Origin of the sequence: Martelella sp. HB161492, from assembly GCF_013184775.1 — a bacterium.
Taxonomy (GTDB): domain Bacteria; phylum Pseudomonadota; class Alphaproteobacteria; order Rhizobiales; family Rhizobiaceae; genus Martelella.
Window position 1 is genome coordinate 1 of sequence record NZ_JAATVV010000017.1, and the last position, 105,728, is coordinate 105,728.

The window sequence follows — 105,728 nt, forward strand, 5'->3', positions numbered from 1 at the left end:
TGCAGCCGTCAGCGACGTCTTGCCATGGTCAACGTGACCGATCGTACCGATGTTGACGTGCGGCTTCGTGCGCTCAAATTTACTCTTTGCCATTTGAATGCTTCCTGTAACTGGTAACACGGATGACCCGGCGAACCGGTTTAGTGCCGCCGTTTAAGGCTTTCGCGCCCAAGAAGCAAGACCAAATCCAAGACTTTTGCCCATGCGTTCGGTCAAACACACGACGTCGCGCCCCTGAGCGGGCATCTGCAGCGGCCGACCTCTTGAATTAACGCGCGCAACTTTGCCTCAACTCTGCTACTCGCCATCCGACATTCGCAGCGCAGCCGCAGATATTTTCGCACGAGAAAACCTCACCCGCCCTATTTTCGGCCCAAGCGCCGATCAGGAAGAGTGAAACGAAGAGGGAGAACACGGAATGGAAAGTCAGCAATTCGGCACCTTGAAAATGCCGTCATTCATCCTTGCGGCCGCTTCCGCCGTGGCAACCCTCGTGCTGTTTGTTGCCGGCATCTACGCCGATAACTGGTTCCTCGCCTATAATCGCGACGTGCTGCATAATGACACGTTCACATCGCAGAGCGCCGTCACCCATGCGCTGACGGCGCACAGCCCGGTGATTGCGGCCTGCCTGGCCGGACTTTTCGTCCTCATGACGATCATCAACACGGCCTGGCAACAGACCAAGCTGATGCTGCTGTCGACCTTCGTCTACGCGGCGACATTTGCCGCCATCCTGTTCCAGAACCGCTTCTTCTTTGCGCGCGACGTATTCCGCACCATGACGCCCGACCACCAGCTGGTACTCAACCCGATCGCCATCATGCTCTATCCGATGCTGATTTCCGTGGGCGTGGCAATCGCTCTCACCGGCGCAATCTTCCTGCTGCGCATGGTCAAGCAGTCCCTCTCGCCCGACAGAAAACACTGAGCCCAATCTGGACGGGACGGAACGGCCTTCACGGACCGTCCATCAGCGCGAAGCAGAGGGCGCATTGCCGAAACTTGCGGACATGCAGCTTCATCACGGCATCGGGCGAAAAAGTGGTTGCCGGTTTTTCGATAACCCGACGCGGAATTGGAAAAAACGGGATTATCGGACGCTCTAACTTATTGAATCTGCGCATCGTTCTTTCTGAAAATCGATTCCGGTTTTCGAGCCGATGCGCTAGATCAAGCGCCCGATGACCCTGGGTCGTTGGCGCACCGCCTTCAGCTCCGCATGGGCAAACGGGATTCAAAGCCCGAAGACGAATGCGGGATCTTCACCGGTTGTCGGCGCCGTTGCGCTGACAACCCGGTCCCGGCCGATACGCTTGGCCTCATAAAGGGCCTGGTCGGCGAGCCGGTAGAGCGAATCAAACCCGGCCTTGGTTTCAAGATCGCCGACACCGATCGAGCAGGAAAGCCTGAGATCCGCGTCAATGCCAGCAACCGTACTTGCGGAAAATTGCCGGCGGATCCGTTCAGCCATTGCAACAGCCGCACGCGCATCAAGTCCGGGCGCGATGATTGCGAATTCGTCACCGCCAAAGCGACCGACGATATCCATCGACCGCGACTGGCTGGACAGGATCCGGCCGAACTGCCTCAGCACGGCATCGCCAGCCGGATGCCCGCGCGTATCGTTGATCACCTTGAAATCATCGAGATCGAGCAGGATCAGCGCGGTCATTGGCGAATCCGGGGCTGCGAAAAAACGGTGCATGGCCCGCTCGAATCCGGCGCGGTTCAAAACGCCGGTCAGGTGGTCGCGATCGCGCTGACTGTTCAGGCTGTCGAGTGATTCGACAAAATGCGATGCCAGCACTTCAAGGGCCAGCACCATGGCGAACAGCAGGATATAGACCTGCATGAACTGCCAGAAGATGGATTTCGGATCGGCAATATCCGGAGTCACCAACACGCCGAATGTCCGGACCGAATGCATGACGCCAAGCGCCACCAGCGTCCAGAAGATCAGCTTGTCATGAATGCTGTCATCACGCCTGATCCAGAAACGGAACACGGTCAGCGTCATGAAGGCAAAAAGGCCGACATTGATGGCCATGGTTCGCGACGTGATGGTGCCGAACAGGTAGAAGCCATAATAGAGCGTACACAATGCGATGAAGGATGACAGATTCAGCAATATGCCGAATGTTTTGCCGCGCCGTTGCAGCAGCGCTTCGCCGAGCAGGATCTGCGTTGCGATAAACATGAAATTGGCGGCCGGCAGAACCACATCCTTGGACACGTAGTCTCGCAGCAGCATCGTGCAGAAGGCGCAGGCAAGCATGATATAGGCGGCTGACAGAATGAGAAGGTAGGTTCGCCGCGCGCCGGTAAACCAAGCAACAACAAAACTGCCGGCGAGGATAATCAACCCGCCCGGCACCATCAGAGATTGCATGTCTACCACTTGCCGCGCGCCTCCGACACCGGCGCTCCCCTATTTTGCCCCGCCCACCATCGGACACCCGATCATACGCTGCTGAGGTGAAACATCAGTTTACGTTAAGCCCATATAGATCGTAGCAAATCTGGCCGTGAGGGGGAAATGAAAAGATCGTCACTTTGACCGTCTTCCGAGCATGGCTGAAACGGATAGCGGCAATCGCACCTGCATATTCAGCATGGCAGGCTGACTAACGCATCAATCTTTACAGGACAGCTGTTTCACTCAATAGCGGCTTCATGTCAATCCGCTCTGCACTGCTTTTCTGGACCTCGTCACCCGCATCCGTTTCCACGTCAATCCGCGACGCTTCAGGCCGGCCGACAATTCGCGTTGATCCCAGACCAATGATGCATCGCCATCAGTTCCGAAAGACATAGTGTCTGGACAGCGCAAAGTTGAACACCATGCCGCTAATCGTCCCGAGAGCGATCGCGATGACAGGATAGGCCTGCACCAGTTCGGGAAGCATGAACGACATCCCGACCGAGACGGCATAATTGACGCCGCCACCGATCAAATTGGCCGAAAGATATTTCAGCCATTGCCGAACCAGTGTCCCATGACGACTTTTGAACGTCCATATCCGGTTCATGATCCATGCGCTGCTTGCCGCAACGACATAGCTCCCTGCTCGGGCTGCGAAGAACGGAACCCCCAGCCGCAACAGGACAGACAGGCTGAGCCAATCGATCACAAATGCGATCGCACCGACGACGGCGAACCGGATAAACACGAAATCAGGCACCCCGAATGAGAGAATGAATAGAGGCGATCGCAAGATAGCGCATCCGCTTGGCCTCGCGCCGACTGAGCGTCACCGTATCCAGGATCAAACCACAGAAAAGTGAAAGCGCCCCGAGAATTCCGCCTCCGGTCGCCAACATGACGGTCGGGAACCGCGGAACCAGGCCTGTCTGGAAATAGGTCAGAAACACCGGCACCATAACCACCAGAGAAAACAGGAAAAGAAATAGGGCGATCAGGGAGAAGAACTGGAACGGACGCTCGTCCCGCACCAGCAGCATGATCGTCCTGAGAATCCTGAAGCCGTCGTGGAAGGTGCGAAGCTTGCTTGCGGACCCCTCCGGGCGTTCCTTGTACGGCGTGCCAACCTCCGCTGTCGGCATCCGCAGTTCCAAAGCATGCACCGTCAGCTCCGTCTCGATTTCAAATCCCATCGCAAGCGCAGGAAAGCTTTTCACAAATCGCCGCGAGAAGACGCGGTAACCAGAGAGCATGTCGCTGAACTCGTTGCCGAAGATCATGGACACCAGACCAGTAAGCAATCTGTTTCCGAACCGATGTCCGGGTCTGTATGCTTCAACTTTCCCGCCGTCGCGACGTCCGTTGACCATGTCCAGGCCCTCGGAACACAGCACCTCGACAAGCTTCGGCGCCGATGCCGCATCATAGGTATCGTCACCATCAACAAGGACATAAACATCCGCTTCAATATCAGCGAACATACGCCTCATCACGTTGCCCTTACCCTGCCGCTTCTCCAGCCGCACGACAGCACCAGCTTGCGCTGCACATTCGCATGTCGCGTCGGTCGAATTGTTGTCATAGACATAGACCGTGGCACCGGGAAGCGCGGCCCTGAAATCGGAAACAACCTTCGCGATTGTAACTTCTTCGTTATAGCACGGCACCAGGACCGCTACAGATAGGTTCTCTATTTCCATGGATCTCTCGAATCTCGCAAAATTCTATTTGCCGCGAATATGATCAGTTCGCAGAATGAACCGCCGACTTGATCAACTTACAAGATTTCAGTCTCTCGACGTTGTTTTCAATATAGAAACAGCCATCGTCCGCCAGTTTCAGACCAAAGGTGGCGAGAGCGGCGCTGGAGGATTTTTCGTCGAAAGATTCAGGCGACAAGGTCATAATCGGACCATCGTGCGCGGCAACGATATCTCGGATGCGCTTGCCCAAACCGTCGTCTGCAGAGATTGGCAGATTGCCTTCAAACCGGACAAAGCGGTCCGTTGCTGGCAAATAGGGAATGACATAGGCCATCGGTTCGCCTGAGAGCATCACAAAAAGCTGATCTCCTGCCTGCAACTCCGGTGGAAATGCCAGCTCGAACCAGCTGTCCGAGAATTTTGCCTTACCCCAATTGGCAGGAACCGTCGTGACGAGCAGCAACGCGACACTCGCGAAAGACATGATCAGCAATCTGCGCACATCCTGAGTGATCACCGCCAGCAGGCCGATCGTGCAGAGGGGAATGAGCTGCTCCAGTGCCACGGCATATCGGCCAATGCCAAACATCAGCCCCCACAAGAGCAAACTTGTAATAACAAAAATCAAGAGCAGGAGCAGCTTCTTCGAGTCAACAAGACTGGCCTGAGAGACCGACCTGCGACCACGGAGCAAAAGAGAGTCCAGAAAAACAAGAACAAAAATAGAAAGGAAAATAGCGAAAACTAAATATCGCAAATCAACCATACCGACTTCCGTCGTCGGATGCGCCCCCGCTGCAATCTCAATAAACTTCGAAAAAAAGTCATCCACGCCGTGAAAGAGGAAACGAGTATCCTTCAAGGCGACTGCCGGATAGAGATCCGATTTGAAGATGTCATTGTACAGCGGCATCACCGGGTTATCGAACAGCCTGTACATGTACACCATCCATATCGCACCGAACGGAATGAAGGTGACCAGGAAGCCGCCTGCCGCTGCGAGGGCCTGCCTATGGAACCGCCTCGGATTCAGCACAAGTACAGCAAGAGCCAAGCCCGGGATATAGATCAACGCCGTCAGCTTCAAAGCGACTGCCAGCCCCAGACACAACCCCGACCAAAAGAATTGCCGGACAGCGGAATCATCCCGAATAGCGAAGTAAACGGCGGCCAGAAGAAAGGCAGCGACCCAATTGTCATTCATCGTGACTCCGATAAGTGACAAAAATACAGGCCCGGCACCTGCGGCAAGAGCGCAAAGAATAGAGAGAAATTGAACTGCCCAGCGCCGACCGCTTAATGACTGCCGGAATAATTCGGAGGCAATGAGATAGACGAGCAGAATGTTGACCGCAGAACAGGCCGCCATGATAACCGAGCCGATCACCGGCCTGGTGAACATCACGGCGAAATACGGCAGCAATACACCGAAAGGATTGGTCCAGGTCTGACGCTGACCGGGCGCCACATCATAAACCAAGCGGTCATGCAAGAATGCGTAGACCGAATATACGTGATAATTGCGCAGGTCCCAGTTGATATCCAAACCGACATGCAACGCATAGTAAACACAAAAAAGCACCGCACTTCCCAAAACGACAAGCGGCATGATGAGAGACTCGAAAGAGCCCCGAAATTTACTCAGCATTGAACGGCCCCAATCACTCTGATTAGCGAAAAGACTCTTACCTGGCCGTCCTGACGGCTCTTTGAGGTAACGCCCTTAGCAACAATCGCCAACCTTTTCTAGGGTGAGGTCACGGTGATCGGAACCGGAAAATGCCGGCTTCATTGAGGCCGTTGGCAGACAAGGGACCGGCGAAGATCGGTCCTGGCGCGTCCAAAGGGATGCACGGCGCTCTAGACGAAGATTTTCGCCAAGATCCACAAGGCAGCCGGCGTGCGGGGGAAGATTTGGGTGATGGATTAGCGTGCCGGAGCCGTCTCTGAAACGCTTTCGGCAACAGGATCGATTGACCAGCCACAGCGTCCTGCGACACATTCAAGTGCCAGACCGAGCGCCCCCTGGTCGCATGGCGATGGTGTGGACGAATCGCGCAAGGTGGCAAAAGCCCGCGCGGGCAATCCATCCGCAACAGAAGACCTGTGAAACAAGGTGAAACGCGTGAACCGGAAAGACCGCGACGTCATGGAAAAAAGACTGGAGCGGGTAGCGGGAATCGAACCCGCGTATTCAGCTTGGAAGGCTGCTGCTCTACCATTGAGCTATACCCGCGGATCAGTCAGTTGCTGGTGGTGGTGGAGGAGGTTGGATTCGAACCAACGTAGACTAAGTCAACGGATTTACAGTCCGTCCGTTTTAACCACTCACGCACTCCTCCAGTACCAGCCTGGATGGCGCTTGCCATCTCTCGACGCTTGCTTGGCCTTGACCTTCAGGCGCTTGCCTTGGGGCGACTGCTTCGGTTGCGTCGATCTGCGCCGCGTATATGACCGGCTGATCACGCTCTGTCAACACGCCTTCGCAGAAAAAAATGACGAATTCATAACATTGAAACTGTCCCCCTCATTTGTCGCCCCATGCCGCACGGGGGACTAGGCGGACGCCAAGCCGCGACGTATAAGGCGTTATGAGCAAAAGAGACGACGATACTGGCAGCGCCAAGGATGCGCATTACGCAAAACTGCGCCGAAACCACCGCGACGCCAAACGTGCGCGTGGCGAATTGCCGCCGCAGCAGCCCGCCCACCGCAAGGCAGCCGCCGCGACGCGCGGCATCACGCCGCCAGCGGACGAGGTCTATCTTTACGGCCTTCATACGGTGCGTGCGGCAATCGACAATCCTGAGCGCACCCTGCTTGGGTTGAAGGTGACACAGAATGCACTGGCGCGGCTGACGGCAGACAAACCCTTGCCGGAAACGCTTACCGTCGACATGGTGCGGCCGCAGGAGATTGATGCGATACTCGGCTCGGACGCCATTCATCAGGGGGTCATGCTCGTCACGCGCCCCCTGCCCGTGCGCCGCTTCGAGGCGCTGAAGGACAGCCCCTTGCTGCTCGTGCTCGATCAGGTCACCGATCCGCACAATGTCGGAGCCATCCTGCGCTCAGCGGTCGCCTTCTCCGCCGGCGCCGTGATCACGACCATGCGCCACAGCCCGACCGAATCGGGTGTCATGGCAAAATCGGCCTCGGGCGCACTGGAAATGATCCCCTATATCCAGATCACCAATCTGGCCAACGCGCTGGAAGAATTGCACGGACTTGGCTTTTTCAGTGTCGGCCTTGATTCGGAAGGTCCCGCGCCGCTTGAAGACACCATGCGTGGCGGCAAGATCGCGCTCGTGCTGGGGGCGGAAGGCAAAGGCCTCCGGCAGAAAACCCGGGAGACGGCAAGCGCGCTTGCAAGGCTCGACATGCCCGGCGAAATCAAATCACTCAATGTCTCCAACGCGGCCGCCATTTCGCTTTACGCAGCCAGACAGTTTCTCATGCGCAAATGATTCCGGCCGCAAGGCCGGAACCAAAATGCCACCGAAGCGTTTTTCAAAGCGGTTCTCCACCCTCGCCAGAAAGAGCCTCGATCATGAAACTTGTCTTTTCCGATCTCGACGGAACCCTGCTCGACCACGAGACCTATGATTTTGCGCCGGCCCTGCCTGCCCTTCAGCGGCTGAAGGCGCTGGATATTCCGCTGATTCTCGCCTCAAGCAAAACCGAGGCCGAAATGCGCCCTATTGCCGCAGAGCTGGGCTGCGACGGGCCGATGATTGTTGAAAACGGTGCAGGCATTGCCGGCTCGGATCCCGGACATGATGTCAGCACGTACAGGCGCCTGCGCCAGTGCCTTGACCAGATGCCGAAGGATCTGCGCGCCCGTTTTCAGGGCTTCGGTGACTGGAGCGTCGAACAGGTTGCCGAACGCACCGGCATGACGCAGGAAAAAGCAGCGCTTGCCCGCAGCCGCGCCTTTTCCGAACCGGGTCTGTGGTCCGGATCCGATACCGAGAAGGCCGCTTTCGAGGCCATTCTGGGCGAAAACGACTTCCAGGCCGTCAAGGGTGGACGCTTCTATACGCTGATGCCGAAAACGTCGAAAGCCGAGCGTATGGCCGAGATTAAGGCAGCGTATCAGCGCATGAGCGCCGGCCCTGTGATCACCATCGCGCTCGGCGATGCACCGAACGACCTGGCGATGATCGAAGCGGCGGATCACGGCGTCATCATCGCCAATCCGGCCCATGCTCCATTGCCTGAAACCGAACGCGAACGGGACGGCTTCATCCAGCGCTCGGAAAAAACCGGCCCCGCTGGCTGGAATGACATGATCTTGCAATTGCTTGGATAGTATAGTTTTTTTGGTGCAGGGCATGAGCCCCTTCTGTGCAGCGCCCCGGCGCAACCTGGCACCAAATATAACAACATGGAGCGCTTCATATGGCTGATTTTCACCAAAATGGTGTCGTTGCGACACTACACAACCTGAGAGAGCGTTCACTGCACCGCGTCGAACGCGAACTGACCAGCTTCAGCGCGACACGGCCAATCACGCTGATCCTTCCATCGCTCTTCTCCGAGCTGGAAGCCGATGCGCTGGACAATATCGTCAATCACCTGACGGAAGTCCCCTATATCTCCAACATCATCATCGGCCTCGATCGCGCCAATGAGGAGCAGTACCGCTATGCGCTGAACTATTTCAGCCGCCTGCCTCAGAATCACGCCGTCTTGTGGAATGACGGGCCGCGAATGCAGGCCATCCACAATCGCCTCGACGACGCCAATCTCGCACCGGAAGAGCCCGGCAAGGGCCGCAATGTCTGGTACTGCATCGGCTATGTGCTCGGTGCACGCAATTCATCGGTCGTGGCACTGCATGACTGTGACATCGTCACCTATTCGCGTGAAATGCTGGCAAGGCTCGTCTACCCCGTTACCAATCCCGCCTTCCCCTACGTCTTCGCCAAGGGCTACTACCCGCGCGTAGCCGGCGGTTCGCTGAACGGACGGGTAACCCGGCTGCTGGTCACGCCGCTGCTGCTGGCGCTGGAAAAAACGATCGGGCATCAGCCCTATATCGACTACCTCAAGGCCTTCCGTTATCCGCTCGCTGGCGAATTTGCCATGCGCACCCACATTCTCCCCGACATCCGCATTCCCTTTGACTGGGGCCTCGAAATCGGCGTTCTCTCGGAGCTTTGGCGCAACTATTCCAACAGCGCCATCTGCCAGGTCGACATTTCCGATGGCTATGACCATAAACACCAGCCCCTTTCGGCAGAAGATGCCGCCAAGGGCCTGTCGCGGATGTCAACGGATATCTGCAAGGCTGTATTCCGCAAGCTCGCCACCGATGGCGTCACCTTCTCGCAGGAGACCCTGAGAACGGTCAAGGCATCCTATTTCCGCACCGCCCTCGATCTGGTCGAGATCTACCACAATGATGCACGGATGAATGGCCTTTCCACCGACAGGCACAAGGAAGAGCAGGCGGTCGAGCTGTTCGCACGGAACCTGATCGAGGCCGGGAATAGCTTCCTTGATGAGCCGGACGCCACGACCTTGATGCCGCGCTGGAACCGCGTCCTGAGCGCATTGCCGGACATTCTGGACGAAATGCAGGCTGCTGTTGCCGCCGATATGGCCGAAAATCGGTGACCTGACCGGGGCTCCGGCCCTCAAGCGTAAGCCACAGACAACTGATATTGTCCGCCGTCAAATGGCTTGACGGCGGACAATATATTTTATTGACTGACGTAAATTTTGACGATTTCAGCAATTACGCCCTTGTATCTGGCGCCTTTCACATGGCTTCAAAAATATATAACGCCACCGCACTGGAATTCTTCTCTTCAAGCCAATCCCCAAAAATTCACCATAGACTTACATCACAAGCTATGAATATTTCATTATAATCTAGACAATGTAAGTAAATATTCTTAATTTATATATGAATAAATTTCATACTACTTATTTTTCTGTAGATTCTCATTCAGAAACCTGATAGATCCAGTAAAACTACAAAACTGGGGAGAGTGTCTTGAAGCAGAATCTGGGTTAATAAGAAGTATCGATATTTTCTTTTTTCAAAATTGCGGGTCAGGCAGGCCACGAACAATGAATAAGGCTCTGCAACCTGCAACAATCTGATTAAACTTATGATACGGACCGTGAGAAACGGTAACCGCGCTCAGGACGAGTTGCGAACGATTTGTCGCGCCATCAGGTCCATATCGAGCATAGGTAGGCAAATACATGTATTCCAAAATCCAAGATCCAATGCCGGAGAACATTTCATCGCTCACCGCCAACATCGTGACAGCCTATATCAGTAGAAATGACGTGGCGGCCGATGAGCTGCCGGCCCTCATTGCCAGCGTTCAACGTGCACTCGGGCAACCAGAGCAAGGTTCCAGGGACTCCAGCGCCGATGCATGGCCGCAATCCAATAGCGGCCAGACGCCTGCAGTGCCTGTCGCACAGTCGCTTGAAACCGACTACATCATATGTCTGGAAGATGGCCGCAGATTTCGCTCTCTGAAGCGGCATCTGAAATCACAGTATAACATGACCCCCGATGAATATCGGATCAAATGGGGACTGCCGCCCGAATATCCGATGGTGGCACCGTCTTACGCTGCCCGGCGCTCGCACATCGCCAAGGATATCGGCCTTGGCGTCACGGTGTCCAAGCGCACGCCGCGGCAGGAAGACAAATCCTGAGTAGAGAGCAAGAGGCGGGGATTTTCCCCGCCTTATCTGCATGACGGGATGGCGCCCACCCCCACCTTCCGGGCGCCCCTCACCCTTGAGCGCCAGCGGACAGCAAACGCGCGCGCCGCGCCGCCTGCAGCATGATCAGCGCATGAATGATGACGGCAATGGCGAGCGCGAACACATGATGATAGATGGTGACACCGGGCGTCTGCCGCGCCAGCAGAAGCGTCGCCAGGCTCAGCGGCAAGAACAGCACAATCGCCGTCACCAGCCCCGGATTGTAGCAGCGCAGACGGATCGTCGTCACCAGATGCAGGATGGCGTTGACGAGCATGAGATAGGGTGCAGCAAGCCCCAGGCCAGGCGAAATCAGCAGCGCGGCATAGAAGGAAATGAGGTTGACGCCCCAGACCACCGGAAGATTGACGATAATGACATCGACCGGCCGCAGCGCCTCGACACCCCGAAACAGCGTGACATTGGTAAAATGGCGAAACCTGTCACCGGCATGTTCCTCGACCTGATGGAACATATAGATCGGCAGATGCAGATAGATCAGGACGAAGAAACCGGCAAAAGAAACGGCCATGGCTGGGCCAAGCAGCAGAAAACCGACCGCCATGAACAGGGCCGCCGATACCCAGCGTTTTGCCAGCCAGTTTACCACGCACGCCTCCCCGCACGACATGTTGCCAAGCTCCGTTGGCAGGTTGAACGAAGCCCTGAGCAAATGCAAGCCAGGTTCACGCCCCCGGCTCCCGCCTCTGCGGCAGATCGCCACAATCGCGAAAGATCTCCGCGGCAATCGCGCTGGCAAATCCGGCTCCGACGCACTTTCCATTGAGCAGGCGATACCAGAAGACGCCATGGATCATTTCTGACAGGAAAGCAGGATCCCGTGCAGCAGACAGCTCGCCCCTTTGCTGCGCTTGTTGCAAGAGCGCCGTAACGATCGCTTCGCGCGGCTTGACGAAACGCTCGCGGAAAGCCTCACGAAAGCCCGGCGTTTCCTGGGCCGCGGCAATCAATGCCCGCAATGTATCGCCATCAGCACGCACATGCGCAAAGACCCTCATCAGAAAAGCCTCGAGCTGGTCGCGGATCGGCACATCCGCCGCAAGATCAGGCGATGACACCTGACGATTGGCTTCATCGAACACCGCATCAAGCACAAGATCGGCCTTGGTCTGCCAGCGATTATAGAGGGTCTGGCGCGCGACCCCCGCCTGCGCCGCAATCATTGCGATTGAAACATGACCGTAACCATGCCTGCGCACCAGATCGAGCGCAGCCGTCTTCAGCGCGCGTGCCGCTTCCAGGTCGCGTGGCCGGCCGCTGCGCTTGCCAGCATCATCCATCGATCATCCCCCGACAGTCCGTTCACAGTCCGAATTATATGACGGATTGATTTTTAGACTACAGTCTACTAATTAAACAGAGCTCAGTCCAAAAATCAATCAAGGCGACAATTTCACACCTCACCGCCCAGCAGGATCCCCTTATGTCAGCGCATCAGGAAACAGCCCAGGTTACGCTGGGCCGTGCCAGAGCCATTACCGGCGTTCTGGCGCTTTTGTCGATCTTCCCGCCACTTGCGACGGATATGTATCTGTCCGCGCTCGGCGACCTTGCCAGCGCCCTGAATGCGAGCCCAGAAGAGACAGGTCTTTCGCTTTCGCTGTTCTTCTTTGGCCTGTGCATCGGCCAGCTGATCATGGGGCCACTGATTGACGCGTTCGGGCGCAGAACACCGCTGCTGCTGGGGACGCTGCTGTTCACGCTCACCTCCGCGGCTCTGCTGATGGTCGACAACATCGCGATTTTTAACGGTCTGCGGCTGTTTCAGGCTCTTGGCGCCTGCGCCGGCATGGTGGTTTCGCGCGCCGTGATCAACGATCTTTACGATGACAGACGTGCCGCCAAGGCGCTGGGTGTCCTCGTCATGCTGATGACCATTGGCCCGATCATCTCGCCGACGCTCGGGAGCCTGCTTCTGGAGGCCTTTGGCTGGCGCTCGATTTTCGTCACCATGCTGCTGGTGGGAATTGCGGCTCTCTTGCTGTCCTATCTGATCATCCCGGAAACATTGCCGCGCAGCAAACGCGCTGATGCGCCGTTCCGGACGGCCGGACGCAATGCGCGTCATCTGGTTACCCTGCCAGGCTTCATGGCGCCTGCGGTCGTCGCCGGCCTCGTTCAGGGCGGCATGTTTGCCTTCATTACCGGCTCATCCGGCGTCTTTCAGGGCGTCTTTGGATTGAGCAGCCTCGCCTACGGCCTCGTCTTTGCGGCCATTGCCATGGCTCTGGTCCTGTTCACCCAGTTCAACAACAGACTTCTCGACCATTTTGCGCCGCAGCAGATCATGGCGGTCGGACTTCCGTTCTACGTCGTGGTGACCGCCTTAACGGCTGCGGCTTCGGCAAGCGCGTCGATCTGGCTTTTCACAGCCCCCTTGTGGATTGCCATCGGCATGGTCGGCCTGCTTTCGGCCAATGCCATGGCCGTGACCATGGCGGCAGCGAAACAGGGCGCCGGCATCGCTTCAGCCCTTCTCGGCGGCATCCAGTTTGCGCTCGCCTTCGCTGTGTCATCCTGCGTGGCAATGGGCGGCAGCGACACGCCGCTGCCGATGAGCCTTGGCCTGCTACTGCCGGCCGTTCTTGCCTGGCTGCTCTGGTTCGCCAGTCGCCGCAACTCTGCCGTTGCGAGCAAAGCCGCGAGGAAGCAAGACGAGCAAGATCATCCGGCCTAGAGCGCCTTGTGTCCATTTGGACGCACCAGGACGCTCTATCCTGTTGAAGCTGCGATCGTGCTTTGCCAGAACCGGATCCGATCGGGCGCCCGGCAGCGCCGCGTCAGTGGGCAGCAGCAGATGCTTTCTCGCGGATATCATCGCTGCGTTTCTTGCGTGCCAGCGCCGCCTCGCCACCGGTTGTGGCGTGATAGAGCGACAGCTGCTCAAACTCATCCTCCTCCGGCGGTGCAATGGCGATGTCATTGTAATTATAGCGTTCCGGATCGGCGATGACCTGATCGTAGGACTTTTTGACGCCGGCATAGAAGCGCCAGTATTTCCAAAGCTTGATGACCGTTCCGCCCCAATATTTCGGATAGAACACGAAAGGCGATTCCAGCTTCATGCCGTGGCGGCGATCGCGCCGTGATTTCAGCCGCAACGCCCCGCCTTCAAGCGGATGAACGCCCTCATGATCGATCATCAGCTTGAACCAGAGCATGGTCTTGAAGACCTTCTTGGGGCGGCCATTGGGAATCTGCGCGGCGCGCTTCATCACGGTTCGCATATGATCGGCGCTGTAGAACGTGTCCCAGGCCAGCTTGTAGGCCTCTTCCCATTCCGTGTCGGACATTTTCGAATGATGCGTCACACGGTGATTGAGGTCATATTTGTTGATATCGCCATCCATCCATTCACCACGCGCCACCATATTCTTGTGATCTTCCGAGCCGGGAAGCGGCGTCAGGATGAAGAATTCGAGCAGGTCGACGGGCAGCTCGCGTTTGATGATCTCGATGTCGCGAACAATGGTTTCCTTGGTGTCGGCCGGGAAACCGAGAATGTAGCCGGCATAGGTGACAGCGCCATGGGCGCGCCATTTCTGCAGCATGGCGCGATATTCGGTAATCTTGTTCTGCCGTTTCTTGGCTGCGATCAGATTGTCCGGATTGACGTTTTCCAGCCCGATAAACACGGTTCTGGCGCCAGCCCGCGTCGTCTTCTCGATGAAATTCGGGATCTTGTGGCAGAGCGTGTCGACCTGAATGGTGAAACCGACCCTGATCCCCTCCTCTTCGCGCAGCTTGATGACGCGATCCATCAGGATTTCCCAATCGCTGTTGCGGGCGAAATTGTCATCGGTGATGAAGAAGCGCTTGATCCCCTGCGCGACATTGACGCGGATGATGTTCTCCAGATCATCCGGCGTGCGGAAACGGCTCTTGCGCCCCTGAACATTGATGATGGTGCAGAAAGAACACTGATAGGGGCAGCCGCGACCTAGATCGATGCTCGAATAGGTGCCCGACGTGCGCTCCACATGCTTGCGTGGCAGGATGGGCGCCGGCTCGCCATTGAGCGCCGGCAGCTGGTTCATGAAGTTGTAAAGCGGCTCCATGCGGTCATGATAGGCATCGCGCAGAACGTCATCGAGCCGGCCCTCCTCCGTCTCACCGGCAAAGAGCGAGATGCCGAGCGCCTGCGCTTCTTTCAGTTCCGGCGTCAGTTCGGGCAGCATGGCAATGCATCCGGAAACATGAAAACCGCCAATGGCAACCGTAAGCTCCGCCTCCCGGAACTGACGCGCAAGATCGAGCGCACGCGGATATTGGTTCGACTGAACACCGACAATGCCGATCAGCGCCTTGCCACCACGCCGCCTCAGATCACGGATAATCCGCTCCGGATAAACCCGGCGATTGGTCTCATCATAGGTCTCGATCTGAATATCAACCGTTTCACCAAGAACGCGCCTGCTCCGAGCATCTTCTGCAAGGCCGTTCATGCAGGCGAGCGTGTTGGATGGCAGGGCCGAGCGAAACCACTGAATGGGATAGCCTTCATCGTCATAATGCGTCGGCTTCACCAGCACCAGCGTGAACGGCTCATCAACAGCATCCGCGGCAACAGGCTTTTCGGTCAAACTCACATTCATGCTACCTCACAGGAAAGTCTCATCGTGAAAAGAGAAAAGCGTGCTCTCCGGCCAGAGCCTCACTTAGCAGTATAATTGGCAATGATCATGACTTGTAAAACAAATAAGAACAAGTTGATCTGCCGTAACATTTCAGTTCCTGACGATTTTCCGCAAAAAGGCAGGTCGATTGCGCCGAAATTGCGCCGACGACGTGGGTATTTCGCGGCATCGTTTACCTGAAGAGCCAGCCCCGCTCCGGCTTGGCGTAACCCGCGTCCGTCAGGTCACCGGCAATATTCACCCGTCAACATTCAGATCAGGACATGGGGCAACATCTGCATGCCCCACGAACCGGCAACCCGATTCGCCGAAGCGGACGGCGAAGGCAAGCGACCCTTGCCGCTACAGCGGACCCACATTGTTCAGGCCCTGGAGCGCGAGAGCGGCAATTTCGCATTCGATCTGATGGCGATACATGAATGACGGCGAATACCAGCTCCGCCGGCGCCTATGACGATGCGCCCGGCATGGCACTGAAACCGGCATTTGCGAACTCTTTCCGAAAAGTCGGCGAGAACGGACTTCAGCCGGCAGATTTATTCTTGCCGTTCAAGGTGTTGATGCAGATTTTCGGCTGAGAAAGAGAAATGGCGCACCCGAAGAGATTCGAACTCCTGACCCCCAGATTCGTAGTCTGGTGCTCTATCCAGCTGAGCTACGGGTGCTTGCCTTTTTGCGACCGCCGCGTCGTCTGCGGGGTGCGAGACGGCTTCTACGGGTTTCGCATTTGGAATGCAAGAGACTTTGCGAAGTTTTTTGTCATTTTCCCGAAACAAATGTGAGAACCGAAGCCAAAGAGGCATCTAACCCATTGATTTTAAAACTCTTATGAAAGACACCACAGCATGTGAATGTCGACCGGGACCGATATTGCGCCGCGGGCAGAGGCTCAGTGAAAGCTGCCGGCGGAGCTGCTGCGATAGCGCTCCAGCGAAACCGGACGGTCGGGAATCTCGATCCTGAAAAGCGTCCCCTGCCCCGCCTTTTCGACGAGGGCGATCGTGCCGCCATGGGCGAGCACGATTTCGCGGGCAATCGCCAGCCCAAGTCCGGTCCCGCCCGAACGGGCTGAGCCACGGAAAGCGGCGAAGAGGTTCTCGCGCGCCTTTGCCGGCATGCCTGGTCCGGTATCATCCACCGTCAATGCGACAACGGTTCCGTTCCGCTGCGCTGCCACGACCAGACAGCACAGCGCCTCCGGCACGTCTGCGGCCTGCTGACGCAGCGCCTCGGTGGCATTGCGGCAAAGATTGAAGATGACGCGAAACAGCTGGTCAGGATCAGCATCGACCTCCAGATCATCCGGCACCTGATTGATCCAGTCGATTCCGGCATCGCTGCCGATCCCGAGATAGCCATACACGTCCTCCACCAGCAGGCGCAGACGCAGCGCCCCGCGCTTCGGCTCGGCTTCCGAGGCCTGGCCATAGGACAGCACCGCCCGCGAATAGCCGGCGGCCCGGTCGATCGCACGCAGCAGCTTCGGCGCAATCCGCTTGACGACCGGGTCATCCGCATCTGCCAGACGGTCGGACATCAGCTGCGCCGAGGAGAGGATGTTGCGCATGTCATGATTGATCTTCGAAACGGCAAGCCCCAGCTCGGCAAGACGCTTCTGCTGCTTCAGCGTCTTCTGCAGATCCGACTGCATCTCGGCCAGATGCCGGCCGGCAACGCCCAGCTCATCCTCGGTCGCCTGCGGCCGAAACACCGATTCAGCGGCTTCCGGCTGTTCGGAGAAGGTCTGCATATTGGCGACAAGCTGCCGCAGCGGGCGCACCAGCAGCACATTGAGCCGGAAATAGATCAGCATCGCCGTGACCGAGGCAAGCAGCACGGAAAGCAGGAAGACATTGCGCGCATAATGCAGGAGCGCGGTTCTCAGTCCCTCATCCGAGGTCACGAGCTCGATGATCGCATCGCTGTCGCCGACAGGGCCGAAGAATCGAATGGTTCGGTCACCGCCAAAGAGCAGTTCGTCAAAGGCATCCAGCACCGCCTCCAGCGGTCCGACATCGCCGAGATCATACTGGCGGTCGACGCTGGGCGGCATGTCAGCCATGGCAAGGAGCTGCGACATACCGTCCTTGCGCAGCACGATCGCCTTGGTCCCCGTCGCCATCAGCGTCTCGTCCTGCAATGCGCGTGGCAGGGTCAGCGGCTGAAGACCGTCAATCACCGTCACGGCGCCGGCGGCCGAGGCAAGACGGTCCTCAAGATAACGCAGCCGCATGCCGGCGACCGATGGCACAAAGACAATAACGGCTGCCAGCATGATGATAGCCACCGTCAGGACAAGAATCTTGCCCGAAAGCCCGGCAAGCAGTCCCGGCATGGCCGGGCGCCCCGCCTGCTGTCTGCTCTCCGCTCCCCGATCATCCCGTCGCCAATGCATCGCGCGCGCATTCCTGTTCAAAACCACCGCTATTCTAGCGCAAGCGCTCAAAATTGCGAAACAGGGCCGACTTTTACCACAGAAATGACGAAAAAGAGGCGAGTCACGGCCATGGGCGGAAGATCGAAGATTGACACTTTGCCACCGCTTCCCTTATAAGCCGCGCAGTTTCAGCGCCCGCTATCAAGCGTTTTCGCATGCGGATGCTGCAAGCCAATCACCAAGTCGCTGACTGCTCCCTTGAAGGAGCACATCAAGAAGGGCCGCACACCGCGGTATTAAACAAATGTCGACGAAGCGTACATACCAACCTTCCAAGCTGGTCCGCAAGCGCCGCCACGGCTTCCGTGCGCGCATGGCAACCAAGGGCGGCCGTGCCGTTCTCGCAGCGCGCCGCACCCGCGGTCGCAAGCGTCTTTCGGCCTGAGGCCTTCTAGGCCGTTATGGCCGGGTCAGACCCGAAAAAGCTGAAGAAACATGCTGTCGGACGGCTGAAAAGCCGTCCGCAGTTTTTGGCTGTTCAAAAGGGCGAGCGCCGCAAAGGGCGTTACTTTCTTGTGGAAGTCCTTGATCGCCATGAACCGGACGAAGAAGCCCGGGTCGGCTTCACCGTCACGAAACGCCAGGGGAATGCCGTCGAGCGCAACCGCATGCGTCGACGCCTGAAAGAAGCCGTGCGTCTGGACGCCGGATTTGCAATGCGCCCCGGTTGCGATTATGTCGTAGTGGCCCGACGGGACAGCCTCAATGCGCCTTTTGAAAAGCTTTCGGCAGCATTGCGGGAACGTGTCCGTCAGGCGCCGAAAACCGGACAAAGTTCCACGGTGTCTGCACCAGGAAGAGAAGATGGAAAATAACCGCAATTACATCATTGCGATCGCGCTTTCGGTGGTGATCGTGCTGGGCTGGCAGGTCTTCTTCATGGGCCCGCGCGTCGAAGCCCAGAGGCAAGCACAGGAGCAGGCCGCCGCCGAACAGGCCGCCCAGCAGCCGGCGAAAACCGACACGACTTCGGGCGACAGCAATTCCGCCTCTTCCGGTGCCACCGACGGCAGCGGTACGGGGATCACCAGCACGGCCACCCAGACTGCCAATGCGCCGCGTATCCCGCTGGAAACGCCTTCGCTTGAAGGCTCGATCAATCTGGCCGGCGCGCGCGTCGACGATGTCAAGCTCAAGGATTACCACGTCACCGTGGACAAGACGAGCCCGATCGTCACGCTGTTCAGCCCTGCCAACACGCAGGATGGCTATTTCGCCGAACTCGGCTTCGTCCAGGGCGACAACTCCGGCAAGGTTCCCGGTCCCGATACCGTCTGGACGCTGGAAAAGGGCGACAAGCTGACCCCGGATACGCCGGTCACCATCAGCTACACCAATGACGCCGGCCTCACCTTCCACCGCGAAATCGCCATTGACGACAAATATATGCTGACCTTCAAGGATAGCATCACCAATGACAGCAGCAAGGATGTCACCATCTCGCCCTATGGCCGCATCACCCGGTTCAACAAGCCGGATGAGCCGAGCGCATGGGTGCTGCATGAAGGCTTTCTCGGCGTCTTCGGCCAGGATGCGGGCGTCACCGAGGACACCTACAAATCCGTCGACAAGGAAAACGAAAGCTATTCCGACGCCACCGGCGGCTGGTTTGGCGTGACCGACAAATATTGGGGCACTGCGATCATTCCGCAGCCCGATGTCGCCTTCGACACGCGTTTCTCGCATTTCAATGATGGCCGCGCCCGCTATCAGGCCGATTACAGCGGCGTGAAGCCGATCACGATCGCGGCTGGCAAGACCGGTGAACTGACCACGCGCGTCTTTGCCGGCGCCAAGGAAGTGCCGGTTCTGGACCGCTACCAGAAGAGCTACAACATTCCTCATTTCGACCGCATGATCGACTGGGGCTGGTTCTTCTTCATCACCAAGCCGCTGTTCCAGCTGATGGACTTCATCTATCGCCATGTCGGCAATTTCGGCGTCGCGATCCTGATCACCACGGTTATCATCAAGCTGATCTTCTTCCCGCTGGCCTCGAAGCAGTATGCCTCCATGGCCAATATGAAGCGCGTTCAGCCGAAAATGACCGAGCTGAAGGAACAGTATGGCGATGACCGCATGGGCCTGCAGAAGGCCATGATGGAGCTGTACAAGAAGGAAAAGATCAATCCGGTCGCTGGCTGCTGGCCGGTGCTGTTGCAGATCCCGATCTTCTTCTCGCTCTACAAGGTTCTCTACGTCACCATCGAAATGCGCCATGCACCGTTCTTCGGCTGGATCCAGGACCTTTCCGCGCCTGATCCGACCACGGTGTTCAACCTGTTCGGCCTGCTGCCCTACAATGTCCCCGCAGCGCTGCATATCGGCGCCTGGCCGCTGATCATGGGCTTCACCATGTTCGTCCAGATGCGCATGAACCCGACGCCGCCGGACAAGACCCAGGCGATGATCTTCAACTGGATGCCGGTCGTGTTCACCTACATGCTGGCCAGCTTCCCGGCAGGTCTGGTGATCTACTATTCGTGGAACAACTCGCTCTCGATCCTGCAGCAGAGCATCATCATGAAGCGCCACGGCGCCAAGATCGAACTGTTCGACAATCTGAAGGGCATCATCAAACGGAAGAAACCAGCTTCCGAATGAGCCTCTGATCCAAGTAAAGCCCCGGCCCCTTGATCAGGACCGGGGCTTTCTTCAATCTGGCGCCCGGAGCATGTCTGTCAAAACGTCATGCTCCGGCGTATTCTTTTCAGTCATTGCCAATGCAAGGGTGATTGCCACTTGCCGGACTTGCCCGAGGATGAAGCCCGATGACATCACAGACCTCAAACGCGACGGACGCCAAAGGCATGTTCGAACGCCCGTGGATCTTCATTCGCGGCGTGCCCTCGATGAAGTTCCTGCCGCCGGAAGGCCCGCCGGAGATCGCCTTTGCCGGACGTTCCAATGTCGGCAAGTCATCGCTGATCAACGCATTGGTGCGCCAGAAAGGTCTGGCCCGTACCTCCAACACGCCCGGACGGACGCAGGAACTGAACTATTTCGTCCCCGATGGCTATTCCGGTGCCGGCGACGATCTGCCACCCATGGCGCTGGTCGACATGCCGGGCTATGGCTATGCCCAGGCGCCGAAGGAACAGGTCGATGCCTGGACGCGGCTGGTCTTCGATTATCTGCGTGGCCGCGCTACGCTGAAGCGGGTCTATGTGCTGATCGACAGCCGCCATGGCATCAAGTCCAATGACGAGGACGTCCTGTCTCTGCTCGACAAGGCCGCCGTCTCCTATCAGATCGTTCTGACCAAGACTGACAAGATCAAGCCGCCGGCCGTCACCAAGCTTCTGGCGGCAACAGCGGAAAAGATCCGCAAGCGTCCGGCCGCCTATCCGGAAATATTGGCAACCTCGTCGGAAAAGAATGACGGTCTCGACACGCTGCGTGAAGCCATCGCGCTCACCGTCAGCCTCTGAGCCGCCGCACAGACACAAAAAAAGGGCCGCTCCGGGGAGCGGCCCTTGTCGTTCCAGACGGACAAGCGCGGCTTAGCTCGCCGGCAAGAGAACCTTGTCGATGACGTGAATGACGCCGTTGGACTGCTCGACATCGGCAATCGTCACATGAGCCACGCCGCCGGTTTCATCCGTCAGCGTGATCGTTCCGTCCATCTCGCTGGCTTTCAGAACGCAACCGCCAACGGTCGGCACATCATGTTCACCGCCGTCATCGGCGATCATTTTCTCGATCGCGGATGACATCGCATCGGCCGCGACCACATGGCAGGTGAGGATCTTTACCAGCTGATCCTTGTTTTCCGGCTTCAGCAGCGTTTCTACGGTCCCGTCCGGCAGTGCGGCAAAAGCCTCATCGGTCGGCGCAAACACCGTGAAAGGGCCTGGCCCTTCCAGCGTATCAACCAGACCGGCAGCCTTGACGGCAGCGACAAGCGTGGTGTGGTCGTTCGAATTGACGGCATTTTCGATGATGTTCTTGTCAGGATACATCGCCGCACCGCCGACCATCGGATTGTCGGCAAATGCTGCTGTCGCACTCATGGCGATGATTGCGGATGCGGCCAGGCTCTTCAGGGTCATCGATCTCATTTCTGCGTCCTCCTTCGACGTCTCTCACTTCCTTCGTCACCCCTGAAAGGCCGTCCGACCAGATCAGGGACTTGCAAGTAACTACGGCGCCCGGGTCCATGAGGATTGACCAAGAGGCGGACTTTCTTTCCAAGTCGCTGAATTAGCTTAATGATATATTTTATCCTCAGGTCTCGCTGCCCGCATAATCGTCCGATTGAGCAGCCCACGGCCACCTGCTGCCGCCTTCGCTATTCACAGAGCGGCTGCTATGGGCTAAGAAACCGCGACCTCCTTAGACAGACAGGGACCACTGATGGAATTGTCGGAAAGCGAAGTTCAGGCGCGGCTTCTGGTGCAGGCCCTGCCCTATATGCAGAAATACGAAAACAAGACGATCGTCGTGAAATATGGCGGCCATGCGATGGGCGATGTCGAACTCGGCCAGGCCTTTGCCAGTGACATTGCGCTGCTGAAGCAGTCGGGCGTCAACCCGATCGTCGTCCATGGCGGCGGCCCGCAGATCGGCAATATGCTGAAGCGCCTTGGCATCGAATCGAAGTTTGAAGGCGGCTTGCGCGTGACCGATCAGGCGACTGTCGAGATCGTCGAAATGGTGCTTGCCGGATCCATCAACAAGGAAATCGTCGCGCTGATCAACCAGACCGGCGAGTGGGCGATCGGCCTTTGCGGCAAGGACGGCAATATGGTTTTTGCCGAAAAAGCCAGCAAGACGATGATCGACCCGGATTCCAATATCGAGCGCGTTCTCGATCTCGGTTTCGTCGGTGAGGTTGTCAGCGTCGATACCACTCTCCTCGACCTTCTGGCCAAATCCGAAATGATCCCCGTCATCGCCCCCGTCGCGCCGGGCAAGGATGGGCATACCTACAACATCAATGCCGACACCTTCGCCGGCGCCGTTGCCGGTGCGCTTCGGGCCACGCGCCTGCTGTTCCTGACCGATGTTCCCGGCGTGCTCGACAAGAATGGCGAGCTGATCAAGGAACTGACCGTCGAGCAGGCGCGCAAGCTGATTGCGGACGGCACGATTTCCGGCGGCATGATCCCGAAGGTCGAGACCTGCATAAGCGCCATCGATGCCGGTGTCGAAGGCGTTGTCATCCTGAACGGCAAGGTCAAGCACTCGGTCCTTCTGGAAATTCTGACCAAGGGTGGCGCAGGCACTTTAATGACCCGCTGACACCATCGGCTCCGGACCTTTTGAGGCCGCGTCTCAGTGAAGCTGAGGCGCGGCCTTTCGCATATCGGCACCACTTTTCCTCGTGCCGTTGCCCGGCGCGCCCTTGAGCAGCAGCGCCAGGAGAACAACGGCGCCATAGGCACACAGGCTGTAGATGATCGCCTGGGCGAATGCATCGCTATAGGCCAGATGCGGACCGCTGCCGTCGGCCGTCATCGTCGCGATCCGAAGGAAAAAAATGCCGCTCGAAATGGTGATTCCGAAAGCGCCGCCAAGCTGCTGTACCGCCTGCAGCGCGCCGGAGGCCGCGCCTGCATCCTGATGCGGAACGCCGGCCAGAATGGTCTGGAAGATCGAGGCGATCGCCACACCGAGACCGAAACCCGAGACGAAAAGCGGTGCGGCAAGCTGAAGCGCGGGAACGACGTCGCCGATCTTCATCACTTCATTACGCACCCAGAAAAGTCCGACGGCGAGCACAATGGTCCCGCCGATCACCCTCAGCTTCGAGGGAATGCGCCCAAGCCTTCCTCCCAGGAAGGAGGCAATGAAGACGCCGATCGAAAACGGCACCGTTGTCAGGCCCGAATGCAGGGGCGTGAATTCGAACCCGACCTGAAGGAAGAGCGCCATGCAGAAAAAGAAGCCTGGAATGGTCGAGAAGAAAAACACCGACATCGCGGCGCCGGCGACGAATTCGCGGCTTTTCATCAGCGAAAAGGACAGAAGCTGCGGTCCGTCGCGGCGGGCCTGACGGCGTTGCCAGAGGATGAAGATCACCAGAAGCGGCAGAGCGGCAAACATCATGGCGAAGCACCAGAGCGGCCAGCCGAAGCTGCGGCCCTCCACCAGCGGAAAGATCAGGCAGAACATGGCCAGCGCCACCAGGACAATGCCCAGATAGTCGTTGCGCATGCCGGCACGGCGCGGCGCATGCGGGATAAGCCGGCGCCCGGCGATCACGGCAAAGACGCCGATCGGCAGGTTGATCAGAAAGATGGCCCGCCAGCCAAGCCCGAAGACATTGTAATCGATCAGCAATCCGCCGATAACCGGACCCAGCACGGTGGCAAGTCCTGCCGTCATGCCAAACATGCCGAAGGCGCGCGGGCGCTCATGCGCGGAAAACATCACCGTCGCCAGCGCCAGAACCTGCGGTGTCATGATCGCCGCGGATAGCCCCTGGAAGAAGCGGGCCGCAACCAGAAGGTAAGTGGTGTGCGAAAGCCCGCAAAGACCGGATGCGATGGTGAAAAGCGTAACTCCCACCAGAAAGATCCGGCGGCGGCCGATAATGTCACCGAGCCGGCCGAAGGGCAGAAGACCAAGCGCGAAGACAAGGACATATCCCGCGACAATCCACTCGATCGCACTGTCAGATGCCTTCAGTCCCTGCTGGATCGACGGTAGGGCAACATTGACGATTGTTACGTCCAGCAGATTCATGAAGCTTGCACATAACAGTACAGCCAGAGCCGCCCAGCGCCCCTTCAGCGCTTCCGGCTGCGCCTCATGCTGTGCCATATCATTCGAGGCAGAGTTCATCGACGTTCTCTCCAGACGACGGTGCCAGAACCGAACGAATAAGCGCGGTGAAGATGGCCGTCATGTTTATTGCACCGCCCGTTGCGGCGATGTCGGAATCAAAGGAAATCAGCACGGAGACAATGATTGTTGCGAAGGCCGGAGCATCGAGATCCGCCCGGAACGTCCCCTGTTCCCGCCCGGCTTCAAGGATCGCCTCGAAACGGGCGCGCCAGCGGCTCCGCATCGGCCGCAGAAAGGCCGCGACCTTTTCATCGCGCGCGGCATGGCGGGTCAGTTCGAGAAGCGCTGCGATCTGTTCGCGATTACCCTGCCTGAGCTGCTGATAGGCCACGAACTCGGCGCGCAACCGCTCCAGAGGCGTCAGATCCGCCTTCAGCGTTTGCAGATGCGCTTCGGTGAATTCATCGCGCAGCTGCTCGGTCACAAGCTGCACCAGACCATCCTTGGAACTGACATGATAATGCAGCGTCGCAATATTGATGCCGACCCGCTCGGCAACCGCGCGGGTTCTCAGCCCCTCAAGGCCGCGTTCGGCAATCAGCGACCGGGCCGCGAGCGCAATCTCACGCCGCCGCTCTTCACCCGCTTCATGTCTGACCGTTTGCTTTTCCATCAATCAATCACTTGATTGGTAATCGCTTACTTGTCAAGACGCAAAGCCGGCCCGCCGGCACCGCAGATTTCAGAGCAGCATCAGCCCCGCCTCACCATCTTCATTGCCCGGCTGCTGACCGGGGCGGACGGCTGGCAGGAACCAGGCGGCGAGAAACACCGCCGCAGTCACGGCGACCATATAGGTCAGGCAGGCGGTAAAGCCGGCAACATAGGCATCTTCAGTTGCGGCACCTGCGGCCTGTCGGGTGGCAATCGTGGCAAAGAAGAGCTGGCTGGCAATGGCAATGCCGAGCGCGCTTCCCGCCTGCTGGATCGCCTGCAGTGCCCCCGAAGCCGATCCCGCGTCAGGGCCAGGGACATCTGCCAGCATCGACTGGAACAGCGGCGAGACGGTGAAGCCGAGCGAAAAGCCACCGATCAGCAGACCGGGCGCAAAGGTAAAGACACCGGGTGTGCCGGAATGGCGCCAGACGATGAACAGTATCAGCGCCAGCCCCGACGTCATCAGTGCCGCACCGATGAGAATGCGCCCTTTCATGAAATTGTCGGACAGCCTGCGATTGCTGAAGGCAGCCATGAAGGCGCCGAGCGGAAAGGGAATGGTGGCAAGACCGGCCTCCAGCGGCGTGAAGCCGAATCCCTGCTGCAGAAAGATCGCAAAAGTCATGAACAGACCGGCCGGCGTGGAATAAAACAGGAAGGAAATGACCCCGCCCAGCAGATAGGCATGGTTGTGCATCAGCGACACGGGCAGCAGCTGCTCCCGTCCGGCCTTCGCCCGATGCGTCTCCCAGACGTAAAATCCAGCAAACAGCGGCAGCGAGGCCAGAAGCATCACGAAGGTCCAGAAAGGCCAGTCATACCGGCGCCCCTCGACCAGGGGAAAGATCAGGAACAGAAAGGCAAGCGCGACAATCAGCACGCCCGGCTTGTCGAGCCTGAGCGTGCGTTGCCCGGGAAAGCGCGGGATCAGCACGCTGCCGGCAATCACGGCAACAATGCCGACCGGCACATTGATGTAGAAGATCGAGCGCCAGCCCATATCAAAGACATTGACCGCAATCAGCCAGCCGCCGATCAGCGGCCCGCTGACAATGGCAATTCCGCTGGTGATGCCGAACATGGAAAGCGCGGCCGAACGCTCTTTCGACACAAACATATCCTGCACCAGCGAGAGAACCTGGGGCGCCATGATGGCGGCACCGAGCCCCTGCATCAGCCGCGCGACGATGAGAAACTCAATATTGGGCGCGACGCCGGACAGGGCCGATGACAGCGTGAAAAAGCCTACGCCGCCGAGAAACATCTCTTTCTTGCCATAGATGTCGCCCAGCCGCCCGCAGGGCATCAGCGCCAGCGCGAAAACCAGGACATAACCGGCAACGATCCATTCGATCGAACTAGAATGTGCGTTGAGATCCTTCTGGATCACCGGCAGCGCCACATTAACGATTGTCGCATCAAGCAGGTTCATGAAGGCGGCGGCAATCAGCACGCCCATCGCCACCCAGCGTCCGGGATAGCCCTTCGTCGCTTGCGGTTGAGCTGTCGGCATTTGGCGCCCCCCTGGCACTTCGTGTCGCAGGTGACAGACCAAGATCTTGCCTGTCACCCGTCAATTTCCCCTTTCTATCCTTTGGCGAGACTTCGATGTGAAGTCAACCTTGACGGCATCAGGTCAACAGCAGGGCCAGAACGCCGGAGACGATCAGAAGACAGCCGAAAAGCTCGGCCCTCGTGATTTTCTCCTTGAAGATGAAGACCGAGGTCGCAAAGGTGAAGAGCATTTCGACCTGCGCCACCGCCTTGACGATTGCCGCTTGCTGCATCGTCATCGCAGAAAACCAGCCGAATGAGGCCGTCGCCCCGACGAAACCGACGGCCAGCGCCGGTTTCCATGCCTTGAGAACCCGAACAAGCTCACCGCGATCGAAGATCAGCATCCAGGCCAGCATGGCCGCCGTCTGAACCACGATGACAATGGCGAGCGTGAAAGAGGCCTGCATGATGCTGTCAGGCGCAGGCAGGCTTGGCGCAAGCGACAGCGAGGCGGCACGATAGGCCACCGCTGAAAGGCCGAACAGCGTGCCCGAGAAGATGCCGATCGCCGCGGTTCTCGAGAAAACCGCACCGGCAATCGCTTTCACGCTGAGTGCGCTGCGCGAAAGCGAGATCAGCACCACACCGGCAATCGAGATCAGGATGGCGATGACCGCACCGGTGGAAATCCGGTCGCCAAGAAACACAAAGCCGATAACCGCCGCCTGCGCCGGTTCGGTCCGCGAATAAGCCGTGCCGACGGCAAAGTTGCGAAAGGAGAACATATAGACGAGCAGAAAGGTCGCAGCGATCTGCGCAAAGGCACCGACAAGCGCCCAGACGGCAAAGGTTGCGTTCAGCGATGGCACCGGACGGGCGAGCGGTCCGGCCAGCACGAAGAGGTAGATAAGCGCGAAAGGCAGGCCGAAGCCGAAGCGGGTGAAGGTTGCTCCCAAAGTGGCCATCCGGCCCTTCAGGTATTTCTGCAGGGTCGAGCGCATATTCTGCAGAAATGCGCTTCCCAGCGTGATAATGACCCATAATTCCATGGGAAAGTCCTTGCTATTCAGCCATCCGCACCGCCTTCAATGCGGCCGGATCATCATCGGTCGAACGAAAAGAGCCGCCAGACAGGCGGCAATCAGCGATCAGACAAGACGACCGTGGCTGGAGCCGGTGAAAAAGGCGGCAAAGCGCTGCGGCATGCGTCTGCGGTCGTGCAGGACGACGCAGGTAATTCCGCATTCTGCTGTGCGCGTGAGCTTGGACATGACATCTTTCCTATCAGCTTTTGCCGATCCGCAAAAGGTGCAAGATGCGACGCCGTGCCGCAAGGCTGCGGGCGGTTGAAAATTGGCATTTTCCAATTCGTCGGCCTCTGCCATAACTGGGAACCATGACAGATCTTGCAAAAATGCCGGCCAAAGCCGATTTCGCCCATATTGAAGACTGGGTCTTCGATCTCGATAACACGCTCTATCCGCACGAGATCAATCTTTTCGCCCAGATCGACCGCAACATGACCGCCTATGTGGCGGCGCTGCTGCAGCTTGACCCTGTGGCCGCGCGCCGGCTGCAGAAGGACTATTACCGCGATCACGGAACAACGCTCCAGGGCCTGATGATCCATCACGGCATCGACCCGAATGATTTCCTCGAAAAGGCACATGCCATCGACTATTCGGTCGTACCCGCCAATCCGGCGCTGGGCGAAGCGATAAGGGCCCTGCCCGGCCGCAAGCATATTTTCACCAATGGCTCCGTCGCCCATGCCGAAAAGACCGCGGCCGCACTCGGCATTCTCGATGATTTCGACCGTGTTTTCGATATCGCCGCCAGCAATTTCGTTCCGAAACCAGCTGAAGCCGCCTATGCCGCCTTTCTCAGCAATAGCGGCATCGATACTCGCCACGCCGCCATGTTCGAGGATCTGCCGCGCAATCTCGCCCAGCCCAAGGCACTTGGCATGACCACGGTTCTTGTCGTTCCGCAGAACCTCGATTACGGCTCATCCCAGGCCTTTGAGCGTGCGACCGGCGATACCAACCATATCGACTATCTGACCGACAACCTCGCAGGCTTCGTCGGCGCCGTGGCGCAGCTTGTCAGTCATGGTTAAGAATCCGTGAATGAGTGAAGCGTAAGTCTACCTTTCCAAACCTTAATTGGCGGGACCTCGCCCGCAGCTCTAACGTGATGATGCCGAGAGGAAACCGAAGAGGAAACCGTCGATGAATGCGCAACGTTTTGCCTTCACTGCCTTTCTTGCTACCGCCGCCCTTGGGGCGCTGACCCTGCCGGGCTTTGCCGACCAGGGAACAGAGCGCGCCATCAGCCCGCAAAGGCAGGATGAGGCCTTTATCTTTCTCCTGAAAAATGCCGATACCGACAAGAATGGCCAGATCACCAAGGATGAAATGGATGCCTGGCGCGCCGCGACCTTCGCCAAGATCGATGCCAATGGCGATGGCGTGATCACGCCTGGTGAGTTTTCCGACTATCGCAAGGCACAGAGACAGGCCTTCCGTGATGCCCATCCGAAACCGGGACCCAACATCTCAGATGGCACAGACAAGGCGACCGCCGACGCAGCGCCCCCCGCTGAGGGCACGCCGCCGCCACCTGCAGCAGACCAGCAGGCTGACGCGACCATGCCACCGCCGCCGCCGTCCGGGATGATGGCCAGGCGCGGCGCCGGCCCGGATGGCATGCCACCGCCCGGCGCCCATATGCCGCACCGCATGATGATGGCCGATGGCGATGAACGCGGATATCCGCAGCGCGGCTGGCATCATGGCGGCATGGGCGGCTTCGGCCCGGGGACCATGCATCCGATGGCGCCAGATGATCATGACGGGATGAAGCAGCACCATCACGCCATGATGGGGCATATCTTCTTTGCCCGTGCCGATGTTGACCGCTCCGGCCAGGTCAGCAAGGAGGAGTTCATGGCACTTGGCGATGCCATGTTCGCCCGTCTCGACAGCAATGGCGATCTTGTCATCACCGTTGATGATCTTCCCGACAGGCCCTGGCACTGAAACGACGGTGCCAAGAGCACCCAGAACAGGAAAACCGCGCCTTTCTTGTGAAAGCGCGGTTTTTCCGTGACGCCGGTCAAAAGGATGAGCTTTTTGCCGTCACCGTTTGCGGGCGAAGATTGACGCATCGCCGAGCCTCGCTTAGACCGATTTCAACGGCCGAAGCAGTGAGACCGCGCGTTCGGAACGAATTGCGGTCCAGCCTGCCTGCATGACAACAAAGGAATTGAGATGACCGACCTGACCGCACTTGAACACACGATCGAGGCCGCTTTCGAAAACCGCGCCGAAGTGACCATCAGCACCAAGGGCGAAATTCGTGAAGCAGTCGAGGAATCGCTGAACCTGCTCGATGGCGGCAAAGCCCGCGTGGCAGAAAAGCTTGAAGGCGGCGAATGGAAGGTCAATCAGTGGCTCAAGAAGGCGGTGCTGCTGTCCTTCCGGCTGAACGACATGGACGTCGTCAAGGGCGGACCGGACAATGCCACCTGGTGGGACAAGGTTCCCTCCAAGTTCGACAACTGGGGCGAAAACCAGTTTCGCGCCGCCGGCTTCCGTGCCGTGCCGAACGCCGTCGTCCGCCGCTCGGCCTATATCGCTCCCGGCGTCGTGCTGATGCCCTCATTTGTCAATCTCGGCGCCTATGTCGATGAAGGAACAATGGTTGATACCTGGGCAACCGTCGGCTCCTGCGCCCAGATCGGCAAGCATGTTCACCTGTCCGGCGGTGTCGGCATTGGCGGCGTGCTGGAACCCATGCAGGCCGGCCCGACCATCATCGAGGACAATTGCTTTATCGGCGCCCGTTCCGAAGTGGTTGAAGGCTGCATCGTGCGCGAAGGCTCGGTTCTCGGCATGGGTGTTTTCATCGGCAAGTCGACCAAGATCGTCGACCGCGCCACCGGCGAGATCACCTATGGTGAAGTTCCGCCCTATTCGGTCGTGGTTGCCGGCACGCTGCCTGCCGCCAAGCCGATGGGCAATGGCCAGCCTGGCCCTGGTCTCTACTGCGCCGTGATCGTCAAGCGCGTCGACGAGCGCACCCGCTCCAAGACCGGCATCAACGAATTGCTGCGCGACTAAACCACGGCCTTTCCGGCTTTTGCCCTTTCAGTCTCAGCCAATTCAGGCAGACTGAAAGGGCTAAACAGAACCGCTTCCGCAAGTCAGCTACCAGATTGAACGCATGACCGTGACAGATCCCGTCAAAAATCTCGCCGCTCTGATCCGCTGCCCGTCGGTAACACCGGCCGAAGGCGGCGCACTGACCGCCCTCGAGACAATGCTGAGCCCGCTCGGCTTTGACGTGACGCGCATGGTCGAGACCACACCCGGCACGCCGGATGTGGAAAATCTCTATGCCCGTCTCGGTTCTGAAGGTCCGCATCTGATGTTTGCCGGACATACCGATGTCGTTCCGCCAGGCGCGGAGGCCTCTTGGACCCACCCGCCCTTTGCTGCCGAGATTGCCGATGGCAGGCTTTATGGCCGCGGCGCCGTTGACATGAAGGGCGGCATCGCCTGCTTCGTTGCAGCCCTTGCCCGCGTCATCGACCGTCATGGCCCCCTGCCCGGCTCGGTCTCACTGCTGATCACCGGCGACGAGGAAGGTCCCTCGATCAACGGTACCGACAAGCTTCTGCAGTGGGCGGCCGCGCGCGGCGAAACATGGGATGGCGCCCTTGTCGGCGAGCCGACCAATCCGGACACGCTCGGAGACATGATCAAGATCGGCCGTCGTGGCTCGCTCTCCGGCCGGGTCACCGTCATCGGACAACAGGGCCATGTCGCCTATCCGCATCTCGCCGACAATCCCTTGCGTGGCATGGCGGCTGTGATGACCGCGCTGATGGGCACCCCCTTTGATGCGGGCAGCGAAGACTTCCCGCCCTCCAATCTCGAGATCACCTCGGTCGATACCGGCAACCCCGCGACCAATGTGATCCCGCAGGCGGCAAGCGCGGTCTTCAACATCCGCTTCAACGATCGCTGGAACGAGGAAAGCCTGAAGGCCGAGATCATCGCCCGCCTCGACAGCGCCCTTGCCGATGCGCCGCTCAGGCCTGAGGGCATCAGCGCCGATTACACGATTGAATGGCTCGGCCGGACCAGCCAGGTCTTCCTGACGCGCGACAACCGGCTTGCCGGCAGTCTGGCCGCGGCGATTGAGACCGTGACCGGCAATATCCCGAAGCTCTCCACAACAGGCGGCACATCCGATGCCCGCTTCATCAAGGACTATTGCCCCGTCGTGGAATTCGGCCTTGTCGGCCAGACCATGCACAAGATCGACGAGCATGTCGCATTGTCCGACCTCGAAAGTCTGACGCAAATCTACGAGACCTTCATCGACAGGTGGTTTGAGCTTGCCGACAATCGCTGAAATCCGGTTTTATCTCAAAGGCCTGTGGCTGCTCTTCAAGGGCAGCGCCACCGCCTATCACTATCTTGATTTTACCGAACGGGGTTTCCGGCGTTCCTTCTGGGCTTTTGTCATCTGCCTGCCCTTCATGGTTCTCTCGAGCCTTCTGAGCCTGACCGACAGTGCCGGAAACGGCGTGGCCTTTACCGGTCTTCTCGTGTTTCGCACGATCCTGATCCAGGCTGTCAGCTGGATTGTTCCTCTGGTGGCAATCGCGCTTGTCTGTCATTTCTCCGGCCAGGCGAAGGCCTTCTTCCGCATCGTTATCGCCTCCAACTGGTTAAGCGTGCCGGTCAATGTTGTCGCCGCCGTTCTCATCATCGCCATCGCGCTGCTCGGCCCGGCGTTTCTCGTGCCCCTAATCATCCTGCTCCAGGTGGTTATCTTCGGCGCTTTTCTTTTTGAAATCAGGCTCTTCTACGTTCTTCTTGACGACCGGCCGCTGCCCACCGCCGCAACGATCCTGGCCTCGGTCGTCACCACACTGGTGATCAGTGATCTCGGAACGCGCTACATGCTTGGCGGCTGAGCCGGGGGGGAGCCCATGCTTGACAAGTGCAATCATGGCGATAAATCTCGGGCATATATTCTGAGGGGAATTTAGCATGTCGAAGCCTGTTCAGCCGCTTCTTGTCTGCCTGCTGCTCGCTGCCTGCCAGGCCGGGCCGATCAATGTTCTCTACAAAGAAGGCAGCACCCGCGAGCAGCGGCAGGAGGCCTATGATCAGTGCATGATCGAGGCACTGAAGGAAGTACCGCAGAACATGGTCACCGAGATTTCGGGCGGCTATTCCGTACCGGGCTATGTCAGTTGCCAGGACAAGAATGACAGGACCTACTGCACCGAAGTGGGCGGCTACGTCACCCCCGTGACCAGCGAGAGCCACGACACAAATGCGGCGCTGCGCTCACGCGTGATCAATCGGTGCCTGGACAAGAAGGGCTATACGTCGATCGTCCGGCCAATCTGCCCGTCGCAGCAGGAGCGCGCCATGGCTGCGAGCCAGATCGCCCAGCCGCCGCAATCGGCGATCAGCTGTGTTGCCGGTCAGTCGGTCTCGACGCTGTGACCGGGTCTGCCGGATAATCGACCTTCATGAAATAGAGCCCTTCCGGCGGGGCGACAGGGCCGCAGGCCCTGCGGTCCCGCGCCTCCAGTGCCGCGCGCACATCGGCAGCGCTCATCTTGCCATCGCCAGCCAGTTTCAGCGTACCGGCAAAGGAGCGGATCTGATTATGCAGAAAGCTCTGGGCCGAGGCGCGGATCTCGATCACCTCGCCATTGCGCGTGACATCCAGGCGGTCAAGCGTGCGCATGGGTGACTTGGCCTGGCAGTGAACGGAGCGGAAGGTGGTGAAATCGTGGTGGCCGACCAGTTGCTGGGCGGCCTCATGCATCGCCTCGTGATCCAGCGGTTTCGGCACCCACCAGGCCCGCTTTGCCTCCAGAGCGGGATGGGCCCGGCGATTGAGAATGCGGTAGAGATAATGTCGCTTGATGGCGGAAAAACGCGCATTGAAATCCGGATCGGCGACAAGGACCTCCGTCACTGACACCGTCTCTGCGGCAAGGCGCAGATGCGCATTGAGCGCATTGAGCAGCTGGAACGGGCTCCAGTCGCGCTGAAGATCGAGATGAATGACCTGACCGAGCGCGTGCACGCCCGAATCGGTCCGTCCGGCCCCGCGAATGCTGACGGTCTCGCCGGTCAGCGAGAGAACCGCCCCCTCAAGCGCGCCCTGCACCGAGCGGCCATTGTCCTGGCGCTGCCAGCCAATATAGGGAGTGCCATCATATTCGACGGTCATGCGATAGCGTGGCATCAGCCGAGCACCGTGCCCTTGGGCAAGGGATGGCCGCGCAGAAACGCTTCGGCATCAAGCGCCTTGCCGCCTGCCTTCTGCAGCCGCGCCAGCGCTACGGCGCCCGTACCGCAGGCGACAATGCCGGCCTCGGCATCGATCACTGTGCCGGCAGGACCGGATCCGGTGGCAAGCCGGGTTTCGAGCAGTTTCACGCGCTCGGGTTTGCCATCCGCAAAAGCGGTCTCGAACCAGGCACCGGGAAAGGGCGAGAGGCCGCGCACATGATTATGCACCGCTTCGGCAGGGCGTGAGAAATCGACCCGGGTCTCCCCCTTGTCGATCTTGCGGGCATAGGTCGCTCCCTCCGCCGCCTGCTCGCAAAGCTGAAGCGTGCCGGCCTCAAGCGCTGCCATGGCCTTGACCATCAGCCTGGCGCCAACCTGCATCATCCGGTCATGCAGCGCGCCCGCCGTCATGTCGGGCGTGATCGCCACCTTCTCGGTCAGCGCCACCGGCCCGGTATCGAGCCCCTTGTCCATCTTCATCACCATCATGCCGGTCTCGCTGTCTCCCGCCATGATGGCGCGCTGCAGCGGGGCCGCCCCGCGCCAGCGCGGCAGAAGCGAGGCATGGCCATTGAAACATCCATGCCGTGTGCCGGACAGGATTGCCTCGGGCAGCAGAAGACCATAGGCCACCACCACGGCCACATCGGCTTTGAGCGCAGCGAAGGCGGCGCGATCCTCTTCCGCCTTGAAATTCAATGGTGTGCGGACCGGCAGGCCAAGCAGTTCGGCAGCCTGATGAACCGGCGTCTTGACCTCGGCGAGACCGCGGCGGCCCGCAGCGCGCGGCGGCTGGGCATAAACGCAGGCAATCTCGTGACCGGCATCGACCAGCGCACGCAATGTCGGTACGGAAAAGTCGGGCGACCCCATGAAGATTACTTTCATCGCCTTCAGCTCCTTCTCGCTGAGACCGTCATCAACCGACCGGAAGCCGGATCCGCCAGCTGGCTCAAAGCTTTTGCTGGCGCGCCACCTTGGTAAACTTGCGGATCACCCGGTCACGTTTCAGCCGCGACAGATAGTCGATGAACAGCACGCCGTCGAGATGATCCATCTCATGTTGCAGGCAGGTCGCAAGCAGGCCATCCGCCTCCACCTGCTGCTCCTTGCCGTCAAGATCCGTGTAGCGGACCGTGACCATGGCTGGCCGCTCGACCTCGGCGAAGAAATCCGGAATCGAAAGGCAGCCTTCCTCGTAGACGGAGCGGTCGTCCGACATCGAAAGGATCGACGGGTTGATGAAGACCATCGGCTCCTTCTTGTTCTCGTCCTTGCTGACATCGAGAACCAGCATACGCCGCGGCACACCGACCTGAATGGCGGCCAGGCCAATGCCCGGCGCTTCATACATCGTCTCCAGCATGTCGCCGGCAAGCTTTTTCAGTTCATCATCGACCCGCTCCACAGGTGCTGAGACCTTGCGCAGTATCGGGTCAGGAAGAATAATCATGGGCTTTGTCGTCATGGCTCACCCCATAGCGCAAGTTTCGCTCTTGTGAAACGAAAAGATGATGAAGGGTCACAACAGGGCCGGCGAAATTGACCTTCCGTCAATTTGTTCATGATTTGATCTTCATCTTCCAGTAAAATCTGCTAGGCTGACATGATGGAACAAAGCACAAACACTTTCCTGACCGCTCTCACCGGCGCATTTGGTGGCGCCTTGCCGTTTGCTGTCGCGGTGATCGGCGTGCTGACGCTTGCTCTCAGCGTTTTCCTGTTTCTGGCCGGCAGGCGAAACCGATCCGGCCAGGACCATGCACTTGCCGAGCAGCTGAACGGGCTGATGCGCAGCCAGATCGAGATGCAGGGGCGCATGGCAACCATGGCAGAACTGTTCGGCACCCGCCAGGCTGAGCTGAATCAGGCGCTCGGCAGCCGCCTTGACGGACTGTCGCAGCGGCTCGGCAGCTCGCTGAATGAGCAGACGCGCGCCACGCATGCCAATCTCGCCCGGCTGCAGGAACGTCTGGCCGTGATCGATGCGGCGCAGAACAACATTCAGTCGCTTGCCAAAGATGTCGTCGGACTGCAGGCCATTCTCTCCAACAAGCAGACCCGCGGTGCCTTTGGCCAGTCGCGGATGGAAACCATCATCGCCGATGCCCTGCCGGCCGGCAGCTACCGGTTTCAGGCTGGTCTTTCCAATGGCACACGCCCCGACTGCCTGATTTCCATGCCCAATGCCATGCCACCGCTGGTGATTGACGCCAAGTTTCCGCTTGAGGCCTGGAACGCCATGAATGATGCCGAAGACGATATGGCCGTCCGGCAGGAGGCGCAGCGTTTTCGCCGGGATTTCGAGACCCATATCCGCGACATTGCGCAAAAATACCTGATCGCGGGCGAGACCCAGGATACAGCCTTTCTTTTCATCCCTTCCGAATCGATTTTTTCCGATGTCCACGAGCGATTCGAAGGTCTGGTGCAAAAGGCACATCAGGCGCGCGTCGTCATCGTCTCGCCAACCCTTCTGCTGCTGTCGATCCAGGTGATCCAGGCGATGCTCAAGGACCAGCGGATGCGGGAACAGGCACATCTGATCCAGAGCGAGGTCGCCCATCTCCTCGGCGATCTTGGCCGCCTCAATGACCGCGTTGCCAAGCTGCAGAGCCATTTCGGGCAGGCACGGCAGGACGTCGAGCAGATCCAGATTTCATCGGCGAAGATCCTGCGCCGCGGCGAACGTATCGGCGGCCTCGAATTCGAAAAGAACGTGGATGGCGGCGACGAAGCGGCATCACCTTCAAACCCCTTGTCGGAGCAGGGAAAACTGAAGCTGCGCATCGTTGAGGAGGATTGAGCTGCAGCACCATCATCGCAATCTGGACAGATGCCTGCCAATCGGCCATTGATGGCGGCATCCATGCAGCGGCCCGCTCTCATTGCCAGGCGCCGCGCCTAACGACCTTCGATGAAAGGACGCGCGATGATCACTGTCTTCGGTTCCATCAATATGGACCTGATCGCCACCACAGACAGGTTGCCCGAGCCAGGCGAAACCGTGACCGGCAAGAGCTTCTACACCGCTCAGGGGGGCAAGGGCGCCAACCAGGCACTTGCTGCCGCCCGGGCCGGTGCGACGGTCAGGATGGCAGGGGCCGTCGGAACGGACGAATTCGCAGACGCTGCGACCGCCCTTCTGGCTGATGCAGGCGTCGATCTTTCGGCAACCAAACATGTCGCCGGCCCCACGGGCACGGCAATGATCCTGGTTGGCGGCGATGGAGAGAATGTCATCGTCATCAATGCCGCCGCGAATGGCACGCTGACGCAAGACGATGCACTGGCAGCGGTCAACGCCATGGCGCCCGGCGATACGCTGCTTCTTCAGCTCGAGATCCCGGCCGCGTCAATTCGCACAGCCCTGGCAGCCGCACGCGACAAGGGCATCAGGACCGTCCTCAACACCGCCCCGCTGACGGCCGAGGCTGCCGAGCTTGGCCGCCTGGCCGATATCGTCATTGCCAATGAAACGGAATTCGAGCTTCTGACCGGAGCCGATGCGCTTGGCAGCGAAGGTCGGATCAACGTGCTGAAATCCTATCACGATGAAACCGGCCAGACCGTGGTGATCACGCTTGGGGCCGAAGGCGTCATCGCCATGGAAAATGGCGTTTTTCATCGTATTGACAGCATGAAGATCGAGGCCGTGGACACGGTTGGCGCCGGCGATACCTTCTGCGGCTATCTTGCCGCCGGCCTCGATGCCGGTCTCGACTTTGCCGCCGCGGCGCACCGTGCCGCCATTGCCGGAGCACTGGCCTGCCTGAAGCCCGGCGCCCAGCCCTCAATACCGGTCGCGAGCGACATCGACGCACGGCTCTGAAGCCGCAAGCGCGGTTCGGGGTGCTGGATCAGATCGCCCCCCCCATGCCCCATCTGTCCTGACCACATGAACCTCTTGAGCCTCACCTCGCGCCGGTCGGATTATGCCCTGGCGCCAAAAAGAAACCGGCGCTTTTCGCCGGTTTCGTTGTCTCGGTCCACAGCGCCTCGCGCGACTGCGGCAAATAAGCCGATGCGTAGATTCAACAAGATAGAGAGTCCCGGTGCGTCCAGAAGGACACACGGCGCTCTATAGCCGCGCCAGACGCTCGGTCAGCAGCGCGAAGAAGCCATCGGCATCGGCCTTGCCGATAACCGTGGCGTTCGGCTTGCGATCGGTGACCTTCCACCAGTCGACGACCGTTGCTCCAAGCGTCAGTTCAGACTGGGTCTCGATCGCGACATTGCAAAAACGACCGGAGAAAAGTTCCGGCTTGAGCAGATAGGCAATCACCGACGGGTCATGCAGCGGTCCGCCGTCGGAACCATATTTCTCGACATCGAAGCGCTCGTAGAACAGCAGCATCTCCGCCATTGCCGTCGCAGCCGGCCGGCCGATAGCGGCAATCTTGTCAACACGGGACTTGAGGCAGAGCAACTGATGGGTCACATCAAGCGGCATCATCACCAGCGGTACCCCCGCCGAAAAGACAATATCGGCAGCCTCGGGGTCGACATAGATGTTGAACTCGGCGGCGGGCGTGATATTGCCGCCTTCAAAATAGCCGCCGCCCATCAACACGATTTCCTGAACCCGTTCGACAATGTCGGGTGCCTTTTTGAAGGCGGTGGCGATGTTTGTCAGCGGCCCCAGCGGGCAAAGCGTTACCGTACCGGCGGGTTCGTTCCGCAGCGTCTCGATGATGAAATCCACCGCATGCTGTGGCTGAAGCGGCATGGTCGGCTCGGCCAGATCCGGTCCATCGAGCCCGGTCTTGCCATGGACATGTTCCGCCGTGACCAGCGGGCGGGCAATCGGCCGGTCGCAGCCGGCGAAGACGGGCACATCGCTACGCCCGGCAAGCTCGGCGATGATACGGGCGTTGCGCTCGGTCAGACTGAGCGGAACGTTACCGGCGACGGCGGTAATGCCGAGCACGCAAATGTCCTCGGGACTGGCGAGTGCCAGCAGAATTGCGGCTGCATCGTCCTGTCCGGGATCGGTATCGATGATGATATTACGGGCCTTGCTCATGGGTTCCTTCTTTTTCTTGAGGAGCTGCGGCTGATTGCCATTGATGAAAAAACAAGGCTTGGAGCCTGCCACAATTCTTGTCAAGCTGCCATGCGGCTGGGTGGGACGGTCAGGGCTTGCGATCCGGATCCGAAAAAACCATATGGTCGACAGTCAAAGGAAGTGAAGATGGCACGCATAGATCTCAGACTCGACCCGCTTGATATGACCAGCGAGATGCTTGCTGCGCTGTCGCGCGGCAGCGGCGGCTACCCCCCCTTCGACATCGAATATCTGCATGGCGCAGGCGCCTATCTGCGCATCACGGTCGCCGTGGCGGGTTTCGAGGCGGAAGAGCTGGATGTCACGACGGAAGGGCATCAGCTGGTGATCCGCGGCAGCCAGGACGACAAGCCTGATGGCGACTTTCTCTATCGCGGCATCGCCGGGCGGCAGTTCCGGCGGATTTTTCTTCTGACAGAGGCCATGGAAGTCACCCGCGCAAGCCTGCAAAACGGTCTTCTCGCCATAGAAATCGCGCGCCGCCCCGCAGACGTACGGAAAATTAACATTTCCGTTTCAGATTAAGGTTAATCGCGGCTAAAGCCTGAAACAGCCGCGCAGACAATGCCTGATGCGCCGGAGAATGACATGAGCCTCAAGATTGCCGACTGGTCCCGAGATCCAGAGATTTTTGCAGCACTCGGCAATGGTGAATTATGCTACTTCCGCCAGCTCGGCCGCAGCGAGGCGCTGGCAAGCTTTCCTGAAGCCGTGAATATCCGTGCCGATGCCACGCTCTGGGCGCTGTTTGCCGCCGATGGAACGCCGCTGCTTCTCACCGAGAACCGCGCCAGCATCTTCTTCAAGGCCATGGAAGACGATATCCGCACCGTCACGCTGCACTGAACGGAAGCAACCGTTTTTCTCACACCTTCAAAAAGGTCAGATAGGCGCTTTTGCGGCCTTCACGGCGTGCCTTTGCCTCGTAACGCGTCGACGGCCAGTTGTCATAGGGTGACGTCCAGTCCTGCGCCTCACGCGCCTGCCAGGCAAAACCGCCATGCTTTCGGCAATGGAGCAGCGTCCAGTTGACATAGGTATCGATATCGGAAGCGAAACAGAAGCGCCCGCCGGGCTTCAACACCCGATGGAACCGGTCGAGATTGGCTGCGGAGACAAAACGGCGCTTCCAGTGTTTCTTCTTCGGCCAGGGATCGGGATAGAGAAGATCAATGTGATCAACACTGCCGTCCGGCATCCAGTCCAGCACTTCGACCGCATCATCGTCATGCAGGCGGATATTGGTCAGCCCCTGCTGCTCGATCGTGCCGAGCAGCTTGGCCATCGAATTGACGAAGGGCTCAACGCCGATGAAACCGGTATGCGCAAACTCGGCGGCGCGGTGGGCAAGATGCTCTCCGCCGCCGAAACCGATCTCAAGCCGGATCTGAGTGGTGCCTTCGGGGAAAAGAGCCCTCAGGTCATCAGGCGCATCGGACGCGAGATCCAGCGCGAAATGCGGCAGCATCTCCTCCAGATTATGCGCCTGACGGGCGCGCAGGGGCTTGCCCTTGCGCCGCCCGAAAAAGGCCTTGCCCTGGCGGTCACCAAACTCGGCTTCGTCCGTCATCATCCGTGTCCGTCAGCTCTTCAGTGCAAGCTTCAGCGGTTTGACCAGATCAAGCTTCTCCCAGGAGAAGGAGCCGTCGCGGCCGGCCTTGCGGCCGAAATGGCCATAGGCGGATGTTTTAGCATAGATCGGCTTGTTCAGCGACAGGTGACGGCGGATACCCGATGGCGACAGATCCATGACCTGACGGATCGCCTTCTCGACCGCATCCTCATCCACCTTGCCTGTGTCGTGAAGGTCGACATAGACCGACAGCGGCTGCGCCACGCCAATGGCATAGGAAAGCTGAATGGTGCATTTGTCTGCAAGCCCTGCAGCAACGACATTCTTGGCAAGATAACGCGCCGCATAGGCCGCCGAACGGTCGACCTTGGTCGTATCCTTGCCCGAGAAGGCACCGCCGCCATGAGGAGCAGCGCCGCCATAGGTATCGACAATGATCTTGCGGCCCGTCAGGCCGGCATCACCATCAGGACCGCCAATGACGAATTTGCCGGTCGGGTTGACATACCAGACACAGTCTTCGGCAATTGGCAGGTCCGCCAGCGCTTCGCGGATATAGGGTTCGACAACGCTGCGGACCTTGGCTGAATCCCAGCTCTCATCGAGATGCTGCGTCGACAGAACGATGGAAACGGCCTCGCTCGGCTTGCCATCGACGTAACGGACCGTGACCTGGCTCTTGGCGTCGGGTCCAAGCTTGGCAACTTCGCCCTCGCCGGCCTTGCGGGCATCGGCAAGGGTCTGCAGGATACGGTGCGAATAATAGATCGGCGCCGGCATCAGCTCCGGCGTTTCGCGGCAGGCAAAGCCGAACATGATGCCCTGGTCGCCGGCACCTTCATCGCCCTGGCGGTCAGAAGCATTGTCGACGCCTTGTGCGATATGGGCGGACTGGGCATGCAGCAGCACGTCAATGCGCACATTCTTCCAGTGGAAGCCATCCTGTTCATAGCCGATATTGCGGATCGCCCGTCGTGCCGCCGACTTGAATCGCGACGGATTGACGACCTCGTTGCCATTCTTGTCTTTCTTCATCAGACTTTCGGGCAGACGAACCTCGCCGGCAATCACAACGCGGTTGGTGGTGGCCAGCGTCTCGCAGGCAATGCGCACTTTCCAGGGATCGACGCCTGTCTTGGTGGCTTCGCGATATACGAGATCGACTATCTCGTCTGAAATGCGGTCACAGACCTTGTCCGGATGCCCTTCGGAGACGGATTCACTGGTAAAGAGATAATTGCTGCGCATCGGGATTCCCCACATAGAAATTAGCTTGATTTTGTTAGACACTTCACCAGCAAATGACAAGGACACAACAATATAAATATGTCTTTATGCGGATAAGCAGCCTTGCTGTGAACGCATGGCTCACCGCGGAAATGCGGCGTCCCGAAACGCAAAAAGGCAGCCCGGAGGCTGCCTTTTCGCAATGATATCCGATTAACTCACTCTGCCTCTGCGGCCAGAGATTTGACGAGGTCGACCAGTCTGCGGCGCACTTTCGGATCATTGATCTTGACGAAAGCGCGGTTGAGCTGCAGCCCTTCGGAGGACGACAGGAAGTCGACCACATAGCTGGAGCTCGACGCTTCTGCCATACCGGTGGCAGCGCCTGAGCGCTCACCCGGTGCGTCTTCGAAGAAGAAGGATACCGGGACGTTCAAGATCGTCGAGATGTTCTGAAGACGGCTGGCACCAACACGGTTGGTTCCCTTCTCGTACTTCTGAATTTGCTGAAAGGTAATCCCCAGGCTTTCACCAAGTTTTTCTTGGCTCATGCCCAGCATGGTACGGCGCAACCTGATCCGACTCCCGACATGAATGTCGATCGGGTTCGGCTTCTTTTTGTTTTCTGTCATTTTTGTTCCTATTCTCATTAACCCATCGCCACACCAGGCCTGCCGCTTCACAGAGTGATTTTACAACCATCGGATTTTAGCATTGCAGGCCCGACGAGAATGCCAAGGCAGCCCACTATGCAATTTTAGGGTATAGTGGTCAATTGTGGAGGATTTCCAAAACCATTACGTGAATGTAATGTTTTTCCTCGTGCCGCTTTAGTCCGACCTTTTACGCGCTAGAGAACAGAAAACTCGCAATGAATCAACCTAGGGTATGAAAACCGCAACGTCAAGGTAGCCTTTTTCCCCGAAGGACAACCGGCCAACGGTTCTACCATAGGCATCAACCACCGCTGAAACACCGTTTTCACCGACGCGAATCAGCGGCTTTCCTGCAGCCACAGCCTGTAAACGGGCCTCGGCAAAGTGCTGAAATGGGCCAGGTGTCCCTGAAAACCAGCTGTCAAAACTGACATTGAGAAGCGCGTCTGACAGGCCGGACTGCGCACCAACTATGCCGGGAAAAATGGCTTCATAGCAGACAAGCGGGAAAAGCGTCGTCCCATCTGGAAGCAACAGAAGGTTGCGTTCAACCCCTGGCACGTAATTACCCGCAATCGTTGAAAAAAAAGTGAGCCCGAGTGCCTTCAGCGTCTTCGCAAAGGGTAGATACTCACCGAACGGGACCAGATGAACCTTGTCAGATGCCGAAACGATCTGACCATCATCATTCAGAACGACGATGGAATTGTGAAATTGCGGCGCACCATCCCCATCACGACCGGCAAAGCGCGTCGCCCCGGTGATCAGGGTTTGCCCTGATTTCAGCATCTCGCCGATCGCCGTGCGTGCATCCGCCCGATCGTCGATCAGAAAGGGCAGCGCGGTCTCAGGCCAGACGATGATGTCAGGCGCCCGTGACGCACCTCTTGGCGGTGCGGAGGACAAAGCGATCAGCGCGGAAAAGGCCGCCTGCTGCCCCTCGAGACTGCCCCAGCTCGCAAGATCGCTGGCCGGCTGAACCAGCCGCACGATGGTTTCCTTTCCCGGCGGCGATGCCGGCGCATTCCAGAGACGGATGCCGCCATAGGCGATATCGGCCACGAAAAGAGCAAGCGCCACAGAGAAGACCAGATAGCGCCGCTCAAGCCACATCAATGGCGCGGCAAAGACAACCACACAGAGGGCGCTCAGTCCGAAAAGTCCGACGATATGCACGGATTGCATGAGAAGCGGCACAGGAACAGCCGTGTAGGCAAGCGCATTCCAGGGAAAGCCTGTGAAAACATGGCCCCTGAGCCATTCTCCAAGCCCGATCGCCAGCGCCAGCGCCAGAAAACGCAGACTGCGCCAGCGGAACAACGGCGCCGCCAGCGCCAGCGCAAGTCCGTAATAGAGCGCAAGATAGGTAGGAAAACCGAGAACGGCAAAGGGAATGGCCCAGGCGAAGTGCACGGCATCCTGCAGCAGTGCGGCAGCCAGCCACCAGAGGCCAAGAACAAAGTAGCCGAAACCGAAACACCAGCCAGCGGCAAAGCCGCGCTTGACGGCGCTGAAGCCGGTGCGCGCGCCGATGAAGCCGTCAGCCAGAAGAAATAGCGCCGGGACAGTGACAAACATCACCGGAGAAAGGCCAAAAGGCGCAAGCGCAAATGTCGACAGCCCCCCGCAGGCCATCAGCGCCAGCGCCTGAGCACGTCCGCTCAGCCGCCCGACTCTTTCCCGAAGCTTCAGCAACAGGCTCGGATCATTCGTGATGGCGTTGTCAGGCATCGGCGCGCACTCATTCATCAGATTTGCCGGGACACCGCGAAGCGACCGACTTTCCCGCTTCAGGACACGAAAGCCAGCGCCCGGCACAACTGCCGGCGCTGGCTTCCTCTATGCTGGAAGACGCGGCAGATGCCTACCGCGGCGAACCGTCGCTTTCGGCGCTGGCACGCTCCGGCGGATTTCCGGCCGTATCCTTGATCACAAGGTTCGTCTCCGGCGGCGATGAAGGTCTCGCCGCCTCGACAGGCTCGGCCTCATGGCGCAGCGCGGCCGCACGACGCCGAACGGGCGCGCGCCGCCTCAGGATGCGTACCCGGCGGATGCGCCGCGGATCGGCATCGAGAATATGCACCTCGAAACCCGGAAGCGACTGGATCACCTCGCCGCGGGCCGGAATGCGGCCGATGGCGGAGAAGATCAGCCCGCCCAGCGTGTCCACATCCTCGGCATGATCGGAAATGTCGAAATCCGGACCAATCGCCTCGGCGATATCCTCAAGCTCGACGCGGGCATCGGCAACGAAGACATCATCGGACACGCGTGTGAACATCGCCTCTTCGGAATCATGCTCGTCATCGATATCGCCGATAACCATCTCGACGATATCCTCATGTGAGACGAGCCCGTCCGTCCCGCCATATTCGTCAATCACCAGCGCCATCTGCGTCCGGCTCGCCTGCATGCGCTGCAGAAGATCGGACGCCAGCATGGACGGGGGAACGAACAGAACCGGGCGAATGATGCCGGCGTCGGCAACGCTCTTGTCGAGATTGACACGCCCGAGGTCGAGCCCGCTGCGATGGGCGCGGCTGGTCTTTTCCGCCGCCGGCGCCTTTGCCGTGGTTTCAGCCCGGCCACCAGCCTGTGCGGCGGTGCGTGTCAGATTACGGCGGCGACCGCGCGCCTGTTTGGACAGGTAGGCAAGAAGGTCGCGAATATGCACCATGCCGCGCGGATCATCCAGCGTCTCGGAGAAGACCGGCATACGCGAATGACCGCAATTCTCGAAGATCAGCAAGAGTTCGCCGAGCGAAATGCTCTGGTCCACGGCGTCGATATCGGCGCGCGGCACCATGACGTCCTCAACACGAACTTCGCGGAAGCGTAAAATGTTATTGAGCATCGCCCGTTCTTCGGGCGAAAAATCACTGTCCCCTGCACCGTCTGCCGACAATGCATCTTCGAGGTCCTCACGCAGCCTTGAGGCCGTGTGCCCATTGCGCTTCAAGCGCATGAAAAAACCCCTGATGGGAGAACCGTTCTTTTCAGTGTGGCCGTTTTGCGGCCCCGTACTGTTGGGTTCGTCGAGTGCAGAGCCGTCTTCGGCGTCCTGCCCGCTTTCTCGCAGCGGTACGATCTGTTGCTGGTTCATCTTTCCTTAGGTGTCAAACCGGGTCACTACCCTGATAAGGATCAGATAGGTTAAGTGTGGCCAAAATGCGAGTCTCAAGTCCTTCCATGAGCTCCGCATCGGTGTTTTCAATGTGATCGTAGCCCAAAAGATGCAGGAATCCATGCACCAGCAGATGCGTCAGGTGCTCCTCGAAGGGCTTGTCGAGCGCCTCCGCCTCGCGCCTGACCGTCTCATAGGCCACGACGATATCGCCGAGCATCGGCCCCGGCATGTCGCCGGGCGCGATCGGAAAGGCGGGAAAGGACAGGACATTCGTCGCCTTGTCCATATTGCGCCATTCCGCATTGATGACCCTTATCGCCGCGTCATCGGTGAAGACCAGTGACAACTCCGCTTCCGGCTCGAAGAAGGGCTGCCCCTCCTCCTTCGCCAGATAGTCGGACGCAGCAGAAATCGCCCGATAGATGAGGGCTTCGAGGTCGGCAACAGCATCCCACGCGTCGGCCTCGACGGTGATCTGGTAGTCAAATTCTGCCATCATCAGGCGTCACTGGCCTCGCTGGCTTCACCGGCGCTGCGGCTCTCGCCATCATAGGCGGCGACGATACGCGCCACCAGCGGATGACGCACCACATCCGTATCGGTAAAGCGGATGATTGAAATGCTTTCCACGCCCTTGAGGATGCCGAGCGCCTCGACCAGACCGGACTTCACGCCGCGCGGCAGGTCGATCTGGCTCGGATCGCCGGTAATGATCATCCGCGAATTCTCGCCGAGACGGGTCAGGAACATCTTCATCTGCATCGATGTCGTGTTCTGCGCCTCATCCAGAATAACGGCGGCATTGGCAAGCGTGCGCCCGCGCATGAAGGCGAGAGGCGCAATCTCGATCACACCGGCGGTTATCGCCCGTTCGACCTTGTCGCCCGGCATCATGTCGTAAAGCGCATCATAAAGCGGACGGAGATAGGGATCGACCTTCTCCTTCATGTCGCCGGGCAGAAAGCCGAGGCGTTCGCCCGCCTCAACGGCCGGACGCGACAGGATGATCTTGTTGACCACACCGCGCTCCAGAAGCTGCGCTGCATAGGCAACCGCCAGATAGGTCTTGCCGGTACCGGCAGGACCGGTGCCGAAAACAAGCTCATTGCGCTCCAGTGCACGGATATAGGCGTCCTGGGCCGGCGTCCGGGCCGCGATCGACTTCTTGCGGGTCGAAATCTGCGACATGGACAGCTTAGCCTTGCGCTCCAGCGTCGGCAGGCTCAGCTGGTCGTCGGTGGCAACAGCCATCCGGATGGCACCTTCAACATCGGATTTTTCCACATGACCGCCATTCAGAAGCTGGCTGTACAGGAAATCAAGCGCCCTGCGGGCCTGATAGGTGGCCACCGTCTCGCCGCTCAGCGCAACGGAATTGCCGCGCGGCACGGCTTTGACCTTCAGCCTGTCTTCCAGCAGTTTCAGATGCTCGTCGAACTGACCGAACAACTCGCTGGCATAGCGGTTGTTCTCAAAAGTAAGGACGAAATGACTCGCCTCATCCTTGGTGTTGGGACGCGCGCCCTGCGCGGTTTCGGCAACCAGTTCTGTTACGTTCAAGCGGTCAAGCTCCTGAGAAAAAGACGACGACACCTCTGATCGGCACCGGAGTGTTGATCCGCCCTGACAAACGAGCGAACGAGCCCCGCGCTGTTGAGACGGCAAGTCCGCAGGCGGCGCGCATTGAAACGCCCGTCCGGCCGACATGCAAACCGACCCGTTGAAACAACCATATTTGCGTGAAACATACGAAGCCGGTCGGCCCTTGAACGTCTTTGCCGCTGAACTGACTGAGTCTCTTTGAGGTCGCCAAGCTTCATGAACAAAGGCTAAACGCGATCCGCCATTTTGTGAAGCGATTTGTCTTTCGCAACGCACTTTTCATCGCGGTGTCACAAAATCACAGCCGCTCGGCGGCAAGGCTGTTCGGGCCGGCAGCAGTGATGCGCACGCGCACCATATCGCCGATTGCGGCATCTCCGCCCAAAACCACGACGGACTGAAGCCATGGCGAGCGGCCGATCAGCTGGCCGTCCTCGCGGCCCGGCTTCTCCAGCAGGATATCCATTTCACGGCCGACACAGGAGGCGGCAAATTCACGCTGATGGCGGGTGAGAAGCGCCTGAAGCCTTGCCAGCCGCTCGGTCTTGACGTCTTCGGGCACCTGGTCTTCCAGCTCGGCGCCCGGCGTTCCCGGCCGCGTCGAATATTTGAATGAGAAGGCCTGCGCGTAACGGACCTTTTCCACCAGATCGAGCGTCGCCTGGAAATCCTCTTCGGTTTCACCGGGAAAGCCGACGATGAAATCGCCGGACATGGCGATATCAGGCCGGACCGCGCGAATGCGGCCGATCAGCGCCAGATATTCTTCCGCCGTGTGCTTACGGTTCATCGCCTTCAGGATCCGGTCGGAACCGGACTGAACGGGAAGATGCAGATAGGGCATCAGCGCAGGCAGATCGCGGTGGGCCGCCATCAGCCTGTCATCCATATCGCGCGGATGGCTGGTGGTGTAGCGCAGCCTTTTGATGCCATCGATCGCAGCCAGATGGAACAGAAGGTCGCCGAGCCCCCATTCGGTGCCGTCGGGTCCGTTGCCATGCCAGGCGTTGACGTTCTGGCCCAAAAGCGTGATCTCGCTGACACCGTTCTCGACCAGCCGATGCGCCTCGTCGACAATCTGGTTCAGCGAGCGCGACACTTCCGCACCCCGCGTATAGGGCACGACACAGAAGGTGCAGAACTTGTCGCAGCCTTCCTGCACAGTGAGAAAGGCCGAGACATTTTTCGGGCGGTTGCCGCGCTCCTTCTTCGGCAGATAGTCAAACTTGTCCTCCACCGCGTAATCCGTATCGACCACACGCTCGCCGGCCTTGGCGCGCCGCAGGGCCTCGGGAAGACGGTGATAAGTCTGCGGGCCGATCACCACACTGACATCCGGCACGCGGCGCAGGATCTCCTCGCCTTCCGCCTGGGCAACGCAGCCGGCAACGCCGATCAGCATTTCGCGGCCTTCTCTGGCACGTTCACGCTTCATGTCACGCAGACGGCCCAGAGCGGAATAGACCTTCTCGGCGGCCTTTTCGCGAATATGGCAGGTGTTGAGCAGCACCAGATCGGCATCATCCATCGTCTCGGTCGGTTGATAGCCATCGCTTGCCAGCGCCTCGCCCATCCGCTCGGAATCATAGACATTCATCTGGCAGCCATAGGTCTTGATGAAAACCTTGCGCTGATTGCCCGTCGCCGATGCCGTCATATCTGTCGTTCCAGTGGTCTCTTGCGTCATGGCGGGCCTTTTAACCTGCTTTGAAGCGCATGAAAAACGGAAAATGCACGCATTTAGGTGCTTTTGTCGGGGATCTTGTCCGTCTCAACGCCCGCGCAGACGCTCCGAAAGCAGATCGCGCATGCGCGCCTCGATTTCGGCGGCCGCCTGCTTTCGCTTCGTCTCAGCGGTAAATTCGACGCTTTCGCCGAAACAGACATCGATATCGAAACTGCCGGCGCGAATGACACCGGCAAGCGAGGGCAGCATCTCGACATCACCCGGCCAGGCAATCACGGGGCGAAGCGCCCTGCCCATCGGCAGACCGCCAATGCCGGTATAGGCAACAGCCACCGGCTGAACATAGACACGGCCCGTGGGTGAGAAAGGCACCGCCGAGGAGGCTGCGCCGAACAGCGAATATTTCAGCGGCAACAGCCGGTTGCCATCCGACGTCGTTCCTTCGGGAAAGAGCACGATGATCTCTTCGCCGACAAGCCGTTCAGCAATGCTGTTGACCTGATCGCCCGTCCCGCGCCGGTCAGCCCGTTCAATGAAGACCGAATTCTGCAACCGCGCGAACAGGCCGAAGACCGGCCAGTCGCGCACTTCCGACTTGGCAATGAAGGCAAGATCGGCGACCCGGCCCAGAACGACGATATCCAGCCAGGAGGTGTGGTTGGACGATAGCAGCAGCGGGCGGCGCTTATCCGGCGCACCATGCACATGAATGCGGATACCAAGCACGAAACAGGCGACCATGTGCCAGTAGCGCGGCAGCTTGCGCGCCAGAGGCCAGCCACGCCAGAGACAGAGGATCTGCACGGGAGCCAAAAGGATGGTGGCGAGAAACAGCGCAAGCGTGACATAGCTGTAACGAAGATATCTCATCGGCCTTACATTTCCGAAGCCCTGCACCGGCGGTGGAACCGCCCGGCGCATCGCGCTTTCGCGAAATCCGGTGTCCACGTTCTCGCCCGATGCTCTAGCCCAGTTCCCGCCGCATAACAAGCGCGCTCGACCGGCTGCCATCGGCATGTGCGTAATAGGCCTTGCGCCGCCCGACTTCGACAAAACCGAGCTTGCGGTAAAGCCCGATTGCCGGTTCGTTGATCGCATCCACTTCCAGCAGCATGAATTCGGAGCCCCTGATCCCGGCTTCCTGCAGGGCCGCCACCATCAGCCGCCAGCCAATTCCGACGCGCGAAAAGCCTTCGGCGACGCAGATTGTCAGGATTTCGGCCTCATCCGCCACGGCACGCGCCAGCACGAAGCCTGCCAGCGGCGAGCCGATCCAGGCATTGGTCTGGTGCATGACAAAGCCGAAGACGGGGCCCTGGCTCAACAGGTTATGGATCTCGTCGGCGCTCCAGGGATGGAAGAAACGGCTGTGATGCAGATCCGCAGCCGCCTCAAGTTCATCGACCGTCAGCGCCGAAACCTCGAATTCAGGATTGCGCCTGAAGAAGCCAGCCATGCCGGTCATGCCCGCGCCACCTTGAAGCCACCCTGCGGCTTGGCATCAGGGCCGCGCAGATAAAGCGGCGACACCGCCTTGCCAGCAGCCATATCCGCCGCCAGCGCGGCAATGGTTTCAACCCGCACGCCGGCGAGCGGCATGCTGTCCGACAGCCCCGCAGCCGTGGCGCCGGAACCGGCAATGATGGCCTCATGCGCACCGGCAAGGCCCTCAAGCGCTTCATAGGCATAGGCGGCAGGCTCAACAAGCAGACGGCCATTGCCGTCATAGAGTGCGCAATAGGCCTCGCCGCGCCTGGCATCCATGGTGATCAGAACATTGTGGCCCGCCACCTCGCCTCTTGACTGGCGCGCCAGAACGTCAAGCGTCGTCACGCCAACGCATGCGACCCCGAGCGCCAGCGCCAGCGCCCGCGCGGTTGCCACACCGACACGAATGCCGGTAAACGAACCGGGACCGATATCAACAGCGATCCGGTCAAGCGCAGACAAAGGCAGGCCGCTGTCGCGCACCACCTCATCGATCATCGTCATCAGCCTCTCGGCATGGCCCTTGCCGATGGTTTCGCTCACCGCAGACAGAACGCGCCCGCCATCGCTGTCAAAAACGCAGGCTGCACAATCGGCGCCTGCCGTTTCGATTGCCAGAATGATCATCTGCGATGCCCTGCCTTGAGGTCAAACGGCCTCGACATGCTCGACCTCGGGAACGAAATGGTGCAGCAGGTTCTGCACACCATGCTTCAGCGTTGCCGTGGAGGACGGGCAGCCGGAGCATGCGCCCTTCATGTTGAGAAACACCGTGCCCTCGCGATAGCCGCGGAAGGTGATATCGCCGCCATCCTGTGCAACGGCCGGGCGGACGCGGGTCTCAAGCAATTCCTTGATGGTGGCGACAATGGTCTCATCACCGGCATCGAAAAACTCCTCGCCGGTATCGAGATCCTCATGCGAGGCTTCGCCTGCCATGGTTGGCGCACCGGACATGAAATGCTCCATGATCGCACCGAGAATGGCGGGCTTCAGATGCTGCCATTCATAATCGCCACGGGTCACGGAGACGAAATCATAGCCGAACATCACCCCTTCGACACCGGGAACGGCAAAGAGCCGGGTCGCCAGCGGCGAGATAATCGCATCGTCTGCCGAGCGGAATTCGGCATTGCCGCGTTCCAGCACGATCTTGCCCGGAAGAAATTTCAGGGTCGCGGGGTTGGGCGTGGTTTCGGTCTGGATGAACATTTTCGTCTCCATCATCGCCCTGACCGGGCCTGAGGCCACGGGAAAAGGGCTGTTTCGCTGAGGCACGGTTCAAGGTCGTGCCGCGGTGAATCATTCTAATAGCGAGAAGCTAGGCGCCAGCGCTCTGGCTTTCAAGAGAACGCTTAGCAAAGCGCATCAATATCGGCTTCGCTCAACCCGTCCGGCAGCACCGTTACGGGAATGGAAAACGCCTTGCCGCGCCCGGCAAGAAGCGAAACCAGCGGCCCCGGCCCCTCCTTGGCCGAACCAGCGGCCAGAACCAGAATTGCAATATCGCGGTCATCCTCGACCACAGCATTGATTTCTTCGGCGACACTGCCCTCGCGCACCACGATCTCGGCATCGATACCAATGCTTGCACGCACCTCTTCCGCCGCCTTGGAGACGGCAACTTCGGCCTCCTCGCGGGCCTCGGCGCGCATATATTCCTGCACACCGATCCACTGCTGCACATCATGCTGCGGGATGACGAACAGCAGAACCAGGCCGCCATTGGAATTCTTCGCCCGCCGTGCGGCATAGCGAACGGCAAGGCTGCATTCGGGCGTGCCATCCACGATCGCAACGAATTTTCGCCGGTGACCGGCCTCGCCGGAAAGACGCTTGGAAACCATATCAGAAAATCTCCATCTGCCGGGAACGGAATGGACCTCGTCCGGCCAATCGCACGCAACATAGCACGGCATGGCCGGTCAGGACCATTCTGGGCACGCAGCAATAAGGAAAGGTGGCTGACACCGCCCTTTCCGCCCTAGCGCATCGGCTCGAAAACCGGAATCGATTTTCGAGCCGATGCGTAGATTCAACAAGATAGAGCGCCCCGGTGCGTCCAAGAGGACGCACGGCGCTCTAGAGAAGGCCGACGATCTCGTGAACGTCCTTCATGGTGCGCTCGGCAATGGCGCGGGCACGGCCTGCACCGTCCTTCAGGACGGCGTCAATATGGGCCGGATCGTCAAGCAGACGACGCATCTCCGCATTGATCGGCGACAGAACCTCCACGGCAAGCTCTGCGAGCGCCGGTTTGAACACCGAGAACTGCTGACCGCCGAATTCCGCCAGCACATCTGCCTTGGTACGATCGCTAAGCGCGGCATAGATTCCGACGAGATTATCGGCTTCCGGACGCCCCTTAAGACCATCGGTTTCACTCGGCAGCGCGTCGGGGTCAGTCTTTGCCTTGCGGATCTTGCGGGCCACCGTCTCGGCATCGTCGGTCAAATTGATGCGCGACAGATCCGACGGATCCGATTTCGACATTTTCTTCGAACCGTCCTTCAGGCTCATCACCCGCGGTGCCGGCCCGTCGATGATCGGCTCGACCATCGGGAAATAGGCATGGACCGGCTCGTCACCGACGGTGGTATCGATGCCCTTGCCGGCGTCACGAATCTTCTCGGCGAAGTCCATGTTGAACTTCATCGCGATATCGCGGGTCAGCTCCAGATGCTGGCGCTGGTCGTCTCCGACCGGCACATGGGTGGCGCGGTAGACGAGAATATCGGCAGCCATCAGTGAGGGATAGGCATAGAGCCCGAGCGAAGCCGCTTCACGATCCTTGCCGGCCTTGTCCTTGAACTGGGTCATCCGGTTCATCCAGCCGATGCGCGCGACGCAGTTGAAGATCCAGGCAAGTTCGGCATGCTGAGGCACGGCCGACTGGTTGAAAACGATATGTTTCTGAGGATCGATGCCAGAGGCAAGATAGGCCGCCGTGATGGAGCGCGTCTGGGACTTCAGGTCCTTGTGAACAAGCTGCGCGGTGATCGCGTGCATATCGACGACGCAGTAGATGCAGTCCATCTGGTCCTGCAGCGCCACGAATTTACGCAATGCACCGAGATAGTTGCCAAGGTGAAGATTTCCGGTGGGCTGAACACCGGAAAAAATAAGCGGCTTGAATTCGCTCATGTTTTTTCTCTTTCGGACGGGTGGAAGGCCCGGCATTTACGGTTAAAACAAACGAGAGCGCTTATGCACGGAACAGGCACGCTCGTCAAACCGAACTGTCAGCTCTTGCGCCTGGTCTTGCGCTCGACCACACGCAACAGCAGTGCTCGATTGACGCCGCCGGTTGCCAGAACCAGGCCGAAATAGACGATACTCGCCGCAAGAAGCAGAAGCATCAGCCCGCCAAGCTGGGTGAGGAAGGGCGTCTGTGGCTGGAACCAGCCGGAGAAATAATCCGCCAGAAACCAGATCGTACCGGCCATGGCCAGCGCGCTGACGATGATCAGCGGCCCGCGCCGCATCAGCGTCGCATCGACACGCAAATGCCCGCTGATGACCAGCGTGCCGCCAAGCAGCAGAACATTGGTCCAGCCGGAAACCACTTCGGCAAGGGCAATGCCGCGTTCAGCCAGAACCGGAAACAGCGAAATCGCAAGCGCGGAATTGATCACCACCGCAATCAGCGTGAAGCGCATCGGCAGCTTGGTATTCTCGCGTGCATAAAAGGCCGGCTGCAACGCCTTGGTCAGCGCAAAAGCCGGCAGACCGAAGGCATAGACCGTCATGATCGAAGCGACCAGCGCCGTGGTCTGCGGCCCGAAAGCGCCGCGTTCGTAAAGAACACGGGTGATTTCCGGTGCGATCACCATCAGCCCAAGGGCAGCCGGAAGCGTCAGGAACAGCACGAATTCGATCGTCCGGTTCTGCACATAGGAGGCTTCCTTGTCATTGCCGGCCTTCAGTGCCCGTGACAGTTCCGGGAGCAGCACGACACCGCCGGCAACACCAACAACGCCGAGCGGCAACTGGTAGAGCCGGTCGGAATATTGCAGTGCCGCAATCGCGCCATCCTTGCCGGAGGCGACCGCCTGGCCGATGATCTGATTGATCTGGATGACACCGCCGGTCACCGCTGCGGGTACCGCAAGCGCCAGCAGACGCTTTATCTTCGGCGTCATCTTCGGCAGCATGAACCCGAAACGGATGCCCGCACGGCGCACATCGACATAGACGACGAGAAGCTGGATCAGCCCGGCCGCCAGCACGCCCCAGGCCAGAAGATTGGCCATTTCCGCCGGCATGGAACCGCGCCACAGACCGATGCCCAGCACGCCGATCAGGACGAAATTGAGGAAAACCGGCGCAATCGCCGCGGCAAAATAGCGATGCATGGAATTCAGCATGCCACTCATCATCGCGAGCAGCGACATGCAGATCAGATAGGGAAACATGATGGCCGACAGGCGAACCGCCATGTCAAACTTCATGTCGTCGCCGACGAAGCCCGGCGCAATGATGAAGCGCACCAAAAGCGGCATGGCGAGTTCCATCACCAGCGTGATCAGAAACAGCGCCGAGAACAGCACGCCAAACACCTGCTCGGCAAAGCGCTTGGCACCATCCATGCCGTTTTCCTCGATTTCCTTGGAAAACAGCGGCACAAAGGCTGCGTTGAACGCACCTTCGGCAAACAGACGGCGGAACAGGTTGGGAAAGCGGAAGGCTGCGTAAAACACGTCCGCCATCGGTCCGGCGCCAAGCGCCGCCGCCATCAGCGTCTCACGGGCAAAGCCGAAAAGCCGGCTGGCGAAAGTGGCGCCGCCGACTGTAGCAAACTTCCCGACAAGGCTCATTGCGCGGCACCGCCGGCATTGCGGTCAGGTTCTGCAGAGGATGGCTTGAGCATGCCCTGCGGCATGCCTTCGCGGATCGCCTCGCCCTTTTCCTCAAGCACCGCCTTCAGCCGCTTGACGATGGTCGCCAGCCGGTTCTCGCTGGTGATCTTGGTGCCGAGAAGATCGGTAACGTAGAAACTGTCGATAACCTTCTCACCGAAAGTGGTGATGCGCGCCGTCTGGATATCCAGCGACAATTCCGACAGCGTCTGGGTAATATCGGCCAGAAGCCCGGTCCGGTCGAGGCATTCCACCTCGATGACGGTAAAGACATTGGAGAGCTTGTTCGTGACCGAGACATGCGGCTCGATGGCGAAGGCCTTGTTCTTGCGCCGCTCGCGCGAGCGCGTCGCAATCACCTCGGGCAGCGTTTTCACGCCAGACAGCACATCCTCGATCAGCCGGCCGATGGTCTTTGCCCGGCGCAGTTCATCCTCATCGCCCTCAAAGGCGCGGTTGAGCAGGATCGTGTCGAGCGCCCGGCCATCCGTGGTGGTGAAGATCTGCGCATCGGCGATATTGGCACCGGTGGCAGCGCAGGCGCCGGCGATGATCGACAGGAGGCGCGGATGGTCCGGCGCCAGAAGCGTGATCTCGGTGATCTCGTGGAACCCGTTGGTGCGCACCATGGTGGAGAACAATTTGCCGGAACGGTCAGCCTGACGGATGAAGCGGGCGTGGCGGATCTGGTCTTCCAGAGGCACGGTCAGCAGATAATTCTGGTATTGCAGCCCGACATATTTGTCGCGCTCCTTGTCGCTCCAGTCGTCAAGCGCCTCGGTGAGTGCCTGGACGGCGCGCGCGGCGCGCTCCTTGCGGGAGACGGCAGAAAAGCCGCCGGACAGCAGCAGTTCGGTCTCATAATAGAGCGTGCGCAGGAGCTGGCCTTTCCAGCCATTCCAGACATCGGGACCAACAGCGCGAATATCACACACGGTCAGGATCAGAAGCAGGTTCAGATATTCCAGCGACTGCACCCGATCGGCGAAATCGAGAACGGTCTTGCGATCGTTGAGATCGCGCGTCTGCGACACCATCGACATCAGAAGATGATTTTCGATCAGCCAGGACACGGTCTCCGTCTGTTTCGGCGTCAGGCCGAAACGCGGGCAAAGCTTGCGGGCCACACGGGCGCCGGCGATCGAGTGATCCTCCTGCCGGCCCTTGGCAATATCATGGATCAGCACGGCGACATAAAGCGCGGTGCGGTCCTCGACATTCTTCAGCAATTCGCTTGCCAGCGGGTGCAGGCTTTCCGCACCGCCCTTCTCGATCTCCGACAGCACGGCCACCGCCCGGATCAGATGCTCATCGACGGTGAAGTGGTGATACATATTGAACTGCATCAGCGCGACGATACGGCCGAATTCCGGAATGAACCGCCCGAGCACTCCTGCTTCGTTCATGCGTCTGAGATAGAGCGCCGGATCCTTGCGCGACGTCAGGATCGACAGGAACAGCCGGTTCGCTTCTTCGTTGTCGCGGATTTCGCGATTGATCAGCGACAGCGAACGGGTCACCAGTTTCAGCGCATCGGGATGAAATTCGAGATCGTTGATCTCCGCCACATAGAAGAACCGGATCAGCGCGACCGGATCCTTCTTGAACACGTCCGGAGCGGCCAGTGCGATGCGACCGCGATCGGCGACAAATTCCAGCGAACCGGGAATTTTGCGGCGGCGCTTGGAGAACTTGTTCAGGACCCGTCCGATCACCGGCGCCGCCTTGGCCTGCTGCTCTTCCAGATCGGCGCAGAAGATACGGGTCAGGTCGCCGACATCCTTGGCGACGAGAAAATAGTGCTTCATGAAGCGCTCGACAGCGGAAAGACCGGGGCGATCCTGATAACCGAGCGCCTCGGCGATCTCGCGCTGGATTTCGAACGAAAGACGCTCCTCCGCCTTGCCGGTGAGGAAATGCATGTGGCAGCGCACCGCCCAGAGAAAATCCTCGGCGCGCGAAAAAAGCGTCAGCTCCTGGCGCGACAGCACGCCGAGCCGCACCAGCTCAGAGGTTTCGCGCACGCGGTAGAAATATTTCGCGATCCAGAACAGCGTGTTGAGATCACGCAGCCCGCCCTTGCCTTCCTTGACATTGGGCACGACGAGATAGCGCGTGTCGAAGGATTTGCGATGGCGATCATCGCGCTCGGTCAGCTTTGCGGCGATGAATTCCGGCCCGCTATTGGCAACGACTTCCTCATCGAAGCGATGCTGCAGCGTTTCACAAAGCTGCTCGACGCCGGCGATATAGCGCAGTTCGAGGATCGAGGTCCGGATCGTCATATCGGCCTTGGACAGGCGGATGCAGTCGGCAATCGAGCGTGTGGCATGCCCGACCTTCTGGCCCAGATCCCAGAGCATGTAGAGAATATATTCAATCGCCTTGTGGGTTTCCTCCGTCTCCGCCCCCTTGATCAGGAACAGAAGATCGATATCGGAACCCGGTGCCAGCGTGCCGCGCCCGTAACCGCCAACCGAGGCGATGGCAAATTTCTGCCGCGTCGAGGGATGAAGAACAGTGGTGACCAGATCATAAAGGCCGATCAGCATCTGGTCCTCAAGCCAGCAGATCCGACGGGCGCAGTCCAGCCCGCCGCCATCCTCCAGCAGGAGCCTGCGCGCCTCTTCGCGACCGATCCTGTTGACCTCTTTCAGCCGTGCCAGCACGTCAGAACGCAGCTTGTCCGGCTTGCCGGCATGCTTTTTCGCCAGCGCCTCCAGCTCAGCTGTGAGCCCCTCAGGCTTTATCAAGCCCGGCATGGCCAGCGGCACACTGGCCTCACCGGCGCTCGCACGCTGTTCTTTCTGCCTTGGCTTTGCCGTGGCGCTCTCGGACCTAATCTGCTGCATGCTATCGCCTTTTCGTCCGGCCCCTGAAGCGGGACCGACGTTGTTTTAATCCATTTCACTCGCCGACGGAAATGGTCTCGTGCAATTTCGCTTTCAACATGTAGAGCGCATCAAGCGCCTCGCGCGGGCTCATTTCGTCGGGATTGATCGTCTCCAGCAGTGCCTCGACCTCAGACGGCTCCGGCTCAGCCGGTGCGGCGCGCATGGCGACCTGAAACAGCGGCAGATCATCAATCAGCGAGGCAGCCGGGTTCTTGCGGTCGGCGTCTTCCAGCCGGGTCAGCACATCCTTCGCCCGCTTCACCACCTTGGCCGGAAGGCCGGCAAGACGCGCGACCTGAATGCCGTAGGAGCGATCGGCGGCACCGGGACCGACCTCGTGCAGGAAGACGACATCGCCCTTCCACTCTTTCACCCGCATGGTGGCATTGGCAAGGCGCGGCAGCTTTTCCGGCAGAACGGTCAATTCGTGAAAATGCGTGGCAAACAGCGCCCGGCAGCGATTGACATCATGCAGATGCTCAACCGTTGCCCAGGCGATCGACAGACCGTCAAAAGTCGCCGTTCCGCGACCAATCTCGTCCAAGATCACCAGCGCATGCGGCCCGGCCTGGTTCAGGATCGCCGCCGTCTCGATCATCTCGACCATGAAGGTAGAGCGCCCGCGCGCCAGATCGTCAGATGCGCCGACACGGGAAAACAGCCGATCGACAATGCCGATATGCGCGCTTTGCGCCGGCACATGGCTGCCGATCTGTGCCATGACGGCGATCAGCGCATTCTGGCGCAGGAAGGTCGATTTACCGCCCATATTCGGCCCGGTCAGAAGCCATAGCTGTCCATGCTCGCCGCCCTTCGGCGACAGCACGCAATCATTGGCGACGAAGGGACCGGATGATTGCTTTCTCAGCGCCTGCTCGACCACGGGATGGCGGCCGCCGGCAATCTCGAAGGCGGTTGTTTCATCGACTTGCGGCCGGCAATAGGCCTCCGCCTCCGACAAAACGGCAAGACCGGCCGAGACATCAAGAACGGCCAGCGCATGGGCGCCCTTCTTCAGCGCCTCGGCCGCACCGGTCACGGCAGCGCGCATGTCTTCGAAGGCGGATAGTTCCAGCGCCAGCGCCTCGCCCGCGGCATTGGCAATCCGGCTTTCCAGATCGGCAAGCTCGGCCGTCGTGAAACGCATGGCATTCGCCATGGTCTGGCGATGGATAAAGCGCGCCTTCAGCGCATCCGTGCCGGTCAGCGCGGCCTGGTTGAGACTGGTCACCTCAATGAAATAGCCAAGCACGTTATTATGCTTGATCTTCAATCCCTTGACGCCGGTTTCTTCAGCATATTGGGCCTGCAGGCCGGCGATCACCCGGCGCGACGTGTCACGCAGGCCGCGTGCCTCGTCAAGCGCTGCAATCGCGCCTTCGCGGATGAAGCCGCCATCGCGCTTCAACAGCGGCAGCTCATCATCCAGCTTCTGCGCCAGCGCCACCTCAACGCTTTCCGGCAGGGCTTGCAACGCGTCAAGCGCGCCGACAAGTTCGTCCGGCATTTCGTTCATCGCCAGCATGCCGGCGATCTCACGCGCGGCGGCAAGACCGGCGAGAATGGCACCGAGATCACGCGGACCGCCGCGATCGAGCGAGAGCCGAGAAAGCGCGCGCGGCATGTCCGGAACCTGTTTCAGGCAATCACGGATGCCGAAGGAAAGCGCCGGGGCTTCGAGAAAGAAATCGACCGAATCAAGACGCGTGCGGATCGGTTCGGGATGCGTCAGCGGCGACATCAGCCGCTCGGCGAGAAGCCGCGCCCCGCCGCCCGTTACGGTGCGGTCGATGGCCTTTAGCAGCGTGCCATTGCGCTCACCGGAAAGCGTGCGCACCAGTTCCAGATTGGCGCGGGTCGCCGGATCGATGAACATGGCGCCGGCCTCACCGTCATGTTCGGGCACGCCGAGCGGCGGACGATTGTTGATCTGGGTCTTTTCGACATAGGCAATGGCGGCGGCCGCAGCCGACATTTCCGCCCTCGAGAAACGGCCGAAACCATCCAGCGTCGAGACATCGAAATAGCGCGCGATCCGGTCCCTTGCGGTCGCGCTGTCAAACATCACCGCGGGCTGAGGCGAGACGACACGCCCGAGAGTATCAAAGACCGGCTTCAGCTTTTCTTCGGCAAACAGCGTGTCGGCGACGATCAGCTCGCGCGGTTCGATGCGGGCAATATCGGCGGCAAGCCGGGTCTCGTCGGTCGAATAAAGCCTGAATACACCGGTGGAAATATCAATCCAGGCAAGGCCGTAGCTGCCTTCGCCCTCGCCCTTCACCCGCGACAGCGCCATCAGGAAGCTGCTCTCGCCCGGCTGAAGCAACTTGTCCTCGGTCACCGTGCCGGCCGTCACCAGCCGGATCACATCGCGTTTGACCACCGATTTGGTGCCGCGCTTCTTGGCCTCGGCCGGATCCTCGACCTGCTCGCAGACCGCAACCCGGTAGCCAAGCGCAATCAAGCGCTGCAGATAGTCGTCGGAGGCATGAACCGGAACGCCGCACATGGGAATGTCGCGGCCCAGATGCTGGCCGCGCTTTGTCAGCGTGATCGACAGCGCCCGCGAGGCCTCAACCGCATCGTCGAAGAACAGTTCATAGAAATCGCCCATGCGATAGAACAGCAGGAGATCCGGGTTGTTGGCCTTGATCTCGATATATTGCTCCATCATCGGCGTGGCCGTCGCACGACTTTCCTCGGAGATGAGTTCTTCGGTTGTAAAGGCTTTATCCTGGGTCACGGGCGTCCGTCACGATGCTTGGGGAACGGCAGCATCCCTTTCGGAAGGCCCGCCCGCTCCGGTGTCTTGAGCGCTTGCCCGAGACCTTCGCATGCAGCCCAGGCAAAGCTGATTGTTCAATCATGTGTCACACATCCGGGGTAACCGAAAGAGCGAAGCACGATAAAGCTGGGCAAAAACAAAAACGGCCTCCGGGCGCCGGAAGCCGTGTCACCATGAGGCATCAGCCCCGGATGCTCAGGCCGAGAAACGCCCGGCATCAGCCCCATAATAATTGATGTAGCGATCAGAGATTGCCGCAATGGGCAGCACCACCAGCACATCGGTGGTGTTAAACGCATGGTCGATCACAGCACCGTCGCCGATCATCGCGCCAAGACGCAGATAGCCCTTGATCAGGGGCGGCAGGGAAACAAGCGCCTTACGGTCGTTGATGTCCTCGGCCGGCATGAAGTTCATGTCGACAGCCTGTTCGCTGCGGGCCGAAACCGCCCATTCACCAACCGCACGTGCCTTGTGATAGAGGAAGGACAATGCCAGAGCATGCTGCTGCGGATCAGCGCCGTGAAACGAGGCACAGCCGAACATGGCACCGATATTGTGACGCAGCGAATAGGCCCAGTTGCCTTGCCAGAGCAGTTCCACGGTGCGCTTTCCACGATATTCCGGCAAGACACAGGACCTGCCGAGCTCCATGAAACGCATGCCTTCATGACGCGCGATCAGCGGCTCGACATCAAATTCCCCACTGGAATAAAAGCCGCCGCTTGCCATGGCGACATCGTGGCGCAACAGGCGGTAGGTCGCGACGATCTGATCTTCCGGCTCACCCTCAATCTTGCGATCAAGAACGAGAAGATGATCGCAGATCGCGTCCCAGCGATCGAAATCACGCTTGATCCGCATCGCTTCGGGCGGCAGTTGCGCCTGCATTTCCTCGACGAAGACACGGTAACGCACCGATTGCGCCGCATCGATCTCGCTGTCATTGGCAGCAAGCCGCGTCTCCAGCGATCCGATACGGCCGAGAAGTTCGTTGCCCGCCTCATCGTGCAAATGTCCGACGGCGGCACCGGTCTCGGGAAGAATATAGTCAAGCGCTTCGATGGTCATGAACTGGCCCGGAAGGTTCTCTTTATCATTCATAAAGCACTTCTTTACGACACGGTCGTGACATGCCTGACAGTCCAGGCGGCTCGTTCACATGGCGGCCACTTACGCACCATTGCCGAACGAACCTGTTCACGCCTAGCATTGAACTGATAACCCATATTACCGCAGCCCTGCAGCACCGTCCACAATCATGGAGGGCCGTTATCGGCAGACAGGCAGCAAGGCCCGTTTCAGCCGTCCTTCTGCGCGTCTTTCTTGCCTGAGAGGCCCAGCAGGAACTCATCCAGAAAGACCAGAACTGCACCGATGGTGATGAAGCTGTCTGCCAGATTGAACACCGCAAAAGACCAGTTTCCGACATGGAAGAGAACGTAGTCGATGACGTGCCCATAGACAAAGCGGTCGATGATATTGCCGAGCGCACCGGAAACGATGAGCGCCAGCCCGAGCTGCAGCAGCGACCGCCTTGCATCGCTGCGCCACCAGAACCAGCTGACAAAGGCGACAATGACGATCCGCACACCGACGATCAGATAACCATTCGCATCGGAGAACATCGAGAAGGCTATGCCGAGATTATAGGTGCGGTAAAGCGCCAGAAAAGGCAGGATCTCGACCGGCTGATGAAAAGGCAGGGCATATTCCACGGCTGCCTTGATGACCTGGTCCAGCGCCACGGCGACAAAGACGAACAGAATGGCGACCGGCAGCCGTGACAGGGGCGAGATTTTCATCGGCGCGCTTCTCTTTCATCGAGCGTCAGGAGATGGCGGCGCGCCTCGAACAGCATGACGCCTGTTGCAACGGCGAGATTGAGCGAATCGGCCAGTCCCGCCTGCGGGATCCGCACCAGCGACCCGGCGCCATCGGCCAGGAGGTCGGGCAGCCCCTGCTGCTCATTGCCCATCAAGAGCACGACGGGACGCCCTGAATAGTCGACCGTGCGGTAATCAACGGAACCGGCCAGATGCGTCGCGACGACATGAGCACCGGTCTTTTTCGACCAGCTGAGAAACGCCTCCGGCGATGTCTTCGACACCGGCACGGCAAAGACAGAGCCCATCGTCGCCCTGACCGTCTCGATGGAAAAAGGATCCGTGGTATCGCCGATCAGAATGACACCGGCGGCACCGGCGGCATCTGCCGTACGGATGATGGTGCCGAGATTGCCGGGATCGCGCACCCGGTCAAGCGCCACATAGGTATCGCCATTTTTCGGATGGATCGCTTCGAGCGGCTGATAGCGGCTTTCGAAAATACCGACCACCATCTGCGGATTGTCGCGCCGGGTGATGGCCGACAGCACCTTTTCGGAAACCTCCAGCACCAGACCGCCGGACGCAACGGTGCGCGCGGCGGCCCGTTCGACCGGCGCCTTGCCCTTGGCCGCCTTGGCATAGATCAGCGTGCGGATCGACCAGCCAAGCTCCAGCGCGTCGATCACGAGTTTCAGCCCTTCGGCAAGAAAAGTGCCGCTTTCCTCGCGATGCTTCTTCTGTGAGAGCGCGCGAATATCCTTGATGATCGGATTGGCAAGGCTTGTCACTTCCTTGACCTGCCCGACCCGCGGCGTCCGTCTTGATTCAAAACCGTCATTCATCGGGGTAACCACCGCGCATAAAGGGAAGTCGAAAGCGCCCTGCCCGTCTCGTTGCCATCAAGGCCGCCTTCGCGGAGCACCAGTTCACCGGATTCGACCACGCCGCCAAAGCCGCGCATGGTTTCCATCATCAGCTCGTGAATCGCGTAAAAACTGGCGCGGATCGAATAAGCCGTCAGCACCAGGCCGATCCCGTCCGGTTTCATGATCTCGCGGCACAGATCCAGCATGCGCGGCAGATGCTCAAACAGCTGCCAGACCTCACCATTGGGTCCGCGACCGAATTTGGGAGGATCCGTAAGGATGATGTCATAGTGATTGCCGCGCCGGACCTCGCGTTCAATGAACTTCATCGCATCATCGCAGATCCAGCGGATCGGGCGATCTTCAAGGCCTGCCAGCGCCTGGTTTTCGCGGGCCCAGCCAATCGCCTTCTTCGAGGCATCGACATGGGTCACCTCCGCGCCAGCGCGCGCGGCGACAAGCGAGGCAACACCGGTATAGCCGAACAGGTTCAGCACCTTGACCGGCGCATCTCCCTTTGCCCTGGCGATTGCATCCTGCATCCAGCTCCAGTGTGCAACCTGCTCCGGAAATACACCGACATGGCGAAATGATGTGAAACGGCCGAGAAAATCGACATCCAGAAGCCGCATCGGCCAGACCTCGCCAAGCGCGCCCTTGGGGAAGCGCCAGCGGCCCATGCCATCCTCATCGGTGTCGCCGGTGAAAACGGCATCGACATTTTCCCAGGTCGCAGCATCAAGCAGCGGCGGCCAGAGTGCCTGAGCGTCCGGACGGACGATCCGGTAGGGTCCATATTGTTCAAGCTTCAGGCCATGGCCGCTGTCGATCAGATGGAACTGTCCGGCCGCCTTCGATTCGAGAATCACGGGAATGCGCTCTGCCGGCCGCTCACCCGGTTTGAGCGCGATCCATTCGATCGGCTGCGGCTGGGGGGCGGTGTCCTTATGCGCTGCATGCGGACGGCTTTTCTCCCGCCCTGCTTCACTGCGCATTGGAGCCTTGCGCTGGCTGGGCTTGCGCGGCGTATCGGCCGGTCGTTCCTGCCGTTCCCGCCTGTTTTTCTTCGATGGCTTCATCAAACCGGATCACGCTTCCTGCAATTCGAAACTAAGTGGCCGAATAGCATTCCCGCACGCCAAGCGATAGACCACGATCGAGATTGGCAGAGCCTGCAGACAGGCTTATGGCGCGGGCAGCTTGTCTGCAGCTGACGTCAGCCCGGCAATCTCATCAGCACGGGTCTTCTGCTTGTCGGCCTCGCTCTGCCAGGCGACGGCCTCGCGCTGATGGCTCTTGGCGCGCTTGCGGTGCTTGCCTTGCGAAAACCAGGTGGCAAGCGATCCGGCGACCAGACCGACAATGAAGGCGATGAAGATATAGACGAAGAAGGGCGCTGTAACCGACAGAACCTTGTCTGCCGGATCAAACGGATTAAGCGCCAGCGGAACCGGCGCGCGATTGGCAACCGAAAACAGCACCAGAAGAATGCCGAGCGGCAAAAGAATGATGAAATTGATCAGCTTTTTGCCCATGCCAAAACCTCACATGCCATTCAAAACGAAAACACCCGCACGATCAGCGTCGTGCAGGCAGAAACCGCTCAGTCGTCTTCGTCGGCCTGATCGGGATTGAGGCGCTCGCGCAGCTCCTTCCCGGTCTTGAAGAAGGGGACCCACTTCTCCTCGACGAAGACCGTATCCCCCGTGCGCGGGTTGCGTCCGGAACGCGACGGCCTGTTCTTCACCGAAAATGCGCCGAAACCACGCAATTCGACCCTGTTACCTGCTGCAAGCGCGTCTGCAATCTCATCGAGAATGGCATTGACGATATTTTCCACATCCCGGTGATAAAGATGCGGGTTACGCGAAGCGACGATCTGAACCAATTCGGATTTAATCACGCTATTCCCCTCAAGGCGTTGATTACCAATTATTTTGCCAGACGGAAACAAGCCCGTCAACGAAGCCCGCCCCATTCGCGGGGTGCTCGCCCAATAGCGATCCCAAGCCGGCCTTTTGCAACAGGAAAACCGCCGCATTGGCCATATTCAGATCGAATCCATCATCATCTATGACATCCCAGGATTCAATATCAAGGTTTTCCGGCACATCGCGCGTGTGAAGATAGGCAAGAATGTCGTTCTGATCGCCGACTGCGTCAATCAGCCCGTCCTCAAGGGCCTGCCGTCCGGTGACGATACGCCCGTCGGCCAGGGTGAGCACCTTTTCCCGCGGCAGATCACGCCGCTCGGCGACCAGATCGACGAACCAGTTATAGCTGTCGGAAACGACCGACCCCAGCATCGCCCTGACTTCGGGCGTTGCCTCATCGAAAGGCATCGGCTCGGCCTTCATCGGGGCCGATTTGACCGTTCCCATGGTCACGCCGATCTTGTCGAGCAATTCCTTGGCCTGCGGATAGATGAACAACACACCGATCGAGCCGGTAATCGATGTTTCACCGGCAAAGATGCGGTCGCCGGCAAGCGCGATCATATAGCCGGCCGAAGCTGCCTCGGTGCGGATATCCGCAACGACCGGCTTCTTTTCCGCAACGGAGCGCAAAGCCTTGTAGATCCGCTCGCCGCCATAGGTGCTGCCACCGCCGGTAGACAGCGAGACGATCAGCGCTTTTGCATGCGCATCATCGCGAATATCTTCGATTGTCTGCAGCAGCAGCGGATCATCTTCGATCGTGCCGGAAATCGTCAGTTCAGCGATATGCGGGCGCTCGAGAAAACGGTCAGAATCCGGTCCCACAATGATGCGATAGCCGGCTACGATCACTGCCACCGCCAGAATGAGAGCAACAACGCGCCACCTCGTCAGTCGGCGGCGAAGCCTCCGGCGCTCCAAAATCGCAGAAATCGTCAATTTCGTCCCCTCAAGTCAACATTTACGAAAATTTCGAGTGACTTAACCCTTGCCATGGGAGCAGAACATAATCAATTTTCTAAATCGAATGTAAGACTATACCATAATCGGTATTGCCATCCCTTGGACACGTTCAAGCCATGAGCGCGGACAAAATCTACTTTACGGGATGAACGCAATCATCGGACACGACACCCCATAAGAGGGCCGGGAAGACAGAGAATGACAGATGCGATCCACGGCCAGCCGGGTACCAGTGCCGAGCAATACCGGCAGATTCTGGCTCGACAGAGCGCGCGGAACTATCGTCTGGCAGCACGCCATTCCAGGCGGGTGCGCTACCTGAAGTTTCTGCTGCCGCTGCTGGCGCTCGTCATTTCTCTCGGCCTCATTGGCTTTACCGTGATTCGCGCCATGGTTCCCGAACAGCTGTCGCTCGATTCGGCAACCGTTGAAAACGGCATGATCGTCATGACCAATCCAGGCATTTCAGGTCGAAACAGCGATGGTGTTCAATATACGCTGAGTGCCGAGCGGGCACTGCAGCCAATCGACGACCAGAACAAGGTCATTCTCGAGAAGATCAAGGCCGCCGTGCCGATCGACAGCGCCACGACAGCGCGTGTTGCAGCGCAAAGTGCCATCTATGACCGCCTGAATGACCGGCTGACCATCGAGGAACCTTTCACGCTGCGCCTTTCAAACGGTCTGACGGCCGAGTTCAATTCCGCCTTCATTGATATCAAGGCGGGCGAGCTCAAAAGCGATAAGCCTGTCTCCATCACCGCAAGCCAGGCAACACTGGTTGCGCAAAACGTCAATATCACCGATAACGGCAGAAGTATCGAATTCGGCGGTGGCGTACACGTCGTTCTGAAACCTTCGGCTCTCTCTGCGGCCGAACAATGAGGTCATTCATGCTGGTCCTGCGTTCCAGAAAATCCGTGTCTGAAGGCATCGCTGCTCTCTGTCTGACATCCTTGCTGGCAATCGGGGCATCAGCGCCAGCAAGTGCACAAAGCTCGACGATGAACGGCTTCAAGCTGGCCAATGATCAGCCCATCAATATCACCTCGACGGACGCGCATGTGGACGACAAGACCAAAAATATCATCTTTACCGGTGATGTTGTCGCCACCCAGGGCGACAACAAGGTCCAGGCGGCGAAGATGATTGTCAAATACCAGGGTGGCTCGACCGGCATCGCCTCGGGCGGGGGCGATCTCGAGCGGATCGATCTGGTCGACAATGTTCAGGTGAATTCGAAAACCCAGCAGGCAACCGCCGATACAGGCTATTTCGACATGGTGTCGCAGCAGATCGTGCTGGAGGGCAAAAAGGTTGTTCTGACCGAAGGCAAGAACGTCTTCGTCGGCTGCAAGCTTACCGTCAACATGGTCACCAGTGAGGCCAAGCTTGACGCTTGCGGCGGTCGTGTGCAGATCCAGCTCGACCCCTCTTCCCAGAAGAAAAACTGATCAGGCCGGAGTGACGACGTGAAAAGCGTTCAACAAAGCGCAGACGCCCGTCGGCGGCGATCCCATGATGCATCCGGCGGCGGCGGCGCAAGCAGCGGCGATGATCGCTATCTCGGAACATTGATCGCGCGCGGACTGACCAAATCCTATCGTCAGAGACGTGTGGTCAACGGCGTTTCACTCGTCGTCAGACGCGGTGAAGCCGTGGGGCTTCTCGGCCCGAACGGCGCCGGAAAGACCACCTGCTTCTACATGATTACCGGCCTCGTTCCTGTCGACCAGGGCGCAATCGCGCTGGATGGCCGGGATGTCACGCGGCTGCCAATGTATCGCCGCGCCCGTCTCGGCGTCGGCTACCTGCCGCAGGAAGCCTCCATTTTCCGCGGGCTGACGGTGGAAGAGAATATCCTGGCGGTTCTCGAGCTTACGGATCTGAAAAAGAAGGATCGCAAGGAAAAGGCCGAGCAGCTGATGGAGGAATTCTCCATAACCCGCCTGCGCAAATCGCCGGCAGTCGCGCTGTCAGGCGGCGAGCGGCGGCGTCTCGAGATCGCCCGCGCCCTTGCGACCGACCCGACCTTCATGTTGCTCGATGAACCTTTTGCCGGTGTCGATCCGATTTCCGTCTCGGATATCCAGAACCTCGTTCGCCACCTGACCCAGCGCGGCATCGGCGTCCTGATAACCGATCACAATGTGCGCGAGACGCTCGGCCTGATCGACCGTGCCTACATCATCCATGCCGGTGAAGTCCTGACGCATGGCAAGGCTGACGATGTCGTCAGCAACAATGACGTGCGCCGGCTCTATCTGGGTGACAATTTCACGCTCTAAACCCGACAATTCCGCTTTTTTATGTCGGACAAAGCTTGCCGCTTGACCGGATGAAGGTTTTCAAGCAATTTTTGGGCCAGATAAGATACATTCGGCTCACAATCGTTTGATTGTTCGTTGGTTGGGGGAATGTCCGTATGGCTCTCAGTGCCAGCCTTTATCTGCGTCAGAACCAGTCTCTGGTCATGACACCGCAACTGATGCAGTCGATCCAGCTTCTGCAGATGACGCATATGGAGCTTACGCAGTTCATTGCGCGGGAGATTGAAAGCAATCCCCTGCTCGAGAACGCCGCCTCTGATGAAGGACATGGCGACGTCAGCAACGACGAGCAAGGCCCCGCCGAAACCGAGAGCGATGCATTTTCAGGCGACTGGTATGGTGATGACAATGCAGCAACCCAGGCGGTCCTGGCCGATCAGCTCGACAGCAATTTTGCCGAAAGCTATTCGGATGAGGGCCAGAGCGAGCAGCGCCAGGCTTCGGAAGCGATAAGCCAGTGGAAATCCATGACCACGGGCGCCTATGGAGACGAGCAGTTCGATCTCGATGACTTCGTCGCCTCGCGGCCGCGCCTCAAGGACCACCTGATTGACCAGATTGCACTGACATTTCGCGCCCACCGTTCGCAAGCGATTGCCCGTTACCTGATCGACTATCTGGACGAAGCAGGTTATTTCCTCACCCCGCTTGAAGAGATCGCTGCCCGCATCAATGTCTCATCGGAAGATCTCGCCAACATTCTGACGACGCTTCAGAGCCTGGATCCACCTGGCATTTTTGCAACCTCGCTCAGCGACTGCCTGAAGCGCCAGCTGCAGCAAAAGGATCGGCTCGACCCTGCCATGGAGGGGCTGATCGACAATCTGGAGCTGGTCGCGCGCCGGGATTTCACGAAACTGAAGAAGATCTGCGGCGTCAATGACGACGATATTCTCGACATGATCCGCGAGGTCCGCGCCCTCAACCCCAAGCCAGGCAGCTCCTATATCCTGCAGCCGCCAGAATCGGTCCTGCCGGATGTCATCGTCACGCAGGACCGCCTGAATGGCTGGAAGGTGGAACTGAACCAGGACACATTGCCACGCGTTCTGGTCAACCGCGACTATCTCGCCAGCATCAAGACTGGCGGGATAATGTCCGATGCAGACCAGACCTTCCTGAACACCTGCCTGCAGAATGCAAACTGGCTGACGCGCAGTCTCGATCAGCGGGCCCGTACCATTCTCAAGGTCGCCAGCGAGATCGTCCGCCAGCAGGAGGCGTTTTTGAAACAGGGCGTCGACCATCTGCGCCCCCTGACGCTCAAGACCGTCGCGGCCGCGATTGAAATGCACGAATCGACGGTGAGCCGGGTCACCACCAATAAATTCATGCTGACGCCGCGCGGTCTGTTTGAACTGAAATATTTCTTCACCGTTTCAATTGGCTCGACCGAAGATGACGGCGCCAACCGCTCGGCGGAGGCCGTGCGCCACCGTATTCGCCAGCTCATCGCCAGCGAGACGGCGGAAACCGTGCTGTCGGACGATGACATCGTATCGACTCTCAAGGCCGAGGGAACGGACCTGGCGCGCCGCACCGTCGCGAAGTATCGCGAGGCGATGAATATTCCCTCATCGGTGCAGCGCCGGCGTGAAAAGCGCGCGATGGCACGCGTTTCTGCTGAAAACCTGTAGCAACCATCCCGATCAGCGCCGATCCCGACAGATGTCCACAGAAAACATAGTAAACCTGTAATATTGCCCCTCGCTTCACCGAGCGATACTGTCTTCGCCCTACTTAGGTCGAAGTGCATCAGCAAACATGCACGACGCGGCCCGCCAGTCCGTCAACCGCGGGCGGCAAAACGACGGTCCGGACACGCGATATGACCGGAATATCAATAAAAAATCAGTCAGAATCCAACCCAACAGCCATCATTCGGCACTGGGCATCTTGGAGGAGTTCATGGCTTGGCGTAGACTGATTTCCGCAAACACGAAAAGAAGGGAAAAACCATGAGTGTGCGCGTATCAGGAAAGCAGATGGAAGTCGGAGAGGCATTCCGTCAAAGGATCGAGGATCAGATAGAGGAGGCCGTCACAAAGTATTTCGATGGCGGGTATTCGAGCCAGATCACCGTTGAAAAATCCAGCAACGGTTTTTCCGCAGACTGCAAGGTGCACCTCGACAGTGGTGCGGTTCTTCATGCGGCCGGCAAGGCCCATGAGCCGCAGGCCGCCTTCGAGGCCGCCTTCGAGCGCATTGCCAAGCGTCTGCGCCGCTACAAGCGGAAGCTGAAGGACCACCACAATGGTGCCGCTGATTTCGCAGAAGTCGCATTCACAGTTATGGATCTTGCCCCGGATGAAGTGGAGGAAATTCCCGAGGACTTTGCACCAACCATTGTGGCTGAGAGCAAAACTGAAGTTCGCACAATGGCGGTCGCAACCGCCGTCATGTCCCTCGACATGACGGATAAGCCGCTGATGTTGTTCCGCAACCCGGACAACAAGTCTCTGAACATCGTCTATCGCCGCCCGGATGGAAACATCGGCTGGATCGACACGGCCAACATCAAGGGTTGATTGAAACCGGCGGGTATGCTTTAGCATGCCCGCTTTCTTTTCACCTGCGCGCTGCCCTCGGATTGAACTCTTCATCCCCGACCCTGGCAGGGCCGATGCCGACCGGGTTTGCGGCGAAACCAACCCGTCAAGGAATTGGGGTTATGGCACTTACTGACCTGCTCAAACAGGAAGCGATCATTCCCGCGCTCAAGGTAAATTCCAAAAAGCAGTTGCTCCAGGAGCTTGCTGCCCGTGCGGAAGACATCACCGGCCTTCCGGAGCGTGAGATTTTCGAAGTGGTGCTGCAACGCGAAAGACTTGGCTCTACCGGTGTCGGCAATGGCATCGCGATCCCGCACGGCAAACTCCCCAAGCTTACCCACATGACCGGAGTCTTCGCCCGGCTCGACCATGCGGTCAATTTCGAATCGCTGGACGATCAGCCGGTCGATCTCGTTTTCCTGCTTCTGGCCCCCGAAGGCGCTGGAGCAGACCACCTCAAAGCGCTGTCGCGCGTTGCCCGCCTGTTGCGCGACCATGATCTGACCGCAAAGATCCGAGCATCCTCATCACCGACGGCGATCTACACCTTTCTCAATTCCGAGCAGACCCCCAGCGCCGCCTGACCGGTCTGCGCTGCGGCCAAATGACGGCACCGCATGCTTGTCGAAAGCGGCCGTTTCAAAACGACGCCATGGAATTTGGCAGTCGAAAAGCGACAATATAATTATCTGATTTTATTATTATTTCTCAAGAAGCTACCGTCCCATCGATCGCTGACATGTCAGCCATAGGGGGCAGTGTTGAAACTTCAGAGCTTATTTCCATGTTTTCGAACGGCGCGATCTTCCGCGCTGACGCCAACCGAAAATTGCAAACCAGGGCAGAAAACCGGCAGGCCCAGGCTCAATGGCAGTCACATCACCTGGCCGCTCGGCGACGCAAGGCAACAGACCTGCCAAGTTGACGCCGAGGCATTGATACCGCCCCAGCCCAATTTTCCGGCGCCGGGCTGGCACGCGCGCGATGACAAAGGTCCGGCGGAAGGGCCCGAAGACGGGCGCACGCGCAGAGCGCGCGTGGCGGCGCATATCAAGGCCCTGCCGTTGCGCCTTTTCTGTAGATCTTCGCAGTCGCAGCAACGTTTCGGGGTCGGCGCGTCAAGGCCGGTCGTCATTGGTCCGTCGACAGCAGCCTTGCCAAAACATGGCCTAAGCGGAGCCACCATGACGTGTGCGACTGACACCGCCCGCCAGGCACCGGCATCGCCGGTCAGCCATCCACAGGTCAGGCTCCGAGCGCGACCAGCAGGCGATCGGGAGACAATAACCGGCTCATCTGCAGCGGACGATAACCGCAAAAAAACCATCTTCGATCTGGAAATCGCAGCAATTTCGAGCGCTCCACCGCCGGAACCGGTGCCTGACTACGCGCAGGGCCCCGTGCAGAAAACCCTCTGGTTTCCCGAGACGGCGATGGAGAACCGGGCCGCACGCGACACGTTCGTCGTTCATCCAGCCGCAAAGACGGAGAACGATTTTCGTTTGCCACTGGAGCTCAGACAGGATCAGGCGGATTTCGAAGCGATACTCAGACCGCGCAGACGCTTTGCCAGCGCACAGGCGCATTACAGTCGCATGCCGACGATCCCCGAAGAGGCGCCCGCTCAGATCCGGCCTCGAACACCGATGCGCTCTTTCGAGAGCCTGTCCGGCCACCGCGGCGCATCGGCCGGCCTGCAGCAACGACACCAGGGTGCCGAAGAGCAAAGGCGCGGGCTACCGATCCCGGAACCGCGCCGCTGGCCGCAGCAGGATGACGCGACGCTTTACGGAACGAGCAGCATGCTGACGCCGTCAAGTTCGGAAGGCTCCCTGGCCTCAATCGGCAGAGACGCTCCCATGTCCGGCGTGGATGAGCGGCAGCCGCGCCGAACGCCGCAACCAGAACCTGTCGTTTTCCGAGATTTGCTGGCCGAGACAGTCGCAAGTCAGTATTTTGGCTCAGGCACAAAACCGGTTCGGCGACGCCATGTCCAGCCCGGTATACCCGTAGCCCCGCGCCCCTTGGCCAGTGGGCAGCCCCGTTCGGACAAGTCTTCAGCGCCGGAGCCCTCTCACACTTACAGAAAGGGCGGAAATGTCGGAGCCAAACCGCCCAAACGTTTCCACTCGCCCACCAATAGTGCGCCAAAGCGCCGGGCCGAAAAAGCCGTTGAACAGCCAGACGTGCAGGCGACGCCGCCTCTGCGCGGCGCTGTGCCCTTTCGGACATATATGCCGGTCGAAACGGAAATATTCGATGTCTGACGCATCGACACAAACGGGCAGGCAGCGCTGCTGCCCGCCACAAGGCGCTGAACGAACACGCCACTCTGGTGCGGCGACAGATCAGCGACCCTGACTGTCTTTGCTATGGCTACGGACGCAGGTCGGGGCGCGACAAATCGCAGGCAGGCATTGCAGCGCTCCGCGAGCGCCGCCGCCACGACAAGGTTGCAGAGCCGGAACGCCCGAACAAACCCGCCCGGCCGACAAGATGTCAGTCGAAGTCTGCATCGCGGCGACAAGCCCGGACCGTAGACAAATGCGCGCCCCTCCATGGTCAATATTGCGGACTTACATCTGATTTGATGATTTTCCTATCAGGAAAGGCATCAGCACCATGCGGCAGATGCAAATGCAATCACGGTGAGAATGCCGCCATGACCAAACCCTATCTCCCCCCTCGATCGCTGCCGGACCCCGGGCCTCCGCCCCGGACCCGCCATCTGAGCTGCGCGGCGGCCATACGAGCCCCGCTAGAGCGCCGGTCAGGACCAGTTCAGAAGCGCTGATATCTCTCTGGCACAGTTCATGAAACACCAGGCGTTGATCCCGGTCCCTAACGCTTCCGGCCTCTTCAGAGGTCGTTCGGAGCAGCATTCGAGACATGGCTTCACGCCCGGTAAAACTGCAGCAATGACCGCCATGGATCCCCACTGACATTTTCTCAAGGCAAGGACAACGAACATGAACCCAGCATCCCAATCAGCGTCACCTGTTGCAGCGCCACGCAATCAGCCAGCGGCAACCGAACCACCGCCAAAGCCCGCTCGCCGGAACCCGCCGGGTCCCTCGGGCCAGACGGCTGATGCCGCTCCGGCAGGGCGAAAGGACCGCGGCGACGCCCTGACCTTCCTTCTTGAGCGGCTGCCGCCACCTCCGCCTGAAGAGGGTACAGACCATCAGCCTGCGGCAAAGCCCGCAGTTCTGCCAAAACCGAAACTCTCTGCCTTGCAACGCAACGCGCTTGAGCGGGCGGCATTCGGGCTTTCCGGCCCGTCGGCCCATCAGAGATCTGCGAGCGCGGCTCAACTGGCCCCCGCGGTCAAGGCGAATGAACATGCTGCACCGGACATTCCGGCCGAACCAACCTGGCCTGCACCCGCCGCTGACATTATCCCGCCGCAACCGAACTACCCCGCGCCCGCCCCGCCTGGCAATCTACCGCAGCGGGCGCATTCAGATCCAGTCAATCGGGAGCACCGCTATATCAAGAACAAGAATGTCAACGCACGGGGACATCAGGTCAGGCCGATGGCCCAGCAGTTCCAGATCGGCGAAGAGGTCAAAGCGGCAAGACCGAAAGGCCTGTCGGGCCTGAAAGACAAGATATTGTCGAAGATGTTTGGCTGGCTTCGCAGGCCGCCGGGGGCAAAACCGGAGACACTCGCGTCCGCGAAGCAGGGCCATTGGGCCGCAGAGCCGGTGGCGCGCCACATCATTCAACCGCAGCATGGCCGGCAAGGCTCCGCCGAGCCAGAGAACATCATCACACGGCTCTGACCAGCAAAAGGCCGCACCCTTGGGGTGCGGCCAAGGCTGCTGACAAACCTCGCCCCCTTTTTCTGACGTTATGCCTGTGCTTGTCACAGGCATCCAGCCGACGCGCATCCTGGCGGCGAAAGAACCCGTCTATTCGATGTCTTGTGAATCTCGATCCCCGTGACAAGCACGGGGACGGCGGCGGCGGAAGGGGCTATTCCACCTCAAGAATGCAAGATCGATGGCTTTGACCAGCAAAAGGCCGCACCCTTGGAGTGCGGCCTTTGCCGATCGAAATCATGCAGATCGCCAGACGCCTATTCGGCGGAAGCCGGTCCTTCCGAACGCGGCCCGCCCTTGGAAACGCCCACCATTGCCGGGCGCAGGACGCGATCGCCGATGACATAGCCGGCCTGTACCACCTGAACGACCGTATTGGCCGGAATATCGGGATTGGGAACCTCAAACATCGCCTGATGGAAGTTCGGATCAAATCTCTGGCCTTCCGCCTCGATCTGCTTGACGCCGTGGCGTTCCAGAGCAGCCAGCATCGAACGCTCGGTCATCTCCACGCCCTCGGCAAAGCCGGCGACATCACCGGTGCGCTGCTCTTCCGGCATCGCATCCAGCGCTCGCCGCAGATTGTCCGACACGCCAAGCATATCACGGGCAAATGCACTGACAGCGTAAGACTTGGCATCCTTGACATCACGCGCGGTGCGACGCCGCAGGTTCTCCATCTCGGCGGCAAGCCGGAGCATCTGGTCACGCAGCTTCTCGTTTTCGTCACGCAGCAGAGCGATCGGATCGGGCCCGGCAGCGACCTCTTCGGCGCCAGCCTGCGCCTCATTATCGGCAGCGCGCGCAGCGTCCAGATCGATCACGGTTTCGTTCTCGGCCGCGTCAGTTCCGGTCTTCTTGGTCTCGTCGGTCATGACGGTCTCCGCAGGTAAGTGTTCTTGATGTTGTCGTGCCCCGATATCGAGGTTCGTCCCCGAAAAATCAAGACCTCAGATTGTGAGACAGCTGCGTTCAGGACGAACGCGAGAGGCGGGAAAGCATATTTGCCGTGTAATCCACCACAGGAACGATGCGGGCATAATTGAGCCTTGTCGGACCAATCACTCCGACGGCACCAACCACATGATTGTCCGCATCGCGATAAGGCGCCACGATCAGCGAGGAGCCGGAGAGCGAGAACAGCTTGTTTTCCGATCCGATGAAGATCCTGACCCCCGAGCCTGATTCGGCCAGGCTGATGAGCTCGATCAGGCTGTCCTTGCGCTCCAGATCATCAAACAGCATCCGCAGCCGGTCGATATCGCCGATATCGGCGACGCCCTGCAAAAGATTGGCGCGTCCGCGCACGATCAGCCGCCCGGGCTTGCCCTCCTCGCCGCCGCCTGACCAGACGGCCAGACCACGGGCGACGAGATCCTGAGACAGCTGATCAAGCTCGCTGCGCACCTCATCCTTCAGCCGCGTCAGAACACTGCGCAGCTCCGGCAGGGTCTGCCCGTTCAGATGGGCATTGAGAAAATTGGCCGCCGCCGTCAACTGTGACGATGTCGTCCCTGCCGGCAGTTCGACGATCCGGTTCTCAACCTCATTATGCTCGCCAACCAGCACTGCGAGCGCCTTGGTCGGTTCAAGCCTGATGAACTCGACATGTTTCAGCACGGCATCGCTCTTGGTCGTCACGACCAGCCCGGCGCCGCGGGAGAGCCCGGAAAGCATCTGGCTCGCATCATTGAGGAAGGCATCGACAGGGCGCCCGGTCGTAGCCCGGCCCATGTGACGATCAATCTCGGCGCGCTCCTTCTCGGCCAGATCCCCGACCTGCATGAAGGCGTCGACGAAAAAGCGCAGGCCCGTCTCGGTGGGCAGGCGACCAGCGCTGACATGCGGGGAGTAGATCAGCCCCAGCTCTTCAAGGTCGCTCATGACATTGCGCACCGAGGCCGGAGACAGGGACATCGGCAACAGCCTGGACAGATTGCGCGATCCGAGTGGCTCGCCGCTGTCGAGATAGGCTTCAACGATGGTGCGGAAAACATCCCGCGATCTGTCGTCCAGCGTCAGCGCCGGCGTTTCGGAAAATGCGTCGTGATCTTTCTTCATTCTGGCCTTGCGTTCAGCCCAACGGTTTCACGGTGATCAATATCATCAATATAGTGAGCGTGGCGTGCTTAGCAATCGCACAAGTCTGCCGGAGCGCGCAGATGTTTTCCTTTGCAAAAGATGTTGGGCTTCCGTAGAACCCCGGTTAAGTCAAAAGGGAAGGACAAACCATGCGGCCATCAGGCAGACAACTCAATCAGATGCGTAATGTCACATTCGAGCGCGGCTATTCCAAACATGCCGAAGGCTCGTGCCTGGTGAAATTCGGCGACACCCATGTACTCTGCACCGCAACGCTGGAAGATCGTGTCCCGCCGTGGCTGCGCAATGGCGGCAAGGGCTGGGTCACCGCCGAATATGGCATGCTGCCGCGCGCCACCGGCGAACGCATGCGCCGGGAGGCATCTGCCGGCAAGCAGGGCGGCCGCACACTGGAGATCCAGCGTCTGATCGGCCGTTCGCTGCGCGCCGTCGTCGATCTCGAGGCATTGGGCGAACGCCAGATCAGCCTCGATTGCGATGTGCTGCAGGCCGATGGCGGCACCCGCACGGCATCAATCACCGGCGCATGGATCGCGCTCTATGATTGCCTGAAATGGATGGAAGCCCGCAACATGGTCAAGACGGAGCGTGTCCTGAAGGATCATGTCGCCGCCATTTCCTGCGGCATCTTTGCCGGGCAGCCGGTCATCGACCTCGATTATCTGGAAGATTCATCTGCCGAGACCGACGCCAATTTCGTCATGACCGGTACCGGCGGCATTGTCGAAGTGCAAGGCACCGCCGAAGGCAAGCCCTTCAGCCAGGAGGAGCTTCTGACCCTGCTCGATCTGGCCAGAAACGGCATTGCCGATCTCGTATCGATGCAGAAAACGGCGATTGCCGGCTGAAACGGAATGAAGCCATGATTGCCGGGATCCTCGAATCTGCGCTTTATGTTGATGACCTTGATGCCGCCGAAGCCTTTTACGGCGGTATTCTCGGACTGACCAAAATCGCAGCGCAGGCAAACCGGCACATCTTCTTCAAGGCGGGATCTGGCGTTTTGCTGATCTTCAACCCGGAGGAAACGGCCATTCCCGCTCCCAGCGGCGCCCTGCCCGTGCCACCCCATGGGGCAAAGGGCGCGGGCCATCTTTGCTTCACACTTGAAGGCGACGACTTTGCCGCATTGCGGGCGCGGCTTGAAGAACATGCCGTACCCGTCGAAGCGGATTTCCGCTGGCCGAACGGGGCGCGGTCGGTCTATTTCCGCGATCCCGCCGGCAATAGCCTGGAATGTGCGGAAAAACGTCTGTGGAACCTGTGACAGGACAGAAAATGCGTAAGCTTGACGAAAAGACCATCGTTGTCGCCAGCCACAACCGCGGCAAGATTGCCGAGATCGCCGCGCTGATCGCGCCGCTCGGCTTCACCGCCTCCTCAGCCGCCGAACTGAACTTTGCCGTGCCGGATGAAACCGGGACGACATTCGAGGAAAACGCCGCGATCAAGGCCCGCGCTTCGGCAAAGGCCTCTGGCAAGCCGGCGCTCGCCGATGATTCCGGACTGTGCGTCGACGCACTCGGCGGCGATCCCGGCGTCTACACGGCCGACTGGGCGGAGACCGCCGATGGCAGCCGCGACATGCCGATGGCAATGCGCAAGGTCCATGACGCGCTTGTGGCCGTCGGTGCCACGACGGCGGAACGCCGCACCGCACGCTTTGTCTGCGTGCTCTGCCTTGCCTGGCCGGATGGTCATACGGAAACCTTCCGCGGCGAAGTCGAGGGCAGCATCGTCTGGCCGCCGCGCGGCGACAAGGGCCATGGCTATGACCCGTTGTTCCAGCCCACCGGCCATCAGCGCACCTTTGGTGAAATGGAAGCGGACGAGAAGGCCAGCGGTGGCCCGGGCGATGGTGGTGCGCTGTCGCACCGTGCCCGCGCTTTCAAGCTTTTCGTTGAAACGGGGCTTTCACACTGACGACGGATCTCGACCTTTTCGGCCGCATCAATGGCGATGACGGCGAACCCGGCTTCGGCATCTATCTGCACTGGCCGTTCTGTGCCGCGAAGTGCCCCTATTGCGATTTCAACAGCCATGTCCGGCACCAGCCGGTCGATCAGGCGCGCTTTGCCAGGGCCTTTGCCACTGAGATTGCCCATATGCGCGCCCTGTCCGGGCCACGCACGGTCACCAGCATTTTCTTCGGCGGCGGCACCCCCTCGCTGATGGAACCGCAGACGCTCGCAACCATCCTCGATGCTGTGGCCGGAGCATGGCATGTGCCGCACGGCATTGAAGTGACCCTCGAGGCCAATCCATCAAGCGTTGAAGCCGATCGTTTTCGCGGCTACCGCTCAGCCGGCATCAACCGGGTTTCGCTTGGCGTCCAGGCTCTGAATGACAAGGATCTGCGCTTTCTCGGGCGTCTCCACAATCTCGATCAGGCGCTGGGCGCCATCACGCTGGCGCGCGACATCTTTCCGCGCATGTCCTTCGATCTCATTTATGCCCGCCCTGACCAGCGACCGGATGACTGGGCCGACGAATTGCAGCAGGCCATCGGCCTTGCCGCGGATCATCTGTCGCTCTACCAGCTGACGATTGAGGAAGGCACGGCCTTTTACGGCCTTCATCGCGCCGGCAAGATCATCATTCCCGACGAGGATCACGCTGCCGATCTCTACGAGGTCACCCAGGCCGTGACGGCTGCGCATGGCCTGCCGGCCTATGAGGTCTCCAATCACGCGATCCCGGGGGCGGAAAGCCGCCACAACCTCACCTATTGGCGCTATGGCGATTATGCCGGCATTGGCCCCGGCGCCCATGGCCGCCTCGGCAATGGCCGTGAGAAGCGTGCCACAGCCACCGAGCGCCATCCGGAAAACTGGCTCGAACGCGTCGAAGCCAGCGGCAATGGCATTGTCGAGGAAAGCCTGCTGAACGCCGAAGAGCAGGCCGACGAGATGCTGCTGATGGGGCTCCGCGTTACCGAGGGCCTCGATATTGCCCGCTGGGCCGACATTGCCGGGCACGGGCTTGATCCGGAGCGTGAAGCCTTCCTTACAGATCTCGGCCTCATCGAACGGATCGGCAACCGCCGGATCCGGGCAACCGGCCCGGGCATGCTGGTTCTGAACAAACTGGTCGAGGAGCTCAGCCGTGAATAGCGGCGGCAATCGCCCCGAAAACAGAGATTGAACGAGACAAATTGCAGCCGCAATCCTAGAATTGAAGCATCATCGCTCTCTGGATGACTGAACAGATGCAATCCGTTGGCGAACGGTCTGCCGCTATTTTCTGGTACAAAGGATAATCTGGCGTGTCCCATCCTACACTCAGCATCATTTCGGCGGTCTACAACAAGGCAGACATTCTCGCAGAAACCATCGAGAACTGGCGCCGTCAGACGGCATCACTGGGCAATGCAGTCGAATTCGTGCTCGTCGATGATCTTTCGACCGATGGATCTTATGCGCTTGCACAATCGCTGGCGGGTGAGGATGAGCGGATAAAGCTGCACCGCCTGCCGCGCAACTGCGGGCCATCGATCGCATTCAACACCGCCGCGGGCCTCGCCTCGGGACGCTATCTTCTCGCCGCAGACGCCGATGATCTCTTTCCTGACAATGCCATCACGCTGATGCTGGCAGCGGCTGAGAAGCATTGCGCCGATCTGGTGTACGGCCGCTCGAAAAGGACATCGGAATATCCGGCCCTTGCCGACGGGGCAGAGATCAAGCCGATTGACGATCCGCTCGGCTTTGCCGTGCGCAAGAAGCTGGTGCGGATGGGTTTTTTGGCCGAAAAGGCATTATGGACAGCTGCCGGCGGCGCTGATGAAACGATTTTCATCCAGGATCAGTCGCTGCCGCTTCGCCTCGCCAATCATGCCCGCTGCATGGTCTTTATCGACGATTATGTCTATTACCTGCGCCCGACCGGCGAGAGCAACCTGTCGCGCAACACGCAGCAGCAGCAGCATGATCGTTTCCTGGCGCTGGCACCATTTCTGCGCCAAAAGGAGCTGCCCGATGAAACGCGCAAGCAGATCATGCGGCAGATGGTCTCGTCATCATGGAAGAGAAGACGGGAGTCAGATAGCGCCCTGCCCTATCTTTCACCCGAGTTCCTGACATATATCGTGACACGACTGACAGGCCGTTCACCATCGCCAGCCTGGTTTGACAAGGAGACAGAGAAATTCCGCAAACTCCCAAACATCCGTCGGCCGGCCGACGCCTCGACCTGAGCGCCATGCGCATTCTTATTGTTGGCTATTTCGACCGCAAACACCTCTTCAGGAATTATTACAGCGTCGAGAACAAGCTCGCCAATGGCTTCGTCCGTGCGGGTCATAATGCCCTGTGCTTTTCCGATCGCGATCACGCCCGTGAGGCAACGCCCTTCAACACGCAGAAGCTGGGCAAGACGAAGATGCGCGAAAAGCTGATCGAAGCCGCCGGACACTACAAACCGCATCTGATCGTTTTCGGCCATTGCGATCTGATCGACGGCACCACCTATCAGCGGCTGCGCGACGCGCTCCCGGGCGTGCGACTGGCAGCGTTCAATCTTGACCCGATCTTCCGGCCCAAGACGATGGGCGATTTCGCCGAGCGGGCAGCTTATATGGATGCCGTCTTCATCACCACGGCTGACAGGCAGGCGCTGGAAAAACTGGGCCTGCCCAAGGGCAAAACCTTCTTCATGCCCAATCCGGCCGATGCCGGGATCGAAACCGCCCGCGTTTTTGACATCGCCCGCGAAGACCTGAAATTCGACGGTCAGTTCCTCGGCACAGGCATCGAGAAGCGGGAAGAGCAGCTCGACCACATCATCGCCCATCTGAGCAAGGACTACCGCTTCAATGCCGGCGGACGCTCTTTCAATTCCGAACGGCTTACCAGCACCCCCTTCCTTGACGCACTGGCCGAAGGCGCCGTGTCGCCCAATCTGCCGCTTGATGACACCGACCCTGCCAAGACGCCATATCTCTACAGCTCTGACCGTCTCGGCCAGCTTCTGGGACAGGGCATCACCACCTTGACCTTCGCCGCAAGCCGGCATTGCGATCTCTATGAAGACGGTGTCGTTGAATATCGCGACCGTGATCATCTGGTCGCGCTGATGGAGGAGTTGCGCCACGACGATGTGAAGCGCCGCCTCATCGGTGAAAAAGGGCATCGCATAGCCTTGGAACGCACGAGTTCGACTGTGATCGCAGACTATATTCTCGCCGCGACATTCGGCAACGACACGGCGCATTTTGCATGGAACACCAGCCCGGTTTGAACCGTTCTTCAGGGAGGAGAACCCAAATGGCAGATTTTTCGCGTACGCATCGCCTTGTTCGTGACCGTTTACTGGGCGCGCTCTCGGTTATTTTCGCTGTCTATATGGGCTATCTCGCCCATTCGGACGGCGTCGCACTCGGCCCCTCGATCTTTTACGGCCTGCTGGCCTTCGTGATTGTCGGCATCGCGCTTCTGGTGCTGCGCGGGCTGATCTACCCGGTCATACTGGCAGCGCTGGTCATCTGGCTATTCGCTCATTACGGCTATGGCTGGGCCGAAGACATTGTCAGCTATGTCTCTCAGCTTTGCCATGTCGCCTATGTGGAATCGCTGAAACTGTTCAAATCCGCAGACGCCACCATCAGAGCCTGAGCGAGCGCCGCGGCCAGAACCGGCCGCGGCACCGCAAATCGCGGACGCTTTTGCCTGAAACGGAAAGCGCCCTGCCTCAAAGCTTTGCGCGTTCGCGGACGAAAAGCCGGCGCCGGCGTGTCGCGGAAACACTTCAGATCACCGTGGCGCCGGGCAGACCGTCCGATGATCGACCGCATCGCCGAGCACGGTTGTCGTTCAGGCCGCCAGTCCGTCAAGCAGTGAGCGCAGTGCGGTTTCGGCATCTTCAGAGCGCTCGGAGTGATCGATAAAACCGCCCCCGAAAACCCGCGCATCATTGCCGGGCGCATCATAGAGAACGCAGGCCTGCCCGTTGGCAATGCCCGCCTCCCCCTCGACCAGATCGACATAGATGCCTGTATCATCGGCATGCAGCACCACCGGCAGCGGTGGCCGCGTCGAGCGGACCTTGGCAAAGCAGGAAAAACCATCCTTCGCCTGGTCTGCCAGCGGCAGGTCACCCAGCCAGTTGACGTCACGCAGATAGATGCGCCGGGTCTCGAGCGCCTCCCGCGGGCCGACGATCACCCGGCGTCCGCGCGCATCGAGATGCACCACGTAAAGCGGCTCACCGGTGGCGACACCGAGGCCCTTGCGCTGGCCGATCGTGTAACGGACGATACCGTCATGCTGGCCGAGCACACGACCATCAAGATGGACGATGTCACCGGCCAGCGCCGCATTCGGCTTGATCTTGGCAATGACATCGGAATATTTGCCCTGCGGCACGAAACAGATGTCCTGGCTGTCGGGTTTTGCCGCAACCACAAGCCCCATGTCTTCGGCCAGCCGCCGGGTTTCCGACTTCGGCAATCCGCCGAGCGGGAAGCGCAGGAAGTCAATCTGCTCCTGCGTGGTGGCGAACAGGAAATAGCTCTGATCGCGATCGGCATCGACCGGCCGGTACAGTGCGCGGCGCGACGGGTTCCCGGCTGAAGGATTGTGCCGCGACCGGATATAATGGCCGGTCGCCAGCGCATCGGCGCCAAGCTCGCGCGCCGTTTGCAGCAGATCAGCAAATTTGACTGTCTGGTTGCAGGCAACGCATGGGATAGGCGTTTCCCCCGCCATATAGCTTTCAGCGAAAGGATTGATGACCGTCTCGCGGAAGCGCGCCTCGTAATCCAGCACATAATGGGGAATGCCCAGAAGCTCCGAAACGCGACGCGCATCGTCGATATCCTGGCCGGCGCAGCAGGAGCCCGCCCGGTGCACGGCAGCACCATGATCGTAAAGTTGCAGGGTGATGCCGAGGACATCATAGCCCTCGCGCTTCAGAAGTCCCGCAACAACGGAACTGTCAACGCCGCCCGACATGGCGACCACGACCCGCGTGTCCTCGGGCTTCTTCTCGATATCCAAAGTGTTCATTGATCCGCCAGTCCAGTTCAAGGTTGGATGTGGATAGTGCCGGATTTGATCCGGCTTTCGTTCTTTTCAGGCCTCAAAGGCCCGGTTTCGGCTGCAGATATAGAAAGCAGAAGGGCAAGAGGCAAGAAAAATGAATTTTTCGCGCCGAAAGACGCAAAAGGCTACTCGCGCGGATCAAGACAACTGCCATCACTGAACGGCATTTCATAGGCGGCAAGTCTGTCGCTATAGGACGCGCCGAAATAAGTGCCGCGCCGAAGATCGAAAGGCTTCATAAGAACCAGCGCACCGACAATATCGTCCGGCAATTCCTTCGCCACAGGAATGGCAACTCGCTCGCACAATATCCTGGCATCGTCGAACAGCGCATCATCAGCATATCCGACCTCTGCGGGCATATCGGGCACATAGAATTCCATGATCAGCATCGTGCCCCATTGTTCGTTGAAGCTGATCTCCACATCCCCACCGGCCAGATGCGCCTGCCGGCCGGAGGGCAGATCCCACGGACCTGCGGCATGAACGGGCGCACTCGACAAAAGAGCAGTGAAAACCATTCCCGCAGACGAAACAACGAAACGCATGGGCACCCCTCCGCCTAAACCCCGATCGAAGCCCGGTCTGCGCCAGCTTAAGACCTCATGTTGAAAATGAACAGGCCCCGACGGGACCGACAACCACCGCTTGCCGATGGCCTGAGGAAGGGGAAAGGCTTTGCGTTAGGCTGGGCGTCAGATTGCGTTTGCCGCGCCGTCCCGGCTGGAAACGGCAGACAAAAAAAGACCCGGTTCCGTTTCCGGAAACCGGGTCAGTCGCACTCAAGGTCGTGAAATCTTATTCAACCGGAAATTCGAGCGGCTTTGCCTGCTTGATGGCCGGGTTGGACAGAAGCTTGTCGAGAACCGCCTGGGTCGGCTGTTCATCGACATAGAGAAGCGCAATGGCATCGCCGCCCAGGGCATCGCGTCCGAGCTGGAAGTTGGCGATATTGACGCCAGCCTCGCCGAGCGTCGTACCCATGAAGCCGATCATGCCGGGCACGTCGGTGTTGGAGATGTAGACCATGTGCGGGCCGACATCGGCATCGATATTGATGCCCTTGATCTGGATGAAACGCGGCTTGCCATCCGAGAACACCGTGCCGGCGACCGAACGGGTCTGCTTTTCGGTGGTGACCGTCAGCTTGATATAGCCGTCATAGACGCCCGACTTGTCGCGCTTGGTCTCCTGCAGGATGATGCCCTTGTCCTTGAGCATGATCGGCGCCGAAACCATGTTGACGTCGGCGACCATCGGACGCAGCAGTCCAGCAACCAGCGCGCTGGTGAGCGCCGTGGTGTTCAGCTGTGCAACATTGCCGTCATAGAGCACCTCGACCTGCTTGATCGGGTTTTCCGTGACCTGTCCGGCAAAGGCGCCCAGAACTTCAGCCAGCTTGATGACCGGCTTCAGACGCGGGGCTTCCTCAGCCGAGATTGACGGCATGTTGATTGCATTGGTAACGGCGCCCTTCAGGAGGTAATCCGACATCTGCTCTGCAACCTGCAGCGCCACATTTTCCTGCGCTTCCGTGGTCGATGCGCCCAGATGCGGCGTGCAGACGACGTTTGGCAAGCCGAAAAGCGGGCTTTCCGTTGCCGGCTCGGTCTCGAACACGTCGAAGCCTGCACCTGCGACATGGCCGGACTTGATGGCTTCAGCAAGAGCCGCCTCATCGACCAGACCGCCACGGGCGCAGTTGATGATGCGAACGCCCGGCTTGGTCTTGGCCAGTGCTTCGGCGCCGATAATGCCACGGGTCTTGTCTGTCATCGGCACATGCAGCGTGATGAAATCAGCCTTGGCCAGCAGCTCGTCGAGCTCGACCTTGGTGACGCCGATCGCCTCGGCGCGTTCCTGCGACAGGAAGGGGTCATAGGCGATGACGTTCATCTTCAGCCCGATGGCGCGGTTGCAGACGATCGAGCCGATATTGCCGGCGCCGATGACGCCGAGCGTCTTGCCGGTGATCTCGACACCCATGAATTTCGATTTTTCCCACTTGCCGGCCTGGGTCGAGGCATCGGCGGCGGGGATCTGACGGGCCACGGCCAGCATCAGCGAGATTGCATGTTCTGCGGTGGTGATCGAGTTGCCGAACGGCGTGTTCATGACAATGATGCCGCGGCGCGAGGCGGCAGGGATATCAACATTGTCGACGCCGATACCGGCGCGGCCGATCACCTTCAGATTGGTGGCTGCTTCGATCAGCTTTTCGGTCGCCTTGGTGGCCGAGCGGATCGCCAGACCATCATACTGGCCGATGATTTCGAGCAGCTTGTCCTTGTCCTTGCCGAGCTTCGGCTGGAAATCGACGTCTACGCCGCGATCCTTGAAGATCTGCACGGCGGCGTCCGACAAAGCGTCCGATACGAGTACGCGAGGTGCCATGATAGGCCTCCTGTTTTTCTTCTGCGCCGGGCGATCAGCCGCGGCCGGAAATGGGTTCAAAAGCACCGGGCCTCCCGCGGTCCGGCATCAGAAATTCAGTCTCAGCCACCGAGCGACATCGGCTTCTGTCCCGGGTCCGTCAGCCCGAAAAGGCCGCGGACGAATTCGAGAAACATGCCGTAGGGGCGACCAAGAACCAGCATCAGAACGGCGAAGCCCGCCGCCCCCTTGAGGATCCCACCGGCACCGGCACCGCCGATGACCAGGATGACCACATAGATCGGCACCTGAAAGGCCAGGAGCGCGAAGGCGTCGGTCGCAAAATCGAAAAGCCGGCCCGAGGGTTTTACCCGGGCAAACAGCCAGTCTCGCCACACGCCATAAGGTCGCGCCGTCGCGACCATCAGAAGAGCGCCGACGGAACGGGAGACGAGGACCTCGGACCAGTCCATTCCGGCTACGAACCGCTCATTGAGACCGCTGGTGATGGTGAAGAATATCACCAGCGCCAGCGTATCGGCAATGAAACTCAGAACGCGTGTCGAAAGGATCACCGAGGACCTCCCCCGGGGGTTGTCCGCTCAGGCGGCCTTGGCGGAAAGCTTGGCCTTCTCGGTCTCGAAAGCCCATTCGAGCCAGCCCATCAGCGCCTTCATGTCGGCGGTCTCAACCGTCGAACCGGCCCAGATGCGAAGGCCGGACGGCGCATCGCGATAGGCGCCGATATCAAAGGCAACGCCTTCCTTGTCGAGCGCCGAGACAATGCCCTTGGCAAAAGCGGCCTGGGCATCGGCATCAAGCGCCTGAACGGCCGGATCGACGATCTTCAGGCAGACAGAGGTGTTGGAGCGGGTCTCGGCGACTTCGGCGAGGTTCTCGATCCAGTCATGGGTGTCAACGAAATCGAAGATCACCTTGGCATTGGCATCGGCGCGTTCCATCAGCCCCTTGAGGCCGCCAACAGTCTTGGCCCATTTGAGCGCATCAAGATAGTCCTCGACGCAGAGCATCGACGGCGTGTTGATGGTTTCGCCGACGAAGATGCCCTCGATCAGCTTGCCGCCCTTGGTCATGCGGAAGATCTTCGGCAGCGGCCAGGCCGGCGTGTAGGTCTCAAGACGCGCAACGGCGCGCGGCGACAGGATCAGGATACCGTGACCGCCCTCACCGCCGAGAACCTTCTGCCAGGAGAAGGTGACAACATCGAGCTTGGCGAAATCGACATCCTGCGCGAAAACGGCAGAAGTCGCATCGCAGATGGCGAGGCCCTTGCGGTCATCGGGAATGAAATCGGCATTCGGAACACGAACGCCCGAGGTCGTACCATTCCAGGTGAAGACCACATCATTGTCGAAATTGACCTGCGAGAGGTCCGGCAACTGGCCGTAAGGTGCCTCGAGCTTGCGGGCATCCTTGAGCTTCAGCTGCTTGATGACATCGGTGACCCAGCCCGAACCGAATGATTCCCAGGCGAGCATGTCGACGCCGCGTTCGCCGAGCAACGACCAGAGGGCCATTTCCACGGCGCCTGTATCAGATGCGGGAACGATGCCGATGCGATAATCAGCAGGAACACCGAGGATCTCGCGCGTCAGGTCGATCGCTTCCTTGAGCTTCGCCTTGCCGATCTTTGCACGGTGGGAACGGCCAACGGCAGCGTCATTCAACGCTTCGGGCGTCCAGCCAGGACGCTTCGCACACGGGCCTGAAGAAAAACGGGGATTTTCCGGACGCATGTCCGGTTTCGCAAAATCAGTCATTGGAGCTACCCTTCCAGATAGAGGCCTCTCGTTGGGGAGAGGTGTCCCGCTGCTGCGTATACGGCAGGCCCTGAGAATACGCAAGAGAAAAAGAGCAAGGGTAAGGCGGACGTGTAAGTTTGGGCAGGCATGAACGTGAACATTAAGGGAACAAGCAGGAAAAAGTGACACAAATCTGACACAGCGAATCAGTAAGATGTTCTGCAAAAGTTCCCGGAGACTTTCGGTTCTCAGGTACCGATGTCGGAAGCTTGTTTTGCAGGCACAACACCGGCTCAGGCGTCCACTTCACCAGCGATCCTGATGATGGCTGGTGCTACAAGAATTCGAACAGCGGCCAAGATCGTTTGCTGTTACAGCCCCCAATAACGAGCAAGCCCTGCCTCGCCTTCTCTCCTGCATTCCAGCAGTAGATCCAATCACCATCACACCGGCGCCTACGGGGCCGGAAGGGGAATAGCGACCCATGTGCTCTGATCGTGTTTGGCTGACATTCATCGGCCGTGGCTGTGATGGCAATTCCGGCCTAAAGCTGCCGTTGACGTTTCTGACTAGTCCTGCAACGTAGCCCGTCGAAGCGGCCATTAACCTCAAGTAATTTCCCATCGCGGCCCAGAGAAACAAGGAAGCAATAGCCTGCTGCTATTGAAAGAATACAGGGGACGCCCAATTAAAAATATCTTCTGTGGCTTTGAAATTCTCTAGTCGTTCCAATATTTCCCCTTCGAACTGGTATCGCAGAGACGCAACACGTTGCTCCCAAGGTTCGCGAACACGTTTTAGAGTTTCAGCAAATGCTCCAAAATGGTCATTTTGTGCAGCCACCAACTCGGAACAAAATGTCAAACCAAAGGCCGAAGCTACTCGGGGTTCAACGGGCCAGAGGTGCGAAACGGCCGCTTGTGCTGGTGAAGCCAATGAAGGTGCGAGTCCCAGTTTTTGTATACCACCCAAGCCATCCGAAACGCCGCCATCACAAATGTTCAAGCAAAGGAGGCGCCTCCCTTCGCTATCTTGGTGGAGGCCCACTAGGTCGTCTACGGCAACCGCCTCATCCTGGTTGACGAGGATTTTTGAGGAACCGAACTCCCAGTGGTCAAAAACTCCGTGCCCTACTACATGGATGAAGTCATAGGCAGGATCACGGTACATTTCCAGGAAGTTCTTTCGACCAGCCTCCCGCCCAAGATATACATGAGTTTCGACGTCATGCTTATGAAGAAATTCTAACGCCGATTTCGCCTCCATTTCAGAATACCAATCATCACATGAAGCCCAGATGGCTGCCCGCCGAATTTGCCGATCTGGGAGCGGAGTCCTTAGACTGGAACTCAACGGCCAGCATTCATTCGCCTCCCGCGAGATCAACGCTTGAAGCGGGTGAAGGTTATGGGGGAAACATGTAAAGGCGCGAGATTCCGCCAGCTTCTCGACTAAAGCTGGAACATTGTAGAAGTCCTTCAGCGCGTCTTCGAATGCGCTCGCAGAATCTCTGTTCGGCTGCCCGGGACGGGCTGGAACTAGATTTAGTTCGGGGCCCGCTTGCACTGTTCGAGTCGTTCCCAGCGCGTCGTTGGTGGCTTCATTCATCGCTTCCACTACCTTGGCCGTACCGGCAAATTTTCCGCGAAAACCGACCATTTCAGTGTCGTTCCCAAGAAACCCAACACCGGAAATTGCAGTCGGCAAAAGGACACTGAACCCGGCAGAAGCAGTTTCAATTTCACCGCCATACCAAGCGGCAAGAATTCTAGCGAAATCTGCTGCACGATCATTATCTAACGCGAACTTCGCCGCAGGACTCAACAAACTGGACGGCCGATCGAGAGCAATCAGCCAATCTGTATAGGTCGGGAAATCATCTCGAACTCCATCTGAGTACTCTTGAGCGGCTTCAACCAAGCGGTCGATGTTCTCATCCCAGTCCCCGACATCTTCAAACGACGCAAAGAGGTACTGAAAGGGCTCGTGCTGAAGCAGTCGGTCGGGGTAGTCTTGCACTACGATTTTTGCCCATCTGTGGTGGGGCTCCCCAATTAAATCGCAACTCCTGGTCGAAAATGCTTTGGCGATCAGAGCTTTGATGTCTCTCGGTATGGCTTCTATATCGTAGAGGTTTCTGAGTTCGGCAGCGACGCTAGCTGCGCTTTCATGCCCCACGCCTCTGCCCCAACACATCAGACTTATCGAAGCCCTTATTGCTAAGCTCATGTCGGCTGGCAGTTTGAATACTGTGGCTTCCAGAAGCACTGCAATCCTATCTGCCGGAGTCTGCATCGCAGATTGATGACGGGAATAGTAGAAAAAACTGTCAGCCCATTCCAAAAACGTATTTGGAAAGTTTCTCGGCAACATATCCACTAGATTGCCGACGAAACGAAATAGTCGCCCGTAAATGAACTCTCGTTGAACACTTGACACTATTCTGTCGCTCAGGCCGTTATGTATCCAGTCGAAGGCACAATCAAAGCGACCTCTCCTAATCGCAGCCCCAATTGGAGCAACCGAAATCTCAAATTGAAGATATTCGAGCAGAAGTAGCTCAACTTCGTCTACCGCGTGCGCTTGGGCTTGAATGATCTCCTCAGAAATCTCAGTGCTGGCTTTGAGGAGTTCGTCAAATGATTTGGCTTGGGTTGCAGCCTGTAGATTGTTCAGCGCTTCCAGAAAGCCCGGAATCTGAGGGGCTGACATCGGGCTATCTACGGTGGGAAGGAAAAAGCCGTAGTCGGCAGAAAGTTCTCGCCAGCTTAAAAACTGATACAATTGGATTCCCCCAAGAAATTTGGTCTACATCTGTAGCTTTGTATACTTTTCATACTAGCTGCGCCCATGCAGCGCGAACATATAAATTATCGAGAACTGCCTTCAAAGATCAGGCCAGCTATTTTTCGGCTCCTGCGAACGACTGCGTAGCACCTTTTATGGACCTCCGCTTGCAGCACAGCGAACGGCCGCTTTCGGGAGAAGGTCGAGAAGCTGAAAACGTCCAAATTGTCAGCGCATAGCAGCCATCAGAATGCCCTCCCCCTAGAACAGGGGAAGGTTCCTTTCTTCCGCCGTCTCTTTTCCATCCAGGATGATCACCTCACCAACGGTTTTCGGCGGCGCGTTGCCGACCGTGTAGTCGAGCTTCACATCGGCGAAGCGGAAGGCACGAAAGATTTCACGCACCTCCGGCCGGTCATTCAGCGATAGGATGAAACGCCCTTTGATGCCAGCCAGCAGTTCTGCCATTTCGGTAAAATCCTCCCGGCGAAAGCAGTCTTTGCCGTAATCGGTCTCGCAGCCGTAATAGGGCGGATCGAGGTAGAACAGCGCCCCTTCCCTGTCATAGCGCGCGATGAATGCCCGCCAGTCCAGGTTCTCGATCACCACGCCCGAAAGCCGTTCATGGACCTCTTCGAGGATCGGGCCGAGGCGGGTGATATCAAACCTGGCAGGCGCGTGAAGATCGACACCAAAGTTTCGCCCGCTCACCTTGCCGCCAAACGCCAGGCGCTGGAGATAGATGAACCGGGCGGCGCGTTCGAGGTCAGTCAGCGTCGACGGATCACTCGCCGCCAGCCGTTCGAACTCGCGGCGCGATGACAGCTGGAACTTGATCACCTCCATGAACTGCGGATAGTGCCGCTGCAGGATCCTGAACAGGGTCGTCACGTCCCCCGAGAAGTCATTAATGACCTCGTAGCGGGCAACCAGCGAACGGCGGAAGGAAACACCACCCATGCCAACAAAAGGCTCGGCATAGAGATCGTGCGGGGTTTGTTCGATGATGGAGGCAACCCGGCGGGCGAGAAGCTTCTTGCCACCGATATATTTTGCCGGCGGAGAAACCGGCCGAACAGAAATCATTCCTTGCATTGTGTGAATATACCGAATCTGCCACACCGTCTCACGCCTGCGCAGGCGCTCGGGTGCGGTGAGGATTCTTGTGACTTGCCGGACGGGACACGTTTGGCGACTGGCCCGTCGTTTGCAGCCTTGGCGGGCTGCGAGCCGCCCGATGCCGGGCAGAAAAATAGCCGGTGAAGCACACGCTTCGCCGGCTTTTTAGGGCGTTGAAAATCAATGAGTGTGAGCCCATCTGATAAATTAGATTTCGGAGCAACGCTAAGTTCGAATGCTGAGATTTAAATGACACTAACTCCAGTATTTTCGATTGTCGTCTTATCATTGTTAGACTTAATCTTAAATTCAACTGTGAAATCCATCATGAACCAATTTCTGAAAGACCACTACTAACGTCTATGTTTCATTATTTTGCTCTATAATAGAAATTGTCGCCAGTCAGGCCGCAGATATTTCGTGCGTCTCAACGCTATTTCCTCTCAATTCACCTATTCTACTAGGTGGACTTAAATGTGAAATCATGGAACAGCACAAATATCAAATTTAAGAGGGTTTCGATTAAAACTATGGAAACAATTAATTTCCAAAGAGCGCTTGAGATTTCCAAAAAATACAACAAGAGGCATCTACTAATCGGGAACGGCTTTAGTATTGCCTGCAAGAGAAACATTTTCTCCTACGGATCTCTTTTTGAAGTTGCCAAAAAAAATATGTCTACGGAGGTTATCCGCATATTTGAAGCCCTACAAACTCAAGATTTTGAAGAAGTAATTCGTGCTCTTCAAAGCGCTTCTGCAATTTTCAGTGTTTATGATAAAACCTCGACCAATTTAAAAGATAAGCTTATACATGACGCCGAGAACCTAAAGGCTAATTTGATACAAGCGGTTGCGGGACGACACCCTTCCCTTCCGAGCGATATCGACGACGCAAGATATGCTGCATGCCGCGCTTTCTTAAGCAATTTTGTCGGTCATGGTGTTGGCGGTAAAATCTATACCATGAACTATGATCTTCTATTGTATTGGGCCTTGATGCACGAAGAAAATGGTGAGGCGGATCAGATTTCACTCGAACACGACGATGGTTTTCGTACAGATCGCACCAACGACGATGCAACCTACGTCGAGTGGCAGGGGGAAAGGGCTGCTCACGGCCAAAACATTCATTACCTACATGGTGCACTCCATCTTTTTGACGCAGGTTATCAACTTCAAAAATACACATGGATAAATACAGGAAAAACGCTCGTCACGCAGGCTAACGAAGCCCTTGGTAAGAACCTCTTTCCCGTGTTTGTTGCTGAAGGAAACAGTAGAAGCAAGTTAGCGAAAATCCAGCATAGCGCCTACCTACATCACTGTTACAAAAGCTATGCTTCGGTATGCCAGGCCAATGCTAGAAATGGTACGGCCCTCTTCGTGTACGGCCATTCTTTCGCTGACAACGATGCGCACATCCTAAACTTGATTGGTTACGGCAAAATTTCTCATCTATTTGTAAGCCTTTATGGAGATCCATCAGATAGATCAAATGTCGAAATTCGTTCCCGTGTCGACGGCATTGCCGCTTTGAGGCACCACTCAATACCTGCTTTGAAGATAGACTACTTCGATGCAGCATCGGCAGAAGTCTGGGGATAAGGGGCAGATTTAGAACTCACTCGAGTTTCCTCACCCTCCCTTCAGCGCCCGCAGCATCTGCATAAGCCCGTCGGAGAGCCACACGCCGAACCCCGTTCCGGCCATGGCAGCGCCGAGGATGTAGCCGCGGCCAATCTGCTTGATCTTCTGATACTCGGCGACGAATTCCTCGGTTTCGCCGAGGCGCTCGGATAGCGCCCGGTTCTGCTCCAGCAAGCGTTCGTTCTGGTGCTCGACCGTGTTGAGCCGGTGATGGATATCCGAATGGCTGGCGCTGTTTTCATCCACCTTCTGGATCAGGGCATCAAGCTTGCCCTGCACTTCGCCCAGCTGCCGCGCCAGATCGACCGTCATGTTGATGCCCCGCTATTTCAGGATTGCCCGCAGCCCGGCAACGCCGGAGCCGATATAGAAGACCCACTGGATCATGTTGCCGGCCCACTGATCGAGCGGGGCCGGGAAAGCGGCGATCGTCCAGGCCTGCGCATAGACACAGTCGGGACACCACAGCATGTTGTAGAGGCAGATCGCCGCCCACCAGATGGCCAGCGGCACAAGGAAGAGCGCGGCGAAGATCCAGAACCACGGGACCGCGAGCTTTTTCGCATTGAGATCGGCGAGCGTCCGGGTTTCTTCGATCACCTGTTTCAGATATTCGGCCGTCAGATCCGCTTCGATCTTCTTCTGATCGGTTGCCGCGGCGGCGCGGCTTTCCATGAGCGCCACCGCCTTGTCGAGGATCCCGCCAGCGCCGATCTTCACCAGAAACGAGAGGAGGGCTGCAATCATACCTCTACCTCATGACCGGTGATGGTATTGATGCGGCGGGCAAGAATGTCGCGGTATTTCCACGCAAACCAGAGGATGGCCGCCCCGGCGACACCGGCCGCAATCCAGCCCCATGGCAGGCCTGCCGTCCAGGCGGCGGCACTGGCAGCGGCGGCAGAGGCGCCGGATTTGGCGGCCGCCGCCTTGATGGCCTTGGCATCACGGCGCAGCTGGGCGAGTGTTGCCGGGCCGATAATGCCGTCATTGACGAGATGCGGGTGCGCTATCTGATAGGCGAGCACCGCCGCCTTTGTCTTCTGCCCGAACCAGCCATCAATCGCACCCGGATCAAAGCCGCGCGCCGTCAGCAATTCCTGCGCTTCCTTCACCACCGGATCAGCGGTGACGGCAGGCTTTGCCGTGACCTGACGGGGCACGCCCTCAGGCGCGGGTGCCGCCGTGTCGACACCGGTATAGATGCCCTTTTCGAACAGCCGCGCCTCTTCCTTGCGCCTTCGCACCAGGCCGGGCAGCCGCTTGCCGCCGGCGGTGTTATAATGGCTGCCGAGATAGTCGGCGGCTTGCTTCAGCTTGCCCGCCCGCCAGAGCTTGCCGAACTGCCATTTGGAGACGACGCGGCCACCGAGATTATAGGCGGCCGAGGTCCCGGCATCCATCTGGGCTTGCGTGCGATCATCCGGCGAGTTCGCGACGACTTCCTTGCCATAGCCGGTGTTCAGCACCACCTGCAGGATCCGGTCGCAGTCTTTCGTCGCGATTTTCGTCTTTCCGGGAACAAGCGAGGTGATCCCGATCTTTTCAAGCTCGGCCTTGCAGTAGGGCGAGGCCATGGTGAAGCCCGGCCCGATGGTCGGCACGCCGACGGGATCGAGATAGGCGGTCGTGGGGCAACCTTCATGCAGGCGCACAAAGGCAGCGCCCCGGCTGGAAACCGTGGTCACAGTCATTTTGATGGTCCTCAAGGAGTAGTAAAATGGTCAGGAAAAGACCGGCATGGTCTGTTCGTGTTCCGTTGCCGGATTGGTCACGTTTACATGCGCCAGATCAGAGATAAGAACGCATGTTCTCGCCTCAGGCGAAGCGCTCAGCCGGGGTTTGCGGTGCGATATCGAAACCGGCAAGGCCTGCCGGCACATCACCGTCAAAGCGCATATTGATGTGATAGCCGGGTACCGGCGCCCGGCCCTCAGTTTCGATTGGATTGCCGTCTTCATCCGTGCCGGTGACCAGGTCGCCGGTCGGCTCGTAAATGGTTCCGGTCCCCTGCCCGCAGATTGACAGGCCGAAGCGTGTGCCGTCTGCAAGCCGGGACTTGCTCGACAGTGCGGAGTTGCCCGCCTCATCGGCGACAGGAACAATTCCGGCCGTAGCCAGAGCCGCGAGCGCGGCGGTCTCATCATCAAATCTCATCCAAATGTCATTCATGATTGTGTGCTCCATGTGAGCATTTCGGCATCCGTAATAGCGCCGGGCCACATAAGGAAATCGTTCAGGAGCAGGTCCATTGCGTTTCCACCGGTTACACCAGAGCTGATCCTGCCATCCGTTAGTGTGGGATAGCCGTCAGTTAGCGTTGTGGAAGCAATGGCACCGCCGTCGATGCTCATAGATACCGTATCGCCGTCCCGACGAAGGACGGCCCTTGCCCGCTGCCCGCTACTATACAGGGTATCCAGCACGGCCATCACGCCGCTTACGGTACCTCCGCTCAGGATGGTTCCAGTCCACGCATTATTCACCGCGTTTCTGTGGAGAGAAATCCTATTGCTTGCGACACCACCTGAGCCAACGATCTCAATAATACGGCTATAATCGTCGTCCCTGGCATTCGACGGCACGAAGTCAATCAGCATCGTCCATTGATCGCGGTTCAGCATCGCAGTCGCCTTGTCCGACAGCGTGGTTTCGTCAGCGCCACGGGTGACAGCTGCGTCGCTCAGCGTCTGGATCAGCGAAGTCGGGCCGGGCTTCTTTTCCAGCGACCATCCGGCAAGCCGGACAACCTGACCTTTGAACGTGGTCACGCCTGCCGTCATGTTCGCAACCTGGATTGCCGAGCGGACAAGATTGGTCGCCGCCTCGGTCAGGGTGCGTGTCCGCGACAGGCGGGTCAGGCTGGCCACCGGCACCTCACCGGGACCGGTGCCCGTCAGATATGTGTTGTCCTGTTGCTCGTAAACGCCGGAGCCGAGAATGATCCCGTCCGGCCATTCCCCGCTGATCAGCTGCGTATAGATGCTCGCAGTCCATGTTTCGCCAGCGGTCGCAGCGGCATTCGAAAGGCCGGTCTGGGCAAAAGCACCACACTGATTGGCCGTTGCTGTTCCGGTAAGCGCGTAGTCGACATAAGGCATGTCGCCGAGCATGCCATAGCCTACAACTGTCACGGTGATGCCGTTACTCACAGCCCCGTCGTTCCACGGCAGCGCCGCTGTAGGGCTGGACCGCGTCACGACATTCGTAGACTGCCCCTCGACCAGCAACTGCAGCAAACCATTCTTGAAGGTAAGCCGGGCCGTATCGGCCGCTGCCGTCTGGATCAGCCTGTCGCTATCAACATAGGTCGCCTCGTCCAGCTAATCGGTCAGCAGGATTTCATCAAGCCCGGCGACTGGCGCCGGATACCAGATATCATTGCTATTCGCGGCCGGAATGCTGCCCGCAGCCAGCACCGTCTGGCGATAGAGCGCAGCGTTGATGTTGGCGAGCACACCCGGCCAGCCGTGACTGCCATCGGCCATATCGGCGCCATAGGGCGAGGCCGTGACCGTCAGATCATCCTGACCGCCGTAGAATTTGCCACCCTCATTGACCCGCCAGCTGACCGGATAGACACCGGGCAGAGCATTCGGCTTTGCCTTGATCGCCATGCCATCCGCTTCAAAATAGCCGGATGGGTCCGCGGTGATTTCAAGTGCACCCATGGATTACACCTTTCAGAATTTTGGAATGACGACACCGACAACCCGACCGGTCTCATCGTCTGGCCAAGCGGCCGTTGAACTGTTGTCGAGGGCGAAGCTTTCGGCCGCATAGGCATAGACAGCCGCACCGACGAGCCGGGCGTTGTCATCTGCCGGCCATGCCTCGGTCACTGTCTTCGTCAGCCTGAAGCCGATCAGCGGTCCGCCTGCATTGCGCGGTGGCTGCAGGCAGTGCGAGATCGCAAATCCGAGTGCTGTCATGCCGCGCCCTCCGCAGCGGCCGCCATTGCGGCCGCCCAGGTGACGAGATCGTCGATTGTCGGCGCTTCGATATCGGCCGGTTGCCATTCGGTGATCTCGACCTCGCCGATCTGCTCGGCAGAGCCGCGCCTGACCGGGTGCTTTGTCCAGAAGTCGCGGCCATTCCTCAGCGCCGGATACTGCGCTTCGATAATGTCGGCGGCCTCATGCGCCGTGAACTTGAAAGCCATTTATCCAACCCTCAATTTGCGGCCGCGCAGATAGATATAGTCACCCTGCTGGCGCAGCCCGGTCAGCACATAATCGTCAGGAAGATCGACGGGCGAGCCGGACGAGGAGAAGGACGCCACCCGGCCAAACTCATAGAGATCGTCAAAGGCATAGACCTGCTGTCCATGGCCGACGAAACGATCATGCAGCCAGCCATATTGCGAGGCCCAGAGATAGCCTTCCGTCGAGATCATGAAGGTCTGGTTTCCCCACTGGCCGGCATTGCCATCCCAGTAGAAGACGAAGTTGGCCTTCTCGCCGTCGGTCCCGACCTTCATGCCATGCGACCACCAGCCAGCCTCGTTCTTGCTGTACATGATCTGCGGGCCGTCGCTGTTGCCGCGCTCTTCGATATGAAGCCGCTTGCCATAGCCGGAACTATCGCCCGTAAGCCGCAGATTGACGCTACCGGTGTCAATCTGGCTTGGCCCCCACCAATAGGCACCGCCATCCTCGCGGAACTCCCATGTCTTTCGCCCCTGCCCGCCATAAAGACCGAGGTCGAGGTGGACATTCGAGCCGGTCACCTCGGTGACCTGGAACCACGCCCGGTAATTGTCGTTGTCGATCCATCCGCGATCCTGCAGGACGAGATAGACAGCATCATTCCAGAAGTTTGTTCCGTCGCTCTGCTGCCTTCGGCTGGTCACCTGGCCGGTCAGTGTTCCGCCCGTATTCGGCAGATAGTTGGTGCTGATCTGAAGCTTTGAGCGGGCGGAAGCCGCATCACTCGCCGTCAGAAGATCACGGGTGAAGGCCGTGCCACCGGTGACGGTGAAGACATGGCTTGACGGATCAACCGTGCCGATTGGCGTATCGCTGGCTCCGTCAAACACATTCAGCACCCAGGGCGATGACGCGGTGCTGATCCACATCATGCCGGCCGTGGCATAGGATGGCCGGGCAACACCGCTATGCATGGAGAGTTCAGCCGTGCGCCAGTCGTTGATATTGGCGGCCAGCTGCGATCCGTTGGTGACGGCCGGATCGATTGTTTTGGTTGTTGCCTGCGTCATGCATTCGCCTTTCCGTAACCGGTCGCGACAAAGTCAAAGCTCCGCGTCACCGCATTGCCCGACTGATCCCTGAAGATGATGGTAAACCCCGCCTTGCTCTTGGCGGTGATCGCGTAAGTGTCGCCGGTCGCCAGCCCCTGCGCCGAGATCGAGAAGCCGGTCATGCCGTGATAGGGCGGATCAAAATCAATCCGCCGCCCGGATGTGCCGACCACCAGGTCGTTGCCCGAGATGATGCGGTCGGGCATATCAACGGTGAGTTCGGCCCGTGCGACAATCGGGGTGATGTTGCTGTCGGTGCTCGCAAGCTGGATCCGCATCTGATAGCCACGGGCGACAACATCGCCGGTGATCACCTCTTCCCAGTCAGACCATGTTGCCCCGGTATCTGCCGGATCATCCTCGGTGCTGCGCATTTCCATGATGGCGCTCCACTTCGACGCATCCGCCCCGACCATGCCCTCAAGATTGATCAGCACCGGCCATTTCGACATGGTGTCATCGAGATCCTGCCCATAGACCGACAGGATCGGCGTGATCCGTGAGGTATAGACCGCACCGAGATCGATGGTGCGGGCCGAGGTATAGGTGCCACTTTCGACAACGGTGTTGGTTCCCGTTGGCGCCAGCTGCAGCCCGGCAGATTCTGCGACGCAATTGTCGAAAGACCCGCTCCAGCCCGGCTGTTCGACAAAGCTTTCAACCGCATTGGTCGCAGCGCTGCCAACCGAGGTGGTGATGATCGCGGCATTGCTGCTTTCAACATCCTGACGGGTGACCGCCTTGATCAGGTATGTGCCGGGCCGCGTCGGGATCTGCACGCTTGTCGCATCGACATGCGGCAGCTGGATTGCAGAGGAGGCCCAGGAGACATTGGTCAGATCCGGCGAATAGCGGATGATGTAGTGCGACAGGTTCAGCGCCGCGACCGGATCCCAGCGCAATGTCGCGATATCGCCGAGGATCGAGATCCGAAACCCGTCGACATTATCCGGCGGCGCATAGATGCTTTCGAGCCGCTGGCCTTCCAGCATCACCCATGCCGAATACTGGTTCAGCGCGGCAAAGACCGAGCGCACCCGGAAGGCATACATGCCGGCATCGAGATCCTGCTGGTCAATCGAAACGCCCGAGGTCGAGCCGACATCGAGCCAGATCCCGCCCTGTTCCTGATACTGCACCTGGAACAGCGTTGCCCTTGCATCATCCGGCGCCGACCAGCCGATCGTCACCGCACCGCGCACGGTGAGCCCACCGGCGAGATAGAGATATTCCGCCACCTTCAGGTTTGACGGCGGCAGAAGCGGGCCGGTCGGATAGGTCGAGAAGGATGGCTTCTCAAGCTGAAGCCCCTCTTCCACCCGCGCCCATTTGGTGGCGTCATATTCGAGTGCTGCGATATCGAACTGGTGCTTGTCGTTTTCCGTGACCGAGAGAACCCGGAACGGCCGTGGTGCTGCATCCGTGCCCGTCAGGATCCACATGGCACCGGCAACCGGCCGGCCATCAAGCGCCGATGACAAAGTCAGCACATCGGTCTCACCGGCCCCGTTGGTGACGGTGCGATCAGCAAGCGACCCGTCTGCCATGACCACGGTGATCGTGTAGCTGTCGCCGCCTTTGAGCGTCACCGCCGCATCGATGGTGACTGCAGTCAGATCATCCGCCACCGCCTTCAATCGCCCGCCATAGCGCACACCGGCATAGGACGGATCGGCGATCAGCACCACGTCACCCGGCGCCACGTCAGCATGATCAAGCCCGGCGCGATAGGTGACGACTTCGGTCGAATTCTGCTCGGTATCCAGCAGCCAGTCGCCATAGCGATGCGCCTGCCCGCGTGAGCAGCAGCCGATCGCCTGGACATTGGTCTGCCGGGCGCCATAGCGTGAGACGGCTTCGGTGTCCTCGACCACCTCGATCGCCGGATTGTAATTGTTCTCAGGATCAAACCAGCGCACCAGCACCTGCGTATGCCGGGCCGAAAGCGCCGATCCCTGATAGGAGAAGGTGCCATCAACCACATTGGCCGGTGTCACCAGCTTCACCGGATCCGACGGCTTGTCAGCCACGGCCGTCACCGCGCCACTACCCCAATAGACCACGCCCCGGAAGACACCGGCCATGGCGGTCAGAACATTGATCGCCTCATCGCGCGAGGTGATCGCGCCGTTGAAGGTGTAGCGCGGCTCATATCCGCCGAAGCCATCAGGCACCGAACCGTCACACCACTGGGCAATCTCATAAAGCGCCCATTTCGACACCTGATCGATATCGACATACTGGCCAAGCCCATAGCGATCATTGACGACCAGGTCATAGAAGATCCAGGCCGGATTATCGGTGACAGCCGTGTTGAACGTCCCATCCCAGACACCGTTATAGGTCCGGGCGTCCGGGTCATAGTTGGAAGGCACAGCGACCTCGATCCCGGCCCAGTCCGTTGTCACCGTCGGGATCGACCCCGATCCGAACTGTGAGGCATCGAGTGTGACGCCGAGAATGGCGCTGTCGGGATAGGTCAGCTGATAGTCTTCGATCACCGTATAGCTTGACCAGTAGGTCTGGTTGTTGCTGGTGGTGCCGTTGCTGTCCTCCGAGATCCGCCGAACCCGGATATACCACGGCCCGGTTCCGGTAAGCGCGATCCGGTAGGCTCTCACATAGGGCGAGGTGCATTTGCCCGAGATCGTATCGGTGCGGGCCTCTTCCCATGTGCCATCCTCGGTCCGGCGATCAATGGCGATATCAACGCTGTTCGCCTTCACATTGCCATTGTCGGGATCGGTATAGATCAGCTGCGGCACCTGGATCGACACCCGCACCGCCGTGGCACTCAGATCCGTCACCGCCCGCGTGATCGCCAGATCCTGTTTGACCTCGACCCCGACACCCTCCTCACGCTCGACAGCGGGAAAGCCGGCCATGGCCGCCTGATCGGGAAAGCCGTTGCGGGTCTCATAGCCGACACCGTCAAAGTTCCAGCTGCCATCATCATTCTGCAGCGGCACGTCATCAAGGTGGATCGACTTCGCCCCGTTGATCAGCCCACCGGTCACACCCTCGCCAACGAGGAACAACAACCGCATGGTCTGTTTCGAGCGCAGGCTGTTCGGTGCCTCGCTATAGCCGGCAGAAGACGACGACTTGCCGCTCTTGCCGCCGCCACCGCGCCCGGCAATACGCATATGTTGCATGGGATATCCCGTCTGTCAGAGTGCGGCGTCTTCGGTGGAAAGCCCGGCGGCAATCAGCACCGGGGCAACACGAAAGCCCTTGCCATAAACGAGCGGCACGGGACCGCCTTCCGTGGTCACATTCGCACCGCCATTGAAGAGGTAGGAGGACTGATCCTCCGTGCTGGAACTGCTGGTCTTCGCAGACGGCGACAGCATCTGCCCCAGCCCCGACAGGGCCAGCGCCACGCCGAGGCCCTTCATCGCCCCGCCGACCGTGGTGCCCAGCACGCCAAGCCCAGTCAAAGAACCGGGCAAAAAGAACGCCGCCCCGACAAGAAACACACCCGCGACGATCTTGCCAAGGCCGCGATTGCCAGCACCCGCCAGCACCGGAACGATGTGCAGATCGGCCGCCCCCAGCCTGAAATCGAGATCCCCCTGCCCCAGCGGAATACCGCCCTCGACCGGCCCGCGGATCACACGAAAATTCCGTTCCATCGCATAGGCCCGAAACCCCGGCAGCACCGCCGCCAACGCCTGCCCCGCCTCACCCGCGCTTGCGACATCGAGCCGGAACACCGGCCCGAACCGGCGGCCGAGATCGCCATGGAGATGGATGTTACGCATGGGATCCTCCCGCAGATAAATCATCGTTGAATTTGTGCACGTGGTGCACTATATTCGAGCCATCAATCGGGGACCGGAATGCCGACGATCATCAAACTCGGAAACATCGCCATTCAGGTTTACGCCGACGACCACAACCCGCCCCACTTCCACGTGATCACCCCGGATCACGAAGCGGCGATCCTCATGGAAAGCCTTGAGATCATGGTCGGCAGCATGGACAGGAAGAGCCTGAGGGTCGCCCTGGAATGGGCAGAGAAAAACAGGGAGCAACTCACCAATGCGTGGAACCGCCTCAACCCGTGATGACGAGATTATCTCGGTCGGCAAGCGGCTCCCCCGGCTTGAACGGGTCGAGCCACGTGAGGGCCGCAAGCTGTTTGTCCGTTTCGATGACGGAACGGAAAAGATCGTTGACCTTGCGCCAGCGCTTGAAAGCCGCCGCTTCTACAAGCCGCTTCGCGATGACGATGCGCTGTTCAGGTCCTTCAGGATCAGCGAATATCGTAATGCCATCGAGTGGACTGACGAACTCGATTTCTCGGCGATGTGGCTGGAAGCCCTGCCGCCGGCAGAATTCAGCAATGAAGATTTCTGCAGGGCGATGAAGGAACTCGGCCAGACCCAGGAGGGCATGGCGAGCGCGCTTGAACTTTCGCGCCGGCAGGTCGCCTATTACGCCAAGGACCGCCCGATCCCGCGCCATGTCAGCTTTGCCGTCCGCTATCTGCTGGAGCACAACCAGAAGCCTGGCAGGAACGCATCGTGACGAACATCATAACCCCGGTGCATCCCGGCGAGATCCTGCGCGAGGACTATATGGCACCGCTCGGCATGACCGCAGCCGCGTTGGCTGAGACCCTGCGCGTTCCTCAGCCCCTGATCGAAGCAATCACAGCCGAACAGACCACCCTTTCCGTCGACACCGCCCTGAGACTGGCACGGCACTTCCGCACCTCGCCAGAATTCTGGCTGAACCTGCAGGCGAGCCACGGCATCATGGTTCAGGCAGCGGCGCTGGTGGACGAGATTGAGGCCATTCCGCAGATTGAAGTGGTGTGAGACGGAATGTCGGCCTCGCGCCTTCAAAATCAGACGTTCAGAACCGAATCGGTAGTCCCCATAAGGAGACGTTCATAGCTCTGATGCAACCTGGGCGCACTACGTGCCATGATAATTTCTTACGAATAGAACTCTTGAAGTATAAGCGATCCTGATCGAGTTTGTAGGCTGACTGGCGAGAGAACGAAATGCAAACACTGATCTACGAGGGCACAATCGAACCAGCGGCAGCTCCGCTTACCTTGGACTACCGACCAAAGTTTCTACGGCAGGAGACAGAATCTACGCCCGAGGTCGGGTATGAGGTGATCGTGTTTGTGGGCCGGGTTCGTGTCCTGGTTACCACATCGGTTGTCAATGAGGAGGTTGCAAGCGACCTTTTTTTAGTGGCTTGGGACGTCGCCCAAACATTTGTTGAGACCGCCGGATTCATAAAAGGCATTCCGTACTCGATGAGCCTCGACAGGGTCATTCTTCCTAACGGCGAAGTGCGGGGCTACGTATTCGCCGACCGATCGCTCGCCGCTATGCACGACTTCACCGAGGATGATCTGGAGGCCCTCTCCGATATTTGCTTCTCGGATCTCAAGTGCCGACTTGTCCTGTCCGACATATTGATGACACTCGGAAAGGCCCATTATTCGCCAACGGCCTGCGGCAGGGTGGCCGACAGCCTTGCGCGTCTAATCTCACCAGACGTCGAGCGAAAGGAACAATGGAGCAATTTGAGGCGGGCTTTGCGTGTGAATGAGGCTTACGTGAGGTTGCTCTCGGAGGTTTCCAAGGCACCTCGGCATGGAGACAGGATCGAGGTCGATGCGGCCACCAACCAAGAGACGGCGCATCGAGCGTGGTTGCTGCTCGGACGGTATTTACGCTACAGATTGAATGGCGAACTCGATCCCGTAGCCTATCCTATGCTAGAAGGCTAACTTTGGTAGCCTCGACGAGGTTTGGAACGCCAGTTTTCTGATGGGCCTATAAACTTTAATGCTCTGTTATCGCCTCCAAGGCGATCGGTTGGCGATATGCCTTAATGTCAGTCATTTGGGCCAAATGAGCATTTCCAGAAAGCTGTCAGGGGTATTCATCGCGCTCAATTGCTTCAGGGGCGCGCCCGCGGGTTATTGGATTCACTGCACGAAGCTCGGCTAAACCTTTGACAGCAATATCTTCCAACATCGAGAGAAGTTCCCGATAACCAGTCTGAATAGCCCCGGGAACTGTAGACACCTTCCTGCCTAAAAATGAGGTAAGAAGGCGACCATGAGCAAATCGAATTTCAGTGACGATTTCAAAC

The 105,728-nt window shown here is 59.0% G+C and carries 104 protein-coding genes, 3 tRNA genes and 1 pseudogene; 41 read left to right on the top strand and 67 right to left on the bottom strand.

What is annotated here, in order from left to right:
• Positions 1-93 (bottom strand): GTP-binding protein (locus HCK86_RS21690; protein WP_002972655.1); only part of this gene is annotated, 93 nt, incomplete at its 3' end.
• A 325-nt stretch (positions 94-418) separates the two neighbouring features.
• Here HCK86_RS21690 and HCK86_RS21695 point away from each other — a divergent pair.
• Complete coding sequence (locus HCK86_RS21695; RefSeq protein WP_176086588.1) at positions 419-931, top strand: hypothetical protein; 513 nt, start codon at positions 419-421, stop codon at positions 929-931.
• Positions 932-1,237: 306 nt separating this feature from the next.
• Here HCK86_RS21695 and HCK86_RS21700 read toward each other — a convergent pair whose 3' ends face one another.
• The 6 genes from HCK86_RS21700 to HCK86_RS21725 form a co-directional block, all read right to left on the bottom strand.
• The gene (locus HCK86_RS21700; RefSeq protein WP_176086589.1) at positions 1,238-2,392 is read right to left on the bottom strand and encodes a GGDEF domain-containing protein; all 1,155 of its coding nucleotides are present in this window, start codon (positions 2,390-2,392) and stop codon (positions 1,238-1,240) included.
• Between the two features lie 406 nt (positions 2,393-2,798).
• Positions 2,799-3,185, bottom strand: coding sequence for a GtrA family protein (locus HCK86_RS21705; protein WP_176086590.1), 387 nt, complete (start codon positions 3,183-3,185; stop codon positions 2,799-2,801).
• Positions 3,178-4,125, bottom strand: coding sequence for a glycosyltransferase family 2 protein (locus tag HCK86_RS21710; RefSeq protein ID WP_176086591.1), 948 nt, complete (start codon positions 4,123-4,125; stop codon positions 3,178-3,180). The genes HCK86_RS21705 and HCK86_RS21710 overlap by 8 nt, the downstream gene beginning before the upstream one ends.
• A gap of 43 nt (positions 4,126-4,168) precedes the next feature.
• Positions 4,169-5,737, bottom strand: a complete 1,569-nt coding sequence (locus HCK86_RS21715) for a glycosyltransferase 87 family protein (RefSeq protein WP_176086592.1) — start codon at positions 5,735-5,737, stop codon at positions 4,169-4,171.
• Positions 5,738-6,290: 553 nt separating this feature from the next.
• A tRNA-Gly gene (locus tag HCK86_RS21720) sits at positions 6,291-6,364 on the bottom strand.
• 21 nt (positions 6,365-6,385) lie between these two features.
• Positions 6,386-6,470: transfer RNA gene (locus HCK86_RS21725), tRNA-Tyr, on the bottom strand.
• A gap of 249 nt (positions 6,471-6,719) precedes the next feature.
• Between HCK86_RS21725 and HCK86_RS21730 the strand changes: the two genes are divergently transcribed.
• The 4 genes from HCK86_RS21730 to HCK86_RS21745 all read left to right on the top strand — a co-directional run bounded on the left by HCK86_RS21730 (position 6,720) and on the right by HCK86_RS21745 (position 10,815).
• Positions 6,720-7,595, top strand: coding sequence for an RNA methyltransferase (locus HCK86_RS21730; protein ID WP_176086593.1), 876 nt, complete (start codon positions 6,720-6,722; stop codon positions 7,593-7,595).
• An 83-nt stretch (positions 7,596-7,678) separates the two neighbouring features.
• The gene (locus tag HCK86_RS21735; RefSeq protein ID WP_176086594.1) at positions 7,679-8,440 is read left to right on the top strand and encodes an HAD-IIB family hydrolase; all 762 of its coding nucleotides are present in this window, start codon (positions 7,679-7,681) and stop codon (positions 8,438-8,440) included.
• A gap of 89 nt (positions 8,441-8,529) precedes the next feature.
• Positions 8,530-9,750, top strand: a complete 1,221-nt coding sequence (locus HCK86_RS21740) for a glycosyl transferase (RefSeq protein ID WP_176086595.1) — start codon at positions 8,530-8,532, stop codon at positions 9,748-9,750.
• Between the two features lie 621 nt (positions 9,751-10,371).
• On the top strand, positions 10,372-10,815 hold the full coding sequence (locus HCK86_RS21745) for a MucR family transcriptional regulator (protein ID WP_281409626.1): 444 nt from the start codon (positions 10,372-10,374) through the stop codon (positions 10,813-10,815).
• A gap of 79 nt (positions 10,816-10,894) precedes the next feature.
• Here the strand turns inward: HCK86_RS21745 and HCK86_RS21750 are convergent, their stop codons facing one another.
• Positions 10,895-11,476: an HXXEE domain-containing protein gene (locus HCK86_RS21750; protein WP_348641114.1), complete on the bottom strand. Its 582-nt coding sequence runs from the start codon at positions 11,474-11,476 to the stop codon at positions 10,895-10,897.
• 76 nt (positions 11,477-11,552) lie between these two features.
• Positions 11,553-12,167, bottom strand: a complete 615-nt coding sequence (locus tag HCK86_RS21755; protein WP_176086598.1) for a TetR/AcrR family transcriptional regulator — start codon at positions 12,165-12,167, stop codon at positions 11,553-11,555.
• A 143-nt stretch (positions 12,168-12,310) separates the two neighbouring features.
• On the opposite strand from HCK86_RS21755, the gene HCK86_RS21760 reads away from it, so the two are divergent.
• Positions 12,311-13,564, top strand: coding sequence for a multidrug effflux MFS transporter (locus HCK86_RS21760; RefSeq protein WP_176086599.1), 1,254 nt, complete (start codon positions 12,311-12,313; stop codon positions 13,562-13,564).
• A 103-nt stretch (positions 13,565-13,667) separates the two neighbouring features.
• On the opposite strand, the gene HCK86_RS21765 is transcribed toward HCK86_RS21760, so the two are convergent.
• The 3 genes from HCK86_RS21765 to HCK86_RS21775 all read right to left on the bottom strand — a co-directional run bounded on the left by HCK86_RS21765 (position 13,668) and on the right by HCK86_RS21775 (position 17,859).
• A complete protein-coding gene (locus HCK86_RS21765) occupies positions 13,668-15,482 on the bottom strand; it encodes a radical SAM protein (RefSeq protein WP_176086600.1) in 1,815 nt (604 codons plus the stop codon).
• A gap of 630 nt (positions 15,483-16,112) precedes the next feature.
• A tRNA-Arg gene (locus HCK86_RS21770) sits at positions 16,113-16,189 on the bottom strand.
• 224 nt (positions 16,190-16,413) lie between these two features.
• Positions 16,414-17,859, bottom strand: coding sequence for a HAMP domain-containing sensor histidine kinase (locus HCK86_RS21775; RefSeq protein ID WP_176086601.1), 1,446 nt, complete (start codon positions 17,857-17,859; stop codon positions 16,414-16,416).
• 346 nt (positions 17,860-18,205) lie between these two features.
• Between HCK86_RS21775 and rpmH the strand changes: the two genes are divergently transcribed.
• The 4 genes from rpmH to yihA all read left to right on the top strand — a co-directional run bounded on the left by rpmH (position 18,206) and on the right by yihA (position 21,392).
• The gene (gene rpmH, locus HCK86_RS21780) at positions 18,206-18,346 is read left to right on the top strand and encodes a 50S ribosomal protein L34 (RefSeq protein ID WP_141149362.1); all 141 of its coding nucleotides are present in this window, start codon (positions 18,206-18,208) and stop codon (positions 18,344-18,346) included.
• Between the two features lie 16 nt (positions 18,347-18,362).
• On the top strand, positions 18,363-18,776 hold the full coding sequence (gene rnpA, locus HCK86_RS21785; RefSeq protein ID WP_176086602.1) for a ribonuclease P protein component: 414 nt from the start codon (positions 18,363-18,365) through the stop codon (positions 18,774-18,776).
• Positions 18,766-20,565: a membrane protein insertase YidC gene (yidC, locus tag HCK86_RS21790; protein ID WP_176086603.1), complete on the top strand. Its 1,800-nt coding sequence runs from the start codon at positions 18,766-18,768 to the stop codon at positions 20,563-20,565. Before rnpA ends, yidC begins: the two co-directional genes overlap by 11 nt.
• Positions 20,566-20,732: 167 nt before the next feature.
• Positions 20,733-21,392 (top strand): ribosome biogenesis GTP-binding protein YihA/YsxC, encoded by a 660-nt coding sequence (yihA, locus tag HCK86_RS21795; RefSeq protein ID WP_176086604.1) that lies wholly within the window; start codon positions 20,733-20,735, stop codon positions 21,390-21,392.
• 72 nt (positions 21,393-21,464) lie between these two features.
• Here yihA and HCK86_RS21800 read toward each other — a convergent pair whose 3' ends face one another.
• A complete protein-coding gene (locus tag HCK86_RS21800; protein WP_176086605.1) occupies positions 21,465-22,022 on the bottom strand; it encodes a fasciclin domain-containing protein in 558 nt (185 codons plus the stop codon).
• A gap of 295 nt (positions 22,023-22,317) precedes the next feature.
• Here HCK86_RS21800 and argB point away from each other — a divergent pair, with 295 nt between their 5' ends.
• Positions 22,318-23,205, top strand: a complete 888-nt coding sequence (argB, locus tag HCK86_RS21805; protein ID WP_176086606.1) for an acetylglutamate kinase — start codon at positions 22,318-22,320, stop codon at positions 23,203-23,205.
• A 33-nt stretch (positions 23,206-23,238) separates the two neighbouring features.
• Here argB and HCK86_RS21810 read toward each other — a convergent pair whose 3' ends face one another.
• The 5 genes from HCK86_RS21810 to HCK86_RS24260 form a co-directional block, all read right to left on the bottom strand.
• Positions 23,239-24,750: an MFS transporter gene (locus tag HCK86_RS21810; protein ID WP_246739728.1), complete on the bottom strand. Its 1,512-nt coding sequence runs from the start codon at positions 24,748-24,750 to the stop codon at positions 23,239-23,241.
• The gene (locus tag HCK86_RS21815; RefSeq protein WP_176086607.1) at positions 24,731-25,366 is read right to left on the bottom strand and encodes a TetR/AcrR family transcriptional regulator; all 636 of its coding nucleotides are present in this window, start codon (positions 25,364-25,366) and stop codon (positions 24,731-24,733) included. The genes HCK86_RS21810 and HCK86_RS21815 overlap by 20 nt, the downstream gene beginning before the upstream one ends.
• Positions 25,367-25,435: 69 nt before the next feature.
• Complete coding sequence (locus HCK86_RS21820) at positions 25,436-26,923, bottom strand: MFS transporter (RefSeq protein ID WP_176086608.1); 1,488 nt, start codon at positions 26,921-26,923, stop codon at positions 25,436-25,438.
• A 118-nt stretch (positions 26,924-27,041) separates the two neighbouring features.
• Positions 27,042-27,956 (bottom strand): DMT family transporter, encoded by a 915-nt coding sequence (locus HCK86_RS21825; RefSeq protein WP_176086609.1) that lies wholly within the window; start codon positions 27,954-27,956, stop codon positions 27,042-27,044.
• Between the two features lie 99 nt (positions 27,957-28,055).
• Positions 28,056-28,178, bottom strand: coding sequence for a hypothetical protein (locus HCK86_RS24260; protein ID WP_281409627.1), 123 nt, complete (start codon positions 28,176-28,178; stop codon positions 28,056-28,058).
• Between the two features lie 125 nt (positions 28,179-28,303).
• On the opposite strand from HCK86_RS24260, the gene HCK86_RS21830 reads away from it, so the two are divergent.
• The 6 genes from HCK86_RS21830 (at position 28,304) to HCK86_RS21855 (ending at position 33,440) form a co-directional block, all read left to right on the top strand.
• On the top strand, positions 28,304-29,026 hold the full coding sequence (locus HCK86_RS21830; RefSeq protein WP_176086610.1) for a pyrimidine 5'-nucleotidase: 723 nt from the start codon (positions 28,304-28,306) through the stop codon (positions 29,024-29,026).
• 112 nt (positions 29,027-29,138) lie between these two features.
• Positions 29,139-29,948: a hypothetical protein gene (locus tag HCK86_RS21835; protein WP_176086611.1), complete on the top strand. Its 810-nt coding sequence runs from the start codon at positions 29,139-29,141 to the stop codon at positions 29,946-29,948.
• Between the two features lie 231 nt (positions 29,949-30,179).
• Positions 30,180-31,031, top strand: coding sequence for a 2,3,4,5-tetrahydropyridine-2,6-dicarboxylate N-succinyltransferase (gene dapD / locus HCK86_RS21840; RefSeq protein ID WP_176086612.1), 852 nt, complete (start codon positions 30,180-30,182; stop codon positions 31,029-31,031).
• Positions 31,032-31,134: 103 nt separating this feature from the next.
• On the top strand, positions 31,135-32,331 hold the full coding sequence (gene dapE / locus HCK86_RS21845; RefSeq protein ID WP_176086613.1) for a succinyl-diaminopimelate desuccinylase: 1,197 nt from the start codon (positions 31,135-31,137) through the stop codon (positions 32,329-32,331).
• Entirely contained in the window at positions 32,315-32,899 is a 585-nt protein-coding gene (locus HCK86_RS21850; RefSeq protein WP_176086614.1) for a hypothetical protein, read from the top strand. The genes dapE and HCK86_RS21850 overlap by 17 nt, the downstream gene beginning before the upstream one ends.
• Before the next feature lie 76 nt (positions 32,900-32,975).
• The gene (locus HCK86_RS21855; RefSeq protein WP_176086615.1) at positions 32,976-33,440 is read left to right on the top strand and encodes a hypothetical protein; all 465 of its coding nucleotides are present in this window, start codon (positions 32,976-32,978) and stop codon (positions 33,438-33,440) included.
• On the opposite strand, the gene truA is transcribed toward HCK86_RS21855, so the two are convergent.
• The 3 genes from truA to def all read right to left on the bottom strand — a co-directional run bounded on the left by truA (position 33,403) and on the right by def (position 35,709).
• On the bottom strand, positions 33,403-34,194 hold the full coding sequence (truA, locus tag HCK86_RS21860) for a tRNA pseudouridine(38-40) synthase TruA (protein WP_176086616.1): 792 nt from the start codon (positions 34,192-34,194) through the stop codon (positions 33,403-33,405). The genes HCK86_RS21855 and truA overlap by 38 nt on opposite strands.
• Positions 34,194-35,129: a methionyl-tRNA formyltransferase gene (fmt, locus tag HCK86_RS21865; protein WP_246739729.1), complete on the bottom strand. Its 936-nt coding sequence runs from the start codon at positions 35,127-35,129 to the stop codon at positions 34,194-34,196. Before fmt ends, truA begins: the two co-directional genes overlap by 1 nt.
• A gap of 64 nt (positions 35,130-35,193) precedes the next feature.
• Positions 35,194-35,709, bottom strand: a complete 516-nt coding sequence (gene def, locus HCK86_RS21870) for a peptide deformylase (RefSeq protein WP_176086617.1) — start codon at positions 35,707-35,709, stop codon at positions 35,194-35,196.
• Between the two features lie 141 nt (positions 35,710-35,850).
• Between def and rmuC the strand changes: the two genes are divergently transcribed.
• Together rmuC and HCK86_RS21880 are read left to right on the top strand one after the other, a co-directional pair.
• Complete coding sequence (rmuC, locus tag HCK86_RS21875) at positions 35,851-37,047, top strand: DNA recombination protein RmuC (protein ID WP_176086618.1); 1,197 nt, start codon at positions 35,851-35,853, stop codon at positions 37,045-37,047.
• A gap of 126 nt (positions 37,048-37,173) precedes the next feature.
• Positions 37,174-38,073, top strand: coding sequence for a ribokinase (locus tag HCK86_RS21880; RefSeq protein WP_176086619.1), 900 nt, complete (start codon positions 37,174-37,176; stop codon positions 38,071-38,073).
• A gap of 249 nt (positions 38,074-38,322) precedes the next feature.
• Here HCK86_RS21880 and HCK86_RS21885 read toward each other — a convergent pair whose 3' ends face one another.
• Positions 38,323-39,267, bottom strand: coding sequence for a nucleoside hydrolase (locus HCK86_RS21885; RefSeq protein ID WP_176086620.1), 945 nt, complete (start codon positions 39,265-39,267; stop codon positions 38,323-38,325).
• A gap of 168 nt (positions 39,268-39,435) precedes the next feature.
• On the opposite strand from HCK86_RS21885, the gene HCK86_RS21890 reads away from it, so the two are divergent.
• On the top strand, positions 39,436-39,834 hold the full coding sequence (locus HCK86_RS21890) for an Hsp20 family protein (RefSeq protein ID WP_176086621.1): 399 nt from the start codon (positions 39,436-39,438) through the stop codon (positions 39,832-39,834).
• Between the two features lie 63 nt (positions 39,835-39,897).
• Positions 39,898-40,155 (top strand): DUF1150 family protein, encoded by a 258-nt coding sequence (locus tag HCK86_RS21895; protein WP_176086622.1) that lies wholly within the window; start codon positions 39,898-39,900, stop codon positions 40,153-40,155.
• A 19-nt stretch (positions 40,156-40,174) separates the two neighbouring features.
• Here HCK86_RS21895 and HCK86_RS21900 read toward each other — a convergent pair whose 3' ends face one another.
• From HCK86_RS21900 to sppA, 24 genes are all read right to left on the bottom strand, one after another.
• Entirely contained in the window at positions 40,175-40,879 is a 705-nt protein-coding gene (locus HCK86_RS21900) for a tRNA (guanosine(46)-N(7))-methyltransferase TrmB (protein WP_176086623.1), read from the bottom strand.
• A 12-nt stretch (positions 40,880-40,891) separates the two neighbouring features.
• Positions 40,892-42,130, bottom strand: a complete 1,239-nt coding sequence (gene metK, locus HCK86_RS21905) for a methionine adenosyltransferase (RefSeq protein WP_176086624.1) — start codon at positions 42,128-42,130, stop codon at positions 40,892-40,894.
• Between the two features lie 197 nt (positions 42,131-42,327).
• Complete coding sequence (locus HCK86_RS21910) at positions 42,328-42,741, bottom strand: helix-turn-helix domain-containing protein (RefSeq protein WP_176086625.1); 414 nt, start codon at positions 42,739-42,741, stop codon at positions 42,328-42,330.
• Positions 42,742-42,990: 249 nt separating this feature from the next.
• The gene (gene lnt, locus HCK86_RS21915) at positions 42,991-44,496 is read right to left on the bottom strand and encodes an apolipoprotein N-acyltransferase (protein ID WP_176086626.1); all 1,506 of its coding nucleotides are present in this window, start codon (positions 44,494-44,496) and stop codon (positions 42,991-42,993) included.
• Between the two features lie 133 nt (positions 44,497-44,629).
• A complete protein-coding gene (locus tag HCK86_RS21920) occupies positions 44,630-45,730 on the bottom strand; it encodes a hemolysin family protein (protein ID WP_246739730.1) in 1,101 nt (366 codons plus the stop codon).
• Positions 45,731-45,881: 151 nt separating this feature from the next.
• On the bottom strand, positions 45,882-46,388 hold the full coding sequence (gene ybeY / locus HCK86_RS21925; protein WP_176086680.1) for an rRNA maturation RNase YbeY: 507 nt from the start codon (positions 46,386-46,388) through the stop codon (positions 45,882-45,884).
• A 2-nt stretch (positions 46,389-46,390) separates the two neighbouring features.
• On the bottom strand, positions 46,391-47,452 hold the full coding sequence (locus HCK86_RS21930) for a PhoH family protein (protein ID WP_176086628.1): 1,062 nt from the start codon (positions 47,450-47,452) through the stop codon (positions 46,391-46,393).
• Between the two features lie 340 nt (positions 47,453-47,792).
• Entirely contained in the window at positions 47,793-49,181 is a 1,389-nt protein-coding gene (gene miaB, locus HCK86_RS21935; RefSeq protein ID WP_176086629.1) for a tRNA (N6-isopentenyl adenosine(37)-C2)-methylthiotransferase MiaB, read from the bottom strand.
• Positions 49,182-49,265: 84 nt separating this feature from the next.
• A complete protein-coding gene (locus HCK86_RS21940; RefSeq protein ID WP_176086630.1) occupies positions 49,266-50,051 on the bottom strand; it encodes a lysophospholipid acyltransferase family protein in 786 nt (261 codons plus the stop codon).
• A 94-nt stretch (positions 50,052-50,145) separates the two neighbouring features.
• The gene (locus HCK86_RS21945; protein WP_176086681.1) at positions 50,146-50,637 is read right to left on the bottom strand and encodes an N-acetyltransferase; all 492 of its coding nucleotides are present in this window, start codon (positions 50,635-50,637) and stop codon (positions 50,146-50,148) included.
• A 5-nt stretch (positions 50,638-50,642) separates the two neighbouring features.
• Positions 50,643-51,296, bottom strand: a complete 654-nt coding sequence (gene tsaB / locus HCK86_RS21950) for a tRNA (adenosine(37)-N6)-threonylcarbamoyltransferase complex dimerization subunit type 1 TsaB (protein ID WP_176086631.1) — start codon at positions 51,294-51,296, stop codon at positions 50,643-50,645.
• A gap of 21 nt (positions 51,297-51,317) precedes the next feature.
• The gene (locus HCK86_RS21955; RefSeq protein WP_176086632.1) at positions 51,318-51,881 is read right to left on the bottom strand and encodes a NifU family protein; all 564 of its coding nucleotides are present in this window, start codon (positions 51,879-51,881) and stop codon (positions 51,318-51,320) included.
• A 143-nt stretch (positions 51,882-52,024) separates the two neighbouring features.
• Complete coding sequence (locus HCK86_RS21960; RefSeq protein WP_176086633.1) at positions 52,025-52,516, bottom strand: universal stress protein; 492 nt, start codon at positions 52,514-52,516, stop codon at positions 52,025-52,027.
• Between the two features lie 235 nt (positions 52,517-52,751).
• Positions 52,752-53,813 (bottom strand): tryptophan--tRNA ligase, encoded by a 1,062-nt coding sequence (gene trpS / locus HCK86_RS21965; RefSeq protein ID WP_176086634.1) that lies wholly within the window; start codon positions 53,811-53,813, stop codon positions 52,752-52,754.
• A 98-nt stretch (positions 53,814-53,911) separates the two neighbouring features.
• On the bottom strand, positions 53,912-55,486 hold the full coding sequence (murJ, locus tag HCK86_RS21970; protein ID WP_176086635.1) for a murein biosynthesis integral membrane protein MurJ: 1,575 nt from the start codon (positions 55,484-55,486) through the stop codon (positions 53,912-53,914).
• A complete protein-coding gene (locus HCK86_RS21975) occupies positions 55,483-58,380 on the bottom strand; it encodes a [protein-PII] uridylyltransferase (protein WP_176086636.1) in 2,898 nt (965 codons plus the stop codon). The genes murJ and HCK86_RS21975 overlap by 4 nt, the downstream gene beginning before the upstream one ends.
• Positions 58,381-58,435: 55 nt before the next feature.
• Positions 58,436-61,165, bottom strand: coding sequence for a DNA mismatch repair protein MutS (gene mutS / locus HCK86_RS21980; protein WP_176086637.1), 2,730 nt, complete (start codon positions 61,163-61,165; stop codon positions 58,436-58,438).
• A gap of 237 nt (positions 61,166-61,402) precedes the next feature.
• Complete coding sequence (locus tag HCK86_RS21985; RefSeq protein WP_176086682.1) at positions 61,403-62,278, bottom strand: GNAT family N-acetyltransferase; 876 nt, start codon at positions 62,276-62,278, stop codon at positions 61,403-61,405.
• Positions 62,279-62,508: 230 nt separating this feature from the next.
• Entirely contained in the window at positions 62,509-63,012 is a 504-nt protein-coding gene (lspA, locus tag HCK86_RS21990; RefSeq protein WP_176086638.1) for a signal peptidase II, read from the bottom strand.
• Positions 63,009-63,878, bottom strand: a complete 870-nt coding sequence (locus HCK86_RS21995; protein WP_176086639.1) for an RNA methyltransferase — start codon at positions 63,876-63,878, stop codon at positions 63,009-63,011. The genes lspA and HCK86_RS21995 overlap by 4 nt, the downstream gene beginning before the upstream one ends.
• Positions 63,875-64,981: a class I SAM-dependent rRNA methyltransferase gene (locus HCK86_RS22000; RefSeq protein WP_176086640.1), complete on the bottom strand. Its 1,107-nt coding sequence runs from the start codon at positions 64,979-64,981 to the stop codon at positions 63,875-63,877. Before HCK86_RS22000 ends, HCK86_RS21995 begins: the two co-directional genes overlap by 4 nt.
• Positions 64,982-65,086: 105 nt before the next feature.
• Entirely contained in the window at positions 65,087-65,437 is a 351-nt protein-coding gene (locus HCK86_RS22005) for a LapA family protein (protein WP_176086641.1), read from the bottom strand.
• 68 nt (positions 65,438-65,505) lie between these two features.
• Entirely contained in the window at positions 65,506-65,805 is a 300-nt protein-coding gene (locus HCK86_RS22010; protein ID WP_141150568.1) for an integration host factor subunit beta, read from the bottom strand.
• Between the two features lie 22 nt (positions 65,806-65,827).
• On the bottom strand, positions 65,828-66,778 hold the full coding sequence (gene sppA / locus HCK86_RS22015; RefSeq protein WP_176086642.1) for a signal peptide peptidase SppA: 951 nt from the start codon (positions 66,776-66,778) through the stop codon (positions 65,828-65,830).
• A 222-nt stretch (positions 66,779-67,000) separates the two neighbouring features.
• On the opposite strand from sppA, the gene lptC reads away from it, so the two are divergent.
• The 8 genes and pseudogenes from lptC to HCK86_RS22055 all read left to right on the top strand — a co-directional run bounded on the left by lptC (position 67,001) and on the right by HCK86_RS22055 (position 75,469).
• Positions 67,001-67,687 carry an LPS export ABC transporter periplasmic protein LptC gene (gene lptC, locus HCK86_RS22020; protein ID WP_176086643.1) on the top strand — a complete coding sequence of 229 codons (687 nt, stop codon included), beginning with the start codon at positions 67,001-67,003 and terminating at the stop codon, positions 67,685-67,687.
• Positions 67,688-67,695: 8 nt separating this feature from the next.
• Positions 67,696-68,256 carry an LptA/OstA family protein gene (locus tag HCK86_RS22025; RefSeq protein ID WP_176086644.1) on the top strand — a complete coding sequence of 187 codons (561 nt, stop codon included), beginning with the start codon at positions 67,696-67,698 and terminating at the stop codon, positions 68,254-68,256.
• 105 nt (positions 68,257-68,361) lie between these two features.
• A pseudogene (lptB, locus tag HCK86_RS22030) lies at positions 68,362-69,090 on the top strand (LPS export ABC transporter ATP-binding protein); the annotation flags it as partial.
• A 137-nt stretch (positions 69,091-69,227) separates the two neighbouring features.
• Complete coding sequence (gene rpoN, locus HCK86_RS22035) at positions 69,228-70,769, top strand: RNA polymerase factor sigma-54 (protein ID WP_176086646.1); 1,542 nt, start codon at positions 69,228-69,230, stop codon at positions 70,767-70,769.
• A 321-nt stretch (positions 70,770-71,090) separates the two neighbouring features.
• On the top strand, positions 71,091-71,660 hold the full coding sequence (raiA, locus tag HCK86_RS22040; protein WP_176086647.1) for a ribosome-associated translation inhibitor RaiA: 570 nt from the start codon (positions 71,091-71,093) through the stop codon (positions 71,658-71,660).
• A 143-nt stretch (positions 71,661-71,803) separates the two neighbouring features.
• On the top strand, positions 71,804-72,268 hold the full coding sequence (gene ptsN / locus HCK86_RS22045) for a PTS IIA-like nitrogen regulatory protein PtsN (RefSeq protein WP_176086648.1): 465 nt from the start codon (positions 71,804-71,806) through the stop codon (positions 72,266-72,268).
• Positions 72,269-72,445: 177 nt separating this feature from the next.
• A complete protein-coding gene (locus tag HCK86_RS22050; RefSeq protein WP_176086649.1) occupies positions 72,446-73,951 on the top strand; it encodes a hypothetical protein in 1,506 nt (501 codons plus the stop codon).
• A gap of 1,269 nt (positions 73,952-75,220) precedes the next feature.
• On the top strand, positions 75,221-75,469 hold the full coding sequence (locus tag HCK86_RS22055) for a hypothetical protein (RefSeq protein WP_176086650.1): 249 nt from the start codon (positions 75,221-75,223) through the stop codon (positions 75,467-75,469).
• A 296-nt stretch (positions 75,470-75,765) separates the two neighbouring features.
• Here the strand turns inward: HCK86_RS22055 and grpE are convergent, their stop codons facing one another.
• Together grpE and hrcA are read right to left on the bottom strand one after the other, a co-directional pair.
• Positions 75,766-76,383, bottom strand: coding sequence for a nucleotide exchange factor GrpE (gene grpE / locus HCK86_RS22060; RefSeq protein ID WP_176086651.1), 618 nt, complete (start codon positions 76,381-76,383; stop codon positions 75,766-75,768).
• Positions 76,384-76,480: 97 nt separating this feature from the next.
• A complete protein-coding gene (gene hrcA / locus HCK86_RS22065) occupies positions 76,481-77,569 on the bottom strand; it encodes a heat-inducible transcriptional repressor HrcA (protein ID WP_176086652.1) in 1,089 nt (362 codons plus the stop codon).
• Between the two features lie 170 nt (positions 77,570-77,739).
• On the opposite strand from hrcA, the gene rph reads away from it, so the two are divergent.
• From rph to HCK86_RS22100, 7 genes are all read left to right on the top strand, one after another.
• Positions 77,740-78,459 carry a ribonuclease PH gene (gene rph, locus HCK86_RS22070; RefSeq protein ID WP_176086653.1) on the top strand — a complete coding sequence of 240 codons (720 nt, stop codon included), beginning with the start codon at positions 77,740-77,742 and terminating at the stop codon, positions 78,457-78,459.
• Positions 78,460-78,473: 14 nt separating this feature from the next.
• Positions 78,474-78,878: a VOC family protein gene (locus HCK86_RS22075; RefSeq protein WP_176086654.1), complete on the top strand. Its 405-nt coding sequence runs from the start codon at positions 78,474-78,476 to the stop codon at positions 78,876-78,878.
• An 11-nt stretch (positions 78,879-78,889) separates the two neighbouring features.
• Positions 78,890-79,534: an RdgB/HAM1 family non-canonical purine NTP pyrophosphatase gene (rdgB, locus tag HCK86_RS22080; RefSeq protein ID WP_176086655.1), complete on the top strand. Its 645-nt coding sequence runs from the start codon at positions 78,890-78,892 to the stop codon at positions 79,532-79,534.
• Positions 79,531-80,724: a radical SAM family heme chaperone HemW gene (gene hemW, locus HCK86_RS22085; RefSeq protein ID WP_210260009.1), complete on the top strand. Its 1,194-nt coding sequence runs from the start codon at positions 79,531-79,533 to the stop codon at positions 80,722-80,724. The genes rdgB and hemW overlap by 4 nt, the downstream gene beginning before the upstream one ends.
• Before the next feature lie 152 nt (positions 80,725-80,876).
• Positions 80,877-81,806 carry a glycosyltransferase gene (locus tag HCK86_RS22090; RefSeq protein WP_176086656.1) on the top strand — a complete coding sequence of 310 codons (930 nt, stop codon included), beginning with the start codon at positions 80,877-80,879 and terminating at the stop codon, positions 81,804-81,806.
• A gap of 5 nt (positions 81,807-81,811) precedes the next feature.
• Positions 81,812-82,849, top strand: coding sequence for a glycosyltransferase (locus HCK86_RS22095; RefSeq protein ID WP_176086657.1), 1,038 nt, complete (start codon positions 81,812-81,814; stop codon positions 82,847-82,849).
• Positions 82,850-82,875: 26 nt separating this feature from the next.
• Positions 82,876-83,223 carry a hypothetical protein gene (locus HCK86_RS22100; RefSeq protein WP_176086658.1) on the top strand — a complete coding sequence of 116 codons (348 nt, stop codon included), beginning with the start codon at positions 82,876-82,878 and terminating at the stop codon, positions 83,221-83,223.
• Between the two features lie 198 nt (positions 83,224-83,421).
• Here the strand turns inward: HCK86_RS22100 and mnmA are convergent, their stop codons facing one another.
• The 7 genes from mnmA to HCK86_RS22135 all read right to left on the bottom strand — a co-directional run bounded on the left by mnmA (position 83,422) and on the right by HCK86_RS22135 (position 92,660).
• Positions 83,422-84,615, bottom strand: a complete 1,194-nt coding sequence (gene mnmA / locus HCK86_RS22105) for a tRNA 2-thiouridine(34) synthase MnmA (RefSeq protein ID WP_176086659.1) — start codon at positions 84,613-84,615, stop codon at positions 83,422-83,424.
• A gap of 161 nt (positions 84,616-84,776) precedes the next feature.
• Positions 84,777-85,199 carry a hypothetical protein gene (locus HCK86_RS22110; protein ID WP_176086660.1) on the bottom strand — a complete coding sequence of 141 codons (423 nt, stop codon included), beginning with the start codon at positions 85,197-85,199 and terminating at the stop codon, positions 84,777-84,779.
• A gap of 250 nt (positions 85,200-85,449) precedes the next feature.
• Entirely contained in the window at positions 85,450-87,045 is a 1,596-nt protein-coding gene (serA, locus tag HCK86_RS22115) for a phosphoglycerate dehydrogenase (protein WP_176086661.1), read from the bottom strand.
• A 101-nt stretch (positions 87,046-87,146) separates the two neighbouring features.
• The gene (gene alaE / locus HCK86_RS22120) at positions 87,147-87,599 is read right to left on the bottom strand and encodes an L-alanine exporter AlaE (RefSeq protein ID WP_348641115.1); all 453 of its coding nucleotides are present in this window, start codon (positions 87,597-87,599) and stop codon (positions 87,147-87,149) included.
• 27 nt (positions 87,600-87,626) lie between these two features.
• A complete protein-coding gene (locus HCK86_RS22125; RefSeq protein WP_176086662.1) occupies positions 87,627-88,805 on the bottom strand; it encodes a phosphoserine transaminase in 1,179 nt (392 codons plus the stop codon).
• 642 nt (positions 88,806-89,447) lie between these two features.
• Entirely contained in the window at positions 89,448-91,571 is a 2,124-nt protein-coding gene (locus HCK86_RS22130) for a CHAT domain-containing protein (RefSeq protein ID WP_176086663.1), read from the bottom strand.
• Between the two features lie 264 nt (positions 91,572-91,835).
• Positions 91,836-92,660, bottom strand: a complete 825-nt coding sequence (locus HCK86_RS22135; RefSeq protein ID WP_176086664.1) for a DNA adenine methylase — start codon at positions 92,658-92,660, stop codon at positions 91,836-91,838.
• Between the two features lie 563 nt (positions 92,661-93,223).
• Between HCK86_RS22135 and HCK86_RS22140 the strand changes: the two genes are divergently transcribed.
• Entirely contained in the window at positions 93,224-94,300 is a 1,077-nt protein-coding gene (locus tag HCK86_RS22140) for a DUF4917 family protein (RefSeq protein WP_176086665.1), read from the top strand.
• Positions 94,301-94,330: 30 nt separating this feature from the next.
• On the opposite strand, the gene HCK86_RS22145 is transcribed toward HCK86_RS22140, so the two are convergent.
• The 11 genes from HCK86_RS22145 to HCK86_RS22195 form a co-directional block, all read right to left on the bottom strand.
• Positions 94,331-94,654 (bottom strand): aminoacyltransferase, encoded by a 324-nt coding sequence (locus HCK86_RS22145; protein ID WP_141151226.1) that lies wholly within the window; start codon positions 94,652-94,654, stop codon positions 94,331-94,333.
• 12 nt (positions 94,655-94,666) lie between these two features.
• On the bottom strand, positions 94,667-95,089 hold the full coding sequence (locus HCK86_RS22150; protein ID WP_210260004.1) for a hypothetical protein: 423 nt from the start codon (positions 95,087-95,089) through the stop codon (positions 94,667-94,669).
• On the bottom strand, positions 95,086-96,036 hold the full coding sequence (locus HCK86_RS22155; protein ID WP_176086666.1) for a peptidoglycan-binding protein: 951 nt from the start codon (positions 96,034-96,036) through the stop codon (positions 95,086-95,088). Before HCK86_RS22155 ends, HCK86_RS22150 begins: the two co-directional genes overlap by 4 nt.
• A gap of 124 nt (positions 96,037-96,160) precedes the next feature.
• Entirely contained in the window at positions 96,161-96,499 is a 339-nt protein-coding gene (locus HCK86_RS22160; RefSeq protein WP_176086667.1) for a hypothetical protein, read from the bottom strand.
• An 11-nt stretch (positions 96,500-96,510) separates the two neighbouring features.
• A complete protein-coding gene (locus HCK86_RS22165) occupies positions 96,511-97,581 on the bottom strand; it encodes a hypothetical protein (protein ID WP_176086668.1) in 1,071 nt (356 codons plus the stop codon).
• Positions 97,582-97,665: 84 nt separating this feature from the next.
• A complete protein-coding gene (locus HCK86_RS22170; RefSeq protein ID WP_176086669.1) occupies positions 97,666-98,013 on the bottom strand; it encodes a hypothetical protein in 348 nt (115 codons plus the stop codon).
• Positions 98,014-98,025: 12 nt separating this feature from the next.
• Positions 98,026-98,274, bottom strand: coding sequence for a hypothetical protein (locus tag HCK86_RS22175; protein WP_176086670.1), 249 nt, complete (start codon positions 98,272-98,274; stop codon positions 98,026-98,028).
• The gene (locus HCK86_RS22180; protein ID WP_176086671.1) at positions 98,271-98,504 is read right to left on the bottom strand and encodes a hypothetical protein; all 234 of its coding nucleotides are present in this window, start codon (positions 98,502-98,504) and stop codon (positions 98,271-98,273) included. Before HCK86_RS22180 ends, HCK86_RS22175 begins: the two co-directional genes overlap by 4 nt.
• Complete coding sequence (locus HCK86_RS22185) at positions 98,505-99,560, bottom strand: hypothetical protein (protein WP_176086672.1); 1,056 nt, start codon at positions 99,558-99,560, stop codon at positions 98,505-98,507.
• On the bottom strand, positions 99,557-102,757 hold the full coding sequence (locus HCK86_RS22190; RefSeq protein ID WP_176086673.1) for a phage tail protein: 3,201 nt from the start codon (positions 102,755-102,757) through the stop codon (positions 99,557-99,559). The genes HCK86_RS22185 and HCK86_RS22190 overlap by 4 nt, the downstream gene beginning before the upstream one ends.
• Before the next feature lie 15 nt (positions 102,758-102,772).
• The gene (locus tag HCK86_RS22195) at positions 102,773-103,366 is read right to left on the bottom strand and encodes a tail assembly protein (RefSeq protein ID WP_176086674.1); all 594 of its coding nucleotides are present in this window, start codon (positions 103,364-103,366) and stop codon (positions 102,773-102,775) included.
• A 78-nt stretch (positions 103,367-103,444) separates the two neighbouring features.
• On the opposite strand from HCK86_RS22195, the gene HCK86_RS22200 reads away from it, so the two are divergent.
• The 4 genes from HCK86_RS22200 (at position 103,445) to HCK86_RS22215 (ending at position 105,360) form a co-directional block, all read left to right on the top strand.
• The gene (locus HCK86_RS22200) at positions 103,445-103,672 is read left to right on the top strand and encodes a DUF4160 domain-containing protein (RefSeq protein ID WP_141151256.1); all 228 of its coding nucleotides are present in this window, start codon (positions 103,445-103,447) and stop codon (positions 103,670-103,672) included.
• Positions 103,647-104,135, top strand: coding sequence for a DUF2442 domain-containing protein (locus tag HCK86_RS22205; protein ID WP_176086675.1), 489 nt, complete (start codon positions 103,647-103,649; stop codon positions 104,133-104,135). The genes HCK86_RS22200 and HCK86_RS22205 overlap by 26 nt, the downstream gene beginning before the upstream one ends.
• Positions 104,132-104,428 (top strand): HigA family addiction module antitoxin, encoded by a 297-nt coding sequence (locus HCK86_RS22210; RefSeq protein ID WP_176086676.1) that lies wholly within the window; start codon positions 104,132-104,134, stop codon positions 104,426-104,428. The genes HCK86_RS22205 and HCK86_RS22210 overlap by 4 nt, the downstream gene beginning before the upstream one ends.
• Before the next feature lie 188 nt (positions 104,429-104,616).
• Entirely contained in the window at positions 104,617-105,360 is a 744-nt protein-coding gene (locus HCK86_RS22215) for a hypothetical protein (protein ID WP_176086677.1), read from the top strand.
• Between the two features lie 145 nt (positions 105,361-105,505).
• Here HCK86_RS22215 and HCK86_RS23990 read toward each other — a convergent pair.
• Positions 105,506-105,728, bottom strand: a 223-nt coding sequence (locus HCK86_RS23990) for a hypothetical protein (protein WP_210260005.1), incomplete at its 5' end; no start/stop codon positions are given.

Coding starts and splice junctions, on each gene's coding strand:
- HCK86_RS21695 (WP_176086588.1), top strand. CDS start 419: ATGGAAAGTCAGCAATTCGGCACCTTGAAAATGCCGTCATTCATCCTT.
- HCK86_RS21700 (WP_176086589.1), bottom strand. CDS start 2,392: ATGCAATCTCTGATGGTGCCGGGCGGGTTGATTATCCTCGCCGGCAGT.
- HCK86_RS21710 (WP_176086591.1), bottom strand. CDS start 4,125: ATGGAAATAGAGAACCTATCTGTAGCGGTCCTGGTGCCGTGCTATAAC.
- HCK86_RS21715 (WP_176086592.1), bottom strand. CDS start 5,737: ATGCCGCTTGTCGTTTTGGGAAGTGCGGTGCTTTTTTGTGTTTACTAT.
- HCK86_RS21730 (WP_176086593.1), top strand. CDS start 6,720: ATGAGCAAAAGAGACGACGATACTGGCAGCGCCAAGGATGCGCATTAC.
- HCK86_RS21735 (WP_176086594.1), top strand. CDS start 7,679: ATGAAACTTGTCTTTTCCGATCTCGACGGAACCCTGCTCGACCACGAG.
- HCK86_RS21740 (WP_176086595.1), top strand. CDS start 8,530: ATGGCTGATTTTCACCAAAATGGTGTCGTTGCGACACTACACAACCTG.
- HCK86_RS21745 (WP_281409626.1), top strand. CDS start 10,372: ATGCCGGAGAACATTTCATCGCTCACCGCCAACATCGTGACAGCCTAT.
- HCK86_RS21755 (WP_176086598.1), bottom strand. CDS start 12,167: ATGGATGATGCTGGCAAGCGCAGCGGCCGGCCACGCGACCTGGAAGCG.
- HCK86_RS21760 (WP_176086599.1), top strand. CDS start 12,311: ATGTCAGCGCATCAGGAAACAGCCCAGGTTACGCTGGGCCGTGCCAGA.
- HCK86_RS21765 (WP_176086600.1), bottom strand. CDS start 15,482: ATGAATGTGAGTTTGACCGAAAAGCCTGTTGCCGCGGATGCTGTTGAT.
- HCK86_RS21775 (WP_176086601.1), bottom strand. CDS start 17,859: ATGCCGGGACTGCTTGCCGGGCTTTCGGGCAAGATTCTTGTCCTGACG.
- rpmH (WP_141149362.1), top strand. CDS start 18,206: ATGTCGACGAAGCGTACATACCAACCTTCCAAGCTGGTCCGCAAGCGC.
- rnpA (WP_176086602.1), top strand. CDS start 18,363: ATGGCCGGGTCAGACCCGAAAAAGCTGAAGAAACATGCTGTCGGACGG.
- yidC (WP_176086603.1), top strand. CDS start 18,766: ATGGAAAATAACCGCAATTACATCATTGCGATCGCGCTTTCGGTGGTG.
- yihA (WP_176086604.1), top strand. CDS start 20,733: ATGACATCACAGACCTCAAACGCGACGGACGCCAAAGGCATGTTCGAA.
- HCK86_RS21800 (WP_176086605.1), bottom strand. CDS start 22,022: ATGAGATCGATGACCCTGAAGAGCCTGGCCGCATCCGCAATCATCGCC.
- argB (WP_176086606.1), top strand. CDS start 22,318: ATGGAATTGTCGGAAAGCGAAGTTCAGGCGCGGCTTCTGGTGCAGGCC.
- HCK86_RS21810 (WP_246739728.1), bottom strand. CDS start 24,750: ATGAACTCTGCCTCGAATGATATGGCACAGCATGAGGCGCAGCCGGAA.
- HCK86_RS21815 (WP_176086607.1), bottom strand. CDS start 25,366: ATGGAAAAGCAAACGGTCAGACATGAAGCGGGTGAAGAGCGGCGGCGT.
- HCK86_RS21820 (WP_176086608.1), bottom strand. CDS start 26,923: ATGCCGACAGCTCAACCGCAAGCGACGAAGGGCTATCCCGGACGCTGG.
- HCK86_RS21825 (WP_176086609.1), bottom strand. CDS start 27,956: ATGGAATTATGGGTCATTATCACGCTGGGAAGCGCATTTCTGCAGAAT.
- HCK86_RS24260 (WP_281409627.1), bottom strand. CDS start 28,178: ATGTCCAAGCTCACGCGCACAGCAGAATGCGGAATTACCTGCGTCGTC.
- HCK86_RS21830 (WP_176086610.1), top strand. CDS start 28,304: ATGACAGATCTTGCAAAAATGCCGGCCAAAGCCGATTTCGCCCATATT.
- HCK86_RS21835 (WP_176086611.1), top strand. CDS start 29,139: ATGAATGCGCAACGTTTTGCCTTCACTGCCTTTCTTGCTACCGCCGCC.
- dapD (WP_176086612.1), top strand. CDS start 30,180: ATGACCGACCTGACCGCACTTGAACACACGATCGAGGCCGCTTTCGAA.
- dapE (WP_176086613.1), top strand. CDS start 31,135: ATGACCGTGACAGATCCCGTCAAAAATCTCGCCGCTCTGATCCGCTGC.
- HCK86_RS21855 (WP_176086615.1), top strand. CDS start 32,976: ATGTCGAAGCCTGTTCAGCCGCTTCTTGTCTGCCTGCTGCTCGCTGCC.
- truA (WP_176086616.1), bottom strand. CDS start 34,194: ATGCCACGCTATCGCATGACCGTCGAATATGATGGCACTCCCTATATT.
- fmt (WP_246739729.1), bottom strand. CDS start 35,129: ATGAAAGTAATCTTCATGGGGTCGCCCGACTTTTCCGTACCGACATTG.
- def (WP_176086617.1), bottom strand. CDS start 35,709: ATGACGACAAAGCCCATGATTATTCTTCCTGACCCGATACTGCGCAAG.
- rmuC (WP_176086618.1), top strand. CDS start 35,851: ATGGAACAAAGCACAAACACTTTCCTGACCGCTCTCACCGGCGCATTT.
- HCK86_RS21880 (WP_176086619.1), top strand. CDS start 37,174: ATGATCACTGTCTTCGGTTCCATCAATATGGACCTGATCGCCACCACA.
- HCK86_RS21885 (WP_176086620.1), bottom strand. CDS start 39,267: ATGAGCAAGGCCCGTAATATCATCATCGATACCGATCCCGGACAGGAC.
- HCK86_RS21890 (WP_176086621.1), top strand. CDS start 39,436: ATGGCACGCATAGATCTCAGACTCGACCCGCTTGATATGACCAGCGAG.
- HCK86_RS21895 (WP_176086622.1), top strand. CDS start 39,898: ATGAGCCTCAAGATTGCCGACTGGTCCCGAGATCCAGAGATTTTTGCA.
- HCK86_RS21900 (WP_176086623.1), bottom strand. CDS start 40,879: ATGACGGACGAAGCCGAGTTTGGTGACCGCCAGGGCAAGGCCTTTTTC.
- metK (WP_176086624.1), bottom strand. CDS start 42,130: ATGCGCAGCAATTATCTCTTTACCAGTGAATCCGTCTCCGAAGGGCAT.
- HCK86_RS21910 (WP_176086625.1), bottom strand. CDS start 42,741: ATGACAGAAAACAAAAAGAAGCCGAACCCGATCGACATTCATGTCGGG.
- lnt (WP_176086626.1), bottom strand. CDS start 44,496: ATGCCTGACAACGCCATCACGAATGATCCGAGCCTGTTGCTGAAGCTT.
- HCK86_RS21920 (WP_246739730.1), bottom strand. CDS start 45,730: ATGCGCTTGAAGCGCAATGGGCACACGGCCTCAAGGCTGCGTGAGGAC.
- ybeY (WP_176086680.1), bottom strand. CDS start 46,388: ATGGCAGAATTTGACTACCAGATCACCGTCGAGGCCGACGCGTGGGAT.
- miaB (WP_176086629.1), bottom strand. CDS start 49,181: ATGACGCAAGAGACCACTGGAACGACAGATATGACGGCATCGGCGACG.
- HCK86_RS21940 (WP_176086630.1), bottom strand. CDS start 50,051: ATGAGATATCTTCGTTACAGCTATGTCACGCTTGCGCTGTTTCTCGCC.
- HCK86_RS21945 (WP_176086681.1), bottom strand. CDS start 50,637: ATGGCTGGCTTCTTCAGGCGCAATCCTGAATTCGAGGTTTCGGCGCTG.
- tsaB (WP_176086631.1), bottom strand. CDS start 51,296: ATGATCATTCTGGCAATCGAAACGGCAGGCGCCGATTGTGCAGCCTGC.
- HCK86_RS21955 (WP_176086632.1), bottom strand. CDS start 51,881: ATGTTCATCCAGACCGAAACCACGCCCAACCCCGCGACCCTGAAATTT.
- HCK86_RS21960 (WP_176086633.1), bottom strand. CDS start 52,516: ATGGTTTCCAAGCGTCTTTCCGGCGAGGCCGGTCACCGGCGAAAATTC.
- trpS (WP_176086634.1), bottom strand. CDS start 53,813: ATGAGCGAATTCAAGCCGCTTATTTTTTCCGGTGTTCAGCCCACCGGA.
- murJ (WP_176086635.1), bottom strand. CDS start 55,486: ATGAGCCTTGTCGGGAAGTTTGCTACAGTCGGCGGCGCCACTTTCGCC.
- HCK86_RS21975 (WP_176086636.1), bottom strand. CDS start 58,380: ATGCAGCAGATTAGGTCCGAGAGCGCCACGGCAAAGCCAAGGCAGAAA.
- HCK86_RS21985 (WP_176086682.1), bottom strand. CDS start 62,278: ATGACCATCGAAGCGCTTGACTATATTCTTCCCGAGACCGGTGCCGCC.
- lspA (WP_176086638.1), bottom strand. CDS start 63,012: ATGAAAATCTCGCCCCTGTCACGGCTGCCGGTCGCCATTCTGTTCGTC.
- HCK86_RS21995 (WP_176086639.1), bottom strand. CDS start 63,878: ATGAATGACGGTTTTGAATCAAGACGGACGCCGCGGGTCGGGCAGGTC.
- HCK86_RS22000 (WP_176086640.1), bottom strand. CDS start 64,981: ATGAAGCCATCGAAGAAAAACAGGCGGGAACGGCAGGAACGACCGGCC.
- HCK86_RS22005 (WP_176086641.1), bottom strand. CDS start 65,437: ATGGGCAAAAAGCTGATCAATTTCATCATTCTTTTGCCGCTCGGCATT.
- lptC (WP_176086643.1), top strand. CDS start 67,001: ATGACAGATGCGATCCACGGCCAGCCGGGTACCAGTGCCGAGCAATAC.
- HCK86_RS22025 (WP_176086644.1), top strand. CDS start 67,696: ATGCTGGTCCTGCGTTCCAGAAAATCCGTGTCTGAAGGCATCGCTGCT.
- rpoN (WP_176086646.1), top strand. CDS start 69,228: ATGGCTCTCAGTGCCAGCCTTTATCTGCGTCAGAACCAGTCTCTGGTC.
- raiA (WP_176086647.1), top strand. CDS start 71,091: ATGAGTGTGCGCGTATCAGGAAAGCAGATGGAAGTCGGAGAGGCATTC.
- ptsN (WP_176086648.1), top strand. CDS start 71,804: ATGGCACTTACTGACCTGCTCAAACAGGAAGCGATCATTCCCGCGCTC.
- HCK86_RS22055 (WP_176086650.1), top strand. CDS start 75,221: ATGGCCCAGCAGTTCCAGATCGGCGAAGAGGTCAAAGCGGCAAGACCG.
- grpE (WP_176086651.1), bottom strand. CDS start 76,383: ATGACCGACGAGACCAAGAAGACCGGAACTGACGCGGCCGAGAACGAA.
- hrcA (WP_176086652.1), bottom strand. CDS start 77,569: ATGAAGAAAGATCACGACGCATTTTCCGAAACGCCGGCGCTGACGCTG.
- rph (WP_176086653.1), top strand. CDS start 77,740: ATGCGGCCATCAGGCAGACAACTCAATCAGATGCGTAATGTCACATTC.
- HCK86_RS22075 (WP_176086654.1), top strand. CDS start 78,474: ATGATTGCCGGGATCCTCGAATCTGCGCTTTATGTTGATGACCTTGAT.
- rdgB (WP_176086655.1), top strand. CDS start 78,890: ATGCGTAAGCTTGACGAAAAGACCATCGTTGTCGCCAGCCACAACCGC.
- HCK86_RS22095 (WP_176086657.1), top strand. CDS start 81,812: ATGCGCATTCTTATTGTTGGCTATTTCGACCGCAAACACCTCTTCAGG.
- HCK86_RS22100 (WP_176086658.1), top strand. CDS start 82,876: ATGGCAGATTTTTCGCGTACGCATCGCCTTGTTCGTGACCGTTTACTG.
- mnmA (WP_176086659.1), bottom strand. CDS start 84,615: ATGAACACTTTGGATATCGAGAAGAAGCCCGAGGACACGCGGGTCGTG.
- HCK86_RS22110 (WP_176086660.1), bottom strand. CDS start 85,199: ATGCGTTTCGTTGTTTCGTCTGCGGGAATGGTTTTCACTGCTCTTTTG.
- serA (WP_176086661.1), bottom strand. CDS start 87,045: ATGGCACCTCGCGTACTCGTATCGGACGCTTTGTCGGACGCCGCCGTG.
- HCK86_RS22125 (WP_176086662.1), bottom strand. CDS start 88,805: ATGACTGATTTTGCGAAACCGGACATGCGTCCGGAAAATCCCCGTTTT.
- HCK86_RS22135 (WP_176086664.1), bottom strand. CDS start 92,660: ATGATTTCTGTTCGGCCGGTTTCTCCGCCGGCAAAATATATCGGTGGC.
- HCK86_RS22140 (WP_176086665.1), top strand. CDS start 93,224: ATGGAAACAATTAATTTCCAAAGAGCGCTTGAGATTTCCAAAAAATAC.
- HCK86_RS22145 (WP_141151226.1), bottom strand. CDS start 94,654: ATGACGGTCGATCTGGCGCGGCAGCTGGGCGAAGTGCAGGGCAAGCTT.
- HCK86_RS22150 (WP_210260004.1), bottom strand. CDS start 95,089: ATGATTGCAGCCCTCCTCTCGTTTCTGGTGAAGATCGGCGCTGGCGGG.
- HCK86_RS22155 (WP_176086666.1), bottom strand. CDS start 96,036: ATGACTGTGACCACGGTTTCCAGCCGGGGCGCTGCCTTTGTGCGCCTG.
- HCK86_RS22160 (WP_176086667.1), bottom strand. CDS start 96,499: ATGAGATTTGATGATGAGACCGCCGCGCTCGCGGCTCTGGCTACGGCC.
- HCK86_RS22170 (WP_176086669.1), bottom strand. CDS start 98,013: ATGGGTGCACTTGAAATCACCGCGGACCCATCCGGCTATTTTGAAGCG.
- HCK86_RS22175 (WP_176086670.1), bottom strand. CDS start 98,274: ATGACAGCACTCGGATTTGCGATCTCGCACTGCCTGCAGCCACCGCGC.
- HCK86_RS22180 (WP_176086671.1), bottom strand. CDS start 98,504: ATGGCTTTCAAGTTCACGGCGCATGAGGCCGCCGACATTATCGAAGCG.
- HCK86_RS22185 (WP_176086672.1), bottom strand. CDS start 99,560: ATGACGCAGGCAACAACCAAAACAATCGATCCGGCCGTCACCAACGGA.
- HCK86_RS22190 (WP_176086673.1), bottom strand. CDS start 102,757: ATGCAACATATGCGTATTGCCGGGCGCGGTGGCGGCGGCAAGAGCGGC.
- HCK86_RS22195 (WP_176086674.1), bottom strand. CDS start 103,366: ATGCGTAACATCCATCTCCATGGCGATCTCGGCCGCCGGTTCGGGCCG.
- HCK86_RS22200 (WP_141151256.1), top strand. CDS start 103,445: ATGCCGACGATCATCAAACTCGGAAACATCGCCATTCAGGTTTACGCC.
- HCK86_RS22205 (WP_176086675.1), top strand. CDS start 103,647: ATGCGTGGAACCGCCTCAACCCGTGATGACGAGATTATCTCGGTCGGC.
- HCK86_RS22215 (WP_176086677.1), top strand. CDS start 104,617: ATGCAAACACTGATCTACGAGGGCACAATCGAACCAGCGGCAGCTCCG.